Origin of the sequence: Paenibacillus campinasensis (assembly GCF_002272015.1) — a bacterium.
In the GTDB taxonomy this organism is placed as follows: domain Bacteria; phylum Bacillota; class Bacilli; order Paenibacillales; family Paenibacillaceae; genus Paenibacillus_AQ; species Paenibacillus_AQ campinasensis.
In genome coordinates this window covers 1-115,343 of record NZ_NPBY01000012.1, presented here as the reverse complement: position 1 = coordinate 115,343, position 115,343 = coordinate 1, and the positions used below count along the sequence as shown (strand labels likewise).

Here is a 115,343-nt window from a genome sequence, read left to right as displayed (position 1 = left end):
CTGGAACAGCGTTTTGTCCTGGGCGTAGCCGAAGCTTTTCTCCGAAGACATGATCCAGCCGAGCCTTGCCGATGCAAACGCCACGGCCATCACGCTTCCGCGTTCGGGCAGCGAAGAGATGCTCCACGTATCCCCGCCGTCATCCGTGTTCAGCAGCACCGTTCCGGCGCCGCCACGCTGATTGCGAATGATCCAGCCATGATCTTTATCCGGGAATACGATATCCCTGCCGTACTCCAGCTTATCCGTAAACTTCACGTTCTCGGATGGCGATATGTCAACCCAGGTGACGCCGTAATCCTCGGTTAGGTACAATCGTAACGCATTGTTGGTCAGGCCCCACGCGATTCCAGTCGATTCATTCAGCAGATGAAAATCGGTCAGTCGTGTGTGAATCTGATACTGGTTCTTTTCTTCCGCCGGATTTTGGGCAGTTTCAGGCGTGACGATCGTAATCGTCTGCCCTTCTTCAGCCGCTTCCGGCGGGGTCTGCTCCAGCGATTGGGGCTGGGGTTCAGGCTGCGGTTGGGCCTGCTCCGACGAACAGGCCGACAGCAATATAGGAATGATTGTCATTATACGGATCCAGAAAGTAAAACCTCTTGCCTTCAATGAGTGTTCCTCCTCAAAGCTCTTTGCCTTATGTGCCCATATACTACTTATTCCGACATTATAACATATCTGCTAAAGCGGATTATGAACAGACTGACCTTCATTCATGACAATAATGTTTCCTTTTCATAGCAGAAACGCTGTGAAATGCATAACAGAGCCATTATTTTGGAAAACTTGTGGAGTGCATACTCAGCATGAATCACTGTCATTTCGGGAGGTGAACACCAGTGGCAAAACCGGATAATCGCGAGGATAATGTCGAGCATCTGCAGGATGCGGTCCAGGACACCATTGAAAACTTCCGCGAGGCTGAAGATTATCTTGAGGAATTTGGAGACGAAATTCCGGCCGAGGAAAAGGAACAAATCGAGGAACGCAACACGCGCCGCAGAGAAAGCATCGCCGGATTTCGTGAAGAAATCAAGGACGAAGCCCGCCATCAACGTGATCAGTAACTCAGGGCCTTAACGACTGGCAGAAACGGCGGAACAGGAGGGTGGCCATCCGCCTCCCTGTTCCGTGTCATTACATTATACACAAGCTCCGCCCATTACCGTATGCCAGAATCACACATACATACACACATACTGCTTCTTATAGCTTGGTAGTCAGCAGCTTGACGCCCAGCGCGGAGAAGATCGCCGCTCCTGCAACATTCGCCATCTCCCCGAAGCGGGAGCTCCTGAGCATTCGCTGACTGAACACCCCGGCAAAATACGCCAGCAAGCCGAAGATCACCCCGCTGAGCACGAGAAAAATAAGACCTAGGATGACAAGCTGCAATCCAACTTGGCCGATCTGATAGTTCACAAACTGGGGCAGGAAGGTCAGGAAGAAAATCGCCACCTTCGGGTTCAGCACATTCATCAGAAAGCCTTTCATCAACAGGCTGCGGCCGGACTGGGGCTTGCCCTTCTCGAGGCCAATCGGCTCTTTGCGGTATTTGATCGATTTATAGGCCAGGTAAAATAAATAGAGCGCCCCGGCGATCTTGAAAGCCGTAAACGCTACGGCAGACGTTTTCAGAATGAGGGACAGTCCAAGCGCTGCGGCGAGCGTATGTACAATGTTGCCGAGACTTAACCCGAGCGCGGTTAATACCCCGGCTTTCTTGCCGCTGGTCAGCCCTTGCGTCACCGCAAAAACCAGATCCGGACCCGGCACAAGAATAAGCAGAATCGCCGCCCCCATAAACAGAAGGAGGGATGACAATGTAAACATGGCGACATCGTTCCTTTCCATATAAGTCGAACGAGGTTTATTGTAGCATATCTGGGACACATCGTCTGCTTGTGACGGCTGTGAAACAACAAATGTTAACATAATATATATTATGATGTCTTCTATATTGATTAATGTCATTAACTATTAAATGGATAAACGAATGATTATAAGCGTTCCACATTCGATTCATCGAACAGCGCACAGCGCACATAAAAAAGCGTCCAAATTGGACGCCTTTCTTTGTCGCATGTCGAATTTTATAGAAACCTGATAGCGAGCCGATCTGCCTCCTGCGCTCACTGTATTATCCTCTACATATGATGATGCCCCCAACGATTATTCGCACTGCGCGCAGTTCCCAGCGCGCGGTGCCTCCATTCCGTTTGAAACCGCAAATCTGCATCATTCATCAGGTTTACATAATCCTCATTATGTAATTTGATTATTTATTTAATGACATTAATCATCTGCGGTTTGAACGCAGCTTCGGCAGTTTCACGTCCAGCCGAGTCATCGCCTCTTCCTTCTCCCGATTGGAAACATGCGTATACACCGTGGTCGTCTGGATCGAGGCATGACCGAGCAGCTCCTGCACCGTTCGAATATCCGTTCCTTTGCGCAGCAGCATGGTAGCGAAGGAGTGGCGAAGCTTGTGACTGGAATAAGCGACCCGCATCTGCTCTGGAAGATGACTCTGGTACTGCCGGAACGAATCCGCTGCAATTTGCTGAATGGTGCGGATCGACAGTCTTCTCCCCTTCTGGGAGATGAACATCGCCTCTTCTTTACGCCGATAAGGCGTCAGCCTGTGCTCCAGGTAGACGGACAGCATCTCGGCAACCGGCTCCGGAACCGGGATTGTCCTCCATTTCCGCCCTTTACCGAATACTTGCAGTGTTTTACGGTCAGGCTGATAGTCCCCGAGATTAAGTCCATGCACTTCCCCTACGCGCAGCCCCATGAACGCCATCAGCAGGAAAATCGCCAGGTTGCGCTCCCGGTATTTGCCGCTGACCGATTGCAGAAACGCTGTCAGCTGCTGTTCATCCATATAGACCGGGGCTTTATTCTTCTCCGTCTTGGCCTTCTTGATGCCAGCTGCCGGATTGTTCTCGAGCAGCTCCAGCTCCTGCAGCGCCTTGAAGAAGCAATGAATAGCCGCATGCTTGCGGTTACGCGTCTGATCGCTGGCGCCATTTCGTCTCGCTTGAGATAAATACGCGATCACCTGAAGTTTTTTACACTCGGCGAGATCCCGCCCATCCAGCGTGCTCAGAAATTGCCTCACATCGCTCATATAGTTCCGCTCGGTGTATTCGCTGTATCCCGCATCCTGCATCCAGATCAGAAACGAATCCAGGTACAGGCCATACCGGTCCGAGATCTCTTCTTCCCCATGTCTGTTCATCGCTGCCACACACTCCATTCTCGATCGCCAATTCACTGAATCTAGGATTGCCTCTATGATGTTTCACCGACTCGTGCCAACTTCTCCCTATTGGATGCACGATAACGCTCTTCATTGTACCTGATCCGTTGACGGATTGCGAGCCATATCGCGCTTTCAGGAGCATGAAAGATGACCAAGTGTACATGCTGGTACGCCCATTCGCTCATAACGTAAACTGCGTATAATTTATATTATACGCAGTTATAGAGGGCGATAACTCGTTGTTAACTGAAGGATATAAACTTCGCCGATTGTTCCCTGGATCTTGCTCTTGCTGATGGGTATGAATAGGCGTAGGCGCCTCTACTCTCGGCCTTTTTCTAGCTTATTGCCATAGATGCAGAAGTGAAGTGAATTGAAATGAAAAGACCGCGATCACTCGCGGTCCGATATACGTTCATCCTATATTAAGCGTAAACGACGCGATCTGCATCCGTAAACCGATACTGCGTATTCAGACACTCTGCAATACAGTATCTCCATTGGATGGGTTATCGAATTGCACCGCTACGCCGATCGGATCGGTACCGATAGTCCCAATCCCGTTGCCTTTCTCCAAAGATGTGCTGAATACAAGACGCTAGCGTTCAAGCTTTGTGTGTGTTCCACGCGGGATGGCGAAAGAATTCAATGGTATCAATAAAACTCACCTTATACTGCTGCTCCACTTCGGACAAGTCCAGCAGCTTTCGGTCGATTGCTTTCAGCCCCATGACCACATCATGGCGCAGTAGGTCCATAGCAATTTTGCCAACGAACCCGCCCTCGATCTCCTTATGTCTGTTACGAAACTCTTCATTGTAGATCAATTCTGGAGTAAAGGATGCTTCAACAAACGCATTGACGAGGGTTAGCTCGTTCCCTTCCATTTGCACGGCAATATAATAATTCCCGCGCTCATCCTTTATAAGATCTTTATTGATTTCCACGTTCAATTGGATCACTTCCTGTATCTTAGATTATGAGCCTTCGCCCAGCACGCCAAAAAGAAAAAGCAGATACACTGATCAGTCTCAGTCTCTTGCTATACATCTATACTGCCCATTAAATTATACCTTAACTTGTATCGCTATGCTCGTATGGGGACATCACGACTAAATAACGGTGAGCACAGCTTTTTTCTCTGTGTCTCACCGTGCAACTCATTCATGTATGGCAAGTAATACTCGATTCATTTCGTTTATCCCACTATAGACCTGTCCAAACATCTTTGGCGTACCGGCCTTCCTGCTGCAAACGTTCAAGCCATGCATCCGCCTGTTCTGCGGATTTGCCGCTAATGTCGATGTATGCTTGCTTGAGCGTAGCCTCTACATCAGGAGCCATCTTGCTTCCATCTCCGCAAACATACAGATGCCCGCCCTGCTCAAGCAGTGGAATCAGCTTGTGGGCGTCGTCTCTCATCAGATGCTGCACGTAGCATTTGTCCTGTCCATCCACGCTGGAGAAAGCCGTATGGAGTTGGACAAGCCCTTCTTGCTGTGCAGCTTCAAGCTCATTTTTATACAAAAAGTCATGTTCCGGGTTACGGCATCCAAAGTACAGATGGGCTTCGCCAACCTGCTGCCCTTGTTCCTTCAAAACACGTCTTGCCTGCAGGAAACCACGGAATGGTGCCACACCTGTTCCAGGACCTACCATAACAATCGGTACATCCGCTTGATCTGGCAAATCAAACCCGGACTCTGGCGTCCGTATGAACATAACCACCTCTTCACCCGGTTTCAGGTTCGCCAGATAGTTTGACGCTATGCCTTTATATTCCCCTTGTCCGCTCCAGGCAGGAGCACGAACTACACGGACTGTGATGCTGGCCTGTTCCGGCTGTACACGAGGTGAACTGGAGATGGAATAATATCTCGCTTTGAGTGGAGGCAGCAGTTCCAGGAAGCGTTCAAACGGCATTTCACACGCCTCGTACTTAACCAGATAATCCAGCATCGATATCCGTTTGCTCCGCACTTCTTCCATATACACAGATTCATCCAGGAGAGCTTCTAGCTCCTTCTTGTGCGGGGGGCAAACGGTATATGCCGCCAGCTCTCTCAGCTGTGCACGCGTTGCTGCCTCTTGTAGCTCCACACTGTGACTGAGCAGGTCATATAGATTAACCGGCTGCTGTAGGGGCAAATGTGCTGCACTTCGACCCGATGCATCCAGAACCAAATGTTCCGTACCAGTGTAACCGTAGCGCTTTAGTACGCGTTCCACAAGTTCCGGTGGATTTTGCGGCAGAATTCCCAGATGATCACCTTCCTTGTAGGTCATGCCCTCAGGCAGTTTAATTTCCAGATGACGTGTACTCCGCGGGCTGCCCGCATCATGAAGTTCCCGATTTTCGAGCACTTGAGCTACATGGGCATCATACGTATCTGCGAGCGGTGTCACCGCTAGCCCACTTACAAACTGTATGGACAATGAACTGCATTCACTGCCTGAGCTGCTGCTGAGCTCAAGTCCCATCGCACGTGCCAGATCCTGCCACAATTGTTCACTCCAGTCCTCTACCTGCTTCTCAAAATCCCCGCTTGCGTCACTTTCACCAAGAGGAGACAACCGCGTTGCGCCCTTCGAAGAGAGCTGTTCATCAATCAAACGCGGGATACGCTGATACGTGCTGGCCCAGTTGTGATCCCCGCATCCAAGAACAGCATAACGGACTCCCTCAAATTCCTTGTGATCTGCATGTTCAATCCATTCCACAAAGTCCTTGGCATTACTCGGCGGCTGGCCATTGTAGGATGCACTGACGATAATAACAACACCTTCTTTCGGCAGTTTGCCTACCCGATCATTCAGTGCTGCGACTTCACTTCGAAATCCCTGGTATCGTGCATGATCTGCAATCTCACGGGCAATACCTTCCGCTGTACCCAGATTGGAGCCGTACAAGACCAGCATCGGGGTGTGATGGGCATTTGCCGGATCAGGCTCTTTTCTTTTGGCAACCGAAGATGGTTCCTTTACCGAAATACCTGGAACAGCCATGACGGGCTGCCCACCACTCACACGAACCCGAATGGTGAAATGTTCCGGCTTGAGTGTCAAAGTCTCTTTTACCTTCAACTGGTAATCGGTATGATCGATCAGGTCAAAATGTTTCAGGACCATGCCCAGCACAAGCGTTGCCTCCTGAAGTGCAAACTGCTGTCCAATGCAGGCCCGTTGACCATTACCAAACGGCTTGTAGGCATCATGCGGAACCTTGCTCGGATCCTCGAACCGCTCCGGACGGAATTCCTCTACATCGTCCCCCCAAGCATCACGGTCACGGTGCAGCTTGGGAATGAGCACACTTACACTATCCCCTTTTTGCAAAGGGTACTTTCCTGCGAGCACCGTGTCCTCTTTGGCGTAAAGGGAAAATGCCGGAGCCGTTGGCCACAAGCGCAACGCTTCGTTCAGCACCATGCGGATGTATTTCAGATTGCGAACCTGATTGTACGTCGGAACCGGATCTTTCAGAATCTGGTCGGCTTCGGCTTGCGCCTTGGCCAACTTATCCGGATTTTTCATCAAGTAGTAAATGGCAAAGGATAGTAATCCACTCGTTGTCTCATGCCCTGCAATGAGGAATGTAATAATCTGATAACGGATATTTTCATCATCCAGTGTTTCTCCCGTTTCCGGGTCCTTGCCGTTAAGCATATGGGATAACAGATCATCCGCACCTTCCTGAGGGTGCTCTTTGCGCTCGGCAATAATATGATCGACCAGCGTGAACATCGAACGGATATCCTGTTCAAACTGTTTCTTTTTACTGATCATCAGCTTATCCTGAATGCGAAGGCGCTGCAGTGAACTCATGGCCTCATCCAATGCGCGTACCATGCTCGTGATAAATGGGTGCGGTTCTTCTCTGTAAAAGCTGTTAAACCGATAATTGAATCCGCACAATCCGATCGTATCCAGGGTTAGACGTGTCATATCATCGGGGACGTTAACCGCTTCATCGGGATTCAGCCTGGACCATTTCTGAACAAGCTGCACAGCGAGATCAACCATCTTGTTATGATATCCCTGCATGGCGCGCTGGCTGAAGCTGGGTAACAGCACATTGTGGGCTTTTTTCCAATTGGGTTCATAGGTCCAGCTTGTAAACAAGCCATCTCCTGCAAACGCACGAACTTTCTCAAGAGGTGCCCACACACGCTTATCGAATTTGGATTCATCCGTTACCTCGGCGACCAGCTCATGACCTGAAATATACAGCTCGCTTCGTCCTGGATACTCCATTCGAAAGATAGGTCCATATTGGTCTGCAAGTTTAACCAGGGATTGCACAGGCTCCTCAAAGTTTAAATGCGGCAAGTTACCTAAAGGGCCGAATGTTTTGGGTTGCGGTACTGAAAAAAGGGACATGCACATCACTCCTCCTCCAACTTATTAATCCAACCTTCTGAATCATGACTTTTTTGAAATAAACGCTACAAATTCACGGAGATCACTTCATATGCTGCAAGTAATCACATTGAATGCAAAACATTAAAAAAACGAAACAGAACCAATTGACCAATTTGGTATAACGGTCATTCTAGCGTAAAAAAATAAGTCACTTCGTTATCTGCTTTTACCCTAACATTTCCAGTTCCAATCTACAACAGTCTCAAAGTCTTAGGACCATTGGGTAGCGCTCTATTCATAGAGTACATTATTTGCAGCAAGCGGAACCGGCCCAGGCCTTCTCTTCTGAATCCGGCCACGCACGGATTGCGCCAAGCGCCTCGATAGCTCACGATCCGGGGAGGCAAGCTCCATGGACAGGCAACGAGACGCTTGTTGTCGAAGATGGCGTGGCATCCGTTCAGCTGAACTGGATCAGCGACAAGCCGATGCACAGCTTGGAGCTCACCCATCCGGACGGCACTGTCGAGAGGCTTCAGCCCGAGATGTACCAAGATGAAGAAAATATTCCAGGAGGCATCGCATCACCAGGTGCTGCTGAATCAGCCGGCCCCGGGAGCTTACGAACTGACCGCATCGGCGCCGGACGCCGCAGCCTATCTGATGGCAGCCCAGTTCCATCGTCCTCAAGATTTCAAGATCAGCCTGAAATCTACCCGATCAGAGATTCAGCTTCAGCAGCAAGATCAAACGCATGTGAACAACATCAGCTATGATATCAGCTATTTCGGTGAAGCTTGTCCCCGCAGAAGCTTTCCCCTTCCAATTCGCTCTGTCCTCTTTCATTCTCTTATGCCTTTGATGCTGGCTCATATTGTGAAGTAACAAATAGAAAGGTTACCTGCGTAGGGTGTGAGGCCGGAGGCAACCTTTTCGGGATGAAAATGAAATAAGTTGGGAGTCCTTAAATCGTAATTCCCATCCAATAGTTTCATAATAATTATTATGTTAACTGATCCCAGAGAAATTCGCATTCCTGCTAACCATTACATATGTCAACCAGATGCCGCGCTCCTTTTCGTAATGAGGATGCTTTTTTTATTCTAGACAAAATGCTTCCCGGTAATATTCCCTCAGCTCCACTGAGTTCTCTTTCCATACCACGAGATGTCTGTTACAGATCTGTTGAAGTACATCCAGACATTGATGCCATCCGGCAGCAGTGTACATTGCCATATCCTTATTGTCGAACATATGGGTGAAGATGAGCTGGCATCCTTCCTCTTCTTCCACTAAGGAGATGTGTATCCGATCATCTCCTTCACGGAACTCAAGAAGATGGGGGGGCTTTTAGATCAGTTATAATACCTTCATATGTCGAACCTTCACCATCATCAAAGAAAATCTTGCCTCCTTCTTTGAGCTCCATCTCGCCCGTTGCGAAAGGATACCATTGAGAGAAATAATCCGGATTCGTAATGTTACGGAAAAGATCCTCCGGTTTATGTGAAAATAAGCGTTCAAATCTTAGAACATATCGATCATTTGTCTCATGGAGTGTTCCATATTGATTCATCATCCTATCCCCCGTTACATTGATATCTTGATGTTTACCTTTGATCGTCCAGAACGAATCAAAATCAACGTCCTTCCCCTGCCGCTTGTCATCATCCACTTACCTGCTCCGCCTGATCCAAAAAAACGAAAAAACACCGATGATTAGAAACTAATCCGTGTTTTTTCGTGACCATTATACCTCTCGCAAAATCTTCTCCATCGCTTTCCCTTTAGCCAGTTCGTCAATCAGCTTATCCAGATAGCGAATTTCCCGCATCGTCGTTTCTTCAATGTCTTCCACGCGGACGCCGCATACGACGCCTTTAACCAAAGCCCGCGCCGGATTCATGGCTGGAGCCTTCGCAAAGAAAGTCTCAAAATCTGTCTTCTCATCCAGTTGTGTTTCCAGCTCTTCCTGGCTATATCCTGTCAGCCAACAGATAATTTCATCCACTTCGGCTTTGGTACGGCCTTTTCGTTCAGCCTTCGTCACATAATGGGGATAGACACTTGCAAAGCTGGTTGTATAGATACGATGTTTGGTCATCATTCATCTTCCCTTATCAAGTTTTCTCTATTATAGCATGTAAGCCGAAACGTGACGAAGGAAGCTGCTGGATACCAAGAACCGGAATCGATCAACCGGAAGCCATGTGCCCGTATTAGAGGCAATAACGGCGCTGCCCCTTAGACTGATGGCAGGCACGGCCTGAACTGCACTGCACTGAATATCCCCTCCTGCTACACCGCCACATGGCCTTGCGAGTGCTCGTATAGCTCCCGGTACTGGCCGCCGCGCTCCAGCAGTTGCTCGTGAGTGCCTTGTTCAATAATTTCGCCTTTACTCATCACGAGAATGCGGTCTGCCTGCATGATGGTGGACAACCGATGGGCAATAACAATCGTGGTGCGATTCTGGGACACGACATAAAGGGCATTCTGAATCAGCTGCTCTGTGTACGAGTCCAGGTTGGCGCTGGCTTCATCCAGGATAAGGATCTTCGGCTTGAACACAATAATCCGGGCAAAAGAAATCATCTGCCGCTCGCCCGCCGACAACCCGCTGCCCCGTTCAGACAGCATCGTATCATAGCCTTTCGCCAGCTTCCGGATAATATGATCCGCGCCCACAAACTCGCAAGCGGATATCACTTCCTCACGGCTGATCGACTCGTCGAACATCCGGATATTATCAATGATGCTGCCCGAATACAAGTACGGCTCCTGCTGCACAAGCCCGACGATGCGGTGCAGTGAACGCTGCGGAATATCGCGCACATCTACGCCGTCAATGCAGATGCTGCCTTCCTGCACGTCATAGAAGCGGCACAGCAGGCTGATCAGCGAGCTTTTTCCCGCACCGGTCGTACCGACCACCCCGATCAATTCACCGGGCCGAATATGCAGATCCACCTGACGGATAATCGGTGTCCCTTCCTCGTATGCAAAAGAAACCTCATGAAAATCAATACGTCCTCTCACCTGTTCAGGCAGAAATCCTTGAGCGCTCTTGACTGAATGACGCCCCTCAGGCTCCGCTGGGCCGCCCTTCCGAGCTGCCGCACGGTCCACGTCAAACTTCGTCGGCTGTGCAGAAGACGCAGAAGACGCAGAAGACGATGCCGCGGCATCCGCTGACACGACATCTGTGCGATCCACGATCTCCGGCTTGCTCTCGAACACTGCCCAGATGCGCGACACCGCTACCGTAGCCGATTGCAGCGTATTCCATTGCTGAGTGATCGTATTGATCGGCTGGAAGAACTGACGGATATACGTTATAAACGCATACAGAACGCCGAACGCCAGGCTTTGATCCAGCACCGCGTTTCCGCCAACCCAGACCACCAGCGCAATCGACAGGTTGCTCAATATATCAAAGGTGCGTCCAAACAGCACATTCGTCCGGATTTCACGCAAATTGGCTTTAAAATACGAGCTGTTCCGCTCGTTGAACTGCTTCTCCTGCTCTTTCTGCTGGTGAAACACCTGGACAAGATTCATGCCGGACAGATTTTCGGCCACAAAGGCAACCATCCGTGACAGCCTCGTTCTGGCCAGCTGATACGTCGTACGCATGAATGAGCGGAACGCAATCGCGATGACAAAAATAATCGGCAGCAAAATCATGCAATACAGCGCCAGCTGCCCATCCAGCTGGAACATCATCACAATGATGAACACGAGCGTCAGACCGTCGCGGAACAGACTTAGCAGCACCTGATTGAAAAATTGATTCAGCGCTTCCGTGTCGCTTGACACATGCGTGATCAGGCTGCCGCTGGACATCCGGTCGAAATATTTCATCGACTGCTTCATGATATGGCCAAACAGCTGCTTGCGAATGCGGGCCACGATGCTCTGCCCGATATGCTGCAGCAGGTTGTTCTGCAAATACGTGAAGGCGAAGCTCGACACCGACAAGCCCAGATAGATCGCGCAGATGATCAGCAGTCCCCTGTAATCGTTAACGCCAGCCAGCAGATTGTCATCAATTGCGATTTTCATCAGGAACGGCTGCAGCAGCTCGGACATGATTGCAATCAGCGAACATAAGAACACCCCGATAAATCCCAAGCGATGAAGCTTGATATAGCCGGACAACGCCTTGAACGCCGAGATGTAATGCGGCTTCTGTTCCGGCTGGTTCAGATCCGCCTTCTGGTCGGCCTTCCAGTTATGAATGGCTTGTGCCATGCTGGCTTCCCTCCTCCTGTATGGCATGAAGGTCGGCATAAAGTCCGTCCTGCCGCAGCAGCTCCTCATGCGTGCCGCGCTGAATGATTACGCCATCATCCAGCACAAGGATGTGATCCGCATGTTTGATGGCGCTGATCCGATGCGCGATAATGATCGTGGTTTTGCCTTGACGCTCCTTCTGGATCGAATCGATAATCTCCTTCTCTGTCACCGCGTCCACCGCGCTGACACTGTCATCGAGAATCATGATCGGCGCGTTCTTGATCAGGCCGCGGGCCAGACTCGTCCGCTGCCGCTGACCGCCGGACAGTGTCAGGCCGCGCTCCCCCAGTCTCGTCTCGAACCGGCTCGGCAGCTCCACAATATTATCGTAGATCTGCGCCTGGCGCGCGGCGCTCTCCACACGATCAAGATCCGCATCGCGCTTATAGAAGGCGATATTCTCGCGGATCGTCGTACTGAACAGAAAACCGTCCTGCGGCACATAGGCGATCTGGCTGCGCAGGCTTTCCAGCGTCAACGCTCTCACATCCGTCTCATCGTAATGAATCGTGCCCGGAGGTGGATCATAGGTGCGCAGCAGCAGCTTCATCAGCGTTGTTTTGCCGCTTCCGGTCCGCCCGATGATGCCTAGCGTCTGCCCTGGTTTAACGTTCAGATCGATCTGTTTCAGCACCTGATGAGAAGTGTCCTCATAAGCAAAGCTCAGGTTGTCGATCCGGATTTCGGCTTTGCCGAGATCCACCGCCTTCGCATGATCTGATTCCACAATGTCCGACTTCTGGGACAATAGGTCATTCAGTCGCTCCAGCGACGCGCGTGAGCGCTGAATTGAATTAATGACGTTGCCAATCTGCTGCAGCGGAGTCATCAGCATCCGGACATAGAGCGTGAGTGCGACGAAGTTACCGAGCGTGATCCGGCCCATAATCGTCAGATACCCGCCAAATGCCAGCGCCGTAATCAATGCAATCGTGCCGAGAAACGGAATCAATGCCTGGAAGAACGACGATACGCGCACCAGTCGAAGCTGGTTGCGGCGAATGCGCTCCACCGTTTGGTCAAACCGCTGCTGCATAATATCTTCTACGGCGAATTTCTTCGTGACCCGAATGCCGCCAAACTGCTCCTCGGCTGTATCGGTCATGCGTCCAAGCGCCTCCTGCACCTCCAGCGACCGCTTTCTGATCACGGGACCAAGATACACCACGATAAACGGAATCAACAGCAGCGGCAGCACCGAGGCTGCGATCAGATAAACCGGGATGCCGCTGATAAACATCATCGACATGGCCGCTATAAGCAGCATCGCGGCGTTCGCCGACTGGTTAAAGCCCATCGAGATCGACTCGCGCACCGCCGTGACATCGTTCATGAAATAGCTGAGCAGCTTGCCTACCCCGTTACGGGAATAGAAGCGCTCGCTCATCTCGGTGAAATGACGGAACAGCCGCCCTCTTACGAGAAATTCGAACCTGCGCCCGATATGCATGATCAAATACATGGCCACGCCGTTAAAGAGCACATGCCCTACCCCGATCGCGAGCAGCAGCAGGCTGTAATCGACAATGAGCGAACGGGTCAGCTCCCCGACATGCAGCTTGTCAGTAAACTCCCCCAGCACCTTCGGGAAATAAACGTTAATCAGATTGGATACGAGATGGAGGAGAAGTGAGAGCAAATATACCAACCACGTCTTCCGAAAAAAATCCAGCAATATGCGTGCGGATGTCAAGGCACGCCCACCTCCCGTCTTGTCAGTTCGCAGTCCTGGACCCGGGGAACATGTTCATAGGGACCCGCGCGATTCTGCACGGCCGCTGCCAGACAATGCCTGGCAGCGTTACTGCTACAACCGCAGCAGCTCACTCCTCTTCATTTCGTTGCGGCTGGCTGCCGCTGGAACCGGATTGCCCGAATGGCCCTTCCGGCATGCCGGATGAACCCGCAGCGGGATGATCGGAGCGGTCCGCTGGGCCAGGAGCGTCGGGCGATCCCTCACGCCCCTCGGGCGCAGGCGTCCCTGCCGAACCGCCAGGCTCTGCCGGAGCCGCGGGATACGCCGCATCAGACTCGCTGCCCGGCACGGGCATGCCAGCGATATGCTGCAGCGTCTGGCGAAGGTCCGCAAGCACAGCCCGAAGCTGCTCTGCTTTCGCCGGATCGGCGATCGCTGCCCTTTCCGCTGCTTTCAGCAGGTGGATCAGCTCTTTGCCCTTCGGCGTCAGCCGCCGATTGCGCCGGGGCATCGGCGGATCCAGGTCCGCATCGCGCTCGTCTTCGTGGCCGCGGTAGCCGCGGTGACCATCGTAGCTGAACTCAGCAGGTTCCCCCCCTTGCTCAGCAGCATTGAACGGTTCCGGACGCTCCATTTCTTCCTGCAAATAAGCCCGGCCTTCCTCCGTAATTTGAAATATACGCTTGCCGTCCTGCTTATAGGGCTCTACCAATCCCTGGTCCCGAAGCATCTGCAGGGTCGGGTAAATCGAGCCGGCGCTTGGCTTATATGTACCGCCCGACTGCTCCTCCAGCGCCTTCATCATTTGGTAGCCATGCATATTCTCATGACTGAGCAGCTCCAGCAGCGCATACTTAACCCCGCCCCGGCTGAAATACCGTCTGCCCGAGCCTCCGGTGTCCCGCGCATTGCCCAAATGCAAAAACAGTCTCTCCTCTTGCTTCCATTCCTTGGTCATGCATTGCCCTCCATTACGATATATCGTATTACTTCGAATTTTATACGATATATCGTTAGAATACAATCGTTTTCCAGGCTGTTTTTTCCATTTTGCGCATTGACTTCAGGCCCTGTCGCTACATAAAAAAATAAAAGCCGACCTATCACCACCGTCATTCCACATTGCGGTGGCGAAGTCAGCTTCCATCCTCGCACGATCATTTTCATTATGTCCAGCACGAACGGGCGCCTGATCTGCATAAATCCGTCATACAATCTCCCCAATTCCCTTAACGGATTCTATCCCGTCCCCTAAAGGCCTGCTTATCCCTTGACCGCTCCTTCGGTCAATCCCTTCTGGATATACTTCGAGATCATCAAGTATACCAGAAACACCGGAATGACCGTCAGCGACACCGCCGTGGCCATCAGGCCGAAGTCGGTTCCGTACTGCGAGCTGATCTCGTTCAGCAAAGCAACGATCGGCCGCACATTTTCCTTATTCACGAAGATCAGTGCCGAGAACAAGTCATTGTAAGACCACAGGAATACAAAAATGCTCGCCGATGCAAACACCGGGCGCGAGATCGGCACGAAGATGCGGTAGAACATCTGCCAGCGATTACAGCCATCCATGAACGCCGCTTCCTCCAGCTCCTTCGGAATGGTGCTCATGTATCCGGCGATGACCAGAATCGCAAAGGTCAAATTCCCGGCCGTTTGCGGCAGTATCAATCCCCAATATGTGTTCACAAGACTCGTCTGAATCAGCAGCTCATACACCGGCACGACGGTGGCGAATGCCGGGATCAGCAAGGTGGCATACAGCACGGAATAGATCGTTCTTTTTCCTTGGAACTGAAACCGGGACAACACATAGGCTGCCAAGCCTCCCAGCAGCAGCACCAGGAATACCGTACTGAACGACATAATCAGACTGTTCATGTAGCTTCGGCCAATGTTGATCCGCTCAAAAGCATTTTCATAATTCGTCCACACCGGATTCCACGCAATGGAGAACGAGTCATTCATGACATCCCGGGACACCTTGAACGAATTGTTCACAATCCAGAACAGCGGATATATTGTGGTTAGCGACCATGCCGTCAGAATGATGTAGATGATCACACTGCTCGCTTTCCATCTTTTCTTATGGATCACCTGCTGTTTTTGTTGCTCCGCGACAATCGTCGGCTCCATAATCGAACACCCCTATATGGCTTAATATGTAATCTCATCCCGCTTCAACAACCGGTTGGCCACAAGCGCCAACACCACGCCGAAAATAACCATGTAAATTGCAACTGCTGAACCATATCCGAAGTTTTGATCGACCATCGCCTTTTTGTACATATACGTCCCGAGTACCTCGGTGCCGTTCTGGCCTCTTGTAATGACCCAGACGAACTCGAATACTTTAAGCGTACCGGTGATGGCCAGCGTAATGACGACCTTGATGTCGCTCATGATGAGCGGAATGGTGAGCATGGTTGTCTTTTTGAGGCCGCTGATGCCTTCCAGCTTGGCTGCCTCATAATAGTCGGATGGGATTTTGGACATGGCAGTCAGGAACAAGATGAAGTAAAAGCCCACATAATGCCATACCGTCGGAATCGAAATGGCCTTCAGGGCATTGCCCTGATCCAGCCACAGCACCTTCTCGATATTGAACTGGGCAAGCAGGTTGTTCAGCAGACCGAAATTATAGTTATAGAACAGGACAAACAACAGTGAAATGGCCGTACCGGATATGACCACCGGGAAGAAAAAGACCGTCCGGTAAAAATCCTTCCCCTTTCGGATCGAGTCCACCAGCACTGCGAGAACAAGCGCGATGCCGACCTGAAACACCAGCACGTACAGCATCACTTCGAGCGTGTTCAGCGTTGCCGCACCCAGAAGCTCATCCGAGAACAGCCGCTCGTAGTTGTTCCACCCGACAAACCGTTTATCAAAGAAGCCTGTCGTCCGGTAAAAGCTCAGATAGAGGCTCTTGAAAAACGGATAATACAAAAAGATAGCCATGATCACTGCGGCAGGAAGCAAAAACATCCATATATACTTTCGATCACCCTTCATTTTTATCACCCTTGATGTAGAATTTATCGGTTCTTCCTGACACCCGAAATAGCGACGCCGCCCAGGCATGCAGAATCGGGCGGCGTTTGCTAACGGTTATGCGAATGTTCTCTAGACAATATTTATGGTCTGTTGTCGTCCTCTACCTTTTTCGCATCGGCAATCGCTTCGGTCGGCGTCTTCTCGCCCTGGATAACCGCATATACGCTGGCGCGAAGGTTGCCGAAGGTCTCCTGTGCCACTTTGCTGTCAATTGGCGAGCTGATGGATGCTGCTTTCGCCGCCATCGAGAAGCCGTCGAGCGCAACCTGCGGCAGCCCGGTCACTTCTACATCCGCCGCCGGCGTACCGCCGTTCGCGGTAGCAATCTTCTGAATGCTGGCCGGGGACGTCAGATGTTTCATCAAGGCAATCGCCGTATCTTTTTTCGCTGCGTCATCATACGTCGCCTTGGACAGGTAGAAGCCTGTGCCGAAGCCGCCCACAATGTCGTTGCCGCTGCCTACACCGCCAGGAACGGCCGGGAATGGCACCACCGTCGTCTGGTCACGCACATCTTCATTCCATCCGCCGATGGCCCACGAGCCTTCAAGAATCATGGCCGCAAGACCTTCACTGTAATAGTTGCCGGCCATGCTCAGATCGATGGTTGCCGCATCTTTCGGAAATGCGCCGAGATCATACAATTCCTTGATGGCAGCATAACCTTTCTCCCAGTTCGGATCCACTTCATCCTTCAGCCCTTTGTTCTGACCTTCCGGACCCGCAGCCGACAGTACGGCATGCTCGATCAGATAGTGAGACTGGTCAAACGGCACCGACAACGGGATGATGCCATTCTCGGACAGCGTCTTGACCGCTGTCGTCAGCTTATCCCAATCGGTTGGCAGCTCAAGCCCATGATCCTCGAAAATCTTCTTGTTCACGAACAGACCTTCATAAAAGCCCGTCAGCGGCACCGCATAGATGTTGCCGTCTTCCTGTCTGGCAAGCTCCAGCGCATCCGGAATGAAGCCGCCCTTCCATTCGGCATCCTCCTCGAGAAGATCGTTGAGCGGAACGACCTTGCCCGCATTGACGAATCCTTCGGCATCCGCACCGATGAAGTAGAACAGCAGATCCGGCTCGTTGCCGCTGTTCATGTCGGTGTTGACTTTCGTCCGGAAGCCGTCGTCATTCGCGGACATCGTGTCATTCTCAATCGTTACATTCGGATGTGAAGCCGTGAACTCGTCCAGCGCGGATTGGAACGCTTCACGCGCCGCATCGGTTCCGCCGAACGTCGAGAACACACGCAGCTTGACCGGCGGTGCATTCTCTTCCGCCACGGGCGGTGTCTCTGTCCCCGTGTCGCCGCCATCCCCCGACGAACTCGTGCCTCCGCCGCCGCAGGCAGCCAGGAATGTCGCGAACAGCAGCATGACACTCATCAGAATCATCGATGACCTTTTTAACATTCGATTTCCCCCTTCGTTATTTTTGTCGTGGGTCGTTGATGTCTTATCAGCATTTTATGCCACGGGCAAAGGCTTTCAAAGGGCTACAATTTTATTATGCAGGGGTAAATTATTCTACAGCGGCCCTGCCGGGATGCCTTAACCCTATATCTCCCCTCCCCAGATGACGTTCTTCGGTATCTTCGCGGCTGCTGGCGGCGAGGTCGAGGTGAAGGCTTTGAACTGTTTCGGGCTCCCCTCTCTTTTGATACGGGGGTGGGTAATTAGGTACGTGGGTGGTGGAATGGCAGATGAAAGGTCTCAAGAGCGTCATGGTCGCTTTTAACTATTGTGAATTTTTCATATGTTGAAATAATAGAATAAGAGGGTTGAAATGACCGTTATCATCGGCCTTTAAGGGTATTTTGCGCAATTATGTATGTACTGATAGATCTAAGGTTCGTATTCTCTATGTATTGACATCCGGTTTGTCCTTCGGGGTGTCACTTTATGTCGTTACAATCAAATATACGCCCGGTTCTGGTCATAAAAAAAGCAGCCGACCTGCAGGAATCCTCCTGCTGATCAGCCACTTAGCAATCTGCACAATCCTGATGTAAGCATCCTGTCTGTGAATAAGGAGCCGTCGATTACACTTTGCCGACCCAATCGGCCCCGGCCACTTCCTTCCAGCGATGGCGAATCGCTTCATACACTTCCTGCGGCAGCGGGCCTTTGGCCAGCAGCTCGGCATTTTGCTGCCAGCGCCCCGGGTTGGCCGTTCCTACGATCGCCGTTGCAACCCCCAGGGTGCTCAGCGTAAATCGAAGCGCGGTTTCAACGCCTTGCTGAACATCTGTCAGGAAATCATAATTCAGCTCTCCGAGACGGAGCCAGTAAGGATACGCATAATCCTGCTCGCTGAGCGTATCATGCTGCCAGGCAACGTTGGCAATCGGCCGCTTAGCAATGACGCCCATCCCCCGTTGAAGCGCTTCCGGAATGGTCAAATCAATGGCTTCCTGGTCGGCAATGTTCACCGAGGTTTCCAGGCTATCGAAGACTCCGGTCTGCACCGCATACAGCGCATCCTTGGTATCCCCGCTGTAGCCGATATAGCGCGTCTTGCCCTGCTCCTTCGCCTTCTTCAGCACCTCGATCACTTCGCCTTGGCGGAGGATTTCCTCGGAACAGCTGTGGAGGTGAATGATATCTACGTAATCGACCTGCAGCCGCTGCAAGCTGCGATCAATCGTCTTCTCCAGCAGTACCGGATCCCAGTCGGGATAATCAAGCCCTGACGCATGTCCGCACTTGGTGAACAGATAATACTCTGATCTGCGCCCCGCCAGTGCCTTGCCGATCAGCTCTTCACTATTGCCGTAGCACTCCGCCGTATCAATGACGTTAAGTCCGGCGTCCAGCGCGCTGTGAAGCAGCTTCTCGACCGTCGGCAAATCCTTGTTCCCGATTTCGGCCCCGCCGAATCCTAAAATGCTGACCTGCATATCCGTATTGCCATAAGCTCTGCGTTCCATGCAACAACACGCTCCTTTTTTACATGATTCATTTCGGCCTTACGGGATTATTACCCTGCACGGTTATTTCGAATCCAGCCTCGAATTATAGAAGCAAATGTCGATTCCAGCACACGTCCTCCTTCTCCAGAGGCTTAGCATGATTATCCCGTTTGATCAGGCTGCTTCCTCCTGAACCAAAGGGATAATGGTTATAAGGGAGGCAGAAAGACAACCGACACATTAAGCACCAATGTCTGGGGTTGAGCCTACGATATTCACTTATGGTAACAATGATCAAAACCCATAAATGCTCATTCCGCCATCCACAAGCAGCGTCTGCCCTGTCATATAATTGGCCGCATCGGAGGCAAGGAACACCACAGGGCCCACGACCTCTTCCAGCTGACCCACGCGTTTGAGCGGAGTTCGGTCCAGTATATCCTTGAGATACGCCTCGTCGGACAGCAGCTTCTCGGTCAGCGAAGTCCGGAAATACCACGGACCCACCGCGTTGACCTGAATGCCGTATTGCGCCCATTCAAGCGCGAGCACCTTGGTCATATGGATCAGCGCCGCTTTGGTCGAGCCGTAGACCACGCCGGTTCTTAGCGCCGTATGTCCGCCTACGGATGAGATATTGATAATGCGGCCGCCTCCCTGCTCCTTCATCTGCTTAGCCGCGATCTGTGAGGCAACGAAAGCCGATTTCAGATTGGTCTGTACGATCACATCCCATTCTGCTTCCGTCACCTCAAGCGCCGGCGTCCGGATGTTCATGCCTGCGTTGTTCACGAGAATATCGAGCTTGCCCGCTTCCTGCACAAACTGCGAGATCGCTCCCTCCATCTGCTCTCTGTCCGTCAGATCTGCCGGAAGGATAATCGCCTTGCCCTTCCCGGCACGTTGAACCTGCTCTGCAGTTTCCTCCAGATCACTGCGCGTGCGCGACATGAGACCGACATCACAGCCCGCCTCGGCCAGCCCGATCGCTAACGCTCTCCCGATTCCCCGGCCTGCACCTGTTACAAACGCTGTTTTTCCCTCTAAACGAAAAGATGGCAAATACAATATATTCCCCTCCATACTACAACCCCATTTATTTCGATTCCAAGGCGATTTCCGCCCGATACATCCACGATACACCAATCATTTAACCAGATTAATAATTAATATCATTAAATTTGCTATCGATATATAATGATCGTTAAGCTGCTATATATATCTTTCTGTCGCTGTCTATCTATCACACTACACATAAGAGCTAACGGTTTCCCGGGCCAGAGGAAAAATACTGCGACGGATTCCCGCGCTCCGGGTCAATCCGCTCTTGGTATCTCCCGTCCGTATAAACGCCGATCACCTTGCGCCAGAACGTCTGTGCCGGCTGATTCGTGCTTACCTGACTGACCTTCCACCGCCCTTGGAAACGGTCGAACAGCTCGCGAGCCGCCCATGAACCGAGCCCGAACCTGCGGTATTTCTGCATGACAAAAAATTCGGTCATGTAATAATCCGCTTCCTCGCTATCCTCCACCCGCTCAATTAATGCAAATCCGGCAGGACGCTGGTCGTATGTAATGAGAAACGGGTATTTCCGGTCCCGCTTCTTCCAGAACTGATCCAGATCCGGGTACGTTGCAAACAGCCCCTGATCGTTCAAATCAAAGTCCAGATAACGGGTAAAATCATAAAAGTAAAACTGCATCATATTGGTAATAACATGCTGCTTTCGTTTGGGGACAAGCTCCAGCCCCATTCTGCCGCTATGCGCTGAATTCATGAAACTGCTGCCTCCTTGCCAAGATGACGATGTCTAAACGATGAGGTCCACGATGTACTGTTATCATATAACGTGACCTGTCCGATCACAAGCAAGTAACAGCAAACCGCCAGCACCGCTGCCCGGTAAGCCCCCACCCTCCCATTCATCAGGACGTCAAAGGGCGTCATATGATACACTAAGGTAAAGAACAAGCTTATCCGCATTTCATCGCATTTGATTAGAGGTGATACCATGAACATCCAAAAAGAACAGGATCGGGTCAAGCTGGACGAGAAGTCCCCGGCCATGCCTTGGTATGTACAGCAATTTATCGACTATAAACTTCCGGATCTCTCCCCTTCGACACTGCTCGAATACGTAAGAGATTATGAAACGTTCTTTAATTGGCTGCGGGCGGAAGGCCTGTCGGCCGCAGCTTCGAACCGGGAAGTGGCGCTCTCCGAGCTGGAAAGCCTGCGCATGGACAGCATTACCGCTTACCGGCTGTACCTGACGACGCGCCGAGAGGGCGCAAATTCCAGAATCACGGTGTCCCGCAAGCTGTCTTCACTGCGGTCGCTGTTTCACTATTTAAGTCAAATCGCTGAGGATGAGGATTTCTATCCGCTTCTGAAGCGCAACATTATGGCGAAGGTGGAGATCAAGCGGATCCACAAGCCGAAGGACACTGCCGCCAAGCTCAAGGGCAAGATTTTGGAAGAGGACGAGCTGCAGGAATTCATCACCTACATCCACGAGGGCTACGCCCAGGATGTCGCCAACAACAAGCAGGCGTTATACGCCCATGAGCAGAACAAGGTCCGGGATGCCTGCATCGCGAGTCTGATCCTGAATTCCGGGCTGCGGGTGTCCGAGGTGGTGAACCTCAATCTGTCGGATATCGATTTGAACAACAAGATGCTTCACGTATTCCGCAAGGGCAACAACGACGAAACATTCAAAACGCCGGTCTATTTCCGGACTCAGGCCAAAGACGATCTGGAGCATTATTTGCAGCTGCGGCAAGCCCGCTATAAGGTTCCGAAGAAGGAGAAAGCGCTGTTCGTCGCCCTGCGAAACGGGCAAAACGAAGGCCAGCGCATGACCAAGCGCGCGATCCAGGCGATGATTATCAAATACGCCAAGCGTTTTGGCAAGCCAGCGCTGACCGTCCACAAGCTGCGGCATTCTTTTGCCACCGATTATTATTTACAGAACGACATCTACAAAACCAAGGAACAGCTTGGGCACGCCTCGACGGAAACAACCGAGGTATATGCCCATCTGACCGACAAAACGATGTCCGAGGCTATTGAACGCCGAACGGACGCTTAATGTGTCATAGGGACATCTAGTGACTTATAACGTCTCATTGTGAGTCCTGTTGTTTCATAGCACATCATATTGCTTCACTGAGCTTCACTCGAAAGGATCAGCGCCACAATGGCATCCACGTCATCCCGCGATATCACCGGAGCCGGCAGGTCAGACCCCACCGTCTGTCCCCTGCCCGGCTCTTCTGTCATCTTCTGCGGCTTGATCATCTCCTTCGGCACAACGATGCCCATAACCCCCTGCAGCTGCAGCAGCCCAGCATCAGCTTCATCCCGCAGCAGCACCAGCTTCGGATATGCCGCTTGCTTAAAGCCTTCCACGAGCACCAGGTCAACGTCCCGGAAAGCGCCGATGAGTGTCTCGAGCGGCGTCTCTGCTTCCATCAACACCGCCGTTCGTCCCGGTGATGTGATCGCTACCGCATCCGCGCCGGCTTCACGGAACTGATCGGTGTCGGTGCCCGGATGATCCATCTTAAATTGATGCGCATCATGCTTGATGACAGCCAGCCGGACGCCGCGCGCCTTGAGCTGACGTATGACAGCAGCCAGCAGCGTCGTTTTTCCACTGTTTTTATAACCGCATAGCTGAACGACTCGAACCTCTTTCATGACCAGGCTCCCGGAAGCACCAGCACCGTCACCGGATGCCCTTTAGCCGCTCCCTTCAACTCCGGCGGGATCACAATCAGACATTCACTATCCTTGATCGTGACCATGACACTGGATTCATCAAGCTGAGCCGGCGTAGCAACGAGTCGACCTTCCCGAACCTCCAGCCGTCCGCGCACGAACCGGGTAAAATTGTTCACTTTGCTGTAATCCGCCCCAAGCTCAGCGGTCCATTCGGTCAGATGCAGCTGCGTCATGCCAAGCTTCTTGCGAATCGCCGGACGGACGAACAGCAGAAAGCCGACGAAGCAAGCACCCGGATTGCCAGACAAGGCAAACAGCAGCTTCCCGTCCTTCACTGCCGCCGTCGTTACACTGCCCGGACGCATCGTCACCTTATTGAACAGCATGTCCACCCCGCCCGAAGCAACCAGCTCCCCCATGATGTCATAGTCGCCAACCGATACACCGCCCGTAGTGACCACGATATCGTACTTCTGAAGCGCTGAAGCCACTTTGCTTCGTGCCAGCTCAATGTCGTCCGGGATCGCCTCCATGACGACCGGAGTGCCTCCAGCCTCCCGAATCTGGGCTGCCAGCATGTAGGTGTTGCTGTTGCGGATCTTCCCCGGCTGAAGCGGCTCATCGATATCCAACAGCTCTGTTCCGGTTGAGAATATCCCGACCACCGGGCGCCGGTACACCTCCACCTCATGAACACCGAATGTCGCCAATACTGAAATTTCACCCGGACCGATCTCGCGCCCTTTGGCAAGAATCAACTCGCCTTCCTGGAGCTCGAATCCGCGCGGCGTTACATTTTTTCCAGGCTCAATCGCTCTTTTCAGCCCGATATACGTCTCTCCGTTCTCACTGCGGCTCTCTGTCGCCTCCAGCATGACCACAGCGTCCGCGCCGTCTGGCACCTGGGCACCCGTCATAATGCGCGAGGTCGTCCCTTCGGTGATCGGCACTGACGATACATATCCGCACGGAATATGGTCTACGACCTTGAGCCACACCGTCTCCCCATCTTCACAAGCCAGCGTGTCTTCTGAACGAACCGCATACCCGTCCATACCGGACCGGCGAAAAGCCGGATACGGATGAGGCGCAATCACATCTGCGGCCAGAATCCGTCCATCGCTTTCTTTCAGACTGATGATCTCCGTCTCACCAGGCTGCACATAAGCCAGCGCCTTCTCCTGGGCTACCGGCACCTGCAATGCTTTACGCTGAAATTTATTGGGTGTATCGGGCTGTCCCTTCCCGTTCTGTTCTTTCCCGCTCTGTTCCTTCCCGTTCTCCATTACGTCTCCCCCACTTCTTCATGACTATACTTCCCAGCTGGCTTCATCAACCTATAGTATCAGTTATAACGCCAAATGATCGTGATGGCAAACACAGCCTCTGCGTCCCCCGCAAACCAAACCGCTCGCATGATCAGCGTATAACCAAGCTCTTCACGGGGAGCGCCTGTCGATATAAAAAAGCGCGCGGCCTTCGCCGCACGCAAATGGTCTACCTTCGACCACGCCGGAACACCTTGCCTGATCCAGAGCGTGTCTTCGGTTTGGTATATGATTTCTTCGGTGAATCGAACAGGCTGCCGCCGGATTCGCCGCGAGTAATGCTGCCCCGGCTATTCCCGGAATCCGGATTGCGCTTGAACAGGCTTCCGCCCGTCCCTACCTTGTCTTGACCACGTCTTGTGATCTTGCCGCTTCGGTCCACCGTTAGCGGTGGCGCTATCTTCTTGTCCTGATCTGTCGGCTTCCGGAAGCTGCCTTCCTTCGGCTTATAGACATCCTTCTGGGTATAGCCGCGATACTCCCCGCCGCTTCTGCCCATGCTGTCGAACAGATCGCTGAGCAGAACAGCCGTCAGGTACCCTTGCAGGAAACTCGGATTATAGTTGTTCCGGACATATTCCTTGGTATCGATCTCGATCAGCGTATCCGATGGCTGGTCAGGGTCCTGCTGCAGGTGGTAGAACTCATCCCCATAGACGAGGAACATTCGCTCATCATCTTCAGGCGAGACCTGATCCGGGGCCTGCGCGGCCATCAGCTCCTGGGCAACCTCGGGAACACTTTTCCCTTCGGCCCGGTACACGAAGGACTCGGCTCCGCTCTCCCGGTTCACCGATTCCAGCGGATACGTATCTCGTACATTCGGCGCGCCGCAACCGCTCAGGAGCGATACCAGGAAGCTGAGCACCAGCAATATTTTGATTGGCAAAAAAGAGCGTGCTTTCATGTTACCACTCCTACGTCGCCCGGAGGATTCTCACATCTCCCGGAATCACTTTCTCGCCTTCATACAGCATAAATCGTCCATTCTGCCATTCAATCCGGAGCAGGCGGTAATCATCGGATTGATACTGCCATACATGCTGTTCTCCGCCCTCCATAAACGGCGTTTTCCCCGTTACAGTCACATGACCGTTATACTCTTCCTCCAGGTGAAAAACATGCTCATCCAGCTCAATGGTTGTCGGAACTTCACCCGGTGTGTCCAAGCGGCCATCAATTGCATGATACAGCGCATACTGAACCATCTCGCGCACCTCAATATAGAGATATGCGATCCGGCTGCCATCCTGCAGTGTCAGCAGCGCGGCGTTCCGGCTCCGGTTCTGGACGCGGCCTGTCACCTCATATGAAACCAGCGACACCTCACAGATATCACCGGGGAACAATTCAAGCGGACTCTTCTCCTTGATCTCCGGCTTCGGCTTGGCAAATAGATTGCCGATTCGTTTCCATACGCTCATCATCCATATCCCCTATCTCATCATCTTACAAACATGCTGTAATAATCAGTGCCCCAACGATGTGCAGAGATCCGGCGAACAGGCCGTAGCCTGTCTTGCCTGCCTTCGTTCCCTGATCCAGATCAAGGCCGGCGAAACGCCGCAGCAACAGCTCTGTCAACGTTTCGAGCACCAGCAGAATGATAAAGGAGATGATGGAGACAATAACCGCCTCGAGCAGGTGATAAGCCGTGCTGATCGATACTGATAAAATATAGCCCTGGGCTGCCAGCTTCAACACGAGCCGCGTCGTTACCGCCATATTCCCGGCTTTGACTTCCTCAAGATCCTTGTATTTCGTAAACAGTGAATCCACCCACATCAGCACGAACAGCAGCAAGGCCCCTGTCGCCGTCCACAAGAGCACGCTTAATAACATTTCCAAATTCATAACGTTCCCCCACATTCAACTTTCCGTTTGCTTTCATTCAAGAGCCGCAGATCCTGGATGTGCACCGGACATTTGCATATAGAAAGACGAAGGAGATGTCCGCCCGAAAGCTTCCCTGTCCTCCTTCGCCTCCACTTGCCGTCATTGTTCGATGCCCGTTTTACTTGTCCTCGTACTGTTTCATCAGAGCTGCAAGCTCATCTTCGATTTGCTTGTCTTTGCCAAGGCTTTCGAACTCTTCGTCCAGCGATTTCTCACGCTTGGTCATCTCGTTGCTAGCCTCTGCTCTTGCTTCCATCTGCAGCATCTTCTCTTCCATACGCTTCAGGCCGGCAGATGCCGAGTCGGAGCTGAATCCGTTCATCGCCTTGTTGATTTCATTCTGTGCCTTGGCCGCGTTGTAACGGGCTACCAATGTTTCCCGCTTGTTCTTCATCTCGGTCAGCTGCTTGCGCATTTCCTCCAGCTTGCCGCGCAGATTATCGGCTGCCAGCTTGTTCTGATCATAGCTTGCCTTGTACTCATCCCGCTTCGCTTCAGCCGCCTTCTTCTCCTCGAGCGCCCGGCGAGCCAGATCCACGTTCTGTGCTTGAGCCGCTGTGTGTGCCTGCTGGGTCCGCTTCTCCACCAGCGCAGCCTGCTCCTCATAAAGCGCTTTGAAGCGCTTCTCAATGGCAATCTGTGCTGCAACAGCCTTCTCGGCGTCCTCCAGATCTGCGGTCATATCCCGTATATATTGATCGGTCATTTTGATTGGATCTTCAGCCTTGTCAATAATCGCGTTAATGTTCGCCATCGTTAAGTCGCGTAATCTTTTAAAAATGGACATGGTTCCCTTCCTCCGCTTCAGTTCATATTTGAGTTTGAAACACTATGACTATTGATACGTGGTGATGCCGCAATACGTTTCAAAAAAATCAAAAAAATATGGCTCGTATCAGATATCCGAGTTTGACTTCCCCTCAGGGTGTGCACGCTGCGGGATCGAGAGGACTTCCGACCGCTCAGATGTCAACCACGGATGATTGGCATGAGCCACAATATCGATATATTCTCATTATACATGTGCCTGCTGCCATTCAACCAGCACTTTCTCCAGCTTCCCGCGCGTTATGAACACAATGGCCTCCGTTTCTTCACGGGTTAAACCCGGATAATGGATGCCCATCATGACCGTTACCTGACAATCCAGCCTCTCTGCGGCCTTCAATGCGAACTCTCCTGTCAGCAAATACTCCTTATGCCCCGGCACCCGAATGGTGTCCACGGCGAACCCTGGCCGCTGCGCAGTCCGGTATGCCGTGGATATTGCCCCAATATGACTTGCTCCTCCGGTGATCGTAAACAGAACATCTTCGCCATAGCCCTTGCACTCGACCTGTATATCATCAAACTTTCCTTGGAACGGGACCATCGGTTCAGCCTCCCTCACATTCGTATATCTTCATTGGATACCAGCATGAAGTCCACTTGCCATGAACATTGTCATACGGAAGTTGCTTGCCATTTATAGAGCCCCTATCTGTCCTTTTCTCTTCGAAAGAGCAGGTCAGGGCTTGATTTACTCATACGGCTTGCCCAACAAGAACAAATGTTCTATGATATCAGATGAGAATGTACGGAGGTGCCGACCATGAGACCCGAATTAACGACAGATTTACAAGTTGAGCAGTTTAATAATTACTACTGGCTGAAAGAAGAACTGCAAGCTTTTTGCAGGGAACATGGTATAAGCACGAGCGGTTCGAAGCTCGAAATATCAAGCAGGGTGGAATTCTTTCTCCGAACCGGAAGAACGGAAACGCCTTCCAGAAGCGCCAAAGCGAACAACTCAAAAGTGAACAAGAAGATGGAATTTCAAGCAGATTTAAGCCTGGATACCGTCATTACCGAAAACCATCGTTGCAGTCAAAGGGTACGAGCTTTTTTCATAACTGTGATCCCCAAGTTTCATTTCTCCACCTATATCCAGAACTATTTCAAGAACAATGTAGGCAAAACTTACCGCGACGCCGTGGAAGCTTGGCACGAGGAAGAGAATCGGCAGAAGGATCCCTCATACAAGAAGAACATTGCTCCTCAATTTGAATACAATCAATTCATTCGCGATTTTTATGCAGACCCGAACAACAGAGGCAAAGACCGCACAGCTGCAATCGAAGCCTGGAATGAAATCAAGAAGCTTCCCGGAAGCAATAAATATACGCCCTCATTGTAGCTGGCCGTTTCCCAGTCTTGATGCCGTATTCGGAATTCCACCACAACGTAAAGGTATCCCATACGCTTTACGCGCCTAAGAGACGCTCTTCAGGACCTTCAAGTGTCTCTCCTCTCAGCTATAAAGTTAATTTGCCAGCGTTTTCTTTATATTATATAGAATTTCATTTATTGGAAGACAAAGATATAGTAGGAATTGACCACTGCTTAATTTAAGCATGACAGCCCTCTCGACTAAACAATACTCCTTTTTAGATTAAGCAAATTTTTAAGCTTGTGGGGTGACTTTGCTTGCAGCAGACAACCGCCATTCGTCAAAACATAGAATCTCATCTGAGAGACCGAAGCTGGTCGATCTCTCAAATTGCTCAGATCGCTGGCGTTAACTCTGGATCGCTTAGCCGTATCTTGTATGGAATAAATCACTATCCATGATGGAGCTCAACCGGATTACGGCAGCCCTACTCTGCCCGAACCCTGATCCGAAATGAACAATCTTCTTCAGTAATGAAGTCATACTCCGCAAGCAGCAATGGGAGGAAACGGTCCGGGTCCATCCCGGCTGGATTCTGAATCTGGACGCCGACGAATGGTTCGAGTCCCGCTTTGAGAGCAGGCTGGACGCAATGCTGGAGCAGACCGATTATGACGTGTTTTGCTTCCGTCTGTAGGACTTCTGGAGTCCGACGCACTACCGGGAAGACATGTATTGGAACGCACAGCATTACTACCGCCCTTTTCTTGTTCGATACAAGCCGGATTTTGTCCCCGGTGGAAAGAAACGCCCCAGCATTTCGGCAGATTCCCGGAAAATGTGTTGGAGCTGCCGCATACGTTATCCAGCGTGCGTCGTCTCAAGCATATGGGATGGGCGGACCCGAAATCATCGTCTGGAGAAATGCAAACGGTACAAACAGCTTGATCCCGATAGCAAAATACGGCTGGTCCGCACAATATGATCCATTCTCGACAAGACGCCCAACCTGATTGAATGGCAGGAATAGGATCTCTCCATCCGCTCCGTGCTCAATAACAAAGCGCGGCTCCCTGTGGGAAGCCGCGCTTCTGTAATGCTATGATGACCTGGATTAGGAACGGTACCCCCGCTCGTACGGCTTCGGCACTTTTTGCTCACCATCCAACGCTTTGGCTGCATGAATCGCCCAGTATGGATCACGGAGCATCGCTCTGCCAATCGCTACAAGATCGGCCTTGCCAGAAAGAATGACGTCCTGCGCATCCTGATATTCATCCAGTAATCCGACCGCGATCACCGGCACCTCGAGCTGACGCTTGATTTCGGCTGCCAGTTCTACCTGATATCCCGGCTCTGCTTTCGGCCCTCCACCGGAACCGATCGGCCCTTCTCCGCCTGAAGATACGTGAAAAATATCAACCCCGGCGTCTCTGTACCGCTTGCAGATTTCCAGACAATACTCCACATCGTACCCGCCATCGACATACTCCTGGGCAGATACGCGCATCAGAATCGGCATGCCTTCCGGCACGACCTCTTTAACTGCCCTGACGACCCGCTCTCCGAACAGCGCCAGATCCTGGCCATACGCGTCTTCACGCTTGTTCGTTAACGGTGAGTGGAATTGATGGATCAAATAACCGTGTGCACCGTGGATCTCCACCGTATCAAATCCGGCTTCTACAGCGCGGCGAGCCGCCTGTTTATGAGCTTCGATTAACTGCTCAATCTCCTGCGTAGACAGTACCCTCGGCATTCTAAAGCTGTCATTGAACGGAATCGCCGACGGTGCCACAGGAGGATCTGCATCCTGAGCCTTGCGTCCAGCATGGCCAAGCTGGATCCCGATCTTGGTTCCGTATGAATGCACAGCATCCACCAGCCTCCGGTATGCCGGGATATGTTCATCCCCCCAGATACCGGTGTCTTGGTCTGTGATTCGTCCTTCCGGATGAACCGCTGTCATCTCCACAATAATCAAGCCTGTACCACCGACGGCGCGGCTTACATAATGTACGTAGTGCCATTCGTTCGGGATCCCGTCTTCAGTCTTCACGGAATATTGACACATTGGCGGCATAACGATACGGTTTCTCAGCGTTAAGTTTTTGAAATTATAAGGTGTAAATAAATCAGCCACTCGATATCATCCCTTCCGAACCAAATCTGTCTAATTATCTCCTATCGATGTCTATTATACACCTTCCTGGGATTAACGAAAAAGAACCTTGCTTGGGGATAATTGCATACCGTGCTGGGAATACCATAGGAAAACGTCTTTGGCGATCTCAATCTGCAAACTCCCGGATCTATGCATGCAAGAACGGGCCCATATCATTCTCACATCATGCTTTTTCTCCATAACTAAACTGTAATCAAAGGAGTGAGGGTCATTGATGAAAAGCTATCCGATTATATGCTGTTTGCTGTTCTTATTCGGAATGGTCATCTCGCCAGGCGTTGCGATGAGCGCAGCTAATCATGGCGATGTCCTCGCTGTCCTGGATCAACTTCATTCCCCTGTGATTTCCGATACGTTCGAACAAGGGAACGATTCAGGAGGTGCTCAGCAAGACGCTAAGAAAACGCCAACCTTGAGTCAATTAATGACCAAATATCCGGACACATTCCGGACCCGTGGTCCCCGCGTCAAGCGGATTGCTCTAACCTTTGACGATGTGCCCGACCCCCGATTTACAGGAAAAGTGCTTGACGTTCTTCAGCAGTATGATGTCAAAGCCACCTTTTTTGTCGTCGGTAACCGGGCCAAGAAGCACCCCGACTTGCTGAAACGCATTCACGAGGAAGGTCATGCGATTGGCAACCATTCCTATAACCACGCCCAACTGAACAAGCTTCGCCTGCCTGACTTTATCAAGCAGATTGAACGGACCAATGCCGTCATTGAATCCATCGTTGGTGTGACGCCAACCCTCATCCGCCCGCCTTATGGCGACATCAATGAAGAGCAGCTCAGATGGGCCAGGAAAAACGGCTACAAGGTGGTGAACTGGAACGTCGATTCCCTGGACTGGAAAGGACTGAACAAAGATGAGGTCAAGCATAATATTTTATCCGCCATCGGTCCGGGGTCCATCGTCCTCCAGCATGCAGGCGGTGGAGCCGGTTCGGATCTCACCGGAAGCATTGAGGCGCTGCCGGAGATCATTACAGAGCTGATGCGTCAAGGTTACGATTTTGTCACGCTGCCGGACATGCTGGGCGTTCCCGAAAGCCAATAGCAAGATGTTACAGGTTCTCATGAAATGAAAAAAAGACGGCTGAACCACAATGTGATTCTAGGAAAGCCGTCTTTTTTCAAGATGTGCGCAAGAGCTGTGCTATTTGATGAAATATAAGGTCACGTCCTGGATGCCAAACTCTCGAACGGATTTGGGTGAACCCGGAATGAAGATATCGATCTTGTTTCCCTTGATCGCTCCGCCAATGTCTCTAGCTTCTGCAACAAAGGCTTTTTTCGGAAGTCCAGGGTGGGTGTGACCGGTGACCAGCACCTTGGTTCCCAGCGGGATTACTTTCGGATCAACTGCGATTGTACCCAGCTCCAGCGGATTTCCGAAATAATCGACCGCTCCCCAGCCGCCGTTCTCGCTTGCAGCCGAAGAATATGCTGTTGCCTTTACGTTAAGGGTTTTGGAATAGTCAAAGGTTTTTCCCCATGCCTCCACCACTTTATTCTCCGGAAATACGTTTAATGTTGGCAGCATCACCGCCGGCGAGGCCGCTTGGGCCTTGGTAGCCGCGACGGCTTTCGCCTCGGACGGAATCGTTATTTTGAGACCTGCATAAATATTGGTCGCTTTAATGCTCGGATTGGCCTGCATCAGCTTGTTCAGGTCCACGCCATACTGTTTGGACAGAACATAATATGTATCCCCTTCTTTGGCGGTATGCACCTTGCTGGCCGCTTCTGCCGGATGTGGGTGTATTACAAAAGAGATGCCCATGGCGAGCGAGCAAGCGGTGATTAAGTTTACGGTCCTGCTCCACTTCTTAGCAGCGCTTCTCTTTCTTCTTGGCGGAACATTGCGATTATTCTTCTTCAACATCCAATTGCCTCCTTGTTCTTCCACCCCGACCATGGGAGTGAAATCGCTACAGGTTCTCGAAAAATGATATAACGGTTACGAATATATCACAAATTTGTAACCTTTACTGCAAGCAAATGCTGGAAGGGAGGGGCATGCCCCTCCCTTTTTCTTAGGTAGATCCTATGATTCAATTTTATATTTTTTATCCTCTTGAAGTGTGACATTTAAAGCCTTCGCCGCTTCTGCCAGCAGATCCTGACAGAAATAATAGTGTTTTCGCATCGTAATATGCTCTTCTTCCGTCTCGAGGTAAATAAGATCGTTAAGCTGTGGACCGCTCTCTGAGTTGTAATAGATGGCAACGACTTCCCTTCCCCAGAGCTGTTCGCATTTGGCGAACTGCTTCTCGAGCAGCGGGTCTTTAAAGTCATCAGCCAGCGAGTGCTTGATACTTGTTTCTTTTCCATACTCTTGTCCTACATGAACACCGTCCCATTCAGCATGCTCTGCCAATAGCGAGGCCATCATGTCAAGATTCCGATGATTGAAGGCTTCGATAAAACGATCCACGAGCCTTGCTTTTTCAGGGGAATTCTGTTCGGTTAGTACGGTTGTTTGTTTCTCTTCACTTGGTGGTATATCCATGGCTCTAGATTCCGTTTGTCTCAACTTCCTCAATCTCGCTCGTGCCCGATGCAGCGCCGATTTAACAGCCCCTTCACTCATGGTGAGCAATTCGGCTGCCTCACGCGCAGTGAAATCAAATACATCCATGACAAGGACGATGACGGTCTGTTTGGGTGTCAAGCTGCCTGCAAGCATTTCTATCGATTCCTGAACCTCCATCCCGCTCATCGGCATGGTGTCTTGCATAAGCTCTTCTGCGTTGTCCATCAGGGTTTCTTTATTTCGTTTTCTTTGTTGATTTAACCATGTATTCGTTGCGATGCGGAACAGGTAGCTTCTCGGGTTGAGGGGTTGCCATACCTGGCCTAAGATGGCCAATGCCTTGATTAACGTTTCCTGCACCAGGTCTTCTGCATCCCACGGGGACTTCGTTAGACTGAGACAAAACCGCCATAAATCCGAACGATAAGGTTCAATGATAGCCAAAAACCTGTTTTTCAGCTGCCACGCTTCTTGCTCCAGGCTTTGCAAGTCTTCTGCACGATGCATGTTTCATTTCCTCCAATGCTTTATTTGTCCTTCACTCTAAAAGACACTCTAACCAGGGATTTTGATACGGGGGATATCAAAGTTTTTTGGCTTACGGCCTAAACCCGAAGCATCTACGCAAGCTTTCCCGTGTTTAGTGCTTTTACAATATCATTTTACTAGACTTTTCATTCCTTAAAATGAAAGGATTGTGCCCGAACAGCAGGTATACATCCTTCCAGTCACGTTTCCCGCTCCCTCTTTCCTTATAGACAAGACAAGCGGAGCCCGAATCGGGACTCCGCTTGTACTTGCTATCGCCTTCACCTAAATACTAGCTAATCATCTGCTTACTTCTGAACTTCACTTAACCGATCAGAATGCTGCTTACTGCTGGCCCTCCAGCCATTTCGTAGCTTCTTCCTGCGCTTTCTTCATCGCGTCCGCAGCGGACAATTCGCCAAGCAGAATGCGCTCTACGTTCTCGGACAAGATGTAGCGCGGCTGTCCGGCACGGTAAGGATAACGCGGTGCCCACAGCTGGCTCATCTGTTTCAGGATGATATCCATTTGCGGCACTTCCTTCACACTTTCCCACTCTGCTGCCGCTTTAATGACAGGCATGCTGTGGGAACGCTGTTCATTCCACATGTACTCCTGGAAAAACTCGCTTCCGCTGAACTTCAGCCACTCCCAGGCGAGATCCTTGTTCTGGCTGTTCGCCCCGATGGCGAACGGGCTTCCGGCAAACATGCCGCCCATGCCCTTCTCCGGATGCTTGAACAGCAGCGCTGCCTGATATCGGTCTTGCGTTCCAAACGTCTCCAGGCTGTTCACAAAGCCTGGCGCCACGCGCAGGTTAATGGCAACATTGTTGTTATCCTGCAGGAAGTTCTCGGCTCCCTGGTTCACCAGCACGCCTTCCGGCGCATACTGGGTCGCTTCCTTCAGCAGCTCCGCAGCTTCGATCATCGTAGGCGAGTCGAATTCCAGCTTCATGTCCTTCCACAAGAATCCGGTTCCCCACTGGCCGCCTTTCGACTCGTTAATATTCATGATGCTGTCTGCAGCATCGTTGCCGTTGAAGGTCAGGCCATAGTTTTTTTCACCGGTTTTCGGATTGGTGCCCGTCATTTTGGATGCTTTCTCTATAATCTCTTCGATCGTTGGCTCTTCGGATAAGTACTCCACGCCCCAATCGTCGAACAGCTGTTTATCATATACGATTAAGCGTGCATCCCCGATGAATGGCAAGCTGTAAATCTCCGGCTCCTGATCGTTTGGCCCCATCGCTCTCCAGCCGTCCACCTGACCGTTCAGATAGATGTCCAGATCGAAGCTGTCCCGCTCAATATAGGGCTGAAGCGGCTCCAGCAGCCCTTGTTCCGCGAATGTAGCAATACCTGGCAGCTGATACACATCCGCCGCACCGGACTGAAGCATGGTCTGTGTTTTCTCGTTGTAGTTGTCCCAGCCCATCAGAACAAATTCGACTTCCGTATTCGGATACAGTCTTTCGAACTCATCTTTCAGCACTTTCACGCCTTTGGACGTCTGTCCTGTAAGCGCATCGGTCTTGTCCTCCAAAGAGAAATCGCCGATCAGCTGAACCTTCAGCTTGCCGGACAGCTCCGGTCCAGCGGCTTCCGCCGAGTCCGTCGTTTCTGTCTGCGCTTCGGTCGTTGTCTCGCTCGTATTCGCCCCGGCATTGTCGGTGCTGGTCCCGCCGCAGGCGCTAAGCGTCAGCGCAAACAACAACAGCAGGGTGATGACAACAAACTTGGAATTTACTTTGATCATCGTTATTCCTCCAGATGAATGAATGATTTTTTTTAACCCCCGTAGTGCCTATCCCACAACCAGACTGCTTCTCCCGATCCATCGCTTCCGCTCTCGTTTGATTGTCCCGGGCCCATCACTCTCCTTTCAGGCCGCTGAGTGCGACGCTTCGAATGATATATTTTTGGAAAAACAGGAACACCAGCAGCAAAGGCAAAATGCTCATCGTGGCCAGCGCCATCGTCACACCGGCAAGCCGGCTTCCATTCTCGGCGGAGAAACTCGACAAGAACAGCGGCACCGTCTTCAGATCCTGATCGTTGATTACCACCAGCGGCCAGATGAAGGAATTCCAGCTATCCTGAAACGACAGGATTGCCAGCGTTGCCGTAATCGGGCCGGTCAGCGGAACGAAGATGTAGAAGAAGGTTTTGAACTCCCCCGCACCATCCATCTTGGCAGACTCCCGCAGCCCCTCCGGGAGCTGGTCGAAATATTGCTTGGTCAGCACAAGCCCCAGCGCATTCACGAATGATGGCAGAATGAGCGGATACTTCGTGTTGATCATCCCCAGATCATTGAACATTGTAAACATCGGAATCAGACGAGTCTCAAACGGAATCATCATCGTGGCCAGCACGGTGAAGAACAGCAGTCGCTTGCCCTTGAAGTCCCCCCGGGAGAAGGCATATCCCCCCAGCAGTGCCGAGCCGACGCTGAAGGTGACGCTGAATACCGCGATCACTATCGAGTTCCAGTAAGCCTGAAGCAGGGCATTGTTCTCGAATACGAGCCGATAGTTGAACCACGAGAAATCCCCGGGTATGAGTCTTGGCGGGAACGGCATCGCCAGATTGGCCGTTCGCTCCAGGCTGACGCTGATCATCCACGCGAACGGATAGATCATCGTACAGGCGAGCACCGTCAGCAGGATGAATATGACCCCGTTTATCAGTTTCCGTCTGTCTTGCATGCCAGGCATATATGGATCCCCCGTCCTTGTTAAATTTTCATGCGCAGCAATTTGGTATTGATATAAGTGAAGATCAGGATGAATACGAACAGAATGTAAGCGGCTGCTGAAGCAATCCCGTATTCATTTCCGCCGAAGCCGCGTTCGAATATGAATCCGACCACGGTGTGAAGCGATCGGGCCGGACTTCCCTGCAGTCCGCCAAGCATGTAGGCGTCCGTGAAGCGCTGCAGCCCTCCAATCCACCCAAGTACAAACAGGATCGTCAGACTGCCAACCATATTCGGCACTGTGATCCGCCACCACTGTTGGAAGGGAGTCGCGCCGTCAATCGCAGACGCCTCATAATACTCAATCGGGATCGCTTGCAGGTTCGCCAGATTAATAATGATGACGAAGCCGAGCCAATGCCATACGGACAGTATGATCGCGCCCCATTTGGCTGAGGTCGGCTGGGACAGCCACACGACCTTCTCGAACCCGAGCAGCTGTGCGACATAATTCAGCGGCCCGTCCGGATGCAGAATAGCAAGGAATACGGTGGCTGCCGCGACCATCGAGGTCGCATTCGGGATGTAGAACAGCACCTTGAACAGATTGGAGGATCGGCGCAAGCTGTTGATCAAGCAGGCGATCAGAAAGCCGATCGGAATCGCAATCAACAGCTGGAACACCGTGATGTATACCGTGTTGTACACCGCATACCAGAACGTTTCCGAGGCGAGCACATCGGCATAGTTCTGCGTGCCGACAAACCGCTCGTTCGCTCCTCTAGTGAAGCTGAGCCGGAGCGATTCGATCAACGGGTACACCGTAAACAGCAAGATGCCCAGCAGTGTTGGAAGCAAGAACACATACCATATGGCGTGCGACTCCCTTCGTGAAGCGACCCTCCATTTTCCGAATAGTTTCGTTCGAATCTGCGACATATTGTTGACCGGACAGCGACTACGCTGCCCTCCCTCCTTTTCGTGGAATCAACGACAACGACAGGGATTACTTATCCTTCCGATGTGACAAGCTTGATTCGTTTCCATTTGCCCGACCGCCAGCGTGCGATCATGAAGGCGCCTCTGACCCACTCATCAATCACGAACACGATCCATACCCCATAAATGCCCCATCCGAGCGTCATCGTCAGCACATAAGTGAGCGGCATGCTGAAGCCCCACATGATGATCAGTCCGACGATGACGGGGTACCGCACCTCTCCTGTCGCATTCAGCGCGCTGATCATCATGACATTGCATGCTCTGCCAGCCTCCTGAAGGATGCCGATCAGCATCAGGATCTTCCCGATGCGAAGCACGTCCGGATCATCCGTGAACAGGCCCAGCAGCGGGACGGCTGCGATGTACAGCGTGCCGCTGATCAACACCGAGGCTGCAACCGCAAGCAGCGTGTACCGGATGCCCATCCGGCTGGCCTGATCATAGGCTTTGGCGCCAATGCGGTGACCGATCAGGATGGCAGCGGCCATGCCAAGCGCTTCTGACAGCAGGAACACATAACCCATCAAGGTCTGGGTATATACCTTGGTCGTTAGAGCGGTTGTGCCGATCACCGCAATCATCATCGTGACAACCACCTGGGAGGCCGTATAGGACAGGTGTTCTCCCGCCGAAGGAATGCCGAGCCGGAATATTTGCTTCAGATCTCGCCCGAAGGGACGCAGCATGACCGCAAGGGAAAGCTTGGCCTCCAGCCCTTTTATCAAGAACACCGCCGCGATCACCGAGCCGACCAGGCGGCTGGCATGCGTGACCCACGCCACCCCGGCCACCCCGTAAGTGGGAAGGCCCCATGGGCCATACAGCACAACATAGTTGCCCAGTGTATTCAGCGCCACCATGATGACCGATAAGAGCAGCATCCGCTTGACAAGGCCGTTCATGCGCAGAATCATTTCCGAGGTCATGACGAAGGCGGTTGCGTACGCCCCCAGGCTGATGATTGACAAGTATGTTCTTCCTTCATCCATAAGCTCCGCAGGGAGCTGGATCGCGCCCAGCACCGGTCCCGCAAATGTATATAGTGACAGCCCGACCAGCAGCCCGAACATCATGTTCGTTCCGAGCGCAATGGAAGCAATTCTCGTTGCGTCCTGCACCCTGCCTCCCCCGGAGTACTGGGCGATCAGAATCGACGCGCCCACGATGATAAATCCGAATAGCAGATGGGCCGCGGTCATCACCTGCGACACGGTGCCGATAGCGGCAACCGCTTGATCGGAATGACCGCTTAACATCAATGTGTCGATTGAAGCGATCAGCGTCTGCACGAACTGGCTCAGCAGAAGCGGCCAGGCCAGCCGGAACAGCGAGAACCGCGGCGATTCCTCGAGGAAGTGCTGGCCGGGCTCGGCCAATTTACGAGCGGTGGCCATCGGTTGACCCGCGTTTCATCAGCTCCATTGCCGGGGTCAGGTCGGTGACGGACAGCGCATCCACGCCCATATCCGCATAATGGCGAAGCAGGGGCTCGTCGGCCGGGAGCGTATAGAGCCACACCCGCAATCCGAGCTGATGCGCTTGCGCCACGAGGGCAGGCCGGCATGAGCCGTACTGCGCATTGATTCCGGCATAGCCTGCTTGCTCTGCCTGCTGGCAGTACTGCCGGATACGCTCTTCATAGATGTCATCCGCCAGGTCCGTCGGGATCGGCGGCAGATTCCAGATAACATGCCTCGCGCGCGGGCCGTTGGCCAAATGATCGGTCACGCCTGTGAAGTACACCTGGCTCCATACATCCAGCCGATCAACAACGGCCGCTGCAGCTGTATAGGCTTCCTCGGTTTTGAGATCCAGGTTGAAAGCAACTGGCTTTCCTCGATACGGGGTGAGGATGGTTTCCAGCTTCTCGACCGGCTCATAACCGGCCGCAGTCCATTCCTCGTATGTATATTGTGAGACGTCGGGCTGATCATCATGGTATAGGACCGCTATGCCGTCTCGGGAAGTCCGGACGTCGACCTCCAGCACATCGGCCCCGGTCTCGTAACCTGCCTGGCAGGAGACGAGCGAGTTATAAGGCGTGCCATCACATCCGGTATGGGCAATCCAATCGAATTGATTCATTTCTCTGTAGCTCCCTTCTCTGTTCCATGCTTCTCCGGTGGTATTCCGTCCGTGAACGCGGCGATGTTGCGGCTCTGCCAGGCTGGTACCCCGTCCATTTCCTCCACGTCACTGTACGGTTCCCTCAACTCGTCGTTCGAAGCCGCCAGGATGTATACCGGGTTCGTGAACGCGAGTGTTGCATGGCCGCCTGCCAGCATGCCCGCAGCCTTCACTCTAAGCCAGCGAATCCCTGCCGCAGGGATGCTGCATTCCGCGGCGCCCTGCTGATCTGTCCTTGGCAGAATCGCAAGCTCTCCTGCATTCGATTCCACAATCAGCTTCGTCACTTGCATCTCATCCGCCGTCCGGCCAGGTACGGACGATGGCTCTACTTGAATACGCAGTTCGATCGTGGCCGTCTCCGGGCTTAAGACCGTGATGATATCGCCAATCCCGTATGTCGCCCCGCCGTGCGCTGCTTCCACATGCAGCAGGGGTCCCATGCTCACGATACAGCGTCCGTGCCGAATGGCTGACACGACCGATTCCGGCCGGCTGCGTTCGCTTTCCTTCTCCAGACCGACATAGGTGAAGGCTGACCAGCCGTCTGCATGCTCTGAGTGATGCCAATCCCGCCCTGCGGTGGCCGTGATCCGGAAGCCTTCATTAAGCAGGCTTGTCCACTGCTGGAATGCCGGGATGTTGTGATGCTTGTAAGGCGGCATCATCTCATGCCACACTTCAACATAGTCAATATCGTTCCAATTCTGGATCTCATATTCCCAGTGACAGCCTGTGCATATCGGACTGCCCATGCTGTAGGGGTGTGCGATCCCTACGATTCCTCCGGCCTCATGCACCCGCTGGATCCCTTTATGAATATCCCGCGGTCCGAGATCTCTCCATTCACAGTAAGGGGCACCGAGGGTCAGCATATGTCCGTAAAAGGTCGTCCATTCCATCCCGGGAATGATCGCTACCCCGGTTTCCTCCTGTGCCGCATTGGCTTCCGCCATGCCTGACAGCGTATTATGATCGGTCAGCGCAATGCCTCCAAGACCCAGCTTCTTCGCTTCCCTGCACATCTCCAGCAGCGAATGTCTTCCGTCACTATGCGGTGTATGGGTATGCAGCTCAAATGGTACCCATGGCATCGGCATTCCCTCCCTTTCTCACAACGAGTCGATAGTGGCACTCCGGCGTCACGACGCAGTGAATGCTGATCGTAAGCTTCCAGATGCCGCTGGGCAGCGGCCCGGCAATGAACCCGGGCGATGCCTGCTCCTCAGTCAGGAGATGATGCTGCTCCGGGGGATGCCGATGAGCCGAGCCGCGAAAACCGGACGGATCATCGAGCGATAGCGTCAGCAAATTTTGCAGGGGAACGAATCGCTCCCAATGCTGCTTCTGGAGCTCAGAAATCGACGGCTCCGCATACTTGTCGATGGCCTCCAGGATCATCCGCCGCGAAGCTTCCCGATCCTCGAGCGCCTTCGAGCTGTAGGCAAAAGCAATGTCCAGGCAGGCGGCAGGCTCATCGATATGAAATTGATAGGTAATATGTGTCTTGGAGCTAAGCGGAGTTACGTTTCCCTCCACAATCAACAGATCGTCCATAAGTTTTCGACCACCTTTTGCTTCATGGATTTTCGCTTTGGTTATCCATGCTGATGTCTTGCTTCTCTGTCACCTGTGTTGCGGTATGGTATCGTTACCAGAAGAATGATACTTCGTATTTTAGAGGACATTTGTAAAATCTATTACCGTTTTTCCTCGGCGTTATATAAATTTCGTGGAGAATTACGTCTGATTTTGTCAAATGATGATAGCGCCATCGCCATGAGAGGAATTGAGCTCTTACTGCATAGGCGGAAAAGCTGGATTGCCGCTGGATTGCCGCTTGCTTGCAGCGGCCGCGAGCATAAAAAAACAGGCTTATCGTTTGATAAGCCTGTTCCCAGCTCCTGCTGTTCGTTTCACGCGTGTGCCAGCCTTGGGCGGCAGCTCTCACGCTCAACGAGACGATGCTGCAAAATAATATCCGAATCAAATGTAAATTCGGGATTAACGATCATGTGATGCATATATTCCACCGACTTCTTCCCAAGCTCCTCCACCGGCTGCTGCATCGACGTCATTGCCGGACGCACGACCTCGGTAATCAAACTTCCGTCAAAGCCCATAATCGACATATCTTCCGGCACCTTCAGCCCGTGGTCCAGCGCGCAATTCAGCGCTCCGACAGCCATATCGTCACTGGCGGCAAACACGACCGTCGGCCATTCGTCCTCGCCGAGCATCTCCTTCATCAGCCTCAGGCCCGAAGGGAGCTTGTAGTCCCCGAATTTCACAAAACGTGGGTCCGGCTCGATGCCGTGCTTCTTCATCGCTTCCGCGTAACCGTTGTAACGGCTGAACCCGGACGTAATGTCCGCCAGGTCGCCGCCGATAAAGGCAATCTTCTCATGGCCTGAGGAAATGAGATGCTCCGTCGCATCGAATGCCGCCTGATAGTCGTCGATCAGCACCGATAAGTAGGATGAAGACGGACCTTTCACACTGGAGAACAGAATCGGCATTGAAGCATGTTCAAAAAACTCGAGGATATCCTGATTGAATTTCTGATGCATGACGATGATGCCGTCCACCCTCATATTTTGAAAAACACGCAGGTAACGCAGCTCTTTCTCCATGCTTTCTGCAATGTTGCCAACGAGCAGGTTATATCCTTGTGCGCTCGCGGTTTCCTCAATGCTGCTCAATATCGTTGAGCAAAATTGACTCGTCAGATCCGGCACGATAATGCCGATTGTATTCGTCTTCTGCATCTTCAGGCTGCGTGCGATATGGCTCGGCGTATAATTCAGCTCTTCGATCGCCCGGTTCACCTTATCAAGCAGCTCCTGGCTTACATACTTCTCGCCATTCAACACTCTGGAAACGCTGGTGACCGACACCCCGGCCCTGCGCGCAACATCTTTAATGCTAGCTCCCACCATGCCACCCCTTACCCAGTATCGTGCTTGTCTTCTACGATATGACAACGCCCATCCTCACGTCAACCTCTCCGGATGCAGCGACAGCACCGGTGCCGATCCTCCACATTGCGCTAAACACACAGAAGCCTGGCTTCAGCTGGCGCGCACAAAGAAGGAGACGGTGAAAGCATTCACCGTCCCCCCCATTCCTTGCCGCGTTGCCGATTAGAAGTTGGTAGAGATAATTTTCGAGGCATGATCGCCTGTAATAAAGTCCATCACGGTGATGCCGAAGCGGCCGTGGGTGTTAGTGCTGAAGAACTGATTGACTTTCGGGTTGATGTCATTGGCAATCGTGCGAATGTTCGGGATGCCGAACAAGCCCGGGTTATAACCGCTGGTGAAGTTGATGTACAGCCATGACGGGTTGGACGAATTGGCTTCATGATACATGTTCTGAATGTCGTTCCACTTTTTGTTGCGATCCGACACTTTGTAATAATCCTGGATTTTCAGATTGGCAGCGTTCTGAATCGTGAAGGTTGTGTTGTCCTGCCAAGATGTGGCGTCGATGCCTTTCGGAAGCTGGGCAGCCTGGAATCTGCGCACCAGCACAATCTTACCTCTCGCTTCGCCAAGCGTTGGGACGTGATTCGTCATCAGCCATTTGTCCGGGTTTTTGCTTACATACCAGTTGAACGTGTCCTCATAGGAGCGCGTGTTATCAGCGGCGGTATGCTCTTCTTTCACACTCATGATAACCGTCTCTGTCGGGTTGTTGTTCAGGAACGAGATGACCGCGTTCAGAACATCGTCGAAATTCTGATTCTGGTACACCGCACCATGATGAATGGTGAATGCATCCTTATAGTGTCTCGTACGGATGTCTAAGTAACGCACACCGACGGACAGCTGCTCTGCAATGGTGAGATCCTGGTTCTTGGCTGTACCGTAAATCGGCTCGTACAATGCACCGGAGTCATGGGTTCCCGGAATCGAGAGGCTCGACAGGGAAGTGTTGTCGCTGATGGATCCCATCCAGTTGGAACTGTTGTATGACGCGGAGGCATCGGAAGCAAAGAAAGTGCCGGCTACAGACGTTACAAACAGCATGAGGACGGTTACACGCAGAATCGCTTTCTTCAACACGAGTATCACCTTGCCTTTTCATAGTTTTATGTCAATCAAGCGGCGCCAGCTTGAGTAACATCGAGCAGGTCATTCATACAACGAGAAGTCATCCATACAACTCGGGACATCATGAAACCTAGGATGGCAGCACAAAAGCCGCGCGGGGCAACAGCCTATGTATCTATCCATACAAGACCCCTGCCAAGGAAAGGTATAGACATCTCGTCAATTAGCCTATCAATCGATTGTTAATTAAGAATTAAGAAGATATTTTTGCTGTGTTAATCATTGGCATTGTTTTCGTAAAATCTTGCGTGACATTTTATGATTTTGCAGATTTTTTCGTTGAGACATCATCACTTGAGTTGACATAAAATCGGTGACCCTCTATATTTAGAGTAATTACTCTAAAGCAGAGGTGATGTGTGATTGAACACCAAATCACGAATTGTGCAAACTGCGGTTCAGTTATTTAATGAGCAAGGGATCGGCAAAGTATCGACCAATCATATCGCCGCTGCCGCTTTGATGAGCCCAGGCAATCTCTATTATCATTTCAAGAACAAGTCCGAGATCATCCAAGCGATTCTGCTGGACATGTATGAGGAATGGAATGAGGTATGGTCGCTCCCCGAACATGTCACACTGACCCAACAGCATCTGGAGCAGAAGCTGCTGATGAACTTCGACATTTTGTGGCGGTATCGATTTTTTTACCGGGAGGCACTGTCATTGTTTCAGGCAGATGAAGCTTTAAGACTCCTGCATACGGAGATGATGAACACCCGACTGGTGGAGCAGGAAGCGTTTATACGAAGATTTATCACGGATGGCGTGCTGCGGATCGAAGCTGATTCCGAGCAGCTGCAGAAACTGCTGATCGCCTGCTGGATCATTGCGAACAATTGGCTGTCCTTTCTCGAGATGAACGGTCAGCCTGTCGATGAGGTCAGTTTTACCGATGGCGTCGGCCTGATCTGGGCAATACTCGACCCGTATCTCGTGAAGTAGACAATAATCATATACTGGAGGATGGATTGTGGAGCCTACGAAATCGGATCAACCGCATAAGAACATGTCAAGAAGGAATTTTCTCAAGGCATCAGGGGCTGCATTGGTGCTGCTCGCAGGAGGAGGACTATACCGGGCTGTGGATCAAGGGGTATTCTCTACGGCCCGGGGACCCGCTTATGTTCCCTGGAATGTCGATGTAGCGTTTGAACCGGACCTTGCAGAGAAGGATCCTGTCAAATTGGTACAATACGCTATATTGGCCGCCAATGCGCATAACACCCAACCGTGGCTGTTCCGTGTACAGGATAACCGAATCGACTTATTCGCTGACCTGTCCCGAAATATCGGTGCCATGGACCCCTTCTATCGGGAAATGAACATCAGCCTGGGCTGTGCGATTGAGAATCTGTGTCTGGCTGCTAAAGCGTTCGGTTATGAGCCGAAGGTGCAATTGCATGAAGGGGAGTTTGACCGTATCAAGGTTGCTGATATTACGCTGTCAGATCGAATTCCGGAAGTTTCGCCCTTGGTCCGGATGATGACGAAGCGGCATACCCATCGCGGCGCTTATGATACCAAGCAGCCAATACCGGAGCAACTGCTGCGGGACATGAGCCTGCTGAGCCGGGATAATCCGAATGCAGATCTGGTATGGCATGCGGACGATCAATCGAAGAAGCACGTCGGTGCACTGATTATTCAAGCAACGGAAGCGATCATACAGGACTCGGTTCAGGCTCACGATAGTCATCGCTGGTATCGTCATACCAGGGAGGACATTCATCGCTTCAAGGACGGGACAACGCTGGACGCCACAGGCAACCCCGCCTTCATCCGGGCACTTGGAAAGCTCCTCCCCATCTCCGAGGCGTCTTCGAATGATTACTGGCTCAGCATGACAAAAGACACGCATATTCCAACAGCCGCCGCCTTCGGCAGCATCGTTGTCTCCGCCAGGTCCAGAACGCAATTGCTGGAAGCGGGCCGCTTGTGGCAGCGGGTTCACCTTTGGGCTACCAGCAAGGGACTTGCTCTCCATCCTTTGAATCAAGCGAATGAGCGTCAGGACCGGGAACAGCAGCTTGGACTGGAGCCGGTCTTTGGCAGCGCCCTTCAGCGGCTAGCTGGCCGCGGCGAGCATGTGTTTCTGTTTCGCATCGGCTATGCGCGGGAACAAGCGATCCCGAGCCCGCGCCGAGCGGCGGAGGAAGTGCAGCTGCAATGATCCGGGCAGGCGCGAAGGACAATGCACATTTCTCCGCGAGCACCTACATCTTGATAAGTCATCATTCCTCGTTATGTCGCTGCGGAACGGAATGGGATGAACTCCGATCCGGGCTGAAAGAATCGTTTGCCAGATGCCAAAAAAGCATGAACTCGAGATCCCCCCGAATTCATGCTTTTTGTAGTCAAAATATGCTGCCAGGAAAGCCATTCCTTGACGGGTTATACATAAACTCATTTCCTGCATTCCAATCACACATCAAAGTCGACATCATACAAAAACTGAAGCCGTTTATGAAGCAGCTGCGAAGGAGCGATTGAAAAAGCAGCGTCCCGCAATTTCACCAAGAGCGGATGGTTCACTTGAGCCTCGGAGAGACTTGACCATGTCAACTAACCCGTAGAAAATATCAATCAAAAAAGACCGCTCTGCAAACGGTCATACTGCACTGTACCTGAGTACTGATAACAGCTTAGACGAACTGGCTTTAACAACCGTGCACGACTTTTAATTCTTTGGAATATCGTAAATATCATTAGGATCATTGGTCTGTAGCACTATTCCTTCATGATCTAATACAATAATAGTGGGCGACTGTTCAATGGCAAATAGTTTCTTATAGTCATATTTTTGAGTTTGGTCATCCAGACTAATAAAAGACATATTATGAATGGGTAACGATTCAAGAATAGCTTCTGAATTTATGACATTCAGCATTTCTTCGATAAGTTCGGAATAATCTGATTGACGCCCATCCCAAAAGACATAAATATTGTAGGATTTTTGCTGAGGCGAAACCATGTCACGGACGGCATCTTCTTTCCCCGTAGAACAAGCGGCCAGCGTGCAGGTGAAGAAAATAATAAGGAGAACATTTAAAATTCTGCTTGTTTTAATAGTAATCACCTCGTTGAAGTCAAGGGGGCAGAGTCCCTTGTTATTCTTATCAAAATCCAAAATGAGGGTTTAACCCCAATTTTAAGCATCTTAATAGGTAATGTAAATAATAAATACTTCCTACCGACTTACTATTGACTTCTATTAATGCAGTTACATACTTCAGAGTTGATCTGCACGCTTCCTCCCTCGCCTTGTAAAACGCCTTTTTTGTAACTGAAGTTGCATTTTATATAGCTTTTTGGCCATTTCAAGGCTCTATTCTTTGCTGGAGGTTGCCAAAACCTTATTAAGTTACTAAGTTCTCTACTGCTCACGCCATAACAGTACTACAGTGAATAGTACCAGCAAGGCTGTATTAATGATTATAATCTCATACAAAGAGCTCGGGCGTATCCCTGAATTGGATCGACTAATTACAGCGATTTCGGAATTGTTAAAGCATTAAGGATGTGAGGACAGGACAAGAGACTGGGTAGGTTAGCGTCAAGCAGCGCTTGCATTCGCTCGCTCCCACAGCTGTCTAATATCAGCGTAGCAGAGAACATAACGGCGGTATCCGAACGTAAACATGGTGTGGATGGGGACAAGAAAACATGGAACCTCAATCATAAAGGTTCCATGTTCGGATGAAGTGTGTATGAAATTAAACTTTAGCAGCCCATATTTCGATTTCTATCTTGATTTCCGGCAGCCCCAAAGCCGTAACATAGGCTACCGTCATCGCAGGGTACTCATCATTGAAGAATCGTTCCCACTCGGAATAGAGGTAATTCCAATCAATCGGCTCAATTGCCCAAATGTTCACTTTAATAATATGATCTGAACATAATCCTTCTGCTGCCAATACGTTGTGGATGTTGGCAAAGGTCAGCCCGATCTGTTCATTCATGTTCTCAGGGAACTGCCCGTTGGGATCGATGCCGATCTGGCCGGATGTCACAAACCATTCCGCATTTCTTGGAATTTTTGTAATATGGGTGTATTTCCCTACCGGTTTCGGCATGCTGACTGGATTGGTTCTTGTAATTTTATCATTATTCATTGTTAGTTCCCCCGTCTACAGAAAATTCTGCTGTGTTCTCCAGTAAACCGCTTTTTGGACACACTTCACCCTTGGAGCGATTTGTCTAGAAGAAAACAGCAGTAGAGTATCCATAACCCGCAGATAAAGCCATGAGCGATCTTTTCTTCATCAGATGGATACTCCTTTCTTGTTCACGGACGGATTTGATAACATCATAACCCCAGTCTACCACACCTGCTCAAGCCATTTCACCTATGTCCTATGAGATCTTGTTTGCAGCCTTTTCGTGTCTTACAGGCCTCAAGAAAGTGTACGTACGCTTGCGCGCTTGGGTTCAAGGCAGTTATGCATTTCAATCCGAGTGGCCTTTCAGTATAGAAAACATCTATCCTAGTATAAGTACGCAAGTTCACTTCAGGTACGTTCCAAAAGGTACGTTCGGATGAGATTTAGTGCATAGAAAGCTCCTCCGATGGCTCCTGAACTTTTCCTCTTCCCCTTAGCCTCCATAATCCGGCCGCAATGCCCATACACCCGGCGGCTACCAGCACCCCGTGAGCCACTCGCAGCGGCTGGGTTCCCAGAAATTGAGGAAGATACATCAGGAATCCCATCGTGAAGAGCACCAGCCCATTTCGGTAAAGCACCGGATTTCCATATGACCATAACCACCAGAATGGAACCGATGCCGATCAGCAGCAGCCCCGCAAGAATCATGAGAAACCCGGAGCCATAACGAATGTCATCCGCCAGGGCGATCCATTCGGCACTTTGCTCTGCGAGAGCACGCTTTCCAAGCGCATGTAAACCGAATACCTCAGCACCATAAAAGGGCAGCGTCAACCCGATTCCGAGCCAGGTGACCACGATACTGCGAAGGGCAAGACGCCCGCAAGACCCGTTCTGTAGAAGTAGACAAAGTCCCAGCAGCCCTGCACCCAGTAACGTGAAGGCCACAATCGCGAGCACATGGGATACGATCCAGGCCGGAGAAGCAAAAGCTGCCGCGCCCACCAACGATGTCTCATCAGAAAACGGACGGATTGCAGGATAGAGAACAAACAGAATCCCGGCAATGACTAAACTGACAGAGGCTAACCGAATGCGCTTTTCCATAAATCCCTCTCCCCGAAAACTAATATAATTAGTATTTAAACTAATCTAATTAGTAATATAACTAATATAATTAGTTATATCAATCGGTTATTTCATTCACTATTTCCGCTTGCTCGTCACGGTTTAGTGATCATCAGCGCATGGGGAATGACCATCATAATCCAATACACCCAAATCGATCGTATGAAGCCGCTCTGGGTTCGAGATCAATTCCACTTCGGTAATGATCCCGCACTTCACTGTGAACTTCAACACGTAGAGCAAGTTGCCGCCAGGGGCCGCCACGATGCCCACGCTGCCGTCCACCCAGGCAAGCTGAGCTGATTTCTGCGCACGTCCGGCTACCTTCTTGGCCAGCGCCGATGCACCGCGGAACACTCTCGGCGTTCCGTCTTCCCGGTCGTCCCGCAGAACCACATCCGGATCCAGAGCAGCAATCAGCTGATGGAGATCTCCTGCATGCGCTGCTGCCAGAAAAGCCCGCACCACATCACGCTGAGCTGCCACGCTGGTATCCAGAACCTCCTCCGCTCCGCGGATCCGGCGTCGTGCCCGGCTCGTTAACTGCCTTGCTGCGTCGTCTGATTTACCAATAATCGAAGCGATCTCGTGAAATGGCATTCCAAACACGTCATGGAGAATCAAACTGATTCGTTCCGCCGGCTTCAAACGGTCCAGCACGACCAACATGGCAACGCCTACGGAATCGGCGAGGACAGCTTCCTGTTCCGGATCGGCATACGAAACGGCTGCAAGCGCCTCCGGCGGATGCTCCTCAAGCGACTCCTCTTTCCTCGTCTTGCGAGCCCGCAGCATATCCAAGCAGATCCGCGATACGACGGTAGTGAGCCATCCCCCGATATTGTGAATATGATTCACATCGCTGCGGCTCAGACGCAGCCATGCTTCCTGAACCGCATCCTCCGCTTCGCTCAGAGAACCAAGCATACGGTACGCCACGCCATGAAGATGCGCCCGGTGTGCTTCGAATACCGCTGCCAACCCTGCCTGATCATTCATCTTGCTTCCCCCTTCTTCTCTTTCGGACAGTACAGCAATCCCTCTATCTTTATTGACGACCGCCACTCAATTTATGTGACATCCTCCCTGCATGATCTATTCATCGGCACTAGGCCCGAGTGTTTGTCACACTTCCAGACCGTGATCCGTCATCGTATTGTAGGACCGAATAACGGGTTTACACCTAAATCACGAGAAGGAGTGTATGTTGATGTCATCCAGAATGGACAATCCTGCTGCCATTGTGCCCGATATGGGCCAAGCCTTGCAAATGTTAGGAAATGCGCTGTTTTCGTCTGCGGCACAGACCGGTGTTCCGAAGGGACTCCTGTTCCTGTGCTACTTGCGCGCCAGCCAGATTAATGGGGACAGCGTATGCGTACAGCTTCATGCCCGCAACGCACTGTCAGCGGGGGAAACGACAGAGCGCGTGCTCGCAGCCGCCGCGTGGCGCGATACGCAGCTATTCAATGAAGCCGAGCGAGCGGCTCTCGCGCTATGCGAAGCCATTACCCGGATTGAAGACCGGGCACATCCGGTGCCGGACGATATCTATGACGAGGCGGCAGCACATTTCGGGCAGCAAGCGCTGGCCACGCTGATCGCCGGGCTTGCCACCGTCAACCTGTATAACCGGCTCAATGTGGCGACCGGACAGCTGGCCGTGAGTGCGGATACAAGCAAGCCCGGTCAATAAGCAATTCAAGCAGGGAGCAGCGTTCGATTTCTCTCCTGCTGTTCATCATTCGATGTACGAACCCACCAAACCCCAAAAAGCCTGCAGCATACGCTCCCATAGAGCAATGCCTGCAGGCTTCTTTCGCATTACAGAAGCATGCCCGTGCGGACAGCGATATCGCCATACCCGGCATTGTTCACGACCACATCAAGACATCCGTACCGGCTCTTCGCCTCTTCAACCGCTTGAGATACGGCCGACTCATCGCTGACATCCAGAGCAAGGGGGTAAATGCGATCTCTGTACGTCTCGACCAGACCGGCGAGTGACTTCGGGTTGCGGGCCGTGGCAATGACAACATCTCCTTTGCGCAAGGCTGCTTCAGTCAAGGCGCGGCCAAATCCCCGGGAACTGTCTGTAATAAACCATATTTTTGGATTCGTCATGGGATGAACTCTCTTTCGATTAATGAATGTTCATTTATTGTACATCAAAAAAATGGGCTCGATAACGGCCATCACATCTCCCCTTTCTCGTCATTTCCATTTGGATTATACCTTTATCGCATCCCAGCTCATATCAATCGCTGCTTGCAATTGCTGCTGGTCGAACTGCGTTCCGTTCTTGACATGCTCCTTCGCAAGTTCCACCACCGGCATGATCGAATATACGATCAGCATCCGAACATCCGCTTGCTTGAACAGCCCTTGCTGCTTGCCTTCTTCAAGCATGTTATAGATCGGCTCGAACATCCCTGTCGTGTCCAAACACCATTTCTGCGGAAACGGGGAATGAATCATTTGCTCCAGGAACAAAAAGTACGCTGTGTTGCTTTGTATAAAATCAACGTAGTTATGAATAATCGACTCAAAGCGCTCCCGGACGGCCTTCTTCTCATGCAGCCCTTCGAACATCTTCTCGCTTAACTTGCCTTTTACCTTCAGGTACGTGTTAAGCAACAAATCCTCCTTGTTCTCATGATAAATATAAATGGTTGCAGCCGACACATTGGCCTGCTTGGCGATTTTCGAAATTGAAATGTCAGCGAACCCGATCTCACTCACCAATTGGATCGTAGCATCAAATATTGCCTCTACTTTATTATCATCTCTATGTCTCATATCCACAACAGTAAATGATCATTCATTTAATGTCAATGCAAGCAACTCCATTCCTGATGGAGTGCTGTCGGCCCCAGCCTCAAGAGCACGTCTTATGATGTTCAGTTGTCATTCATTCCTTTGCCATCCAGAATATGCGGCACATATTTCTCGATGCGCGACACCCTAGTTTTGGCTTGCTTCGCCCCGTTAAAATAAAGCACGTACGCTCTTTGACGGCCCGGCGTCAAGGCTTCAAAAGCCGTCTGCAAAGCTGGCATGTCGGCGAATTTCTGCTGTAATTCTTCCGGGATGACCAGCGGCTTGTCCTTGGCCGCAGGCACGGCTGTCCCAGCTTTCTCGACCTCGAGAGCGGCATGAACGAACGCTTTCAGCATCTCTTCAGCCTCGGTAATTTCCTGAACCCCCGTAAACCGAATCTGACGCGCCGCCTGCACGTTCTCTGTCATCTGAATCAGGACTCCGTGCGGGTCAGGCAGCAACGCGCCTTTAAAAAACATCAGCGCAACATACGCTTTAAACGGCTGGATAATGCATATATTTTTGCCCTGAGATGTGTAGCAAGGCTTCCCCCACTTCAATTCCTCGTCCAATGGACAATCAAGCAGGATCATTCTCAGTTTCTCCATTTCAAATATCCACTTGTCAGCTTTCCCCAGAAATTCATCTACCTTCGGATTCGCTTCATGATAAGTCATCCCGTAACCCCCCGCTTCTCCATTAATCTTGCGATATGCTCTCATTATTAATCACGGATCAGTGAAAAGTAAAGAATCGTACCCTGGAAAGCCAAAGAATCCCTGTGCCGCCCTCTGCCCGGCGTTCATGTAAACCACGTGTAAATATATGTAAAGACCGAGTAAAATTTATCCAGCCTATCTATACTTCTTCTATAGTCTAACGTAGACTACTAGTAAGGATTTTGCATAATCGGTGAAGACGTCTCCTATTCGCAAGAAGTAATACATAGAATAAACAAGATTCACGGGTTGGTTTATCATACCGGGAGGCGCCCAACCGAATGTTGCATCATCCGGATCAAAAGGAGGAGTACACCGTGAGCAAATTCACCAAAGCGGAAAAAAGCTGGATGATGTATGACTGGGCCGATTCAGCTTATTTTCTCATTATCGTGACCGCTATCTTCCCGATCTATTACAAGGAAGTGGCTGACAACGCTGGCGTCTTGGGCGCCAACTCGACCGCCTATCTGGGCTACACCATTTCAATCGCCACCTTTATCCTGGCGCTGCTCGGACCGATCCTTGGCACCATTGCCGATTACAAAGGCATGAAGGACAAGTTTTTCACCTTCTTTTTTGTCATCGGTGTCATTTCAACGCTTGCTCTGTTTTTTGTCCCGGATGACAACTGGCTTCTCTTATTGATCTTTTATACGCTCACAACCCTGGGCGCGCGCGGAGCCAACGTATTCTACGATGCCTACATCGTGGACGTCACCTCGAGGGACCGACTGGATGAGCTGTCTGCCAGAGGTTATGCGCTAGGCTATATCGGCAGTACGATTCCGTTCATCGTATGTATTGCCATTATCCTCACAGCCCAGATGGGGATCATTCCGCTGTCCACGTCGGCAGCAAGCCGGACGACCTTCCTGATTACTGCCATCTGGTGGCTCGCCTTCACGATCCCGATGCTAAGAAACGTCAAGCAGCAATACGGGGTTCAGCGTGAACCGAGAGTTGTTGTCAACAGCTTCAAGCGCCTTGCGCAGACCTTTAAGGAGATCCGGCAATACCGGACTATCTTCCTGTTTTTGATCGCCTATTTCTTTTACATTGACGGCGTGGGCACCATTATCTCCATGTCCACCGCCTACGGTACCGATTTGGGGTTAAGTGCGACAGACCTGATCATTGCGCTATTGGCCGTACAGATTGTGGCAGCCCCATTCTCGATCGTATACGGGAAGCTGGCCAACCGATTCGGCGTCAAAAAGATGCTGTATACCGGCATTGTCATTTACATGATCGTATGCGTGTATGCCATGTTCTTGAAGACGATTGCAGACTTCTGGATATTGGCGATGCTTGTGGCGACATCCCAAGGCGGTATTCAAGCACTCAGCCGCTCTTACTTCGCCCACATTGTACCTAAGGAAAAATCCAATGAATTCTTCGGCTTCTACACCATCTTCGGCAGATTTGCCGCTGTATCCGGCCCATTCCTTGTCGGTGTGATCACACAACTGACCGGAAGCTCCGCCTTTGGCGTAGCAAGCTTGATTGTACTGTTCGCGATCGGGCTTGTCGTGCTGATGTTTGTTCCTTGGACAGCAGCGCGTAGTGCGACTGCGGATCTCGACAACACGCTGGAAAAAAGCCTCTGATTCATACTCGCTATTATACAAAGCTGGCGTCGATGCTCTATCGGTGCCGGCTTTTTTCATGCCCCTGAAGCGGCGGACAGCCTCTCCCCTCCCTGCATAATCGGCAAGGTGCCTGTGGAAGAACCGCCGATCTCCTGATCAGGCTCCGCTCGGCTGCAACGCTGAAACGGACTGCGCCGGCGGTCCACGAATGACAACAGGAACAGAGCCATCCGCGAGACGTTCGGATCATGAAGGTTATCCTCCATGATCCCGTCCTGGGATGGCTCTGTTCATTAGGTAACAAGGGGAGAGCAAGGATCAAGCCTGCCCTCCCTGTTCCTCTCCCTGTGCAGCGTCCTAAGCCGAAATTTCCTGCTTCCGGTTGGCAATTTGCAAGAAGCTGTTGATGAGTTTGTCGAAAATTTCATTCCATGACAATGTCAAGGCAAATGCCCGGGATTTCTCCGCAAAGGTGCGGCGGAGGCTTTCCTGCTCCAGCAGCAGGCTCGTATAGTTGGCGAAAGATTCCGTATGCTTCGCTTCACATAAGAAACCGTTCACGCCATGTGTGACCAAATGCTGCACGCCTCCCGCCTTGGCCCCGATCACCGGCAAGCCCGACGACTGGGCCTCCAGCACAACGTTCCCGAAGGTCTCAGTCGGGGAAGGAAACAGGAACAGATCAGCCGAGGCATATACCTTGGACAAGGCTTCCCCTTCCAGAAAACCGGTCCAAGTAATTTGCGGGTGCTCCTTGGCCGACAGCGTCTGGAACAACGGACCGTTGCCCACGATCAAGAGATGCGTCTCCTGCTTAACATGCTCTGGCAAAGCATGGAACGTCTCCAGCACAATATGCACATCTTTCTCGGGCGCTACCCGCCCTACGTAGAGCAGGATGTTTTTCTCCTTGATATTGTATATCTCCCTGACGCTCCGCGATTGTTTGGCCGGTGAATAAAAGTGGTGGTTCACTCCCCTGCCCCAGATGTCGATGGAAGGATGGAAATTCCGGCTTAGCAGCTTCTCGCGTGTGCTCTCCGAAGGCACATAAACCCGATCGAAGGGCTGGTGAAACCACTGTAGATACTTCCAGATCCACTTGGTCAGAAACGTAGCGTGATAATAGGCCAAATAATCATCAAAGTGCGTGTGATAGGACGCAACCATCGGAATTTGATGTTTCTTCCCATAATGGAGACCGAACAGGCCCAAGTTAAAAGGCGTTGCAACATGTATCAAGGTCGGCTTGAACTCATCGAGCGTCTGCCGAATGTGAATCGGGTTCGGAATCGCCAAGCGGCAATCCGGATACAGCAGAAACGGGATGCTCATAAACCGTTCAATATGAGGCACCTTCGGTACTGGAGTTCGACCTTCCGGGACGAATAAGCGATACGCAATGCCTTTCGTATCCAGATAATTGGTGTAGCGCTTCAGCGTGCGGGCTACCCCATTCACCTCCGGGGCATATGTGTCTGAAAAAATCGCGATTCGCATCTTTTCACTCCTTTTATCCGTGATCGCATCATTGCCTGCTGTCCTCATGAATGCAACAGGTGACTCGGCTGCCGCTCATTGACGGCAGGGCGGCCAATGGAGTAATACTCCACCCCTGCCCGTTCAGCTTCCGCTAAAGCGTAGCAATTGCGCCCATCAAAGATAATCGTTTCCTTCAACGTCTCCTGGTTATATTGAAGTAGTGGAAAACTACGGATTTCATCCCATTCCGTAACGATAATGCTCGCTTCCGCCCAGTCCAGCGCCTCCTTCATGCTGCCTGCAAACCGTGCGCTTTCGAGAACCGGATTTCCTTTGGCCTGATTCACGATCGGATCATACACGATGAGCGAGGCGCCAGCCTTAAGCAGCTCCTTCATCATGACTAGCGATACAGCCTCCCGGATGTCATCGGTATTCGGTTTGAAGCTGAGGCCAAGGATAGCCACCCGAAGATTGCGCAGGGAGGAGAATCGCTGTTTCAATTTATCCAGCACCACATATGGGCGCTGCTCATTCACTATACTTACAGCCCGCAGCAGCTGCAGCTCGGACTGCGCAGACTCTGCCATATGCAGCAGCGCTCTGATATCCTTCGGAAAACAAGAGCCGCCATAACCAAGGCCCGCCTGTAAAAATGGTGAACCGATCCGCCGATCAAGCCCCATTCCATGGGCGACTGCATCCACATTGGCCCCCAGCTTCTCGCATAAATTCGCCATCTCGTTAATGTAGCTGATCTTCGTTGCCAGAAAAGCATTCGAGGCGTATTTAATCAGCTCCGCGCTTCGAGGATCGGTGCGAAAGACCGGCGTTCCAAACGGCTTGTGCAGCTCGGTAACGATGTCTGCGGCGCGGTCGCTGTCCGCACCAATGACGATCCGGTCCCCGTGATAGATATCGTGAATCGCCGAGCCTTCCCGCAGAAATTCAGGGTTGGATACGATGTCAAACGGGCAGTTTGTGTGCTGCTGAACCATCGCTCGCACCTGTTCATTCGTTCCGACCGGCACGGTGCTTTTGACCACAATGACGGTGTACTGCTCAATCGCTTTGGCGACTTCGAGCACCGCCTGCTCGATGTAGCTCACATCCACAGCTCCGTCCGGCCTGGATGGCGTTCCGACCGCTATACAGATGACATCCCGAAAGCGATATGCGTCTGTCGTGTCGGTGGTAAAGCGAAGACGCCCATTCTGTAAGTTGCGAACCATCAGCTGCTGGAGTCCAGGCTCGTAGAACGGCACTTCTCCCCTGCTAAGCTTCATGATTTTCGCGCTGTCGACATCTGTACAAATAACTTCATGACCGATCTCTGCGAAGGTCACGCCGGTCACTAAACCAACATAGCCAGTTCCAACCACGGTTATTTGCATGCGGCCCTCCTCCATTTCATTCAGGACTTGATGGATGCCATCCATCCTCCTGGTCGCCCTTTGCGTTTAGTGTATCAAGCGAATATTAAGGGACTGTACGGCTTTCATAAAATTTATAAATCCCGGCTTTAACTAAAATTTTACGAATGTTGGAAATTTATTTGATATAAACATGAGATCCATATTCCTACTTGAAATACAATCCGCATTTTGTTAAAGTAGACACAAGCTACTTTGCGATGCAAGGTAGCTGTTCACGAACCAGCTACCTGGTTATGCAAGTTACTTGGGAGGGCTCATGCCCCCGATGAAGGCCAGAGTGCCTTTTTATTTTCGCCACTATATGGTTATACAAGGTAGGTGAATAAGTTGTCGGTGCGAAGCCAGTTATTAAAGGGCATTCTGGAAGGGTGCATTCTCGCTGTCATATCCAAGGAAACGATATATGGCTATGAACTGACGATGAAACTCCGGGATATGCGGATCGAGGTTAGCGAAGGCTCGATTTATCCGATATTGCTACGTCTGCAGAAGGAACAGCTGATTGTTGGCGAGATGCGAGAATCGCCCAGCGGGCCCAACCGGAAGTATTACACTTTGACAGATAAAGGCGAAGAAGCGCTGCAACAATTTAGGATGCATTGGGATGCGCTCAAAGGCCCTGTCGATGAACTGATGCAAAAAGGAGGAGGAGCACATGCACACCAAAGATCTGATCGAGGAAAACAATAGAAAGCGCGAGCTGCTGAACGAGGAGAACGAAAAGTATTATACCGGCCTGCTGATCTACATTCGGACTTCATTTAATAGGTCTGAGCAAGAGACCGAAGAAATTCTGATGGAGGTGCTGGACCATCTGCTCGAAGCGCAGCAGAATGGCCGTACGGCAGAGGAAGTGTTCGGCAATGACCCGAAGGCGTATGCCCAGGAAATTGTCGGCGAACTCCCGACAGCCCTGCCCAAGGAAATGTTGAAGCTGGTGGCCATCGGCGGCTTTACCTTTCTCGGTATCTTTTTCTTTACCACCGGGCTGCTATCGACCATTCTTGGCTACGGCTTCAATCTGGGGAAATCGGTGTATGAGTTCCACACGGGAAGCTTGGCGGTAGGCGTCATTGCTTCGCTTCTTCTGGGCTGTCTATTTATTTACGGGCTGTTCGCATACATTCGCTGGTCCGCGTTTCGCAAGATCCATAAATGGAAGGAAATCGCCATCGCCTTCCTCGTTGGCGGGGGTGCATTCGGTCTGTTCGTTGCCGGCCTTTACTTCATGCCTTCATTCGGAACTCCGCGTGTCGTGATTCCTGTATACTGGTTAATAGGAATTGGTGCTGTACTCTATGGGGCTGGCCAGTGGCTAACGAAGAAGAAATGAGCGGCCTTAGCCGCCTTCTACCCAATGAAACAGCCACTCATCATGATCCATAATGGAAAGGAGCCGCAGAGATGAGCTTATACGTCCGTCCGATGATCAAGATCAGCGCCGCTGCCATTTCATCTGTGCTAACCAGTGCCGGGCTGGCATGGTACAGTTACACGCCGCCGGATGAAAGGGCGGCCGAGGTTGCATATTATTCCTTTGGAGGTATGTTTGCGATTCTGTTCCCCCCTGCCTTCTTCCTGTTCTTTATCTTTGGCGCCATTGTATCCTTATGGCTCGATCAGCGCATGAAAGGATATGCCAGGTGGACCGGTGTGAAGAAGGCGATTGTGATGATTTTCTCGTATGCAGTGATCGGCTTGATTGGGGGCCTGGCCGTTTCCCTTTCAATCTCGCAGTTCGGTTTCATGTATTACGGGATTCCAGGCGCGCTGCTGTTTTTGGCGGTGCAGAGCCTGCTGCAGGCAGGAGCAGCCAAGATAACGAGCAAGACTAACCCTCGTCACTGAGCCGGGCGGCAAGCCCCTGCATCGAAATGCAGGGGCTGTGCGCACCGTTATTCCTTTCACTTGCCCTGCTGTAATTACATGATCGCATTCCGATGCATGATCCGCTCTACAGGGTGCCGTACCGTCGGATGGCCGTCCTTTATGCCTTTACCAATAGCGATCAGCATGACATCCAAATAGCGGTCCGAAATATTTAACACCTCTTTCAATTTCCCCGAATCGAAGCCGGACATCGTGATTGTGTCTACCCCCGCTTCCTTGGCCAGCATAACAATTAACGCCGAAGCCTCCACCACCTGTTGTTGATGGTAAGCGCCCGGCAGAAACGCCGCTCGAAGTTTCGGGTCGTCAATGATGAGATATCGGGTCAAAGGGCTGGAGCCCGATCATCACATCCCGTGCGATCACTCCTAGGCTTGCCAGAAAGAAACTACCCGCTCCGTCCTTCACACGGATGGAGGAGCGGGGCAGCTTGAGAAGCACAACGCTTGATGGGCAGCAGTTGCCCGGGAAGGTCAACCGATCAGCGATAGGAGATGCGTAAGTCAGTAGCCTCGGCTCCGGATATCGTCTCACCTTCTCCCCCAAGCTCCAGCACCGCAACAATTCGCTCCTGCGGCAATACTCCCAGCCGCTTGCACCACAGCTCATCATATGTCCATGCCGGGATGCTGCGCCGTACCGGCCATTGCCTGTACTTGGCCAGCAATTGAAAGTTCTGAATCAAGCAGCACACGGCTGCGTAGTCCTCTTCCTGTTTGTGCAGATCCGCTTCCTCTTTCGCCACCACGACCAGGAACGCCTCCGCGTTGCTTGCGGAAGATGCTCGCCATTCGGCGGCTGTATCGCCTTCGCTCACATAGATAAAGCGCCACGGCTCTCGCATCCCATCGTTCGGCGCCCATACCGCCTCATTCAACACCTCCAGTACCGCTGCCGAGGAGATCCGGGCTTGATTCGCTCGAACGGCCGACCCTCTCATTCCCCCGCCGATTTCGGTCCATTTCTTCTCCGCGGGTGTTCTTCTCCGGGCTCTCGGTATTTTGTCAAAGTAACCCATGTTCAAGATGCCAGCCAACCTTTCCCCGTCCTGCAAACCGATCTCCTTGTAAAAAGACGCGCCATATACCATTGGATCCGTGTACCAGAACATGCCGAGCCCCTGCTCCCAGCCGAGCAATTGAAGGTTCTGCATGATGCTGCATACCGCGGCATAATGTTCATCTCGCGCCCGTTCATTCTCCCCCGGCTCCGCAATAAAGATCAGCTGAACAGGAACATCCATCGCTTGTTTGGTGATCATATCGACCATTTTCGCCGGAATAAGTTTGCCAAGACCGCTTTCCCTCACTTTAGCGACCATGCTCTCAGCAAGCCTGAGGCGGGATGCTTCTGTCCCGTAATAGATGCAGCGCCAGCAAGGTGCCGCCCCCTCGGCTTCGTATAAGCTCGCCGCCTCCTTCAGTAACGAGATGACGAGCTCTTGCGCGACCGGCGTCTCATTGTATTTCCGAATGGATCTTCGTTCCTTTATCGTTATGGCTGCAACCATTCCTGACCCCTCCTTCATCACATTGTTACGTAGTAAACAAAATAGATAATCATCATGACGGCATAAAACGGATGATCCCCTATATAAAAGCGTCGATGAAAACAGCGTTGAATCAACCTATAATCGAGGCTTCCCCTTTCCAGTCCTAGGTCCCTTCTCTGTTTTTGTTTATAAGTAAACTATAATACTGTCAATGATCACGTGTCAAATCATTTTCCGGGTTGGTCATATCTGTGGGAATACAGCACCAGTAATTCAAAAGTCTTATAAAAAAAGGACCGTTTGATGATCACAGGAGGTTTAGCAAGCGAAATTGAGTGTTCAACTTGATTGTGATATATTAGTTTACATCCAAACAATACAAGAGCAGACGGAGTGGACGAGCCCTCCGCTCTTTACTTCTAATAAAAGGAGCCCAGCCCCATGAGCGCACCTGAAGGAATCAAGCGTTTGCTGTATGAACGTTTTCTCCATTTCACACATATCACCGATCCCATTTCCGCTGTCGAAATTGAGGAGTTTGCTGATCTTGCAAGGCAGCATGGGATCAGCTCATATCCAAGCAACGTCACAAGCGTCCACGTCCTGGACTGCATCGGCAACCATGAGCCGATCAACAATACGAATATTGCAGAGAAGATGAATTTATCCAAGGCCAGCATTACGAAGATCTGCACCCATCTGCTTAAGGAAGGATTTATTAAGCGAAGTCAATTGAAGGACAACAAGAAAGAGGTGTACTACAGCCTGACCCCGAAGGGAAGGCACATTTATGAAGTCCATGCGATCCTGCACCAGATGATGGAACAACGGTTTATCGAATCCATGGACTCTTTTTCGGAATCAGAGCTTCAAGCAGTGATCAAATTTCTCCAGTTCATGATCGACCATCATAAAGACGGCTTCATGAAAGGAAGCCAATAAGCGTAGCTGCGGAACGGCCGATCAATACTCTACCAGCACCTTTAACGGATGCTGGGTTCCATTGCCCAGCGCTTCAAAACACGGAATAAGCTGCTGGCTGCTGATTTTCATTTCATACAGGTCACGCAGCGTGGAATCATGCAACTTGAAATTGGCAAAATACCACTCGGCATGCTTTTGATAATCCCAGCCATCACTTGAACCGACAATTCGCAGCTCCTTCTCATAAAACGCCGGCTGCAACACAAATTCATCTCGATTTCCGTCGGACAGAATACAAATATGCCCCTCCTTCACCAACGCTCGCTGCAGCGTGGCAAAAGCGCGGTTGTAGGCCGAACATTCGAAGCCATAATCATACCGATCCGCAAGACATTCCTCCGGATCATGGAACACATTGGACGCCCCCAATCGAGCCGCCATCCTTCCTCTGGAACGATTCGGCTCCAGGACATCGACATGCCGGACATTCTGATATGCCTTCAGGAAATGAAGGGTTAATAGCCCCATCGTTCCCATGCCGGTAATCAGCACGCGATCATTCTCTTTAGGCTGAAGTTTCAGCACGCCCTTGGCGGCGTCGCACGACAATATGACGAGCAATGCATCGGCAGCCTCAATGCCTGGCGGCACGCGGATGGCTTTGTGCTCCTTCACCCTTTCATAATCTTTATGGCCGTAGAAGGCGACGACGCGGTCGCCAACGTTTAGCGAACGGACCGCTTCGCCAACCGCGATCACTTCACCGTAGCTTTCATATCCCGTCTCTTTCGGATAGCTGGATTGCGAATCCACGGCATGATGCCCCCGATATTGTGCGATTTCCGCTCCGATGCTGATGGACCCGGCCATCGTTTTAACGAGCACCTCGTCCTTCGAAAGCTCAGGCAATGGCTTACGCATCCACTGCAGTTTTCCCGCTTCAAGCAGTACAAGCCTTTGTTGCTCCATGTTTCCAGCCGCCCTTCGGTTATGTATTCGTCGTAGCGTGGCCCCTTCGTACTTGCCCGCTCCTAGCCGTTTCAATCCCCACCTCGCGCTTACCTACAACTTGCACGCACAGATACTTACACCACTCTAATTCGACATAAACCAACAACCTCCTGCCAATGACAGGAATGAAGCCAATAACATAAAAGCGGTATATCAGCTGACTTTCCAGCTCATATACCGCCATCCGGGCATGCTTCACGAATTACTGTTTCCTTACAGCACCTTGCTCAAAAACTCCTGCGTCCGCGGATGTTGCGGCTGGCCGAACAATGCCTCCGGCTCGCCTTCTTCGACGATTTTGCCACCATCCATAAACAGGATGCGATCGCCAACCTCGCGCGCAAAGCCCATTTCATGCGTGACGATCACCATCGTCATCCCGCCCTCAGCCAGCTTCTTCATAACCTCAAGCACCTCGCCCACCATTTCCGGATCCAGTGCTGATGTAGGCTCATCGAACAGCATGACATGCGGCTGCATCGCCAGCGCACGCGCAATCGCAATCCGCTGCTTCTGTCCACCGGACAGCTGCGATGGATAGGCGTCCTTCTTGTCCAGAAGGCCTACCCGTTTCAGCAGATCCTCGGCAATCACGACCGCGTCCTGGCGGCTCGTGCCCTTCACCTGCATCGGCGCCAGCGTAATGTTGTCCAGCACGCTTTTATGCGGGAACAGATTGAACTGCTGAAACACCATGCCCATTTTCTCGCGCGTCGCATTGATGTTGTGATTTTTGGCGGTAATCAGCTCGCCTTCGAACATAATCTCCCCGCTCGTCGGCTGCTCAAGCAGGTTCAGGCAGCGCAGAAACGTACTTTTTCCCGAACCGCTCGGACCGATCACAACGACAACTTCCCCCTGGGCGATTTCAACATCGATCCCTTTCAAAATATCCAGCTTGCCAAACGATTTATGGAGATTTTTAACGGTTATCACTTGCGCTCAACTTCCTTTCCCAGACACCGAGCAGCTTCGAAAGCACGAATGTCAGAATAAAGTAGATCATAGCGGCCACCAGCAGCGGATTTAGAGGCGCAAAGGTCGAACCGCGCAGGATCTGGGCCTGATACATAATGTCATATACCCCGATAAAGGATACAATCGAAGATTCCTTAATGATGACAACAAATTCGTTGCCGATTGCCGGCAGTATGCCCTTGATCGCCTGCGGCAGTACAATATGGCGCATCGCCTGCCGTTTCGTCATGCCGAGCGAGCGGGCCGCTTCCAGCTGACCGCGGTCTACGCCCTGAATACCTGCCCGGAAGATTTCCGCGAGATAGGCGGCACTGTTCAAGGACAGGGTAAGGATACCGGACTGGATTGGCGTAAAGGTAATGTTGAATGCCGATAGGCTGTAATGGATAATGAACAGCTGCACCAGCAGCGGTGTGCCGCGCACAACTTCTATATAGGTAGTCGCAAGCAGCTTCACGACTTTCACCTTCGACATGCGCATCAGGGCGATGAACAGCCCGAGGATGAAACCGAACACAACGCCGAGTGCAGAGATCAGCAATGTGAACTGAATACCCTTCATATAATAGTCGCGGTATTTCCAGAAGAACTCGAACATATTCAGACTGTCCTTGGTCCGTCCGGCCGCGAGGTCACTGGCCTCATCGACAAATTTCTCAATGAGGTTGTCTTTCTTCAGCCGTTCCAGTGTCTGATTGATGCTGCTGAGCAGCTCATGGTTGCCTTTGCGGACACCGATCGCATATTCATCATTCTCGGCCGTCGGCTTGGCGTCCGTGATGACCATCGTTTCTTCGTTCATATTCGTTCTGGCAATCGGATACTCGGCTAGAACCGCATCCACCCGGCCCGATTCCAGCTGCAGCAGCAGATCCGGAATTTTATCCAGCGCCACGACGTTCGCCCCGGGAATCCCCTTGGCGATGTTCTCCTGGATCGAGGACTTCTGCACACCGATGCGCGCCCCTTCCAGTCCTTCCATCGTGTTGTACAGATGCTCCTCGCCTTTGCGGACGATGACCGATTGCTCAGCGGCATAATACGGGTCGGAGAAGTCGATGCTTCTTCTTCGCTCTTCGGTCGGGTTCATCCCCGAGATGACAAAATCCACCCGGCCGCTTGTCAGCTCCGGAAGCAGCGCGTCAAAGGACGTGTCCTTGATAATCAGCTCTGCACCAAGGTCCTTGGCAATTTCCTTCGCAATTTCGATGTCAAAGCCTACAATCGTATCGACACCGTCAATCTCTTTATGAAATTCGTAGGGTGCATAGTCTGCGCTTGTTCCAAGGATGATCGTTTTCTTCTCACCCTCCGCTTGGACGATACTGCCCATCATCAGCAGCACGGCCATGAACAAGGTCAGCCCTATTGTCAGTTTGTTTCTCATATGTGCTACCTTCTCCTCTTAAAATATATTGCATCAGGACTTAACATGATCCTTACCTAAAAATCACAACTGGGCTATTATAAAACAGGATGCATGATTATGCAATGTAAGTCGCTCACTTTTCATAATCTTTCATAAAAAGTACATTTTTTGGGGAGTGCATATTCCGCTCCGGTCCGTTTCATCTTATGGAGAGCAGCAGCGCGTCTCGTCTAGAAGAGTTGCAGCACGCCTTACGAAATAGCTGAGCTAGTCAAGTTATTCGTTCCTCTGATTCTTAATCCGGTCGCTCGGTTATTTAATAGTCAAATCAGGATTTTGCAAAGTCCTGCAACACATCAGGAGGTGCAAGCCATGCTGCTTGAAGCGCTATATCATGTTCCTAGAGATAAATGGGCCTATGCCTATGATCCCGCTACCATTCATCTGCGGGTCCGTACCAGGAAGAACGACGTGGACTCCGTGGTTGCCATGACCGGTGACAAGTATGATTGGGAGCGAACCTACTTCGAGATTACGATGGAGAAAGCCGCCTCTGATGAAATGTTTGATTATTGGGAGTGCGCCGTTCGCCCCAAATACAAACGGTTATCCTACGGCTTCCGCATCCATGATGGCAAGGATACCGTATATATGGTCGACAGCGGCATCACATGGGATTATCCGCATCCTCCGGCCGGTTACTTCGAGTTCCCCTACATACATGAAATTGATGTATTCAAGGTGCCGGAGTGGGCCAAGGAAGCGGTATTCTACCAGATTATGACCGAGCGTTTCGCCAATGGCGATCCTGACAACGATCCGCCAGGCACGGAGGAATGGGGCGGGCAGCCTGCAGTCGACAACTATTTCGGAGGCGATCTGCAAGGGGTGCTTGATCATCTTGACGATCTGGTGGAGCTTGGCATCAACGCGATATACTTCACGCCTCTCTTCCGCTCTCCGTCCAACCATAAATACGACACCGTTGATTACAAACAGGTTGACCCACATTTCGGCGACAATGAGCTGCTGAAGCAGGTGGTCGACGCTTGCCATGAAAGAGGCATACGGGTCATGCTTGATGCGGTGTTCAATCACTGCAGCGAACAGTTCCCTCCGTTCCAGGATGTGCTGAAGCATGGGGAACAATCCAAATATGCGGACTGGTTTCATGTGAACAAATTCCCTTGTGAAGTGAAGGATGGCATCCCTACCTATGATACGTTCGGCTTCTTTGGCAATATGCCCAAATTTAATACGGCCAATCCGGAAGTGAAGGAGTACCTGCTGGACGTAGCGGAATATTGGATCAAGGAGATCAAGCTGGACGGCTGGCGGCTCGATGTTGCCAACGAGATTGATCATCATTTCTGGCGGGAGTTTCGGCAAATTGTCAAGAGCGCCAACCCCGACGCCTACATCGTGGGCGAAGTGTGGTCCGACTCCCTGAACTGGCTGCTCGGCGACCAATTCGATTCGGTCATGAACTATCCGTTCGCCGACAAGGTGCTCGAATTCTTCAATGGCAATATGGACGGACTGGCCTTCGCCAATCAGATCGGCGGGCTGCTGATGCGTTATCCGCAGCAGACGAATGAAGTCGTATTTAACCTGCTGTGCAGCCATGACACCCCAAGGCTGCTCACCCGGCTTGGCGAGGACAAGCGGCGGATGAAGCTGTCGGTGGTGTTCCTGTTCACCTTTATGGGCACGCCGTGTATATTCTACGGCGATGAAGTCGGGCTGTCGGGCGATGGCGATCCGGACTGCAGACAGTGCATGGAGTGGGACCCGGAGAAGCAGGATCTGGATCTGTACGATTTTTACCGGATGATGATCAGCCTGCGCAAGAACTTCCCGGCGCTGCGTCAAGGCCGCTTCCGCTTCCTCCAGGCGAACCGGAACGATCCATCCATCGTCTATGAGCGGGCGGATGACCAGTATCACTTCATTATCTGGATGAACAACAGCGAAGAGAAGCGCACCTTGTCCCATCCCATTGTAACGACCGATTGGTATGATGCTCTCCTGGATGAGCCGGTCAAGCCTGTGGACGGCACGATGCACATTGAACTGGAGCCATACGGATATCGCATCCTTTGCCGCAAGCTGAAGTCCAGCTGATTCCCCTTCACAGCTGTGTATAGGTACAAAAATTAAATGAACTGAGACTTCCCAAAAGTAATCTTCAGACCTTTCTTGACGAAGCACGCCCCGATGATTTCTGCCTGAGCAGGAGTCACCGGGGCGTTATTCTTATCGTTTAGAGGACAATCGCTGTATTATCGCTTAAGTCCCATTGTCCCTTCTGTCACGATATGCTGTGTACACGGCGGTAAATATCCACATACTGCCCCGCCGATACGAGCCAGCTGTAATCGCCGTTCATCGCGTTTTTGCTTACTTTCCGCCAATGCTCCGGCTGGCGGTAGAACGAGGCGGCACGGCGGATCGTATACATCATGTCATGCGCGTTGTACGCGGCAAACGTGAAGCCGTTCCCTTCGCCGGTAAATTCGTTATACGGCTGCACCGTATCGTTCAGGCCGCCCGTCTCTCTTACGATCGGGACGCTGCCATAACGCATCGCAATCAATTGACTGATGCCGCATGGCTCGAATTTGGAAGGCATCAGGAACAGATCGCTGCCGGCATAGAAGCGACGGGATAATCCTTCGCTGAACCGAATTTGGGCGGACATTTTGTTCGGATACCGATTGGCTGCTTCCCTGAACCAGTGCTCATACGAAGGATCGCCCGTGCCAAGCACCACGAACTGAATGTCATCATAATACAGCAGCTCGTCAAGGACGCGGATGACCAGTTCCAGCCCTTTCGAATCGACAAGGCGGGAGACCATCGCCATCATCGGCACATGGGGAGCGACCGGCAGATTCAGCTCCTGCTGAAGCTCGATTTTGTTCTGCATTTTTTTATCCAGACTGCTCCGGTACTTCACGGCAATATGCGGATCACGGTTCGGATTATAGCTCTTCGTATCAATACCGTTCACAATCCCGCTCAGCCTTTCGCCCTGCGCGGACAGCAGGCCGTCGAGGCCGTAGCCGTAATAGGCGGTTTGGATTTCCCGTGCATAAGTCGGACTGACGGTTGTCACATGATCGGCGTAGACGATGCCCGCTTTCATAAAGTTCAGATTACCGTAATACTCCACGCCTTCCGCATGGAAATGGCGGCTGTGAATCCCGAGCAGGTCCACAAGCACCTCGTACGGATAAACCCCCTGATACAGAAGGTTATGTATCGTAAATACGGTTTTAATCTCAGCATAATAAGGATCATGGCGGTATCCATCATGCAGCAGCAGCGGAATCATAGCCGTATGCCAATCATGACAATGCAGCACATCCGGCTTCAGGCCGATAACCGGCAGCAGGTCCAGAATCGCCCGGTTCAGGAAGGAGAATCGTTCGCCGTCATCCATGTAGCCATAGATACCATCTCGCCCGAAGTAATATTCATTGTCTACAAAATAGACCGGCACCCCTTCCCAAATGATCCGGCTGACTCCGCAGTACTGCTGTCTCCAGCCGACCTGCACCTTGGTCTCGCCAATAAACTCCATTTGGCTTCGATATTCCTCCGGAATTCCCCGGTACTTCGGCACGATAACGCTGACGTCCACCCCAGCTTCCTGGAGCGCTTTGGGCAGTGCGCCGATCACATCGGCCAGACCGCCCGTTTTAATAAACGGCACACACTCCGAAGCGGCAAACAACACCTTCATATTATCTTTGGATTCAGACATGCTCTCTTCTCCCTCCGTCCATTTCATTGGATTACAGTCGTTTAATTTTCTCTGTCTGTGATGAAGCTTGACGTGCCGCAGACCGTTTAGCGCTGCTGCGCCGCTGCGGGCTCTTCTTCTTCAGCATGACAATGCTAAGCGGCGGAAGTGCAATTTCCACGCTGCATGGCTGATCGTGCCATGACAGCTTCTCTGTATGCAGCGGTTTCGGGTTCAGCATCCCTTCCCCGCCATAATCGTGGTGATCGGAATTCAGCACCTCGACATATTCCCCTGTGCGCGGCATGCCAATCCGGTACCGCTCATAAGCATGCGGCTGGAAATTGATGACCACAATCAGCGTGTCACCGGCTCGTTTCCCTTTCCTCATATATATAATCACGCCCTGCTCCGCATTATCTGCGTTGATCCACTGGAAGCCTTCCCAGCTGTGATCCAGCTCCCATAAGGCGCGCTCCTGCTGATACAGCTTATTCAGCGCCGCGGTATAGGCAAGCTGCCGGCGATGGCTGTCATAATCGAGCAGAAACCAATCCAGCTGATCCTGGTCCTTCCACTCGATGAACTGACCGAATTCAGCGCCCATGAAGGTCAGCTTTTTGCCTGGCTGCGTAATCTGGTACCCAAGCAGCAGACGTAATCCGGCAAATTTCTGCTCATAGGTGCCGGGCATCTTGTTCAAGAGCGAGCGTTTGCCGTGAACGACCTCATCATGGGACAGCGGAAGCGCGAAATTTTCCGAGTAGGCGTAACACATCGGGAACGTCAGCAGGTGATGCTTCTCATGCCGGGCCCCGAAATCAAGCTCCATATACTTCAGCGTATCGTTCATCCAGCCCATGTTCCATTTGTAGTTGAAGCCCAGACCGCCCTCATGCGACGGAGCCGTCACGCCGGGCCAGGCGCTCGATTCCTCGGCCATCATCAAGGAGTTCGGGTAATAATGAAACACCGTTTTGTTCAACGTTTGCAGAAAGGCGACCGCTTCCGTATTGTCAAGACCTCCCTGCGCGTTTCGGCTGTACTGTTCTTCTCTTTTCTCAAAATCAAGCCGGATCATGCTCGTTACCGCATCCACCCGCAGACCGTCAATATGATACATTTCCATCCAGAATATGGCGTTTGAGACGAGGAATGAGACCACTTCAGGCTTGGAATAATCAAAAGAAAGCGTTCCCCAGCCCGGCTTTTCTGCCTTTAACGGATCTGCGTATTCATACAGCGGCGAACCATCAAACAAGCGGAGTCCGTGCGCATCCTTGGCAAAGTGGGCAGGCACCCAGTCCAGAATCACCCCGATGCCGACTTGATGGAGACGGTCGACCAGATACATGAAGTCATGCGGGCTGCCATAGCGGCTTGTCACGGCATACAGACCGGTTTCCTGATAGCCCCAGGACAGATCGTAAGGATGCTCGGCAAGCGGCATCAATTCTACATGGGTGTAATTCATCTCCAGCACATAAGGCACCAGCAAATCAGCCAGCTCACGATATGTATAAAAGGAGCCGTCCGCCTTCTGACGCCATGTGCCGACATGCAGCTCGTAGATGTTCATCGGTTTGGCATAAGGAGCTCTTCGCTTGCGCCGCCACGCGGCATCGTTCCAGTTGTACCCGCTTAGATCTGTCACGACAGACGCGGTATTCGGTCTCACTTCGGCGTGAAAAGCATACGGATCTGCCTTCAGGAAGGACGCCCCATGCTGGTCGGTGATGTGATATTTGTACAAATTCCCAGCCTGAAGCCCCGGAAAAAAACGACTCCAGATCCCGGATTGGGGCATCCTATATAACGTGTCTTGCGAGCCGTCCCAACCGTTCCAGTCCCCTGCGACCCCGACCTGCCTTGCGCAGGGGGCCCAGACGGTAAAGCGTACTCCCTCTTCTCCGTTTTCCCTTGCAGGGTGTGCGCCCATCCATCGATAGCTGTGAAATGAAGTTCCTTCATGGAATAAGTACACTTGTTCAGGAGTTATGCTTCCTTCCCTGACTTCTTGAGCATTCAATACTTATCACCTGCTTCGGCATAAAATTACAGTTATTAATGCTATTAACCCATTTTAACCAGCTTGAAAATAACAAAACATCTTTTGCTTCCCATCTCACGAAACACCAATACAGCAGTGTAAATTTTCATTTCAATATTTCAATATAATCGTTTCAAACCCCGAGCATGTCGGTTATGTAAGTATCAACGTTGAAAAAAATTGGGAGGGAAACGTGATGAAGAGAAAAGACTGCATCGCTATGCTTCTGGCCGGAGGTGAAGGCAAGAGATTGGCACCTCTGACCTCTAAGCTGGCAAAACCTGCTGTACCTTTCGGCGGGCATTACCGGATTATCGATTTTCCTCTCAGCAATTGCGTGAATTCCGGCATTGACACGGTGGGAGTATTAACTCAATATGAGGCAGATTCACTGCACAGACATATCGGGGAAGGCGATCCTTGGGGTCTGACACGCAGCGGCAGAGACGGGATTTCACTGCTGCCTTCGTATGACACAGACCAGAAGGAATATCTTGGTACGGCAGATGCTATTTATAAAAATATGAAATATATCGATGAACAGAATCCGGAGCATGTGCTCGTGTTGTCCGGAGATCACATTTACCATATGGATTACAGGCAGATGCTTGATAATCATAAGAACAGCGGGGCATCGGCCACCATTTCGGTGATGGAAGTGCCATGGGAGGATGCGAGCCGATTCGGTGTCATGAGTGTGGATGATTCCCTGACGATTACAGAATTCGCCGAGAAGCCGGCAGAGCCGAAGAGCAACCTTGCCTCGATGGGCATATACTTGTTCCGGTGGGATTACTTGAAGCGATATTTGATGGAGGATGCGCAAGATCCGCAGTCCAGCCATGATTTCGGGAAGGATGTCATTCCGAAAATGCTGGCGGGCAACGAGCCTCTTCTCGCCTACCGCTTCCAGGGCTACTGGCGTGATGTCGGTACCGTTCAGAGCTTGTGGGAGGCCCACATGGACGTCCTGAGAGGACGTGAGCTTGTGCTGGAACGTCAGGATTGGCCGATGTTCACACGTCCATGGCTGACCAGAGCGACGGCGGCCCGCGCCAGAATGACGGATTATGCCGACTGCCTCATCCACGATCAATGCACCTTTGAAGGCAAAGCCAAAAGCTCGGTCATCTTCTGCGGTGCCGAGATCGGCAAATATTCCTTGGTGAAGGACAGCGTCGTTATGCCAAACGCCAAAATCGGCAAGGCTGCTCACATCGAGCATGCCATTATCGGCGAAGGCGCTGTGATCAAGGATGGTGCGGTTGTGCAGGGATCACCCGGCCATGTTGTCGTGGTTGGTCCATACGAGACCGTACTGCCGAAACCGACCGTGCGTACACAGCCTGCGCGTCTGCTGCAGGATGTTTACGAGAAAGGACGGCTTCGCGCCAACGTATCTTCTTCTTGATTCAAATGAATACGAAAGGGGCATCCCAAGGTGTTGTGTCAGCCTGGGATGCCCCTTTTTCTCATGATGGGAGAGCTTATGCTATTGTTGTTCACGCGAGCGGATGATGCGGATTCATGGCCTCTGCCCCGAATTCAGCATCTTCGCTCTGCGCCCCGGGAGGTTCACCCTCCGGCAGCGGCAGGCGAACCATCACCGAGGTTCCTTCGCCGAGGACGCTCTCCATCTCCATCGAGCCGTGGTGGAGCTCCACCAGCTGCTGTGTAATCGCCAGTCCCAGCCCTGTACCGCCATTAAGCGGATTGACCTGGAAGAAGCGATCCTTCACGCGCCGGAGATGCTCCTCGGAGATGCCAATGCCTTGGTCGCGCACCGTCACGGTCACAAACTTCTCCTCCATCGTGAAGGATAGCGTGATGACGCCGTTCTCGTGGGAGAATTTGACCGCATTGTCGACGATATTGAGGAAAATCTGCTTCAACCGGTTGGCGTCGCCGTGTATGACCGGCTTTTCCTCCGATTCGAGCAATATTTTGACCCCTTTCTGCTCGGCCTTGGCCCACAGGTTCAGTATAATCTCCTGCAGCAGCTCCTTGAGATTGACGCTGCTCATGACAAGCTTCATCTCGTTCTGCTGCAGCTTCGCGAAGTCCAGCAGCTCCTCCACAAGACCGATCAGCCGGTCCGTTTCCTTCGTGATGATCTGCATCCCCAGCTTCGTTTCCTCTGGGTCGTAGCCGCCCACATTCAACGTCTCGCTCCACCCTTTAATACTTGTGAGCGGGGTTCTAAGCTCGTGGGAGATCGATGAGATAAAGTCATCCTTCACCTGATTGCTTCGCACGATTTCCTGTGCCATATAGTTCAGCGTCGAGGAGAGTTCTCCCAGTTCATAGCGATAATCGCCCTTGATGCGAACATCGAATTTCCCCTTCGCCATCTGGGCGGAGACGGTCGTTATATTGTTGATCGGCTTCACAATCGAATTCGCCAGACCGATGCTGAAAGCCAGCACCGTGGCCAGTACTGCCGCACCGATGCTGATCGCAAACAGCGTGATGTTCATCAGCTTGTTGTTCATTTTCTCCAGCGAGGTGACATAGCGAAGCACATATTGATCCTCCCCGCCCTGAACGAGCTGGGACACCGCCATCACGATCTGCCCCGTACCCGGATCTCGCCCCACCCACCGGCTGGTGTCCCCTGCCAGCGCCTGGGTGAAATCACTGGACGCAATCGTCTGCTGAGTGTCAAAGCCGGTCGAGGTGGTCAGCACCCGGCCGGATGTATTCACGATTTGAAGCTCGGTATTATCCAGATCGAAATGTCTCAGCATTTCTCCCAGCTGATTCACGTTATCCGAATTCGGCAGCCGGAACGGCTGATAGAAGTCGTTGGCCAGCCGAATATGGTTTTGGATATGATTGTATACCGTATCATAATAGTATGTTCGTATCGCGATGAGAAAGATAATCTCAACCAGCAGCAGCGCCATAAACACTACCAGAAAATAGTGCAGCACAATCTGCCGCTTTATGCCTTTTTTGATCATTGTCCCTGACCCTTCCATTTATAGCCGTGTCCCCATACCGTCTGGAGAAATTCCGGCTCGGAAGGATTTTCTTCGATTTTTTGACGCAACCGTCGGATGTTCACATCCACAATTTTGGGATCGCCCATATATTCCTTGCCCCACACATGGTCGAGCAGCACATCCCGGCTAAGCGGCGTATTTTCTTTCTCGAAAAAGAACTGAACGAGCGAAAACTCGGTTGGCGTCAGCTCGATCAGCTTCCCGTTCTTCTTGAACTGCTTGGTGATCAGATCCAGCGAGAACGGTCCGGACTGGAAGGATACTTTCGCGGCTCCGGCCCGCTGCACATTGACCCGGCGCAGCAGCGACTGGATGCGCGCGATCAGCTCGGTCGGGCTGAACGGCTTGCTGACATGGTCGTCAGCGCCGACGGACAGCGCATAGACTTTATCCTGCTCCTGCACCTTGGCGGTCAAGAAGATGATGCCGAGCCGTTCGTTCGTTTCCCGAATTCTGCGGCACACTTCAAATCCGTCAATGCCCGGCACCATAACGTCCAGGAGTGCAATGTCGATATCCGGCGTTGACTGCAGCATCGACAGCGCTTCGTTGCCGTTGCCGGTCTCCAGCACATCAAAGCCGTTGCGCTTCAGATTGATGACTATAAAACTGCGAATCGATTCTTCGTCTTCAAGGATGAGCACTTTACTCAAGATTTAGTTCCCCTTTCTTTCGATAGGAGCCACATTGTTGCTTGGCTTATTCTCTTTTTTGGTAAACTTCAAATCCCCGTGGCTGCGGTAGGCAATGACCCGGTTCTTATCTCTGATCAGCACGTTCCAGCCCGGATCTGCTTCAGCCCACTGGGTCATGTTGAAGAATTGAATTTCCGCGACCGACTCCCCCGTCTCCGTCTTAACAAAGTTCAAATAACTTTCCTTGTTGGATTCCGGCGTGATCGTAATCTGGTTGTAGAGCTCCTCCGGAAAATTCAAATAGAAACGGTTGTTGATATCATGATAACGCTGCAGCACGAAGTTCAATGTGCCTTTTTTGCCTTCCTCGGACAGCTCCCCGTCCCACTGATAATACGTAGTGAAATACGGAATTTCCTCATACAGCCTGCTTTCCCATCCGACCGGCGTCTCCGGCACCCCGATCTCCAGAATGCCATCGCCGTTAATATCCTCGCTATCGATCGGAAACGGCTTATAGGTCATCGAGTCATCCTTAATGACATCGATAAACTTGTTGTCCTCCATAATGATCAGCTTGGTAAAGGAATCATTCGAGGATACGAGCGTATCCAGTATAATCCCTTCTTTATCCTCCGCCACTTCTCCTGCGACAATATTGTAATAACTCTCCACGTTGGACCCAAGGTCCAGCCGGTCGATTTCACTAAACGTCTTATCGAAGATGTTATATTGATACGTCACAATATAGGACAGTTCGTTCTTCTGGAGGGATACAACCGTAAGATCGTTGGCGCCGTCTCCGTTCATATCTCCGATCTCAAAGTGCGTATAAGGAAGAGGAACCAGCTTCTCCAGCGCATCGCCTGTAAACTGATAGACGATCAGCCCGTTTTGCAGTTCCCTGTCCCCGCGCGAGAAACCGGCCACAATCTCATAATTGCCGTCGTTGGTCAGGTCCACGAAATCGAATGATTCCAGTACGGTCCCTTCCCCGTCAAAATTCAGCTTCTTTACCCAGGTGTCGCCCTGCTGCTGCAAAATCATACCGTGCACCTGAATCTCTTCATCCGGCGTCTGGTAGAAGACCACCGCCTCAAGAATGCCGTCATTGTTCAGATCCTCGATCCGGATCTGACTGCTGTCCGTATCGCTGCGCGGCCTCAGAATCGATGCCCCTGTTGGAAGCTGAGACTGGATCACCCCGTTAAGCGAAGCTTTGTCCGCAGGCAAATCCGGCGTTTTAATCAAGGATATCGGGTCCTCAATGAAGGAGCAGCCGCTCAGCATGATGACGAGCAGCAAAGAAGACAGAGCCTGCACTATTTTGTGTCTCAATCCTTATCAACTCATTTCTATTATAAGCGCCATTGTGGGCGACTATGGTTTTACAGCCTGGCTTTCTCGCCATGTGTCAGCCTTCTGCCGGTGACATCCACCACAATTTGACCATCGGCCAGCCCGATGATACGGGTGCAGAATTTCTCGGCCAGCTCGATCGGAATGACCGTGATGACCGTCAAACGTTCCTCCTCGCATAGCGATTTCAACGTCTTCAGAACATGCTCGGCAGAGCCCGGATCAAGTCCCATCACCGGCTCATCAGCCAGAATGACCTTCGCGCCATGCACAAGGGCACGGGCAATCGCGATGCGCTGCTTCTCTCCCCCGCTCAGCTCTCCGGCCTTGCGATGCGCTTTGTCAAGCAGCCCCAGATGCTCAATCGTATCCATCGCTCCCATATAATCATCGGAACGGACCATGCCGGTCACCATCCGCCACCATGGCGTCTGACTCGCTTGTCCGATCAGTACGTTCTTCAGCGCGGTCCGGTTCACATTGAGCGTCGGATTCTGCTCGAGATATGCCCACTCCCTCTTGATTGTCCGTTTCCCCGAGGGATTCATCATATCTTCTCCGTCAATGAGCAATTTGCCGCCGTCCCATCGTTCCTTCATCGCGAGGCAGCCCATCATCAGACTTTTCCCGCTTCCGCTGGCACCGATCAATCCGATCATTTCCCCGGTTTCCATCTGGAAGCTGATATCTTTGAGCACAGGGGTTCTATCAGGTCCAACTGTCTTCTTAAGCCGTTCCACTTTGATCATCTATTCGTCTCTCCCGTCAAGTGCATATTCCTACTCTCTAGTTTAGAAGAAAGCGGCGGCAAATTCCATGAGAACACACGTTCCCTTCGGTGCCGTGCCCTCTTGATATACCAGTAGATGCAGCCGACAAGAGACTCTATAGCGATTCTTGATCCGCGGTTGATTTCTTTACCTTAAATAATATGCCGGTACATGCGAATAAAATGTATAGTCCGCCAAGAAGTACAAACATGCCGCCATTCCAGCCGGTCCCGAGGATCGCCCCGCCTGCGTTCGGTCCGGCGATACTGCCGGCATTGAAGTGAAACGAAGCCACCACATTGGCTGCAGGCAGCAGCGTGCGCGGCAAAATATCTGCCGCATAGGCAAGTCCGAGCGAGAAGAAGGAACCGACGAATCCGCCGGCGATCGTCAGCAGAACCAGCGTCATCCAAAAACTCGTGCCCGCCAGCGGTATAAGCAGGAAGCAGAGTCCCCCGGTAATACCGGCGAACGTCAGCACCCGTTTGCGGCCGAACCGGTCGCTCCACATGCCGAGCGGAAGCTGCAGCAGCAATCCGCCAATGCCGACAAAAGGCAGCAGCGCCGCGATCTGCTCTACCGTAAACCCGGTGCGCAGGCCATATACCGGGAAACTGCTGTTAATGCCCGACTCCATATATCCATACAGAAACGCCGGAATTAACGCATACCAGGCCAGCCGATAGCTGGTGCGGTATCTTCCTCCTCCGGCCGTCTCCGTGCCCTGGCTCCGCTCCGGCTTCAGATCCGGCAGCTTAAACAGCACCACAACCAGCAGCAGCAAGAACAGAACTGCCAAAATAATAAACGGTACGGCCTCCCCGTATTTCAGCAGGGAGATGCCAAGCGGACCGATGCTGAATCCGATCCCGTAGGACATGCCGTAGAACGATATGCTTCGCCCGCGGTTCTCCGGCGTTGACATCATCAGAATCCACAGCTGTGACGCATAATGCAGCGCGCTGTCCCCGATACCAACCAGCAAGCGCAGCACGAACCATAGCGCAACGCTTGGGATTAACGGAAAAGCAAGCAGCGAGAGCATCACCAGCACAAGACCGGCGGCAATCAGTTTCTTGAAACCTACCCAGCCGAGCACCCGCTCGGCCACCAGCGTCATGGCGAAGGAGCCGACATACAGCGCCGCCGCGTTCAGTCCGTTCATCGTGGACGATATGCCCATCCGCTCCAGAAATATGGCCAGGACCGGAAGCAGCAGGCCTTGACTTAGACCTGCAGCAATCACAACCCCTATAAGTATAAAATAATGAATGTTCCCCTGCCGGGTATGTCCAGCTTGTGTCACGAACCACGCTTCCCCCTCTGTCATAAAAGCAAATAATCAAACAGCCAAATGAACATTATAGTGGACAACCCCATTCGATACAAGCCATAATAATTACAATGCCATCACTTGGGAGGGTACTTATTCATGACATATAAAGTTCATATCGATGTATCCACAGTATACGAGCTGGTCAGCAGCTTTATGGTATATGCAACAAGGAAGTGGACGGACAATCTGGACATTGGCAAACAGCTCATTACGCGAATGGATGCCTGTCTGCCCCAGCCGGTGCGCGTGCAAATGGGCGAAGCGCGCTTCTGGCCGCTGGCCGATTATGATGTGCTGTACGCCATCGTTATGCTGAGAGGAGAGCATGATGAGATTCCGGACTTTCTGCACTGGCTGGAAACCTCATCCTCCGATGAGCTGCATCGCCTGCTCGCCGAGCATATTTCCTGGCTGACGGCGGATGAAACGAACCGAATTCGCACAAGCTATACACCGCTATTAAAGCTGTGGCACGAGCATTATTTTGCCGAAGTAGAGAGCGATCTTCGCCCCCTGCTGCAAGAGGATGCCGAAGAGAAGCAGCTGCTCTTGACGAAGATGGATCCGGAAAACTTGATCGAATATGCCTCCAGCGGTGTCATTCTCGATCACGTGCCGCAGACAAACGTTACGCTGTTTCCAGGCACTCACTTTCGGCCGATCAACACATACTGCTTCTATGACAATCTGATTCTGCTCCAGTATCCGATTGATATTCCCGAAGAAGACGAGGATGAGCCGCCTGTCGTGCTGCTGCGCATGACCGAAGCGCTGGCGGATCCGGAGCGGCTGAAGCTGCTGCGCTATATCGCCGATGAGCCGAAGGCCGTATCGGAGATGGCGGTCGAGCTTGGACAGCCCTACGAAACGCTGATGCACCATCTGATGATTCTAAGAGCGGCAGGACTGCTTCGATCCCATCTGAAATCCGAGAATAACGAACGATTCAGCCTGCGGCCGGACGGCGCGTCAGAGCTGCAGATGTTCCTGGAGAATTATATTCGTCTGTCCTAAAAGGTGGTGTGCTGGGCCTGTCACCGATAAGAGGATGAAGCAATTTTATATTTTCCTGCACCGAGAAGGAGATCACTTATGAACCAACAATCGCAGCATCTTATCTTTGATTTGGATGATACATTGATTCATTGCAATAAATATTTCGAGCTTGTTCTGGGAGAATATTTCGAGCAGATGACCGCCTGGTTTGAGCCGTACGGGCTTACCACCGAACTGGTTCGCGCCAAGCAGATCGAAATCGATGTGGCCGGCGTGAACAAGGTGGGCTTCGCCAGCGTGAACTTTCCTGAGTCGCTCATTGCCACCTACCGCTTCTTCAGCGAACAATACGGACGCGAGTTGAACGCGGAAGAAGAGAAGCAGCTGTTCTCGCTCGGAATGAGCGTGTATGAACAGGAAGTTGAGGCTTATCCCGGGATGGTCGAAACGCTGGAGCGGCTTCGCGGCGAAGGCCATCACCTGTATCTGTATACCGGCGGGGAAGCTCGGATCCAGCAGCGCAAGATTGAGCAGATGAAGCTTGCCGATTATTTTGACGATCGTATCTATATTCGCCAGCACAAAAACGTAGAAGCGCTTGAGAACATTCTCACGCTGAAGCATTTCGATCGCCATTGCACCTGGATGATCGGCAATTCGTTGCGTACCGATGTTATGCCTGCCCTGTCGGCCGGCATCAACTGCATCTATATCGAACAAAAGCTGGAATGGGAATACAACCTCGTTGAAATCAACGTCAAGCCGCATCATGTGCTGTACACCGTATCCGCCCTGACCGAAGTGCCGGAGGTCATCCACAACCACCTCACGTAGTACCTGTTGTCATTGAGGCATCGCCTAACGCTGCCTCAAGCGAACATCTACTCCAGGGGTTTGGAATGGAAGACGTAACGCTGGCGTGAGAAGCAAGCAGCACCTATATAGCTATACCAACTGTCAGCACAAACAGGGCTGCCTGAAAGGTCATTGCACATTGACCGATCGGCAGCCCTGTTGTATACGTGCTGTTCAGTGTTGATCACACTCGACAAGCGAGCGGATGAATGAATGGAGCACAGGATGAACCCGTAGTGCGCACGATTTACCGCGCAGCTTCATTTGCTGCCTCTGGCTGCAGTGCCAGCTTGCCATCCCCGGTAGCGCTTAGTACAATCCGCGCCTTATATGAGGATCCATCCTCCCGCTTGAACGACAGCAGCTGTGTTTTCCCTTGGGACAGCAGCGATTTCAGCATCGGATGCGAAATTTTTTTGCCGGCAAACTCCTTCCAGATGACAAATCCGCAGCCCTGCTTGAAGTGCGTGCAGCCATAGCCCTTGCGGCCCTCGATAATCTGACCGCCGCAGCCCTGCTTCGGGCAGATGCCGAAGGTTTCTCTTGCCGCAGGAGTTACCGGCTTGCTTGCAGCAGACAATCCGGTATCCTGCATACGTTCTGCTTGACCACGTGATTGCCCTTGTGCAGATCCTTGAATACGAGCTTGTTCCCGTACCTGTCCGGATTCCTGACCAGGACCAGCATCGTTCGTTCGCGTCGTGCGGCCCTTCACCGTACCCGAGCCCGCAGTCGATGCGGCTTTACCGCCTCTGCCTCCGGCGCGCCCCTTGCCTTTCGCGCGATCCTTCTCCGATTCAAACATCGACGGCGGGGCAGGTCTTTGCGTCGACACCTTGCTGATGATCGAAAGTGTAAACTTCTGCACATTGTGCATGAAATGTTCCGCAGACGCTTCCCCTTTGGAAATCTGGTTCAGCCTCCGCTCCCATTGCCCGGTCATCTCCGGTGACGCCAGCAGCTCAACGCCTGCATGCCGGATCAGCTCCACCGCGGATCTCCCTTTTTGGGTCACGGTGATCCGTTTGCCCTGCATCGTAATATAGCCAACCTTCTTCAGCCGCTCAATCGTGGCTGCACGGGTGGCCGGCGTGCCGAGCCCGCTCTCCTTCATCGCATCGCGAAGCTCTTCGTTTTCCATCGATTTGCCCGCGCTTTCCATCGCTTTCAGCAGCGTCCCCTCCGTATAACTTTTGGGCGGCTGGGTGGCCTTCTCCTTTACTTCGGAGCGCTTGCACTGAACCGGAAGCTCCGGCTGGATCACAAACGGGCGATCATTCCATTCCAGCGTTTCTTCCTCCTCATCCTCTTTGCCTTTCTTGGATGATTTGGACCGCTTCTTCTCCTTCTCCCCCTGCTCCTTCTCCAACAGCACCTTCCAGCCGAGAGACAGCAGCTCCTTGATGTTGGTCTTGAAGGTCTCCTCTTCCACCTCTGTCATAACCGTATGCTGCTTATACATCGCCGGCGGGTAGAAATGGGACAGAAAACGGATGATGATCAGATCATAAATCTGCTGCTCTTCCTTGCTCAACGTGCCCGGACGCTTCAGCGTCGGCAGAATTGCATGGTGATCCTCGACCCGCTGCGGATTGCAGACCGCCCTGTTGTTTTTATGTACCCGGCCCGGATCTGCCGCTTCCGCCATCTCCTTATACGGTGTCGATTTCAGCATGTGCAGCGCTTTATGCATCCCGTCGATATTCTGTTCGTTTACATAGTTGGAGTTCGTACGGGGATAAGAGATCACTTTATGCCGCTCATACAGCGCCTGGGCAATGTCCAGCGTTTTTTTCGCGGAATAGCCGAACTTCGCGTTCGCTTCACGCTGAAGCAAGGTTAGATCATACAGCTTGAACGGATATTCCTTCGTCTCCTTGACTTCATACTTTGCAACTCTTCCGGTTTTCCCCTTCACCTTGCCTGCAATCTCATCGGCCTTCTCCTTCGAAGTCAGCCGCTCTCCCTGCCAGGTTCCTGCATACTCCAGTTCATCCTGCTGGAACAACGCCTTCACATCGTAAAAGGTCTGCGACTCAAACGCCTCAATCTCTTTCTCACGGTCATAGATCAGCGCCAGAACCGGAGTCTGCACCCGGCCCACGGACAGGAGCGTATGATGCTTGGTCGTAAACGCGCGGGATGCATTCATGCCGATCAGCCAATCCGCTTCGCTGCGCGCTCTTGCCGCTTGGGTCAGATATTCAAATTCCGCGCCATCTCTCAGCTCGGCAAAGCCTTTGGCAATGCTTTCGGCTGTCAGGTCGGAAATCCACAGTCTTTTGACCGGCTGGCTGAGCTTTAACTGCTGCTGGATTAAGGCAAAAATATACTGCCCCTCGCGCCCTGCATCACAGGCGTTGACAATGCTGCTGCAGCGTTTGGCCAGCTCGCCGATCACTTTCAGCTGATCCTTCGTTTTCGGGTTTGGCACGATCTTGAATCGCTCGGGAATGATCGGCAGATCGTTGAAATTCCATCTTTTATACTTCGAGTCATACGCCTCCGGTTCGGCCAAACCGACCAGATGACCGATCGCCCATGTGATGATGTACTGCTCCCCTTCCAGATACGTCCGATTGTTCTTGGCCCGGGGTTCAATCACGGCGGCAATATTGCGCCCCATATCCGGCTTTTCGGCAATGACCAGCGTCTTCAATTCGACTCTCCTCCTACTACCACACAGAAACTTATCTTAAGCCGTTTCATTGTCGATATTGGCAAGATTAAACATATCCTTGCCTCTAAAAAAGGACTTCGCCAGCGCGAAGTCCTTATCTGTATCTATTAATATATCATATTTTCGGATTGGATTAAACCAAAACCGTAGAGCCCATCAAATACTTGTCAACCTCGCGAGCCACCTCGCGGCCTTCGTTGATCGCCCATACAACCAGGCTTTGGCCCCGGCGCATATCCCCGGCAGCAAACACCTTGTCAACATTGGTGGTATATTTGCCGTAAGGCGCCTTCACGTTCGTGCGGCGGTCTGTCTCCAGCCCCAGCTGCTGAACCAGCGTTTGCTCTGGTCCGTCGAAGCCGATTGCGATCAGCGCCATCTGAGCCGGGAATACTTTTTCCGTGCCCGGAATCGGCTGATAGATTTTGCGGCCGGTTTCATCCACGATCCGCTCGATTTGAACCGTATGAAGCTCTTTCAGGTTGCCGTTCTCGTCGCCGACAAATTTGGTCGTCATGATCGAGAACTCACGCGGATCTTCGCCGAACAGCGCCTTCGCTTCCTCATGTGCATAATCGAGGGTATACACATTCGGGAATTGCGGCCACGGGTTGGCAATCGGATCGCGCTCCAGCGGTGGACGCTTGTGCGTACCGAACTGGGTGACACTCCGGCAGCCGTGACGAAGTGCGGTTGCCACACAGTCAGAGCCGGTGTCCCCGCCCCCGATGACGATAACGTCCTTGTCTTTAGCGGAAATATAATTTCCATCCTGAAGACCGGAGTCAAGGTAGCTCTTGATCGTGCCATTCAGGTAGTCCATCGCATAATGAACGCCTTTCAAATCGCTGCCTTCAATGTTGAATTCACGCGGCTTTGTTGCACCACCGCACAGAACGACCGCATCATACTCATCCACAAGCTGCTGTGCCGGGATGTCTTTGCCAATCTCGGTGTTCACCACGAACTCCACGCCTTCGGCCGCCAGCAGATCCACACGGCGCTGTACAACGCCCTTGTCCAGCTTCATCGACGGAATGCCGTACGTAAGCAGTCCGCCTACCCGGTCGGAACGCTCGAACACGGTCACAGAGTGGCCTGCTTTGTTCAGCTGGGCCGCTGCAGCCAGACCCGCAGGTCCGGAGCCAACGATGGCGATACGACGCCCTGTGCGCTTCTCAGGCGGCTCAGGAACGACCCAGCCCTCTTCGAAGCCCTTGTCAATAATCGCCTGCTCAATCGATTTGATCGTCACGGGCTGGCCGATCAATCCTACCGTACAGGAGCCTTCGCAAGGCGCAGGACACACGCGTCCGGTAAACTCAGGGAAGTTGTTGGTCTTGTGCAGACGCTCCAGCGCTTCTCTCCATAACCCGCGGTATACGAGGTTGTTCCATTCCGGAATCAAATTGTGAATCGGACACCCGGACGTTCCGCCAATCATGTCGATACCTGTGTGGCAGTATGGCGTACCACAGTCCATACAACGTGCTCCCTGGGTCTGAAGCTCTTCTTCTTCTAAATGTTTATGAAACTCTTCCCAGTCTTTAACGCGCTCTGCCGGATCCCGGTCTGCCGGTAGCTGACGCTGATATTCCATAAATCCTGTTGGTGTTGACATACTGCTTTTACCCCCATCCGTTCTATCACTGGTGAAATACATGTACAAAATATCATATCATAAATCAACAATAACCGATCGATTTATATCGAAGAAACCGTGAAGAAGCTGATACAACTTTTTTATTTATGCCAAGTAAAATTTTTATCAGTCTGCCGAAAGCTTGCGGTTCCTGGCTAAATAAACAACTTCATGTATAAACATTAGAGATATAGTAGCACTTCACTTTTTGCATGTTAAATGGATTATATGCATGATCATTTGTATTTTTCGACTATAAAAGTCTCTATCGGCGATAGTAATATCAGGGAGCAGGAATTTATGGCCTCTTATTTGCGAACCTTGCGCTCATAGGTGACAAAGCGATAGCGGTATGGATTGTTCTCGTCCGTGATGCCCGGCACCTCTTCTACCACCTGCCATTCCTCCCAGTTCACTTCCGGGAAGAAGGTGTCCCCTTCAAACGCATGGTCGATAAAAGTGACATAGAGCCGATCCGCTTTTGGCAGCATGAGCTCATAGATTTGCGCACCGCCGATGACCATCAGCTCCTGCTCGCCCTCATAAGCGAGCGCATCTTCCAGCTCATGGATGACGATACCTTCCTCCGGCTTCAGCTGAAAGCCCGGATCGCGCGTCAGCACAATGTTGGTCCGGTTCGGGAGCGGCTTGCTGCCGAACGATTCCCATGTTTTCCTGCCCATCAGGATTGGCTTGTTTAGCGTCATTCTTTTGAAATACGCCATATCTTTCGGCAAATGCCACGGCATGCCTCCATTTCGGCCAATCACCTGGTCTTTCCCCATTGCCCATATCATCGATATCGTCATAAACAACCTCCTTTCATCATTAACTGCGGGGTTCTCCTGCACGGGTCATGGATGCAAGATAAGTCTGATCCGCACGAAGCGTGTTTGTTTAGACGGCTACCTCTGCTTTGATCGTTGGATGATGCTGATAACCCTCAAACTCGAAATCTTCATATTGGTAATCGAAAATGCTATCTGGCTTGCGCTTGATGATCAGCTTCGGAAGCGCGTACGGCTCACGCGCAAGCTGGGTCTTCACCTGCTCCAGATGGTTGAGATAAATGTGTACATCCCCGCCGGACCAGATGAATTCACCTGGCTCAAGATCACATTGCTGGGCGACCATGTGGGTCAAGAGCGCATAGCTGGCGATGTTGAACGGAAGCCCGAGGAACGTATCCACCGAACGCATCGTCAGCATGCAGGAGAGTTTGCCTTCGGCTACATAGAACTGAAATACGAAATGGCATGGCGGCAGCTTCATATTGTCGATCTCCGCCACATTCCATGCGCTGACCATATGGCGTCTGGAGTCCGGGTTGTTCTTGATGGCTTCAATCACGTTTGCAATCTGATCGATTTTACGGCCGTCCGGGGCCTCCCAGGCGCGCCACTGCGAGCCGTACACCGGGCCCAAATCCCCGTTCGCATCCGCCCACTCGTCCCAGATGCGCACCCCGTTCTCCTTCAGATAATGGATGTTCGTGTCCCCTCTGAGGAACCAGAGCAGCTCATGCACCACAGACTTGATATGAATCCGCTTCGTTGTCACAAGGGGGAAGCCTTGGGATAGATCAAACCGGAGCTGACGCCCGAAAACCGACAATGTCCCGGTCCCGGTGCGGTCCTCTTTCTTCACGCCATTGTCCATAATATCCTGCAGCAGTTCCAAGTAATTTCTCATCCTACAACCTACCTTCTTCGTCCTGATGTCTTAGCTCATAGTTTATCATAACGCTACTTTTCAGTCACATACATTGATATAAAAAAAGACTGCCCAGGCCAGGTCATGACAACCCGGCCGAGGCAGCCTCCGTATAGAACACATGAGGTCCTTGATGAATCAGTCCTTACTTGCGCGGTGCTACCACGTGAATTGGATGGCCAAGAACAAGCTCGGCACTTTCCGCCACGATTTCACCAAGCGTTGGGTGAGCATGGATAGTCAATGCGATATCCTCAAGCGTTGCACCCATTTCGATTGCGAGACCAAGCTCAGCAATCAGGTTGGAAGCTTCGATACCTGCGATGTGAGCACCCAGAACAAGACCTGTTTCTTCGTCAGCAACGATTTTCACGAAACCGTCAGGGCTGTTCAAGGACAATGCGCGTCCGTTACCCGCAAACGGGAACTTCGCGGATTTCGCTTTGTAGCCTTGCTCTTTCGCTTGCGCTTCCGTCAGACCTACGCTGGAGCATTCTGGATCTGTGAAAGCCACTGCCGGTACGCATTTGTAGTCCACCACGGATGGCAGGCCTGCGATTGCTTCAGCAGCCACTTTACCTTCGTAGGAAGCTTTGTGTGCCAGAGCTGGTCCAGGAACAACGTCACCGATCGCAAAGATATGCGGATGGTTGGTGCGTCCTTGATGGTCAACTTTGATCAGACCGCGATCGGTCATTTCGATGTTGATCAGATCAAGACCGAGCTCTCCGTCCGTGTTAGGACGACGGCCGACAGTCACCAGCAGGTAGTCTGCGGTCACTTCTTTCGTTTCGCCGTTAACGGAGTACTTCACAGTCACGTCCTTGTCGGTTTGCTCTGCGCTTTCCGCTTTCGCGTTAGTTACGATTTCCACGCCGGTTTTTTGCATGTTCTTCGCAACCAGTTTGGTCATATCCGGATCGAATCCGTTCAGGATGGATTCCATACCTTCAATGATGGTTACTTTCGTGCCGAATTTGGAGAACATTTGACCCAGCTCAGCACCGATGTATCCACCGCCGATCACGATAAGGCTCTTCGGCAGTTCTTCAAGCTCAAGCGCTTCGGTGGAGGACAGAATCCGTCCGCCAAACGGGAATGCTTTCAGCTCGATTGGACGGGAACCTGTAGCGATGATGCAGTTTTTGAAGCGATAGCGCGGAGACTCGTTTTCATTAAACACACGCGCTTCGTTCTCGTTGATGAACATGCACTCGCCTTTGAAAATTTCAACCTTGTTGCCTTTCAGCAAGGAACCAACGCCGCCGGTCAGCTTTTTGACAACACTGTTCTTGAACTCCTGTGTTTTGCTGAAATCCACGCTTACGTTTTCAACGTTCACGCCGAACTGGCTTGCATGGCTAGCTTGCTCAAATTGATGAGCAGCCGAGATCAGCGCTTTGGAAGGAATACAGCCGCGGTTCAAGCACACGCCGCCAACCTCAGATTTATCCACGATCAGTACCTTTTGACCCAGCTGGGCGGCACGAATCGCCGCCACGTAACCTCCAGGTCCAGCACCAATGACTAGTGTATCGATATCAAGAGAAGCATCTCCTACTACCATTAGTTACACCTCCATAACAAGCAGCTCAGGGTTTGCGAGCAGCTCTTTAATATAGTTCATAAAGTTTTGTGCTGTTGCACCATCGATGATGCGGTGGTCGAAGCTCAGGGACAGCGCCATCACTGGAGCAGCCACAACTTCGCCGTTCTTCACAACGGCTTTCTCCGAGATACGTCCTGTTCCGAGAATCGCAACTTCTGGGAAGTTGATGATCGGAGTGAAGAACATACCGCCAGCGGAACCGATGTTAGTGATGGAAATGGTGCTGCCTTTCATTTCGTTCGGACCGAGTTTTCCTTCGCGTCCACGAGCAGCCAGATCACGGATGCTGTCAGCGATCATCCAGATGCTCTTACGGTCAGCATCCTTGATAACCGGCACGATCAGGCCGTTGTCTGTGTCAGTAGCGATACCGATGTGGTAGTACTTTTTGTATACGATCTCGTTCGCTTCTTCGTCGATCATCGCGTTGAGCGCAGGGAATTGACGGCAAGCCGCAACGAGCGCTTTAACGATGAATGGCAGATAGGTCACTTTCGTGCCTTTCTTCTCTGCGATTGGCTTCATGCGCGTACGGAACGCCACCAGCTCGGTTACATCCACTTCGTCCATAATCGTAACGTGCGGAGCGGTGTATGCCGATTTAACCATCGCATTGGAGATCGCTTTGCGGATGCCCTTGAACGGAACGCGTTCTTCTTCAGCACGTGCATCAACTGCTGGAGCTGCTGCTGCAGTACCGGAAGTCGCTTCTTGCGCAGGAGCTGCCGCTGCTGCTTGACCGCCGCCGTTCTTGAATGCTTCCACATCCTCGCGAGTCACTTTGCCGTTGTTGCCAGTGCCTTGCACTTGAGCAATGTCAACGCCTTGCTCGCGAGCAAACTTGCGAACGCTTGGCGTCGCCAACACTTCACGGTTAGGTGCAGCCGGTGCTGCTGCAGCGCCAGCTTCGCCCTGCTTCGCATCCGACGGAGCGTTTTGAGCAGGAGAAGAGGTAGTATCCGCACTGCCTTGAGCTGCGTCAGCTTCTTGAGCCGCTTGCTCGTCAGCATGACCGCCTTGATCCGGAATGTCACCTTCAGCATCGATAACAGCAACAACTTCACCGACACGGCACACTTGACCGTCCTTGGCAAAAACCTCCTGAACCGTACCGTTTACGGGACAAGGAACTTCCACGACTGCCTTGTCGTTCTGTACTTCCATGATGATGTCGTCGTCTGTTACTTTGTCGCCAGGCTTGATGTGCATTTTGATGATTTCACCTTCATGCAGCCCTTCACCCAGCTCTGGGAAACGATATTCAAATTTTGCCACTGTAAAACCTCCCTAGAAATTTGCTGCGATTAGAAATTCAAGACTTTGTTAACGGCCTCTACGATGCGTGCAGGAGTAGGCAGCCAGGCATCCTCAATTTGAGCGAATGGATATACAGTATCCGGCGGTGCAACGCGAAGCACTGGGGCTTCCAGATGCAGGATCGCCTTTTCGTTGATTTGTGCAATCACTTCGGCAGCGACGCCGGAAGATTTCTGCGCTTCCTGAACGACGATAGCGCGGTTTGTCTTCTTAACAGAAGCCACGATCGTGTCAATATCGATAGGAGAAACGGTACGCAGGTCGATAATCTCGGCTTTAATACCGTTCTTTTCAAGCTCTTCAGCTGCTTTGGCAGCGGTGTGTACCATCATGCCATAAGCGATAATGGTAACGTCGGAACCTTCGCGAACAACATTCGCCTTGCCGATCTCCACCGTGTAGTCACCTTCTGGAACTTCCGCACGGAAGGCATGGTACAGGTTCAAGTGCTCCATGAAAAATACCGGATCGTTGTCACGGATTGCCGAGATCAACAAGCCTTTGGCATCGTATGGGTTGGAAGGCACTACAACCTTAATACCCGGAGATTGTGCAAGCAAACCTTCAAGCGCATCGGTGTGCAGCTCAGCCGCTTTAACTCCGCCGCCGTATGGAGTACGGAATACGATTGGCGAGTTGTAACGGCCGCCGGAACGGTAACGCATGCGAGCTGCCTGTACGACCATCTGGTCCAGCGCCTCAAAAATAAATCCGACGAATTGAATCTCGGCAATCGGACGGAAGCCCTGAATACCAAGACCGACAGCCAAACCGCCGATTGCGGATTCAGCCAGCGGCGTATCGAATACGCGCTCTTCCCCGAATTCTTTTTGAAGCCCTTCGGTTACCCGGAAGACACCGCCGACATGACCAACGTCTTCACCGAAGACAACAACGTTAGGGTCGCGGCTCAATTCAACGCGAATCGCATCGCGAATCGCTTCTTTCATGTTCATTTGTGCCATTGCTTCATTTCCTCCTTAGACATTACAGTTCACATAAACTTTCGGAATGTGTGCTTTATATCGCTCGTCAGCCAGATCAACGCACTGGCATCAATATGCTACCAAAGGCTTCATACCGCGGCATGAAGCAGCAGCCGATTTTATTTAAAATCAGCTTTTTGCTCTTCAAGATCATGCGGTGTATGTTCGAACATGCTGTCAATCAGACCAGGGATGGTCATTTTCTCGGTTTGCTCAGCCTTTTTGATCTGTTCGTTCACTTTCGCTTTTGCTTCCTCTTTCACGCGAGCTGTATCCTCTTCGGTCCACAGGCCTTTCTTCTCCAGATACTTCGCAAGACGCGCGATTGGGTCCTTCTCGTTCCACTCGCCTTCTTCTTCCTTCGTACGATATTTCGTAGCGTCGTCAGACAGGGAATGCGGACGGAAACGATAAGTTACAGCTTCGATCAGCGTGGCGCCTTCGCCATTGCGAGCGCGCTCAGCAGCATCGCGAACCGCTTTGATAACAGCAAACACGTCCATACCGTCAACCTTCACGCCAGTAATACCGGCTGCAACAGCTTTGTGAGCGATCGAAAGCGCTGCTGTCTGCTTGGAGAAAGGAGTTGTAATGGCATAGCCGTTGTTTTGTACAAAGAAAATAACCGGCAGCTTGTAAACTCCTGCAAAGTTCAGACCCTCGTAGAAGTCGCCTTCGGAGGAACCGCCATCACCGGTGTATGTGATAACAACTTGCTTTTGCTTCTTCAATTTGTAGCCCATTGCAATCCCCATCGCGTGCAAAATTTGCGCACCGATGATGATTTGAGGCATAAGCACGTTCACGCCCTCAGGAATTTGTCCGCCATGCTGATGGCCGCGGGAATACAGGAATGCCTGATAAAGCGGAAGGCCGTGCCATACGATTTGCGGCATGTCGCGGTAGCCCGGGCATACGAAATCGTCTTTCTCTAGTGCGAATTCACTTCCGATCATCGTAGCTTCTTGACCGGATACAGGCGCATAAAAACCGAGACGACCTTGACGGCCGAGGTTAACGGCACGATCGTCCCAAGTACGGGTAAATACCATACGGTACATAATCTCTTTCAATTGATCATCGGATAGTTCTGGCAGAAGATCTTTGTTTACGATTTCGCCGTCCGGGGAAAGTACGGATAGAGTTTCCACTTCCTCGGTGTATACTTCATAAGGAACCTTGGTCATTTTTTTCACCTCAATAAATATTTGAATATCAAGTTCCGCTGTTATAGAATTATTATACACCTGTTTTATTGCTTTCGTCAAAGAAATACGGCGTTAAATTTAATATTTCTTGACTTTTGTATGTATAACAGGGCGTTGTTAATACTATAACAGTTGTAAAAACTACGGGTAACACAGCAGGGTGATCCTGCAACAGGCGCAGCTTGCGAACCAGGTACATTTTAGCTTATTGTATACAGCTTTTCAAAAACTAACCCAAAAGGTGATCACTCATGACGAATGAACGATTATTGAAACGAACCATTGTAAAGGAGGTCATCCACAGTCGCCATCTCCAGGAAGATCGGACCCTCCGCATCTACCTCCCGCCCGGCTACATTGAGGTGCTCAGCTATCCGGTCGTCTATTGCCAGGACGGCGAGGAATTTTTCAACTTTGGCCGCATTGCCACCTGGGCCAATCAATTGATTCTGGAAGAAGGCTATGAGCCCTTCATCATCGTGGGCGTGGAAGTGAACACCAAAGTCCGCACAGAGGAATACGCGCCGTTTGGCAGCCGCTTCGATGCGTATCTGTCATGCTTCGCCGAAGAGATTATTCCCTTTATAGAAGAAAAGTATCCGGTTCGCCGCGATGCATCTGAACGTGTGCTGGCCGGCGACTCGCTCGGCGGAAGCGTATCGGTCCATCTCGCACTGCAATATCCGGAGCTGTTTACGCGTGTGATCAGCCTCTCCGGCGCTTTTTACGAGAAATCCCAAAGCATGATCTCCATCCACAGCGACCTGTCCTGGCTCGATGTCTACATGATCGTTGGCTTGCAGGAGGACAGCTATGCAACGGACACGGGCGTGTATAACTTTGTCGAGTTAAACCGCACGACCAGGGATCTGTTTGAAGAGCGGGGTGCCACAGTATCCTACTCCGAGAAGGACGGCCGCCACATCTGGGGATTCTGGCAGAAGGAGCTGCCGGACGCCCTTCGTTACTTCCTGAAGGCCGAGTAACATACCTCGGCTTCGGCCAGCGGCCCTTTAGGGGCCGCATTTCTTTTCATAGCATGGATAAAAAAAGATGAACAAACGCGCATTAACGGGATAGAGAACCTGGACCGGCTTCAGCCGGGTGACCTCACTCTATAATCCCAAGAAAAGCCTGGTGCCCAAGTGTTCGCCCTTTCGGGTAGCCAGCCGCAACTTTTCTTTATGGAATGTGCATTGTTCATCTTTTTTTGACCCCCTGTCTCATACCTGACCGAGAAGCCTCCCATATGATCACAAGACTTGTCCGCTCCAATGGTTCGCCCCTATGGATAGAACTTGCCCCCTTCGGAAGAACCGCCAGCTACATAGGATAAGCGCTTACAATTTGCTGTGATGAAAAAAGCTTGTCCTCTGCTCCTGCATAGAGCAGCCCAGCTTTCTTCATACCCGATTCGGGGAACGAGTCCCTTTAAGCATACATCTTATATTCGAAACGATTATAGCTTTTCCGCAACGATTTTGTCCAGCAGGATGTCACATCCGGCATCAATCAGTCGATACACCTCATCAAAATTGCCGGTGAAATACGGATCGGGCACCTCGCGCAGCCGTTCCTCCGGAAGCAAATCCATGAATTTCATAATTTCCGCCTCCGCTCCGCCAGTCAGCTTGCGCAGGTTACTGATGTTGGAATCATCCATCCCGATAATATAGTCGAAATCGACCAAGTCCGACTCCTTCACTTTTCTGGCGACCATGCCTTCATAGCTGATTCCCCAGCGATCGAGCAGCTTTCGCGTACCCTCATGAGGCACATTGCCGATATGCCAATCGCCGGTCCCGGCCGAATCCACCTTCACCGCCCCCGACAGTCCCCGCTGTTCAATTTTGTGCCTCAACACCGCTTCAGCCATCGGCGACCGACATATATTCCCCAGACATACAAACAATACCGACACCAATTCCCTCTCTCCTTTCAGCATTACAGATTCAATTTACTGTTGGCGCTATCCGTCACGCTTCCCTGAGCCTGAAGGGACCGCCGCGGAAGCCTCCATTTATAATGAACCGACAGCATCCGAAACATAATGACCACGATAAAAAGCGTCAGCAGCTGCCATGTGGAGCTCGCGATGCCAAGTCCGATAACAGCGCCGCCGAGCATCGCCCATACCGCATAGATTTCATCCCGAAGCACCAGCGGTTTACGCCCAGCCAGCAGATCACGGACGATTCCCCCGCCGCTTCCCGTCAGGACAGCCGCCACAAGGACAGCGCTGAGCGGATGATTCATCTGGGCCGCATACAGCGCCCCCTGGATCGCAAACGCCGACAAGCCGATCGCGTCAAACAGCACCTCGGTTTTCTTCCAGTGCTGAATCCAGGCCAGCGGAAGGATAAAAGCAACCATAACAGAAACTAGCGCCAGCAGGATCAGATTCCCCTGACTCCATAAAGTTGTAACCGGAACGCCGATCAGCACATTGCGGATAATTCCTCCGCCAAAAGCGGTCACCATCCCGAGCACGATAACGCCCAGAATGTCATACTCTTCTTCCATGGCAACGAATGCCCCGGACATGGCAAACGCAATCGTGCCGATGATGCTGAAAAGGTCAAACACATGCAAGTCCAAAATTGATAGTTCCTTTCACTGCATAAAGATATACTTCTACCATTTTAGCCGCGCCTGCTGAAATTGTGCAAGCGTAGAATCTCTACTATACTATAGTACAATGGCAATTCCTACAACAAAGGAGGAATTCTAATCATGGACTGCACACGTGTTCTTATATTTACCGGTGGAGAATTGTCACCAACGTTTATTGATGAGATTAAACCCGATGATTACATCATCGGTGCCGACCGAGGCGCCCTGTTTCTTATTGAACACGGGGTGACGCCGCATCTGGCCGTCGGCGACTTTGATTCCATTACCCCCGAGCAGCTTGAGCTGGTCCGCAAGCAGAGCGGACAGGTGATCGAATGCGATCCGGTGGATAAAAACTCGTCCGATACGGAGATGGCCTTCGACCATGCGCTCGACCAATCTCCCGAATCGATTCTGATTCTGGGCGGGACAGGCTCAAGGCTCGATCATACCCTTGTCAACATTCATATGCTGATCCGAGGGCTTCAGCATCATGTGAAATGTTCCATATTGGACAGCTCCAATTATATTACCCTGACCGGCTCCAGCTGTATCGTGAAAGAGAGAGGCTATACTTATGTGTCGCTGCTGCCGCTCACACCCGAAGTGACCGGCATCGAACTGACCGGCTTTGAATACCCGCTGCACAACGCTACGCTGCGAATGGGACAGTCCCTTGGCGTCAGCAACCGGCTGCTCGGCGATGAAGGAACGGTTCAGATCGAAGGCGGATTGCTGCTCATTATTCAGAGTAAAGACAAGTAATCATTACTTTTTTGTCATCAAAAAATCCGCTCGTATCCACAGCTCTATTCATGACCAAAACCCTTGGCTCCCAAGGGTTTTTCTATTTTCATCAAATCTGAAAATGAACGAATTCTTAATATTTTGTAACTTTTAATGAGATTTTAATATTCCGCTTTCATTCCTTGCCGCCCAAGGGTTTGCGCGTTTTATCCAAATTATAGATGATTTCAAATCTGATATACTCGGTTCAGCGCAAAAGAAAACAACCAATATGGAGGTATTACATCATGACTCGACACAATTGGGCGAAGAAAGCTGTAGTCATCAGCCTGAGCGCAGCAATGGGATTCGGAGCCCTGCTGACCGTGGCTCCGGCAACCCCGGTAGAAGCCGCATCAACTAGCAAAGGAAGCCAAGTTGTTAACTTTGGCAAAAAATATATGGGAACGCCGTACAAATTCGGTGCGTCCACCAGCACAACCAAAGTGTTTGACTGCTCTTCATTCATGAAGCATATCTTTAAAAAATACGGTGTGGATCTACCCCGTACATCTGCGGCACAATCCAAAGTCGGCAAAGCCGTATCCAGAAGCAATCTTAGAACGGGCGACCTGGTGTTCTTCTCCAGCGGCAGCCGTTCAAACGGATCGAACGTCACACACGTGGCCGTATACATGGGCAATGGCAAAATTCTGCATACCTATGGCAAACCGGGCGTAACGATTTCCAACCTGAACTCGGGCACCTGGAACAAAACGTACGTGAAAGCACGCCGCGTACTGTAAGTCAAAGTCAGCAAAGACCGTCTTCCTGTTAGGAGGGCGGCCTTTTTCATGTTTCTTTCGATTATGTTCCGGCCTGCGCATCGGATGGCAGCGGTGTTTTCAACATATAACCCGCTCCGCGAACCGTGCTGAGCAGCTTCGTTTTATGACCTTTATCCAGCTTCTCCCGCAAATGCAAGATGTACACATCCACCACATTCGTTCCGGTATGAAAATCAAAATCCCACACATGCTTCAGTATTTCCTCCCGGGTGCAGACTTGATTCGCCCGCTTGGCCAAATAGAGCAGCAGCTTATATTCCCTCTGGGTCAGATGAATAAGCTCACCGCTCCGCACAACCTCGCGGCTTGACGGATCAATCCTTAAATCACCGATCTGGATCGTCCGCTCCTGTTCCTTCTGCCGCGCGTAAAAAAGCTTGAACACATTGGCAACCCGGGCCAGAAATTCGCGTTTATCCCCATGATCGGGAATATAATCATTGGCTCCCGCCTCCAAGGCATGGACCGCTTCGTCTGCGCCGTCATGACCGATGACGACGACCGGAAGCTGCTCCGCCCGGGCCTCCAGTCTGCGAACAAGGTCAAAATCGTTCATCCCCGGCAGGCCGCTGTCAATCAGCAGCAGCTCGGCCCCGCCGCTTTCGAGCAGCGTCAGCACCTCCGTCTGGTCGTAAGCCGTCACAACGCTGTATCCCGCTTCTGCCAATTCCTTGACATACCTGTCCGTTTTTTCACCTTGACCTGCAGCTACCATAATTCGTCTTTCCACAGGTCTTCGCCCCGCTTTCACCCTGATGTAGTACCGCTATAATACAGCTCTGGACTGTTTCATTGATCTAAGGTTGCACTTTTCTTGATTCCAACCCTTAGATTGCCGCAATACGAAAACATCCATTCCTCATAAATGAGAAATGGATGTGTTATACGGATGTGTACAGGCCCACCCTTTTGTCAGCTATCCTCCAATATACCGGTGGTAGATCGTGCGCGCCTCTGCGAGATCGGAAGTGCCGTGTATCAGCGCCCGGCCATCAGCAAAAACAACGATCCGCTTGTCTCCCAGTGAATACATGACCATGAACGGATTGGCGGCCGCCTTCCCTTCCCCCAGCGCGTTCAATCGTTCGGACAGCTGGCTCAGGTTCAGCGCTACCCGGCGTGCCGGGCGGATCTGCACCGTATCGCGTCCGCAGAGCACTTCGCTCTTCTCTGTATTGACCGCCATCAGGTATGGATGGCTCGGATTGTCACCACAAGTCGGGCAGTCCTCCTTCCTCGCTTGCTCCACCCCGAACACCAGGGTTTCATTCCGCCACAGATCGAATGATACCATCTTGCCTCGTAACGTTTCCGGATGACCAGACAACAGCTTCATCGCCTCCATCGTCTGGTGGGCGGCTACCATCTGTACCGCTTGCGGCAAAATGCCAGCCGTATCGCATGTGTCCCCCCCGAACGGGACAGCCCCCAGCAGACAGTTCAGACACGGGGTTGCTCCAGGGCGAAAGGTGAAACTCATGCCGGTGCTGCCGACACAGCCGCCGTAGATCCAGGGGATGCTCTGCTGATAGCAATAATCATTGATGATCAGCCGAGTGTCAAAATTATCGGTCGCATCCAGAATGACGTCCACACCACGAGCCAGCTCTGTCAGCTCTCCTGCCCGCACATCCAGCACCCTGGCTTCAACTGTAACCTCGGAGTTAATCATGCAAAGTCTGCGCTTCGCGGCAACCGCCTTCGGTAACCGCTCCCCGGCATCCTGTTCGGTGAACAGCTGCTGCCGCTGCAGATTGCTCCACTCCACATAATCCCGATCCGCCAGCGTCACCTTGCCTACCCCGGCCCGGACCAGCGTCTCTGCGATCGCGCTTCCGAGCGCTCCGGCGCCGACAATGAGCGCATGGCTCTGCTTTAACCGCTGCTGCCCCTCCTTGCCAAACGGAGCGAAGCGCTCTTGTCTGGAATAACGGTTCAAGCGCTCTTCATCGCTGGGACCATAGGCTCGCGAATATAGCATTTGCTGCTGTTCATCACCATTTGCAAAAGGTTTGCTTTCGTCACGGTTTTCGTCATGGCTTTCGATTTGCATTCGTTTCGTTCCCTTCTCCCAGGCTTCCTTATATCCTATTAGGATACCACAGTTGCAACAGCGGTCACACCGTGCTTGCGCATAGACATGAATTGCCCTCTCTGTCAGCACATCGCTAACGGAGAGGGCAATCTTCAGTTATTGCTTATGGGATGTAAGGTGCGTGTCCGGACGATTCCCCCCTGACCTTGCACCGGTTAACCCGTTACTCTGTTTTCACCTGTTTGCTCGTAGACCAGTCTTCCACATTCCAGGTTTTTGTCACCCAATCCTCATAAAAATCAGGTTCATGGGATACGAGCAAAATGGTGCCTTTGTATTCCTTAAGTGCCCGTTTCAGCTCTTCCTTGGCCACAACATCAAGGTGGTTGGTAGGCTCGTCAAACAGAATCCAGTTGCTTTCACGCATCAGCAGCTTGCACAGGCGCACCTTCGCCTGCTCACCACCGCTCAGCGCTTTAAGCGGACGGGTAATATGTTCGTTCTTCAAGCCGCAGCGGGCCAGATGAGCACGCACCTCATGCTGGTTCAGATGCGGGAACTCATTCCACACATCGTCAATCGGCGTAATATTTCCAGGTCTGACCTCCTGCTCGAAATAAGCAGGGAACAGGAAATCCCCTTGATACACCTTGCCGCTTATCGGCGGGATTTTGCCGAGAATCGTCTTCAGCAGCGTCGATTTACCCACACCGTTGCAGCCGACAATGGCAATCTTCTCGCCGCGCTCAATCGTCATGCTCATCTTCGGCAGAAGCGGCCGATCGTAACCAATCTCAAAGTCAATCCCTTCAAACACCGTCTTGCCGCTGGCACGGGATTCCTTGAAATTAAACACCGGCTTGGCTGCTTCTTCCGGACGATCGATCCGCTCCAGACGCTCAAGCTGCTTCTCGCGGCTTTTGGCCCGGCCGGAGGTGGAATAGCGCGCCTTGTTTCGCTGGATGAAATCCTCCTGCTTCTTGATGAACTCCTGCTGCTTCTCGTAAGCTTCGATATGCTGGTTCTTGTTGATATCGGCCATCTCCAGAAACTTCTCATAGTTGGCCGTATACCGGGTCAGCTTGGCAAACTCGAGGTGATAGATAATATCGACCACCTGATTCATAAACTCCGTATCATGGGAGATCAGAATGAACGCATACGGATAAGACTTCAAATATTGCGTCAGCCACTCGATATGCTCCACGTCCAAATAGTTCGTAGGCTCGTCAAGCAGCAGCACGTTCGGCTTCTCCAGCAGCAGCTTGGCCAGCAGCACCTTGGTCCGCTGTCCCCCGCTCAAGGTTGCAACATCCCGGTCAAGACCGATGACAGACAATCCGAGACCGTTGGCCATCTCTTCAACCTTCACGTCAATGAGATAGAAGTCACCGATCTCCAGCTGCTCCTGAATTTCACCCATCTGCTCCAGCAGCAGCTCCAGCTCTTCCGGAGAAGCATCGGCCATTTTCTCGGTAATCTCCATCATTTCCTTCTCCAGCTCCAGCAACGGCAGGAACGCATCTTTCAAGACGTCGCGCACCGTTTTACCAGGCGTCAGCTTGGTGTGCTGGTCCAGATAGCCGTAGCGGACCTTGGGCGTCCACTCCACCTTACCGCTGTCCTTCAGCTGCTGTCCGGTCAGAATATTCATCAATGTCGACTTGCCGACACCGTTTGCTCCGACCAGCCCGACATGCTCGCCAGCCAGAAGGCGGAAGGAAACATTCTTAAATAGAACGCGATCCCCGAAGTTATGGGATACGTTCTCTACTGTCAATAAACTCATGGCGTATGATAGCTCCTTATATAAAATAAACTCATGATGTATTCATGATGTTTCTGCTTGACACATACACATTCACACTCAAGAGTTTATTGTAGCATAGAAAGAACCGTCGCCGAAACTACCATTTTTCGAGTTATATCACCCCGGGATTCGAACAGCTTCTTTCCATGTAGCCTGCGGCAGCTGCCGCTTTCGGTCCCGGGAACACCTCCATCGCTTCGAACGTATATGGACAAAAGCTGCGATAGTAATATTTCAGCCCGCTGACCGGATCAACGCCGCCGACATAGACAGGCGACTTCACCAGCCTTCCGCCACCCAATGCATAGTTATTGTAGTGCTGTTCTCCTATCGGCAGCCCTTGGATGAAAGCCATCATCCCCACATCATCCACCGTATTCATCCACTCTTCCTGCGGTATGACAGGCAGCGCAAACCGGTACGAAACGCCGTTTCGCAGCGCCAGCTCATTATGGCGGCTAATATAGTACGCAAGGTCTTCCTGCACGGCATTTACAATCGCCCTTCTCCGCACCTGATCAAACCTATCCTTATCACCGAGCAGCGTAACAGATGTATCGTGTGCAAGCTCTGACCTGAAACCCGAAAGCCATCTTCCCGAGCCGGACTCGTACACCTCTACATATTCGTCCAGCGAAAAATGAACGCTGCTTCCCTCGCCATCCGTCCAGGCAAACGGGATTTTCGGTGTCCATTGATGCTGAAGCAGCGATTCCCCGCCGGGGCCCTCGTAATCCTGAAGCGCATAGACATAATACCCGTCATAATCGATAACCGCTACTGCCGGAATGTACCACCACAATGCTTCCTGGGCCACGGGATCCTCCCCGATGCCCATATTGTGATACAGCGTTCGAGAGAATGCCTCCAGCGCCTGTTCTTTATCAACTCTCGTGTATTTAAGCGAAGCATAGGCAGCCTCATACTGCTGCGCCTCGTTCACATTCAGCACCGCCGCCCCATCCTGGACAGCGGTTCTGAGTGCCGAGGTATACGTCATCTCCACGTACCGAACCTGCTCCAGACTGTCTGATCGCATGCCAAGAATGAGAAACACAGGGAAAAAAATCGCTGTAAACGCAATGGCCAGATCAGTAATCTTCATTGAGCACCAGCCCCCCATATGGAAAAACGATCGCTGCCTTGTCACCGGAATAGGAGCCTGTCAGAGCGTCCATAAAAATTTTGCCCGGCGTGCGATTGATGCTGCGGACCTGGATTTGAAACATATCGCCCGCCGTCAGATGGTACACCCTGCTGCTGTCATCCAGCGGCGCGGTGGATTCGGGAAACAGATAACGGATCAGGTCAGCATGATAGTAATGATCATACACCACCATATAGCTGTTCCGGAACGAGCCCGGATTGGCTGGATCATCATACACCGGATGATACTTCTTGTGCTGATGCTCCATCTCGATGTCATATACATTCCCCGTGGCTTCAAGCTCCCTTAGAAAGTCATTGTACATCGTCGGCGTAATATACCCCTTCGTGCGGACGCTGTCCACAAATTTGGTTGTCGACTGATACACCACCATTCGGGACAAATCATCCTGTCGCCTGGCCAGCTCTGCCGAGGGCACCACATACATCAGAAGCAGCGCCAAAAAAGCGGCGAACAGTTTCGATACGCTATTGGACATGCCTTTACCTCACTTTTTCGAAACGAATACTCTCGATAAGACCATCTGCTCCCAGCCTGTAGGCCGCACTGTACTCGGCAGCCATATCGATGATCGAGACGTCCGCAGTTTCCGGGTTGCTTCCGGCTGGAAACCGGACGCTCCCAACCTCGATATCGAAGTGCCCTTTCTCCACATCCCGAAGCGTGAACAATACTTCGCTTCCTCCGTAGATCATCGCTCTGCCGCGCTCCGCTCCGGGCACGGTGATGACTCCCGAATGCTGATCCTCGGTCAAGGCCAGACCTTTCTCTACACCCGAGCGGATACCCGACTGAATTTCGAGTGAGAACCAGCAGGCCGACAGGAACAGCATCGCCGAAACCGCGAACCCGATCATGCTTATCGTTTGTTCACGCATGGACATACTCCTTTACGATCAACGGTTCTACTGAACAAAGATGATGCCGCGGATCACGTTCGAATCATCCTTCACAATCGTCGCCTTGAATTTCCCGCTCGGATTGACATATTCCGGACTCTTCTCGTTCATCGTCATCGTAATATCACCCTGTCTGGAATCCGGATTGTTGACGCCGCCGCGGTCATTCAGCACGTTGCCATACCATTGTCCGTTCGGGTTTTTGCCTGTGCGGATGTAGATGCCAAACTGGTCCTTGTCTTTGTACTTCCTAAGCGCATTGGTTACCTGGGAACCGCTGATGGTTGTTCCGTCATACACCGTGAATGCAGCCTGGGAAAGCTCGGTTTGAATGTCCGAGAAATTGTTTTGTGCCGTCTTGGTCGCTTCCTGTGCCGAAATAAACAAAATAACAACAATCGTAATCAATGCAATCGTCAGAAAAATACCTGCTGCCACCTTTAATGCGGAAGATGCGTTATTCATGGATAAATGCCTCCTATACAATTCATTTGGTTATATGGGGAAATGATCTTATTTATAATCGCTGAATCTGCTCGTAATAAATGCTCATTTGCGTAAAACTCATGCCGATGAGCGGGATCACGAGGTACAGAAAAATCAATGCATACATCGGGGCGAACCCGATCATCCGACCCCACCCGGCCTTCGTGTCGATCAACGCTTCATATTCCTGCCTTCGCTGCTCAAAGCTGAACGCCATCTCGCCATCCAGATCCTCATCGAACACTTCCCGGATCGGCACTTTGTCCACCGCCAGCAGCAGCTTGTCCACCAGCCTCTGGAAGTCCGGGAACCAGACATCCTCCTTAAGCTCCGTCAAGGCCAGCTGCGCACCGTGTTCATAATGCAGCAGGCACTTCTGGATCGGCACCTTGAAGATGACGGCGAAACGGTTCAACCATTCGAGAATCCCCTCCACCGATATACGTTCCATGCCCCTTAGGATAGAGATCACCGTCATGAACTGATACACTTCATGCCGCATCTCCATGTTCCGTACCTTTCGGTGAAAATACAGCATCCACAACGGGAATGCATAGGCGATGAGACCGGCAGCGATCGCCAGCACGAGCTCCCACCATTTCAGATACTCCCCGTCAAACTGCCGCAGCTTCTCAAGGACGCGGTCGGCAGCAGCCTTAATCTGCTCTTGGGTCATCCCCTGAGCACCGTTCTCTTCAATCAGCTTCTCCGCTTGTCCTTGATCCACAGCAGGCGACATCCCCAGCTGCTCCATCCACTGCCGATCCTGTTCCGCCCGCCGCTTGGCAGCTTGAAGCTGGACTTCATTCATCTGACCGAAGAGGGACTGCTGCTCAGGTACCGGCGCGTAGAGCAGCTGATGTCTGGCCTGGACATGGAGGAACACCGCGGTCGATAGCGAAAGGGCAAATGCCAGCGTAAACAGCGTCAATCGCCGGACGACAAACCATTCCAGTTTCAAACGCGTATTGCTCTCCCTCAGCAAGCGGAGCAGTCTGGCAAATGCCGGCGTACCCTGCCGGGGAGCCATAATCAGCGCCAAATTGCGCACCATCGGAATCCGGCACAACCGCTCCTCCCATGACGGTTTGTCGAGGCCCGCCCGATAATCGGTCTCCCGATGCTGCTGCAATTTTTGAAGCAGGACGTAAGCCACGACAATGATGACATAGATGGATATTTTCGTAATGAAGCCGAGCTTGCTCGTATAAAACTGATCCATCGCCGGGAAATTCCCTCTCGCCCACCGTTCAATCGGCTTGGCAAAAAAGACCGGGGCAAGCGCAATGACATTCAAGCCCTTGAGCAAATAATCCAGCTTGTCCCTGCGCAATATCTCCAGCTGAATTTCTCTGGTGAGGCCGCTCAAACCAAGAAGATAAATGGAGCTTTTCTTTCGCGCGTAATCCCCGAATTCCATCACCAGCCTTGATATGCCGGCAAATGCCTTCAAATAGCGGTTCGGCGCCGATTCGTAATACTTCTCCAGTTCCTCCTCCGGGTCCTTGGAGACAAGCGCATGATAGATGCGGTGGGTATGAAGCGCAATTTCCGGACCGGCGGATTCCGCACCCTCATAGATCGCCTCGTCCACCATCCCGTGCTGTTGATAGTGATGTCTAACCTGAGAGAACAGTTCCACCGACTGGATCAGCAGTTTTCGTTCCAGCCGATTGACATACATCTCAATCAGCAGATCATGGATGACGATGCAGGCCAGCATAATCAGCAATATGAACCCGATGGTCGGATTGCTCCAGATCAACAGAAGCGCGGTGATCCCCATAGTTCCGGTAATGACCGCTGCCAGCTTCATCGTCTCCAGACGAAGCGATATTTCATCGTACGGGTGTACAACGGATATCCGCTGTCTAAGGCGCATAACATATCCTTTGACAAGCGGGACATGCAAGCAGAAACGATAGGCCAGCTGCAGCCATTGCCTGTATAAATTCCGGACTGACCTCCCTTCTCCCCGGCTAATGTCCTGAAGCGGAACATACACGCCCCGGCTTCGCCGGGTCAGCCACAGATGGACTGCATAGATCAGCGCGCAGGCAAGCAGGGAGAACAGCAGCACACCAAAGAGAATCTGTCGGGTTGTCATCCGGCTGTCCCCCACCCTGATGCCAGAAACGTCTGGAATTCCAGCGCGTCCTCCGGCTGCATCTGCTCGCTCATCTCCGCAATGCTCCGCTCCGACAACCGGTGCACCGTCACATAGGCGCCATCCCGGTATTCCACTACATTGCGCGAGATGAAGGAAGGTCTCTCTGCCGCGTCACGATCAGCCCATAGACCTGATCCATTCTCATCCGCTGCGTCTGGCAAACTCGCCTCCCCGGTGATCCGATGATCATCACAAGGAATACACTCGGTTATCCGTTCAATGAATCGATTGCCATAAGCGTCGCGCTTCAAATGAATATCAAAATTAATGACACTGACCACCTGCTGCTCGGCAATAAACTCCTGGCGAAACATGCCGCTCTTGAGCAAGGAATTGCGAAGGGATTGAATCAAGTCCTTGAATGTTTTGGCATGGTGGGTGAATACCGTGAACAAGCTGGCCACCTGCGACATCTGAATCATCCAGGATGCCACTTCGTCGCTGGCAACCTCGCCCAGAATGTTCACCGTGCCGTCCGTTTTCTTCTGCAAATCAAGGCCGGCCTGACCGCTAATAAACTCCGTCTCGCGAAAGCTGAGAATGTTTCTGCGGCTGTATATTTTCCGCAAATGCAGCTCAAACGCCATCTCCTGCACCCTGAGCGTATAGGATGCGTAAATGTACTCCACCATCGCCATCAGAAGCGTTGTCTTGCCCGAGCCTTGCGCGCCGGTAATAGCGGTAATCCGGCTGCCTCTCATCAAATATTTGAGCAGTTTAATGACAAGGTCTGCCCCGCTTCCGGTGATCAGCTGATTCAAGCTTGCATTCGGGAGGTCGAATTTGCGGACAAAGAATGCCCATGACTCCGCAAACGGCGGCCTGACCACCACGACCCGCGAACCGTCCTTCATCTCATTCACCTTGTAGCCGCTCGCCTCCGACAACTGTCCGGGATGATTGTATTTATAGATGTTCTGGCACACCCGCTTCAGCTCCAGCAGGCTGCCGAACGAGAGGAATTCCAGATGAAGCGATATCCCTTTGTAAAAAATCCAGACACTTTCACATCCCGAAGCGGGCCGGCTGTCGGACGACGACTCCGGCAGAAGCCAATCAGGCCCGGGGGCGGGGCGACCCGCATCATCAAGCACGCCGCTGACACCGCCGCTAACTCCGTCAATCCGCTGATCCCGGATCTCGTCAACGACGGAGAAGCCTTTATACTGCTGATATATTCGCTGCACGACAATATCGAGCTTCTCCTGAAACGCAAGCGGTCTCCACTCCGAATCAAACATGTGCTCAACATCCTCGGCCGTAACCGCATAGACAGCCCCCTGTCCGTAACGCGGCAGCACCCGCGGCTGTGCAAGATCATAGGTATCTATCATGGCTGACAATGCGTCCTGCCCGTATTTCTGCTTGTACGAATACAGCAAAATTTCAAATTTATCCTGAGCTGTTAACGCTTGCGGCTGCTCAAACGGGATGGCCGACTCGATATTGCCTTCATTCAAGCCCAGATCGTTTACGAGAAGCCCCTTCATAAAATCCTTCACATAATTCTTGTCCAGCACATCCCCAGATACACAGCCCTTCAAGGCGCGTCTCAGTTCGCTTCGTTTGTTCAGCCTTCGCCGGTACTCCTCTTCATGCAGGCCCAAATCGGAAAGCTGGCTGTGGGTCAGCTGATGTAGCGTCTCCTTCATATACTCCGTCATCGAAGACAAGGAATAGGGATCAGCTGCAGGCGGCTGGTCATACTTGGGCCTTCTCGAATCGATATAGCGAAGATAGCCAAGGAGAAAGGCCAGCAGTACGATAATAAGGATCCAAGCGCTGTTCATGAAGCTACCCGTAAACATACGCGCCCCTCGCTTTCACACTACCACCGCTCGGAAGACCGAGCCGCTCGGCCGCCAAATCCGCCATCTGGCGCAATGCCCGGTAGGCGGCGTTCTCCCGGCTGCGGTTCAGCCCGCCGCGGCTGCGCTGGACATAGGCCATGACGGAGCGCATATTCCAGGCATCCGCCAGAGATGAGCAGTAAGGAATGCCGTACATTTCGGACTTTAGCCGGAAACGTCGCTTGATGTTTTTCAACGTGCAGCTGATCTCCGGATCGTATCTGCCCAGCGCGTACACACAGTTTTTGTCCATCAGCATGTCCGGCATGCTGCTTCGCTCCCACACATCCTCCAAAGAACGGAGATTCTGATTCAAGGCGACGATGACCAGATCTGCAGTCCGGATCAGCTCCATGTCCGCTCCTTGCGGACGCCCGTTGCCTGCATCGGCAACGATGACGTCATAGCTTCGCTTCGCTGTATCGAGCACCTGACCCGCGAACTTCCCATATGCCACATCATCCAAGGCATGTCTGGCATCCCGGCTGCCTGTCAACAGGTCGAGCCTTTCCGAAAGGACCGGTATCGTGTAATCCCTGATCGTCTCCGGCAGCAATCTTCCGCTCCCGGCCATTCTCGCCAGTGCATCCATGCCATGATCCTGGAATGCCGCCATCGTATCGAGTGATTCATGCCTGAAAGTGAAAGCCTGCTCTATGCGCTCCCCGGCGTTTCCGCCATGGGTCAGCAGCGTTCTTACCCTGTATTCCATTGCCAGCACAACCGGAAGTGCAGATGCCAGCACGGTGGCGCCGCTGCCGCTTGGCAGCGGACTCCAAACTGCAATCAGCCTCATGCGTGTCTCCTTTCCGCCAATCGGAGCGCTCGACGGATGTGACGGCTCTCCAGCTCTGTCAGCCGGCGAATAAGCTCCATCAAGGAGCGTTTATAGTGTCTGGACAGCGGCTTTAACCGAAGGCGGCCAGCATGTTCATTCTCCACCTTGAGCGCATAGGCCAGCTCATCCCACGGCATCCGGATCGGCTCGTCCAGCCAGTGAACTCCGCTGTGATCCAGATAGCTTTCGATATAGGAATCATCCGTCAGATCCTCGATGACATTCATATAAATGCGATGAAATGAAGGCGGGGAATCTCCGAAAGCTTCCTCTGCGATACGCTTCAGCCATTCCGCGCCTTGAATGAGCCCCATAAGCTCGAAACCGCTCACCCATATCCGCGCGTCCGCACCATGCCAGTGTTCCGGCCTTAGATATTCGGGCTGCTCCACATCGAGAATCATATAGTCGTAGCTGGCGCCTTCCTGCTTCTCAATGTATTCCAGCAGCGAATCGTAATTCGCAAAGCGGGTCGCGATATCGAAGCCGCCAAACTCCGCCAGATTCAGCGAAGCATCCACTCTTGAGATATAATGCGTGTATTTAGCATGATGGGCGGCATCTGCAAGCAGCACTTTGCTGCCCCCGTTCGCCAATATTTTGCACAGGTACATCAGCAGATCGCTCTTGTCGCACATGCCTGCAAAGATCCAGGTTCTCAAGCTATACGCCTCCTTTTTTGTCCGTAATTCAGGTTATTTACTGGCACCTGTCCGTTTCCCTATCACGGCTGCGTGAAGATGAGCTCTGCATTCGCAGTCTCCGTATCCTCGCCTTCCATCAGCCGCTTATCACTGCTGCTTGGACCAAGAATTTGGTCAGCCTCGGAGCTTTGGTCCTGCCGAGCCGAGCTGCTCATGATCATTTCCGGCTCCAGAACGGTGCCGCTCGTTGATACGGAGCTCGGAGCTTCAACTGTGTACGGAGCGCTTGTATAGGATTCAGACCCGCTTGCATTGCCTGAAGTACTCGCTCCGAACGCACTCGCTCCAAACGTCGGACTTGCCTGATATTCGGATACATGCACCTGACCACCAGCCCTCCGTTTCCCCAAATCCTCCTCCAGCGTGCTGCGCAGGGTAATCTCCAGGTGCTTCTCCGCCTTGTTCACGATGTTCGGGTCGCGAGCGATGAGTTTAGCCACTTCTTCATTCGGCGGATAAGTCGGAACCGCCTTGTCCTGAAGCTCGGGCTCTACGTAGGTGAGCGCATACAGCGTCGCCTCATGCAGATAAGCATCCACGATCGCGCTTGAGAGCAACAGAATCTCCTTCTCATCCAGCGTGGTCCAGAATGCCGGACTTTCCAGCCTGTCAATCTTCTTCTTGGATAAGATGATGTAGTCCTGTCCTGTCGGGAACTGCACACGAATATCCACGACATCGTCCTTGCGCAGATTGCTAGGCAGCCATACCGATTTCATCTCCCGATGCCGGAGATCGGCGGGGGTTGGTTCTTCCTCGAACAGCATCGCCTGCGTGATCAGCGTTCCTTTGCGGACCTCGATCTTGGTTCCCATACCGGCGATCTGGTCTTTCCCGGGCAGATGATCCGGCGCGGCTTCCGCCGGCAGCTTCACCTCCTTGATGTCCTGTTCCCGAATGAAACTGCCCGAAGGGATGTCCCGGATCGGAACCCAGGCCGATTTCATCGCTTTCAATTCACGAATCCGCTCCTCTTCAACTTGGGCAATCCGCTCATCATACCGCTGCTGCTGCATGCTCAGCTGCTCCTTATGCCCCAGATGAATATAGAGGATCACCCCAGAGCAGATCAGCCCAACGATGCCTGCGCCTGCAAGTCCGGCATACATCAGCTTCCGGCTGCGGCTCTTGATTATCGGCATATCAACATCATCTCCTTTCTGATCATTAAATTCATTGTCTCAAGAATCTGAATCTTCGCTTGCGCGGCTCCGGCTCGGCAATGATATGCCGGAACATGTGCCGGAACGCCTGCTCGCTTGGCGAGGTCAGCTCAAAAGGGTCAAGCTGAAGCGGCAACGTATACACCTTATCGGTATCCAGCAGCTTACGCACCCGCTCCAGCGCATCCGGCCCCGCTAGCGGGAGGGCATACAGCCGGTGCGGCTGATGATGATCAGCCAGCAGCCGGGACAAGGCCAGCAGCTCGTGCTGGCGCCATTCCGCGCCCGAACCGACGATCAGCGGCACATCCGCCCTCAGAAACTCCTCCAGCCGCTCGCTGTTGCGATATACGCCCAGATCCAGCACAACTGCATCGTAGCTTCCGCCGAGCAGCGAGATCACTTCCGCCCGCCCGGTCTGACGCCAGAAGTGAATGCCGTCGATCTCAAATTTGCGGCCGCTCCCAGCCGAAGCCCGGCCCCCTTCTGCAATTTCCTGAATCCGGCTGAACGCAGAGGACTGCGAACCCATCTCCGCAACAGCCACCCTTCGGTAATGCTTGGCCAGGAAGTAGGCCAGGGCGATGCAGCTGTGCGTGGTTCCCACACCGGCGGATGCCCCTAGGGCAGCAGCTACGAGCGTTCCAGCCATCATCGACCGACTTGCAGACGGGGCCGGAAGTGCCGGCCTGGCCGCCTTGTCAACCGCCTGTCTGGCTTCCTTCGCCGACGGGTATCGATCCTCCGGCGCATACTGGAGCAGCTTGCGGATGATCGGGACCAGCCCTCGCGGCAAATCGCCGCGAATATGACGCTCCACACCGGGAATCCATTCGGTGAAGTTCCCTCCTGTGCATAAATACAAGAGCAGCGCCCCGAGACCATACAGATCGGACCTGGCATCGCTCTGCCTGCCCCCATACTGTTCCGGCGCGGCGAAACCGACCGTGCCCAGCTTGACGGTGTCCTCGCCCGACTCCTGCTTGAAACTGCGGGCGATGCCAAAATCGATCAGCCTGACCTCCAATTGCTCGGTGAGCATAATGTTCGAAGGCTTCAAATCCCTGAAGATGACCTGCGGGTCATGCTCATGCAGATAACCGAGCACCTCCAGCAGCTGATCGGCCAGCCTGACAATAAAATCAGCGCCGATCTTGGAGCGTGATGTCCTGAAATACCTCTCAAGGGTCATCCCTTCGATGTAGTCCATCACCAGATAGGTGTATCCATCCGGATCCGGCTTGAAAAAATCAACAATGCGCGGAAGACGGGGGTGGCTCAGCTTGATCAGCAGACTCGCTTCATCCTCCACCGTCCGGTGCATGCCCAGCTCCGATACGCTTTCCTTCACCGCCCATTTCTGACCCGGCAGCTTCAGGTCGCCGGCCAGATACACACAGCTCATGCCGCCTTCGCCAATTTTCCGCTCGATCACATACCGTCCTCCGAGCACGTCCCCGTATTCCATTTTGGAAGGGTGATTCATCCTGCTTCTACGCTCCTTATGTCTTCTTGCCACGACAAAAAAAGGGAAAGCCTTCCGCCTCACTGTACGACACAGTGATTGACGGGATGCTTTCCCTTTGTTATCGTTGGTTAATTTTGGAATCATTATAGAACAAGATGTGCTCTGTTGTAAAGCATTTTTTAATACTTAATCATATATAGCGTAATCTCGTCCCGGTTGTGGAACAGTTGCTTTGCACCCTGAACCTGCATTCGGGCCTCTTCAAACTGCGCGATGATCTCCTTGATCAGCGCCATCGGCTTTTTGGTGAGCAGCTTGACGGTAATGACCGCCGTCCCCCCGATTTGCAGGCTGTAGAGCAGCCCTGTCACCAGCTTGACCATCTGCTTGGGGCTCCAGCTCATATCACACACCAGCAGATCGAACTCCGACTCGCGGAAGGACACCTCTGCCGCATTTTTGCGTATGACCCGAAGTCCGGAATGGCCCGACAGCGACGGGTGCATCTTGGCCGGATCCACCGCCGTCACCTCAACCCCCCGCTCCAGCAAAAAGGAAGTCCAGCCGCCGGGAGCCGCACCGATATCGAGCGCTCTGCGATAAGAGGCAAACGGAATAGAGAACTGCTGCTCTGCTTCCAGCAGTTTGAACTTGGCCCGGGAGATTTGCCCCTCCTCCCGCTGGAACCGAATCGCACCGCCGTTCCAGTCGGACAGATTGTCCTCCGCTTTGGACACCCCTGCATACCAGATGTCATCCGTGGCGAACAGCGATATGATCCACTCCGGCTGCTGCACGGTGAACTCCAGCTCTAACGGCGCGAGATGCTGCTGCAACTGCTCGCGAAGCTCTCCAGGGCTGTGAGCCCAGGAGCTGTTGTCTGTTTTTCGAACATGAATAGCAGCCGATCTGGCTTCTTTGACTGCCTCCTGTTGAGCGAGCCATCCGGCAGCCTCGCGGATCGCCGCTTCTGCGTCAGCCCCAGCCATTTCCATCTGTACAGGGAATAGATGACGCAGAAAAATCGGAGGCTGCAAGCGGATCGCTTCCACCGCCTCTTCAGGTCCGGTCTGCAATGTCGCCACAAACACCTCACCTGGGATGAGCATCGTGCTTTTCACACTGCCGAACAGCCGCCGCAGCTCTTCCTGAGCGTAAGGGGCAAATCCGTGATTCGCGGTGCAGACCAATTTCGTATGAAGCTCCTCCCGGAGCTCTTCTTCTTTCGCTATTATCGCAATATCCAATGGGATTATCCTCCTGCCAATACTCTGATCCAGGGACGATCGTCATCCCATTTCAGTTCAACATCAATATGATAAGTCTGCTTGATAAGTTCGGGTGTAAGCACATCTTCTTTCCGTCCGGCAGCGACCAGCCGCCCCTCCCGGACAAGCGCGACGTGGGAAAACAGCGGCACAATCTCCTCGATATGATGCGTGACATACACAACCATTACATTCCGCCGCTTCAGCCGATCAACTTCGGCCAGCATCTTCTCCCGCTCATACAGATCCAGCCCGGCACATGGCTCATCCATAATGAGCAGCTTCGGATCGCCCATCAGGGCGCGGGCAAGCAGCACCTTCTTCCGCTCCCCCTGCGACACCGTTCCGAGCGGCTGCTCAGCCAGGTAATCCAGCTTCATCTCGGCCAGCAGGCTCAGCGCCCGGTCGCGGACATCCTCCGGAATCGCCTGGTAAAAGCGCAGAAAAGCGAAAGCGCCTGTAGCTACAACCTCCCACACCGGATCAATAAGCGACAATCGTTCTACCATGGATTGGCTGATATAGCCGATGCTCTTTCGAACTTCCCGGATATCGCATTGCCCGTATCGTTGACCTAGCACTTCCACTAGGCCGGAGCTTGGAAACATGTAGCCTGTCATCATCTCCAGCAGCGTTGTCTTCCCCGACCCGTTGCGGCCGAGTATGACCCAGTTTTCACCGGCGGACATGTCAAGCGAGATATCGTCCAAAATGCGCCGCTGCTCGCGTATCAGCGAAATATGCTGCATCGAGATCATGCCATCGCCCCTTTGATAAAAGATAGAATATCCTGCACCGATCCCATCCGATACAGAAATTGCGGCTGCTCCAGCCGCCCCGATACGGCCATCAGCCCGGGGACGCTGCGGACTCTGTACTTGTCCACCACATTCGGCATAAAATTGACATCCGCCTCCAGCACCGCCGTATCCGGCAACAGCTGCTCCACCACCTCCAGCATTCGGCGGGCAGCGCTGCATGTGCCGCACAGCGGCGTATACAGGAACACGATCAACGGCGAAGCCGCCTCCGAATCCCGTCCGGCCAGCCGCTCCTGCCATTCGATCCGCTCAAGCAGCTCCCTTTCCGTGACCGCAATCATCGATTTCCTGCAGCCACCTGATGCAGCACTTCCTCCGGCATAGGCCCGTTATGGACCTTGACGCCTTCCGGCATATGCGCATACAGCATTTCGTACATTTTTCTTCTCCCTGACGGGCTGGAGGTGTGAAGATAAATTTCTTTAGCCTGCAGCCGCTCAGCAACGATGGCCGCAACAACATCCCCGCCATTCATCTGACCATAACCGAGCTCGTAATCAAGCGATAATATGTCAACCTCACATTCGCGAAGCATCATCAGACACTCTTCCCCGTTTCGGGCTAGCGCGAAACCTTTCGGGCAAGCGCGCCAATCATCCAGATATAGATGAATCATCGATTTACTCTCCCTTGCTATCGGACCAGGACAGCACTTCGGCAATATCCTCCCGGTGTGTCCCGTCCTCTCCCTTTTCACTTTCCAGCACGAACATCTTCCCCGCCAATTCGGCTGACAGAACCAGGCTTCTAAGCCCTTCCTCGCCAATCATACCTTGACCGACGCGGGCATGTCGATCTTTTCTCGAACCGGCCCCATATTTGGAATCGTTCAGATGCACCGCCACGAGATGATCCCAGTATCCCAGCTCCTGCCCTTTCGCAAGCAGCTCATCGGTGCGTGCCGGATTCCAGCCACCGGCTGCATACAGATGACAAGTGTCCAGACAGAAACCGATGTGCTCCGGGTGCTCGGCCAGCTGCCTTACCTTCACGCATTCCTCCAGCGTCATTCCCATGCTGCCATGATCCCCGGCCTGATTCTCGATCAGCAGCTTGGCACTGCCCCTCCAGCCTGCCAGAACGTCGTTCAGGCACCGTATCACATTCTGATACCCCGCCAGCACATCCTCGCTTTTCAAATGTCCAAAATGAACCACGATGCCAAGCGACCCGCAAGCTTCAGCAATAACGAGATCATTAACGAGAGACTGGACGGTCAGCCGATAATGCTCATCTCCCCGTGATTGGCCGACTGCCATATTGCTCGGATACGGCGTATGGGCAATCGACTGAAGATCATGCTCCCGGCAAAAGGCAGCACACGCCTGAGCATCACGAATGTCCGGCTGCTTGATATGCAGGCTGCGCGGATTCTTCGGGAAATATTGAAAGCAGCTTCCCCCGATGTCGGCGGCGTGACGGGCAGCGGCTAGAAAACCGCCCCGGGTGCTGACATGGCTCCCGATTCGAATGTCACGCTTCATGCTGGCACTGCGGACAATAGAACAGCTTCCGTCCGGACAGCTCTGTTTTCACAATCGGTGTGCCGCAGCGAACGCAAGGCTCCCCTTCCCGATCATACACCTTGCATTCGTCATTATAAGCGCCCGTTAAGGTATCGCCTTGCCGGAACGGCAGCTCCATATACCCGCCGCCATCGGCCGCCTCTGTCAGCACCCGGATGGCGCTGTCATACAGTTGTCCCAGCTCCTCATCGGACAAATTCTGAAGTTTGGATGCCGGATGAATGCCAGCGTCAAACGCAATTTCATCCGCATAACAGTTGCCGATGCCGGCGATGACATGCTGGTTGACCAGCGTGCTTTTCAGCGAACCCCGGCGCTTGCGAAGGATGCCCACAAACCGCTCCCTGGACATTCTTCGATCCATCAGTTCCGGGCCGAGATCCTTCAGCACTTCATCTGTTTCTCTTGCTGACAACAGGTGAAGATACCCAAGTCTCAACCCGATGAAATAGAGCACATGCTCGCCAAACGTGATTTCGACCTGTGTCGATCGTGACGGCCGCGGCTCGTCGACATGCCCATAGTACAGCAAGCCGCCCAGCATCAGGTGAAGCAGCAGTCTGCCTCCGTTATGCAGATGGAAGACAAGGAATTTGCCCCTTCTCTCCACATAAATCACCCTGGCCCCTTTTAACGCCGCAGTAAATTGCTCCACAGGCACATTCACCGATTTCTCCCGGTTGACCGTTACGCCCGTCACCGGGACATCTATAATTTCGTTAGACAGCAGTTTCCTATAGTTCTCCATTTCCGGCATTTCCGGCATGATTCATCTACCCCTTCATCGATGCGTCTTATGTAATGGACAGAAGCTTCTGCCTCATAGACCCGCTGGCTCATCATCCGATGAACCGCACAGCAGATCGGCCGCCTCCATTAAATCGCGGCATACATAGTCGGGAGACACGCCTGCAGCTTCGATATGCGTCTGCATATTGTGCTCCGTTGTCACCCCGGTTAATACAAGCACTGTCCGGCATCCGGCATGGGCGCCTGCAGCGATGTCTGTCCTTATATTATCCCCGAGCACGATCGTTTCCTCCGGCGATTGTCCCAGCCGGTCTGTCGCAAACTTCATCAGGATTGAAGATGGTTTGCCGATCACAATCGGCTGTACGCCTGATGCTGCTTCAATCGCCGCCCCGATCGAGCCTGCCCCCGGCGTAAGCCCGGTATCGGAAGGCAGCTGCAAATCCGGGTTGGTCAGGACGGACTTCGCCCCGCCCTGAATCCAGCGCATCGAACGCGTCAGCGACTCATAATCAAAGGATCGATCAATGCCCTGTACAACATATTGAGGATCGTCCTCCACCAGAATCAGCCCTGCCGATTCAAGCGCATGGCGGAGCCCCTGCTCACCGATCATGGCGACGGCGGCTCCCGGCGCCTCTCCGGCGATATAATGGGCGGCCGCCAGTGAAGAGGTGCACACCTCCTCCGGCCTGGCCGGAATGCCCATCTGTTGCAAGTGATTCGCCACTTGCTCCGGTGTGCGGGATGAGTTATTCGTGACGAACAGATACGGAATCCCCTGCTTCTTCAAGCGTCCGATCAGCCTGTCCGCTCCTTCAATCCGAATGCTGCCATGGTACAACGTTCCGTCAAGATCAATCAAGATGCCTTTGGGCTGTTCCAAGTGAACACCTTCTTTGCAGTTATGTAGTTCATGTCATGAAATATTCATTATGATAAAAAAACATCGGCTTATCGCGCCGCTTGAAGGGACTGGCTGCTGACACGCAAGAAAGCTTCGTCACCACGATATATCCAGTGCGGTTCATCTGCAATGCCAGGGATGTGATGACGAGCCAAGCGCCAAGTGCCAAGCCGTGCCGGCTCATCAACAACAAGCCCTCGGGTTCCTTGAGCAGCCCTTCTATACACTCCATTCCATTGTAAAGAACAGGTCTGACACATGCAAGGAACCCGGTCACGACAGCTGCAACTCAGATGCGCCAGCTAAGCCTTATAACGCTTCGCATGCAGGGAATATAAGCATACGCCCTTCCGCTGTCGAATCACATCGAAGACTGTCCAACACTTTCTCTTCCTGATGCCTTCTTGTCATTTCCTGCGCTTTCCCGAGAAATAATTATGGATTGCCGCCTGCAGAGCATCTTCTCGGCACCGGATACAGTCCAAAATCCTCCGCCAGCTTCGTGTTCGGAAAGATCTGCTGGGCTTCCTCCAA

Annotated in this window: 110 protein-coding genes (1 of these 110 running past the window's edge); 20 read left to right on the top strand and 90 right to left on the bottom strand. The window is 52.2% G+C overall.

Annotated features, from left to right (window positions below):
- Positions 1-576 carry the beginning of a YCF48-related protein gene (locus tag CHH67_RS04360; protein WP_244908082.1) on the bottom strand. Its footprint begins 678 nt before the window's first position, so the window shows 576 of its 1,254 coding nt (coding positions 1-576); the start codon lies at positions 574-576; its stop codon lies beyond the left edge, outside the window.
- 266 nt (positions 577-842) lie between these two features.
- On the opposite strand from CHH67_RS04360, the gene tlp reads away from it, so the two are divergent.
- On the top strand, positions 843-1,070 hold the full coding sequence (tlp, locus tag CHH67_RS04355) for a small acid-soluble spore protein Tlp (RefSeq protein WP_095263759.1): 228 nt from the start codon (positions 843-845) through the stop codon (positions 1,068-1,070).
- A 139-nt stretch (positions 1,071-1,209) separates the two neighbouring features.
- On the opposite strand, the gene CHH67_RS04350 is transcribed toward tlp, so the two are convergent.
- From CHH67_RS04350 to CHH67_RS04335, 4 genes are all read right to left on the bottom strand, one after another.
- Positions 1,210-1,836, bottom strand: a complete 627-nt coding sequence (locus CHH67_RS04350) for a LysE family translocator (RefSeq protein ID WP_095263758.1) — start codon at positions 1,834-1,836, stop codon at positions 1,210-1,212.
- A 466-nt stretch (positions 1,837-2,302) separates the two neighbouring features.
- On the bottom strand, positions 2,303-3,247 hold the full coding sequence (locus CHH67_RS04345) for a tyrosine-type recombinase/integrase (protein WP_244908081.1): 945 nt from the start codon (positions 3,245-3,247) through the stop codon (positions 2,303-2,305).
- Between the two features lie 629 nt (positions 3,248-3,876).
- Positions 3,877-4,224 (bottom strand): hypothetical protein, encoded by a 348-nt coding sequence (locus CHH67_RS04340; protein ID WP_095263756.1) that lies wholly within the window; start codon positions 4,222-4,224, stop codon positions 3,877-3,879.
- Between the two features lie 253 nt (positions 4,225-4,477).
- On the bottom strand, positions 4,478-7,651 hold the full coding sequence (locus tag CHH67_RS04335) for a bifunctional cytochrome P450/NADPH--P450 reductase (RefSeq protein WP_095263755.1): 3,174 nt from the start codon (positions 7,649-7,651) through the stop codon (positions 4,478-4,480).
- A gap of 537 nt (positions 7,652-8,188) precedes the next feature.
- On the opposite strand from CHH67_RS04335, the gene CHH67_RS04330 reads away from it, so the two are divergent.
- Positions 8,189-8,518, top strand: a complete 330-nt coding sequence (locus CHH67_RS04330; protein ID WP_095263754.1) for a hypothetical protein — start codon at positions 8,189-8,191, stop codon at positions 8,516-8,518.
- 213 nt (positions 8,519-8,731) lie between these two features.
- Here CHH67_RS04330 and CHH67_RS27155 read toward each other — a convergent pair whose 3' ends face one another.
- The 12 genes from CHH67_RS27155 to CHH67_RS04270 all read right to left on the bottom strand — a co-directional run bounded on the left by CHH67_RS27155 (position 8,732) and on the right by CHH67_RS04270 (position 21,382).
- A complete protein-coding gene (locus tag CHH67_RS27155; protein WP_342351945.1) occupies positions 8,732-8,926 on the bottom strand; it encodes an SRPBCC family protein in 195 nt (64 codons plus the stop codon).
- 37 nt (positions 8,927-8,963) lie between these two features.
- Complete coding sequence (locus CHH67_RS26680) at positions 8,964-9,308, bottom strand: SRPBCC domain-containing protein (protein WP_244908080.1); 345 nt, start codon at positions 9,306-9,308, stop codon at positions 8,964-8,966.
- Positions 9,309-9,383: 75 nt separating this feature from the next.
- The gene (locus tag CHH67_RS04320; RefSeq protein WP_095263753.1) at positions 9,384-9,737 is read right to left on the bottom strand and encodes a DUF2200 domain-containing protein; all 354 of its coding nucleotides are present in this window, start codon (positions 9,735-9,737) and stop codon (positions 9,384-9,386) included.
- 194 nt (positions 9,738-9,931) lie between these two features.
- Positions 9,932-11,887 (bottom strand): ABC transporter ATP-binding protein, encoded by a 1,956-nt coding sequence (locus tag CHH67_RS26675; protein WP_230875641.1) that lies wholly within the window; start codon positions 11,885-11,887, stop codon positions 9,932-9,934.
- Positions 11,868-13,625, bottom strand: coding sequence for an ABC transporter ATP-binding protein (locus CHH67_RS04310; RefSeq protein WP_095263752.1), 1,758 nt, complete (start codon positions 13,623-13,625; stop codon positions 11,868-11,870). The genes CHH67_RS26675 and CHH67_RS04310 overlap by 20 nt, the downstream gene beginning before the upstream one ends.
- A gap of 130 nt (positions 13,626-13,755) precedes the next feature.
- Positions 13,756-14,586: a PadR family transcriptional regulator gene (locus CHH67_RS04305; protein ID WP_095263751.1), complete on the bottom strand. Its 831-nt coding sequence runs from the start codon at positions 14,584-14,586 to the stop codon at positions 13,756-13,758.
- A gap of 305 nt (positions 14,587-14,891) precedes the next feature.
- Positions 14,892-15,767 (bottom strand): carbohydrate ABC transporter permease, encoded by an 876-nt coding sequence (locus CHH67_RS04295; RefSeq protein ID WP_095263749.1) that lies wholly within the window; start codon positions 15,765-15,767, stop codon positions 14,892-14,894.
- A gap of 21 nt (positions 15,768-15,788) precedes the next feature.
- Positions 15,789-16,646, bottom strand: coding sequence for a carbohydrate ABC transporter permease (locus tag CHH67_RS04290; RefSeq protein ID WP_095263748.1), 858 nt, complete (start codon positions 16,644-16,646; stop codon positions 15,789-15,791).
- A gap of 122 nt (positions 16,647-16,768) precedes the next feature.
- Positions 16,769-18,103 (bottom strand): ABC transporter substrate-binding protein, encoded by a 1,335-nt coding sequence (locus CHH67_RS04285; protein ID WP_095263747.1) that lies wholly within the window; start codon positions 18,101-18,103, stop codon positions 16,769-16,771.
- A gap of 629 nt (positions 18,104-18,732) precedes the next feature.
- Positions 18,733-19,620 (bottom strand): aldo/keto reductase, encoded by an 888-nt coding sequence (locus CHH67_RS04280; protein WP_095263746.1) that lies wholly within the window; start codon positions 19,618-19,620, stop codon positions 18,733-18,735.
- Positions 19,621-19,896: 276 nt separating this feature from the next.
- Positions 19,897-20,670, bottom strand: a complete 774-nt coding sequence (locus CHH67_RS04275) for an SDR family NAD(P)-dependent oxidoreductase (protein ID WP_095263745.1) — start codon at positions 20,668-20,670, stop codon at positions 19,897-19,899.
- Between the two features lie 193 nt (positions 20,671-20,863).
- Complete coding sequence (locus CHH67_RS04270; RefSeq protein WP_095263744.1) at positions 20,864-21,382, bottom strand: GNAT family N-acetyltransferase; 519 nt, start codon at positions 21,380-21,382, stop codon at positions 20,864-20,866.
- Between the two features lie 234 nt (positions 21,383-21,616).
- Between CHH67_RS04270 and xerS the strand changes: the two genes are divergently transcribed.
- On the top strand, positions 21,617-22,699 hold the full coding sequence (gene xerS / locus CHH67_RS04265; protein WP_095263743.1) for a tyrosine recombinase XerS: 1,083 nt from the start codon (positions 21,617-21,619) through the stop codon (positions 22,697-22,699).
- Positions 22,700-22,773: 74 nt separating this feature from the next.
- Here the strand turns inward: xerS and mobB are convergent, their stop codons facing one another.
- The 8 genes from mobB to lpdD all read right to left on the bottom strand — a co-directional run bounded on the left by mobB (position 22,774) and on the right by lpdD (position 27,930).
- Positions 22,774-23,310, bottom strand: a complete 537-nt coding sequence (gene mobB / locus CHH67_RS04260; RefSeq protein ID WP_095263742.1) for a molybdopterin-guanine dinucleotide biosynthesis protein B — start codon at positions 23,308-23,310, stop codon at positions 22,774-22,776.
- Entirely contained in the window at positions 23,307-24,620 is a 1,314-nt protein-coding gene (locus tag CHH67_RS04255; protein WP_095263741.1) for a molybdopterin molybdotransferase MoeA, read from the bottom strand. The genes mobB and CHH67_RS04255 overlap by 4 nt, the downstream gene beginning before the upstream one ends.
- 59 nt (positions 24,621-24,679) lie before the next feature.
- Positions 24,680-24,826, bottom strand: coding sequence for a hypothetical protein (locus CHH67_RS26105; protein WP_179292057.1), 147 nt, complete (start codon positions 24,824-24,826; stop codon positions 24,680-24,682).
- Positions 24,827-24,831: 5 nt separating this feature from the next.
- Positions 24,832-25,569 carry a DUF4247 domain-containing protein gene (locus CHH67_RS04250; protein WP_095263740.1) on the bottom strand — a complete coding sequence of 246 codons (738 nt, stop codon included), beginning with the start codon at positions 25,567-25,569 and terminating at the stop codon, positions 24,832-24,834.
- 10 nt (positions 25,570-25,579) lie between these two features.
- The gene (locus CHH67_RS04245) at positions 25,580-26,086 is read right to left on the bottom strand and encodes a DUF4178 domain-containing protein (RefSeq protein ID WP_095263739.1); all 507 of its coding nucleotides are present in this window, start codon (positions 26,084-26,086) and stop codon (positions 25,580-25,582) included.
- Positions 26,087-26,111: 25 nt separating this feature from the next.
- Positions 26,112-26,516 (bottom strand): DUF350 domain-containing protein, encoded by a 405-nt coding sequence (locus CHH67_RS04240; protein ID WP_095263738.1) that lies wholly within the window; start codon positions 26,514-26,516, stop codon positions 26,112-26,114.
- Positions 26,517-26,676: 160 nt separating this feature from the next.
- Complete coding sequence (locus tag CHH67_RS04235; RefSeq protein WP_095263737.1) at positions 26,677-27,345, bottom strand: PspA/IM30 family protein; 669 nt, start codon at positions 27,343-27,345, stop codon at positions 26,677-26,679.
- A gap of 228 nt (positions 27,346-27,573) precedes the next feature.
- A complete protein-coding gene (gene lpdD / locus CHH67_RS04230; RefSeq protein WP_179292056.1) occupies positions 27,574-27,930 on the bottom strand; it encodes a prenylated flavin chaperone LpdD in 357 nt (118 codons plus the stop codon).
- A 219-nt stretch (positions 27,931-28,149) separates the two neighbouring features.
- Here lpdD and CHH67_RS04225 point away from each other — a divergent pair, with 219 nt between their 5' ends.
- Positions 28,150-28,734, top strand: coding sequence for a DUF6434 domain-containing protein (locus tag CHH67_RS04225; protein ID WP_095263736.1), 585 nt, complete (start codon positions 28,150-28,152; stop codon positions 28,732-28,734).
- A gap of 1,087 nt (positions 28,735-29,821) precedes the next feature.
- Here CHH67_RS04225 and CHH67_RS04215 read toward each other — a convergent pair.
- On the bottom strand, positions 29,822-30,850 hold the full coding sequence (locus CHH67_RS04215) for an NADH:flavin oxidoreductase/NADH oxidase (protein ID WP_095263734.1): 1,029 nt from the start codon (positions 30,848-30,850) through the stop codon (positions 29,822-29,824).
- 256 nt (positions 30,851-31,106) lie between these two features.
- On the opposite strand from CHH67_RS04215, the gene CHH67_RS04210 reads away from it, so the two are divergent.
- Entirely contained in the window at positions 31,107-31,952 is an 846-nt protein-coding gene (locus CHH67_RS04210) for a polysaccharide deacetylase family protein (RefSeq protein WP_244908084.1), read from the top strand.
- 99 nt (positions 31,953-32,051) lie between these two features.
- Here the strand turns inward: CHH67_RS04210 and CHH67_RS04205 are convergent, their stop codons facing one another.
- The 11 genes from CHH67_RS04205 to CHH67_RS04155 form a co-directional block, all read right to left on the bottom strand.
- Positions 32,052-32,678: a 3D domain-containing protein gene (locus CHH67_RS04205; RefSeq protein ID WP_230875646.1), complete on the bottom strand. Its 627-nt coding sequence runs from the start codon at positions 32,676-32,678 to the stop codon at positions 32,052-32,054.
- A 264-nt stretch (positions 32,679-32,942) separates the two neighbouring features.
- Positions 32,943-33,938, bottom strand: coding sequence for a sigma-70 family RNA polymerase sigma factor (locus tag CHH67_RS04200; RefSeq protein WP_095263732.1), 996 nt, complete (start codon positions 33,936-33,938; stop codon positions 32,943-32,945).
- Between the two features lie 366 nt (positions 33,939-34,304).
- Complete coding sequence (locus CHH67_RS04195; protein ID WP_095263731.1) at positions 34,305-35,717, bottom strand: extracellular solute-binding protein; 1,413 nt, start codon at positions 35,715-35,717, stop codon at positions 34,305-34,307.
- A gap of 115 nt (positions 35,718-35,832) precedes the next feature.
- Complete coding sequence (locus tag CHH67_RS04190) at positions 35,833-36,678, bottom strand: carbohydrate ABC transporter permease (protein ID WP_095263730.1); 846 nt, start codon at positions 36,676-36,678, stop codon at positions 35,833-35,835.
- Between the two features lie 20 nt (positions 36,679-36,698).
- Positions 36,699-37,598: a carbohydrate ABC transporter permease gene (locus CHH67_RS04185; RefSeq protein ID WP_095263729.1), complete on the bottom strand. Its 900-nt coding sequence runs from the start codon at positions 37,596-37,598 to the stop codon at positions 36,699-36,701.
- Positions 37,599-37,669: 71 nt separating this feature from the next.
- Complete coding sequence (locus tag CHH67_RS04180; RefSeq protein WP_095263728.1) at positions 37,670-39,055, bottom strand: MATE family efflux transporter; 1,386 nt, start codon at positions 39,053-39,055, stop codon at positions 37,670-37,672.
- Complete coding sequence (locus CHH67_RS04175) at positions 39,039-39,746, bottom strand: glycerophosphodiester phosphodiesterase (RefSeq protein WP_095263727.1); 708 nt, start codon at positions 39,744-39,746, stop codon at positions 39,039-39,041. The genes CHH67_RS04180 and CHH67_RS04175 overlap by 17 nt, the downstream gene beginning before the upstream one ends.
- A complete protein-coding gene (locus CHH67_RS04170) occupies positions 39,743-40,882 on the bottom strand; it encodes a CehA/McbA family metallohydrolase (protein WP_095263726.1) in 1,140 nt (379 codons plus the stop codon). Before CHH67_RS04170 ends, CHH67_RS04175 begins: the two co-directional genes overlap by 4 nt.
- Positions 40,863-41,345, bottom strand: a complete 483-nt coding sequence (locus CHH67_RS04165; protein ID WP_095263725.1) for a hypothetical protein — start codon at positions 41,343-41,345, stop codon at positions 40,863-40,865. Before CHH67_RS04165 ends, CHH67_RS04170 begins: the two co-directional genes overlap by 20 nt.
- A 359-nt stretch (positions 41,346-41,704) precedes the next feature.
- The gene (locus CHH67_RS04160) at positions 41,705-42,727 is read right to left on the bottom strand and encodes a LacI family DNA-binding transcriptional regulator (RefSeq protein WP_244908078.1); all 1,023 of its coding nucleotides are present in this window, start codon (positions 42,725-42,727) and stop codon (positions 41,705-41,707) included.
- A gap of 204 nt (positions 42,728-42,931) precedes the next feature.
- Positions 42,932-43,852, bottom strand: coding sequence for a phosphatidylinositol-specific phospholipase C (locus CHH67_RS04155; protein WP_196426412.1), 921 nt, complete (start codon positions 43,850-43,852; stop codon positions 42,932-42,934).
- A 414-nt stretch (positions 43,853-44,266) separates the two neighbouring features.
- Between CHH67_RS04155 and CHH67_RS04150 the strand changes: the two genes are divergently transcribed.
- Together CHH67_RS04150 and CHH67_RS04145 are read left to right on the top strand one after the other, a co-directional pair.
- Positions 44,267-44,848 carry a TetR/AcrR family transcriptional regulator gene (locus CHH67_RS04150; protein WP_095263723.1) on the top strand — a complete coding sequence of 194 codons (582 nt, stop codon included), beginning with the start codon at positions 44,267-44,269 and terminating at the stop codon, positions 44,846-44,848.
- 28 nt (positions 44,849-44,876) lie between these two features.
- Positions 44,877-46,076, top strand: coding sequence for an Acg family FMN-binding oxidoreductase (locus CHH67_RS04145; RefSeq protein ID WP_095263722.1), 1,200 nt, complete (start codon positions 44,877-44,879; stop codon positions 46,074-46,076).
- Positions 46,077-46,583: 507 nt separating this feature from the next.
- On the opposite strand, the gene CHH67_RS04135 is transcribed toward CHH67_RS04145, so the two are convergent.
- The 4 genes from CHH67_RS04135 to CHH67_RS04120 form a co-directional block, all read right to left on the bottom strand.
- Positions 46,584-47,033: a hypothetical protein gene (locus CHH67_RS04135; RefSeq protein WP_095263720.1), complete on the bottom strand. Its 450-nt coding sequence runs from the start codon at positions 47,031-47,033 to the stop codon at positions 46,584-46,586.
- Positions 47,034-47,619: 586 nt separating this feature from the next.
- Positions 47,620-48,018 carry a RidA family protein gene (locus CHH67_RS04130; protein ID WP_095263719.1) on the bottom strand — a complete coding sequence of 133 codons (399 nt, stop codon included), beginning with the start codon at positions 48,016-48,018 and terminating at the stop codon, positions 47,620-47,622.
- 396 nt (positions 48,019-48,414) lie between these two features.
- Positions 48,415-49,116, bottom strand: a complete 702-nt coding sequence (locus CHH67_RS04125) for a hypothetical protein (RefSeq protein ID WP_095263718.1) — start codon at positions 49,114-49,116, stop codon at positions 48,415-48,417.
- Between the two features lie 123 nt (positions 49,117-49,239).
- Complete coding sequence (locus tag CHH67_RS04120; RefSeq protein WP_095263771.1) at positions 49,240-50,136, bottom strand: sigma-70 family RNA polymerase sigma factor; 897 nt, start codon at positions 50,134-50,136, stop codon at positions 49,240-49,242.
- Positions 50,137-50,347: 211 nt separating this feature from the next.
- Here CHH67_RS04120 and CHH67_RS04115 point away from each other — a divergent pair, with 211 nt between their 5' ends.
- The gene (locus CHH67_RS04115; RefSeq protein ID WP_095263717.1) at positions 50,348-50,833 is read left to right on the top strand and encodes a carboxymuconolactone decarboxylase family protein; all 486 of its coding nucleotides are present in this window, start codon (positions 50,348-50,350) and stop codon (positions 50,831-50,833) included.
- A 128-nt stretch (positions 50,834-50,961) separates the two neighbouring features.
- Here CHH67_RS04115 and CHH67_RS04110 read toward each other — a convergent pair whose 3' ends face one another.
- The 3 genes from CHH67_RS04110 to CHH67_RS04100 form a co-directional block, all read right to left on the bottom strand.
- Positions 50,962-51,261, bottom strand: a complete 300-nt coding sequence (locus CHH67_RS04110; protein ID WP_095263716.1) for an SDR family NAD(P)-dependent oxidoreductase — start codon at positions 51,259-51,261, stop codon at positions 50,962-50,964.
- A 105-nt stretch (positions 51,262-51,366) separates the two neighbouring features.
- The gene (locus tag CHH67_RS04105) at positions 51,367-51,936 is read right to left on the bottom strand and encodes a TetR/AcrR family transcriptional regulator (protein ID WP_095263770.1); all 570 of its coding nucleotides are present in this window, start codon (positions 51,934-51,936) and stop codon (positions 51,367-51,369) included.
- A gap of 101 nt (positions 51,937-52,037) precedes the next feature.
- On the bottom strand, positions 52,038-52,634 hold the full coding sequence (locus tag CHH67_RS04100; RefSeq protein ID WP_095263715.1) for a YdeI/OmpD-associated family protein: 597 nt from the start codon (positions 52,632-52,634) through the stop codon (positions 52,038-52,040).
- A gap of 359 nt (positions 52,635-52,993) precedes the next feature.
- On the opposite strand from CHH67_RS04100, the gene CHH67_RS04095 reads away from it, so the two are divergent.
- Complete coding sequence (locus CHH67_RS04095) at positions 52,994-54,286, top strand: MFS transporter (RefSeq protein ID WP_095263769.1); 1,293 nt, start codon at positions 52,994-52,996, stop codon at positions 54,284-54,286.
- A gap of 56 nt (positions 54,287-54,342) precedes the next feature.
- On the opposite strand, the gene CHH67_RS04090 is transcribed toward CHH67_RS04095, so the two are convergent.
- The 3 genes from CHH67_RS04090 to CHH67_RS04080 form a co-directional block, all read right to left on the bottom strand.
- Positions 54,343-54,534 carry a hypothetical protein gene (locus tag CHH67_RS04090; protein WP_095263714.1) on the bottom strand — a complete coding sequence of 64 codons (192 nt, stop codon included), beginning with the start codon at positions 54,532-54,534 and terminating at the stop codon, positions 54,343-54,345.
- 91 nt (positions 54,535-54,625) lie between these two features.
- Positions 54,626-55,768, bottom strand: a complete 1,143-nt coding sequence (locus CHH67_RS04085; RefSeq protein ID WP_095263713.1) for a glycosyltransferase family 4 protein — start codon at positions 55,766-55,768, stop codon at positions 54,626-54,628.
- A 44-nt stretch (positions 55,769-55,812) separates the two neighbouring features.
- Positions 55,813-57,144: a UDP-glucose dehydrogenase family protein gene (locus CHH67_RS04080; protein ID WP_095263768.1), complete on the bottom strand. Its 1,332-nt coding sequence runs from the start codon at positions 57,142-57,144 to the stop codon at positions 55,813-55,815.
- Between the two features lie 369 nt (positions 57,145-57,513).
- Here CHH67_RS04080 and CHH67_RS04075 point away from each other — a divergent pair, with 369 nt between their 5' ends.
- The 3 genes from CHH67_RS04075 to CHH67_RS04065 all read left to right on the top strand — a co-directional run bounded on the left by CHH67_RS04075 (position 57,514) and on the right by CHH67_RS04065 (position 59,034).
- Entirely contained in the window at positions 57,514-57,876 is a 363-nt protein-coding gene (locus tag CHH67_RS04075) for a PadR family transcriptional regulator (protein WP_095263712.1), read from the top strand.
- On the top strand, positions 57,842-58,519 hold the full coding sequence (locus tag CHH67_RS04070) for a DUF1129 family protein (protein ID WP_095263711.1): 678 nt from the start codon (positions 57,842-57,844) through the stop codon (positions 58,517-58,519). The genes CHH67_RS04075 and CHH67_RS04070 overlap by 35 nt, the downstream gene beginning before the upstream one ends.
- 71 nt (positions 58,520-58,590) lie before the next feature.
- Positions 58,591-59,034 (top strand): hypothetical protein, encoded by a 444-nt coding sequence (locus tag CHH67_RS04065; RefSeq protein ID WP_095263710.1) that lies wholly within the window; start codon positions 58,591-58,593, stop codon positions 59,032-59,034.
- A gap of 74 nt (positions 59,035-59,108) precedes the next feature.
- On the opposite strand, the gene CHH67_RS04060 is transcribed toward CHH67_RS04065, so the two are convergent.
- Positions 59,109-59,405, bottom strand: a complete 297-nt coding sequence (locus CHH67_RS04060; protein WP_141235845.1) for a nitroreductase family protein — start codon at positions 59,403-59,405, stop codon at positions 59,109-59,111.
- 152 nt (positions 59,406-59,557) lie between these two features.
- Positions 59,558-60,586, bottom strand: coding sequence for a nitroreductase family protein (locus CHH67_RS04055; RefSeq protein ID WP_095263709.1), 1,029 nt, complete (start codon positions 60,584-60,586; stop codon positions 59,558-59,560).
- Positions 60,587-61,009: 423 nt separating this feature from the next.
- Here CHH67_RS04055 and CHH67_RS04050 point away from each other — a divergent pair, with 423 nt between their 5' ends.
- Entirely contained in the window at positions 61,010-61,510 is a 501-nt protein-coding gene (locus CHH67_RS04050; RefSeq protein WP_095263708.1) for a MarR family transcriptional regulator, read from the top strand.
- Positions 61,511-61,531: 21 nt separating this feature from the next.
- On the opposite strand, the gene CHH67_RS04045 is transcribed toward CHH67_RS04050, so the two are convergent.
- The 3 genes from CHH67_RS04045 to CHH67_RS04030 all read right to left on the bottom strand — a co-directional run bounded on the left by CHH67_RS04045 (position 61,532) and on the right by CHH67_RS04030 (position 64,868).
- A complete protein-coding gene (locus CHH67_RS04045; protein WP_095263707.1) occupies positions 61,532-62,461 on the bottom strand; it encodes an alcohol dehydrogenase catalytic domain-containing protein in 930 nt (309 codons plus the stop codon).
- Positions 62,462-62,716: 255 nt separating this feature from the next.
- Entirely contained in the window at positions 62,717-63,439 is a 723-nt protein-coding gene (locus tag CHH67_RS04035) for an amino acid ABC transporter ATP-binding protein (RefSeq protein WP_095263705.1), read from the bottom strand.
- A complete protein-coding gene (locus tag CHH67_RS04030) occupies positions 63,426-64,868 on the bottom strand; it encodes an ABC transporter substrate-binding protein/permease (RefSeq protein ID WP_095263704.1) in 1,443 nt (480 codons plus the stop codon). The genes CHH67_RS04035 and CHH67_RS04030 overlap by 14 nt, the downstream gene beginning before the upstream one ends.
- A 354-nt stretch (positions 64,869-65,222) precedes the next feature.
- On the opposite strand from CHH67_RS04030, the gene CHH67_RS04025 reads away from it, so the two are divergent.
- A complete protein-coding gene (locus CHH67_RS04025) occupies positions 65,223-66,974 on the top strand; it encodes an alpha-glycosidase (RefSeq protein ID WP_095263703.1) in 1,752 nt (583 codons plus the stop codon).
- A gap of 187 nt (positions 66,975-67,161) precedes the next feature.
- On the opposite strand, the gene glgA is transcribed toward CHH67_RS04025, so the two are convergent.
- Entirely contained in the window at positions 67,162-68,598 is a 1,437-nt protein-coding gene (glgA, locus tag CHH67_RS04020) for a glycogen synthase GlgA (RefSeq protein ID WP_095263767.1), read from the bottom strand.
- A 52-nt stretch (positions 68,599-68,650) separates the two neighbouring features.
- Positions 68,651-70,627, bottom strand: coding sequence for a 1,4-alpha-glucan branching protein GlgB (glgB, locus tag CHH67_RS04015; RefSeq protein ID WP_095263702.1), 1,977 nt, complete (start codon positions 70,625-70,627; stop codon positions 68,651-68,653).
- A gap of 217 nt (positions 70,628-70,844) precedes the next feature.
- Here glgB and CHH67_RS04010 point away from each other — a divergent pair, with 217 nt between their 5' ends.
- Positions 70,845-72,059 (top strand): glucose-1-phosphate adenylyltransferase, encoded by a 1,215-nt coding sequence (locus CHH67_RS04010; protein ID WP_095263701.1) that lies wholly within the window; start codon positions 70,845-70,847, stop codon positions 72,057-72,059.
- Between the two features lie 91 nt (positions 72,060-72,150).
- Here the strand turns inward: CHH67_RS04010 and CHH67_RS04005 are convergent, their stop codons facing one another.
- The 5 genes from CHH67_RS04005 to CHH67_RS03985 form a co-directional block, all read right to left on the bottom strand.
- On the bottom strand, positions 72,151-73,611 hold the full coding sequence (locus CHH67_RS04005; protein WP_095263700.1) for a sensor histidine kinase: 1,461 nt from the start codon (positions 73,609-73,611) through the stop codon (positions 72,151-72,153).
- Positions 73,608-74,306, bottom strand: a complete 699-nt coding sequence (locus tag CHH67_RS04000) for a response regulator transcription factor (RefSeq protein ID WP_095263699.1) — start codon at positions 74,304-74,306, stop codon at positions 73,608-73,610. The genes CHH67_RS04005 and CHH67_RS04000 overlap by 4 nt, the downstream gene beginning before the upstream one ends.
- Before the next feature lie 3 nt (positions 74,307-74,309).
- The gene (locus tag CHH67_RS03995) at positions 74,310-75,626 is read right to left on the bottom strand and encodes a hypothetical protein (RefSeq protein WP_095263698.1); all 1,317 of its coding nucleotides are present in this window, start codon (positions 75,624-75,626) and stop codon (positions 74,310-74,312) included.
- Between the two features lie 50 nt (positions 75,627-75,676).
- Complete coding sequence (locus CHH67_RS03990) at positions 75,677-76,396, bottom strand: phosphonate ABC transporter ATP-binding protein (RefSeq protein WP_095263697.1); 720 nt, start codon at positions 76,394-76,396, stop codon at positions 75,677-75,679.
- Positions 76,397-76,532: 136 nt separating this feature from the next.
- Positions 76,533-77,723, bottom strand: coding sequence for an MFS transporter (locus CHH67_RS03985; RefSeq protein ID WP_244908076.1), 1,191 nt, complete (start codon positions 77,721-77,723; stop codon positions 76,533-76,535).
- Between the two features lie 126 nt (positions 77,724-77,849).
- Between CHH67_RS03985 and CHH67_RS03980 the strand changes: the two genes are divergently transcribed.
- Both CHH67_RS03980 and CHH67_RS03975 read left to right on the top strand, forming a co-directional pair.
- Complete coding sequence (locus CHH67_RS03980; protein WP_095263695.1) at positions 77,850-78,767, top strand: ArsR/SmtB family transcription factor; 918 nt, start codon at positions 77,850-77,852, stop codon at positions 78,765-78,767.
- 78 nt (positions 78,768-78,845) lie between these two features.
- Entirely contained in the window at positions 78,846-79,583 is a 738-nt protein-coding gene (locus CHH67_RS03975; RefSeq protein WP_095263694.1) for an HAD family hydrolase, read from the top strand.
- A 268-nt stretch (positions 79,584-79,851) separates the two neighbouring features.
- Here the strand turns inward: CHH67_RS03975 and CHH67_RS03970 are convergent, their stop codons facing one another.
- The 8 genes from CHH67_RS03970 to pdhA form a co-directional block, all read right to left on the bottom strand.
- The gene (locus tag CHH67_RS03970) at positions 79,852-82,263 is read right to left on the bottom strand and encodes a type IA DNA topoisomerase (protein WP_095263693.1); all 2,412 of its coding nucleotides are present in this window, start codon (positions 82,261-82,263) and stop codon (positions 79,852-79,854) included.
- A gap of 154 nt (positions 82,264-82,417) precedes the next feature.
- Positions 82,418-83,905, bottom strand: coding sequence for a glutamate synthase subunit beta (locus CHH67_RS03965; RefSeq protein ID WP_095263692.1), 1,488 nt, complete (start codon positions 83,903-83,905; stop codon positions 82,418-82,420).
- 329 nt (positions 83,906-84,234) lie between these two features.
- On the bottom strand, positions 84,235-84,735 hold the full coding sequence (locus CHH67_RS03960) for a dihydrofolate reductase (RefSeq protein ID WP_095263691.1): 501 nt from the start codon (positions 84,733-84,735) through the stop codon (positions 84,235-84,237).
- 88 nt (positions 84,736-84,823) lie between these two features.
- Entirely contained in the window at positions 84,824-85,618 is a 795-nt protein-coding gene (thyA, locus tag CHH67_RS03955; RefSeq protein ID WP_095263690.1) for a thymidylate synthase, read from the bottom strand.
- A 166-nt stretch (positions 85,619-85,784) separates the two neighbouring features.
- A complete protein-coding gene (gene lpdA, locus CHH67_RS03950; protein ID WP_095263689.1) occupies positions 85,785-87,206 on the bottom strand; it encodes a dihydrolipoyl dehydrogenase in 1,422 nt (473 codons plus the stop codon).
- A 3-nt stretch (positions 87,207-87,209) separates the two neighbouring features.
- Positions 87,210-88,523, bottom strand: coding sequence for a dihydrolipoamide acetyltransferase family protein (locus CHH67_RS03945; RefSeq protein ID WP_095263688.1), 1,314 nt, complete (start codon positions 88,521-88,523; stop codon positions 87,210-87,212).
- A 29-nt stretch (positions 88,524-88,552) separates the two neighbouring features.
- The gene (locus CHH67_RS03940) at positions 88,553-89,530 is read right to left on the bottom strand and encodes an alpha-ketoacid dehydrogenase subunit beta (protein WP_095263687.1); all 978 of its coding nucleotides are present in this window, start codon (positions 89,528-89,530) and stop codon (positions 88,553-88,555) included.
- Between the two features lie 140 nt (positions 89,531-89,670).
- The gene (pdhA, locus tag CHH67_RS03935; RefSeq protein ID WP_095263686.1) at positions 89,671-90,738 is read right to left on the bottom strand and encodes a pyruvate dehydrogenase (acetyl-transferring) E1 component subunit alpha; all 1,068 of its coding nucleotides are present in this window, start codon (positions 90,736-90,738) and stop codon (positions 89,671-89,673) included.
- 272 nt (positions 90,739-91,010) lie between these two features.
- Here pdhA and CHH67_RS03930 point away from each other — a divergent pair, with 272 nt between their 5' ends.
- Positions 91,011-91,745 carry an alpha/beta hydrolase gene (locus CHH67_RS03930; RefSeq protein WP_095263685.1) on the top strand — a complete coding sequence of 245 codons (735 nt, stop codon included), beginning with the start codon at positions 91,011-91,013 and terminating at the stop codon, positions 91,743-91,745.
- A gap of 473 nt (positions 91,746-92,218) precedes the next feature.
- Here CHH67_RS03930 and CHH67_RS03925 read toward each other — a convergent pair whose 3' ends face one another.
- Together CHH67_RS03925 and CHH67_RS03920 are read right to left on the bottom strand one after the other, a co-directional pair.
- On the bottom strand, positions 92,219-92,683 hold the full coding sequence (locus tag CHH67_RS03925; protein ID WP_095263684.1) for a low molecular weight protein-tyrosine-phosphatase: 465 nt from the start codon (positions 92,681-92,683) through the stop codon (positions 92,219-92,221).
- Positions 92,684-92,703: 20 nt separating this feature from the next.
- Complete coding sequence (locus CHH67_RS03920; protein ID WP_095263766.1) at positions 92,704-93,351, bottom strand: trimeric intracellular cation channel family protein; 648 nt, start codon at positions 93,349-93,351, stop codon at positions 92,704-92,706.
- A gap of 141 nt (positions 93,352-93,492) precedes the next feature.
- On the opposite strand from CHH67_RS03920, the gene CHH67_RS03915 reads away from it, so the two are divergent.
- Together CHH67_RS03915 and CHH67_RS03910 are read left to right on the top strand one after the other, a co-directional pair.
- A complete protein-coding gene (locus tag CHH67_RS03915) occupies positions 93,493-94,137 on the top strand; it encodes a thiamine diphosphokinase (protein WP_095263683.1) in 645 nt (214 codons plus the stop codon).
- A 269-nt stretch (positions 94,138-94,406) separates the two neighbouring features.
- Positions 94,407-94,904: a C40 family peptidase gene (locus CHH67_RS03910; RefSeq protein WP_095263682.1), complete on the top strand. Its 498-nt coding sequence runs from the start codon at positions 94,407-94,409 to the stop codon at positions 94,902-94,904.
- A gap of 61 nt (positions 94,905-94,965) precedes the next feature.
- Here the strand turns inward: CHH67_RS03910 and CHH67_RS03905 are convergent, their stop codons facing one another.
- From CHH67_RS03905 to CHH67_RS25910, 21 genes are all read right to left on the bottom strand, one after another.
- Positions 94,966-95,676 (bottom strand): response regulator transcription factor, encoded by a 711-nt coding sequence (locus tag CHH67_RS03905; protein ID WP_244908075.1) that lies wholly within the window; start codon positions 95,674-95,676, stop codon positions 94,966-94,968.
- 186 nt (positions 95,677-95,862) lie between these two features.
- The gene (locus CHH67_RS03900; RefSeq protein WP_095263765.1) at positions 95,863-96,927 is read right to left on the bottom strand and encodes a ThiF family adenylyltransferase; all 1,065 of its coding nucleotides are present in this window, start codon (positions 96,925-96,927) and stop codon (positions 95,863-95,865) included.
- A gap of 277 nt (positions 96,928-97,204) precedes the next feature.
- Positions 97,205-98,770 carry an ABC-F family ATP-binding cassette domain-containing protein gene (locus CHH67_RS03895; protein ID WP_095263680.1) on the bottom strand — a complete coding sequence of 522 codons (1,566 nt, stop codon included), beginning with the start codon at positions 98,768-98,770 and terminating at the stop codon, positions 97,205-97,207.
- A gap of 133 nt (positions 98,771-98,903) precedes the next feature.
- Positions 98,904-99,896 carry a hypothetical protein gene (locus tag CHH67_RS03890; protein WP_095263679.1) on the bottom strand — a complete coding sequence of 331 codons (993 nt, stop codon included), beginning with the start codon at positions 99,894-99,896 and terminating at the stop codon, positions 98,904-98,906.
- Entirely contained in the window at positions 99,883-100,437 is a 555-nt protein-coding gene (locus CHH67_RS03885; RefSeq protein WP_095263678.1) for a hypothetical protein, read from the bottom strand. The genes CHH67_RS03890 and CHH67_RS03885 overlap by 14 nt, the downstream gene beginning before the upstream one ends.
- A gap of 4 nt (positions 100,438-100,441) precedes the next feature.
- A complete protein-coding gene (locus CHH67_RS03880) occupies positions 100,442-100,837 on the bottom strand; it encodes a hypothetical protein (RefSeq protein ID WP_095263677.1) in 396 nt (131 codons plus the stop codon).
- A gap of 27 nt (positions 100,838-100,864) precedes the next feature.
- Complete coding sequence (locus CHH67_RS03875; protein WP_095263676.1) at positions 100,865-101,323, bottom strand: ABC transporter permease; 459 nt, start codon at positions 101,321-101,323, stop codon at positions 100,865-100,867.
- A gap of 52 nt (positions 101,324-101,375) precedes the next feature.
- Positions 101,376-103,451 (bottom strand): hypothetical protein, encoded by a 2,076-nt coding sequence (locus tag CHH67_RS03870; protein ID WP_095263675.1) that lies wholly within the window; start codon positions 103,449-103,451, stop codon positions 101,376-101,378.
- Positions 103,448-105,322, bottom strand: a complete 1,875-nt coding sequence (locus CHH67_RS03865) for an ATPase, T2SS/T4P/T4SS family (RefSeq protein WP_095263674.1) — start codon at positions 105,320-105,322, stop codon at positions 103,448-103,450. Before CHH67_RS03865 ends, CHH67_RS03870 begins: the two co-directional genes overlap by 4 nt.
- The gene (locus CHH67_RS03860) at positions 105,309-106,160 is read right to left on the bottom strand and encodes a CpaE/TadZ family protein (RefSeq protein ID WP_095263673.1); all 852 of its coding nucleotides are present in this window, start codon (positions 106,158-106,160) and stop codon (positions 105,309-105,311) included. Before CHH67_RS03860 ends, CHH67_RS03865 begins: the two co-directional genes overlap by 14 nt.
- Positions 106,157-106,864, bottom strand: a complete 708-nt coding sequence (locus tag CHH67_RS03855) for a hypothetical protein (protein WP_095263672.1) — start codon at positions 106,862-106,864, stop codon at positions 106,157-106,159. Before CHH67_RS03855 ends, CHH67_RS03860 begins: the two co-directional genes overlap by 4 nt.
- Before the next feature lie 62 nt (positions 106,865-106,926).
- Positions 106,927-108,048, bottom strand: a complete 1,122-nt coding sequence (locus CHH67_RS03850) for an SAF domain-containing protein (RefSeq protein WP_095263671.1) — start codon at positions 108,046-108,048, stop codon at positions 106,927-106,929.
- Between the two features lie 31 nt (positions 108,049-108,079).
- Positions 108,080-109,555: a serine/threonine protein kinase gene (locus tag CHH67_RS03845; RefSeq protein ID WP_095263670.1), complete on the bottom strand. Its 1,476-nt coding sequence runs from the start codon at positions 109,553-109,555 to the stop codon at positions 108,080-108,082.
- A gap of 161 nt (positions 109,556-109,716) precedes the next feature.
- The gene (locus tag CHH67_RS03840; RefSeq protein ID WP_155617818.1) at positions 109,717-110,784 is read right to left on the bottom strand and encodes an SAM-dependent methyltransferase; all 1,068 of its coding nucleotides are present in this window, start codon (positions 110,782-110,784) and stop codon (positions 109,717-109,719) included.
- A gap of 5 nt (positions 110,785-110,789) precedes the next feature.
- Complete coding sequence (locus CHH67_RS03835) at positions 110,790-111,563, bottom strand: ABC transporter ATP-binding protein (protein ID WP_095263668.1); 774 nt, start codon at positions 111,561-111,563, stop codon at positions 110,790-110,792.
- A complete protein-coding gene (locus tag CHH67_RS03830) occupies positions 111,560-111,907 on the bottom strand; it encodes a thioredoxin family protein (protein ID WP_095263667.1) in 348 nt (115 codons plus the stop codon). The genes CHH67_RS03835 and CHH67_RS03830 overlap by 4 nt, the downstream gene beginning before the upstream one ends.
- On the bottom strand, positions 111,904-112,242 hold the full coding sequence (locus CHH67_RS03825; RefSeq protein WP_095263666.1) for a cyclic-phosphate processing receiver domain-containing protein: 339 nt from the start codon (positions 112,240-112,242) through the stop codon (positions 111,904-111,906). The genes CHH67_RS03830 and CHH67_RS03825 overlap by 4 nt, the downstream gene beginning before the upstream one ends.
- A 4-nt stretch (positions 112,243-112,246) precedes the next feature.
- The gene (locus tag CHH67_RS03820) at positions 112,247-113,110 is read right to left on the bottom strand and encodes a deoxyribonuclease IV (RefSeq protein WP_095263665.1); all 864 of its coding nucleotides are present in this window, start codon (positions 113,108-113,110) and stop codon (positions 112,247-112,249) included.
- Positions 113,100-113,918: an Fpg/Nei family DNA glycosylase gene (locus tag CHH67_RS03815; RefSeq protein WP_095263664.1), complete on the bottom strand. Its 819-nt coding sequence runs from the start codon at positions 113,916-113,918 to the stop codon at positions 113,100-113,102. The genes CHH67_RS03820 and CHH67_RS03815 overlap by 11 nt, the downstream gene beginning before the upstream one ends.
- A 54-nt stretch (positions 113,919-113,972) precedes the next feature.
- Positions 113,973-114,788 carry a TIGR01457 family HAD-type hydrolase gene (locus CHH67_RS03810; protein WP_095263663.1) on the bottom strand — a complete coding sequence of 272 codons (816 nt, stop codon included), beginning with the start codon at positions 114,786-114,788 and terminating at the stop codon, positions 113,973-113,975.
- A gap of 28 nt (positions 114,789-114,816) precedes the next feature.
- Positions 114,817-115,041, bottom strand: coding sequence for a hypothetical protein (locus CHH67_RS25910; protein WP_141235846.1), 225 nt, complete (start codon positions 115,039-115,041; stop codon positions 114,817-114,819).
- Between the last annotated feature and the right edge of the window lie 302 nt (positions 115,042-115,343).

Excerpts from the sequence above, each read along its gene's own strand:
- CHH67_RS04120 (WP_095263771.1), bottom strand. The coding sequence starts at position 50,136 with ATGAATGATCAGGCAGGGTTGGCAGCGGTATTCGAAGCACACCGGGCG.
- CHH67_RS04110 (WP_095263716.1), bottom strand. The coding sequence starts at position 51,261 with ATGACGAATCCAAAAATATGGTTTATTACAGACAGTTCCCGGGGATTT.
- CHH67_RS25910 (WP_141235846.1), bottom strand. The coding sequence starts at position 115,041 with ATGGAGTGTATAGAAGGGCTGCTCAAGGAACCCGAGGGCTTGTTGTTG.
- CHH67_RS04065 (WP_095263710.1), top strand. The coding sequence starts at position 58,591 with ATGAGCTTATACGTCCGTCCGATGATCAAGATCAGCGCCGCTGCCATT.
- CHH67_RS04180 (WP_095263728.1), bottom strand. The coding sequence starts at position 39,055 with ATGGCCACCGCTCGTAAATTGGCCGAGCCCGGCCAGCACTTCCTCGAG.
- CHH67_RS03865 (WP_095263674.1), bottom strand. The coding sequence starts at position 105,322 with ATGTTTACGGGTAGCTTCATGAACAGCGCTTGGATCCTTATTATCGTA.
- CHH67_RS04250 (WP_095263740.1), bottom strand. The coding sequence starts at position 25,569 with ATGAAAGCACGCTCTTTTTTGCCAATCAAAATATTGCTGGTGCTCAGC.
- CHH67_RS04345 (WP_244908081.1), bottom strand. The coding sequence starts at position 3,247 with ATGAACAGACATGGGGAAGAAGAGATCTCGGACCGGTATGGCCTGTAC.
- CHH67_RS03900 (WP_095263765.1), bottom strand. The coding sequence starts at position 96,927 with ATGCTATATTCGCGAGCCTATGGTCCCAGCGATGAAGAGCGCTTGAAC.
- CHH67_RS04085 (WP_095263713.1), bottom strand. The coding sequence starts at position 55,768 with ATGCGAATCGCGATTTTTTCAGACACATATGCCCCGGAGGTGAATGGG.
- CHH67_RS03830 (WP_095263667.1), bottom strand. The coding sequence starts at position 111,907 with ATGATTGCGGTCACGGAAAGGGAGCTGCTTGAGCGGATCGAATGGCAG.
- CHH67_RS03965 (WP_095263692.1), bottom strand. The coding sequence starts at position 83,905 with ATGTCAACACCAACAGGATTTATGGAATATCAGCGTCAGCTACCGGCA.
- CHH67_RS04090 (WP_095263714.1), bottom strand. The coding sequence starts at position 54,534 with ATGGAGGATAACCTTCATGATCCGAACGTCTCGCGGATGGCTCTGTTC.
- mobB (WP_095263742.1), bottom strand. The coding sequence starts at position 23,310 with ATGAAAGAGGTTCGAGTCGTTCAGCTATGCGGTTATAAAAACAGTGGA.
- CHH67_RS03880 (WP_095263677.1), bottom strand. The coding sequence starts at position 100,837 with ATGCGTGAACAAACGATAAGCATGATCGGGTTCGCGGTTTCGGCGATG.
- CHH67_RS04070 (WP_095263711.1), top strand. The coding sequence starts at position 57,842 with ATGCACACCAAAGATCTGATCGAGGAAAACAATAGAAAGCGCGAGCTG.
- CHH67_RS04280 (WP_095263746.1), bottom strand. The coding sequence starts at position 19,620 with ATGGAACGCAGAGCTTATGGCAATACGGATATGCAGGTCAGCATTTTA.
- pdhA (WP_095263686.1), bottom strand. The coding sequence starts at position 90,738 with ATGACCAAGGTTCCTTATGAAGTATACACCGAGGAAGTGGAAACTCTA.
- CHH67_RS04270 (WP_095263744.1), bottom strand. The coding sequence starts at position 21,382 with ATGAATTCAGCGCATAGCGGCAGAATGGGGCTGGAGCTTGTCCCCAAA.
- CHH67_RS04255 (WP_095263741.1), bottom strand. The coding sequence starts at position 24,620 with ATGGAGAACGGGAAGGAACAGAGCGGGAAAGAACAGAACGGGAAGGGA.
- CHH67_RS04320 (WP_095263753.1), bottom strand. The coding sequence starts at position 9,737 with ATGACCAAACATCGTATCTATACAACCAGCTTTGCAAGTGTCTATCCC.
- CHH67_RS03860 (WP_095263673.1), bottom strand. The coding sequence starts at position 106,160 with ATGAGGCTGATTGCAGTTTGGAGTCCGCTGCCAAGCGGCAGCGGCGCC.
- CHH67_RS04010 (WP_095263701.1), top strand. The coding sequence starts at position 70,845 with ATGAAGAGAAAAGACTGCATCGCTATGCTTCTGGCCGGAGGTGAAGGC.
- CHH67_RS26675 (WP_230875641.1), bottom strand. The coding sequence starts at position 11,887 with ATGGCACAAGCCATTCATAACTGGAAGGCCGACCAGAAGGCGGATCTG.
- CHH67_RS04295 (WP_095263749.1), bottom strand. The coding sequence starts at position 15,767 with ATGGAGCCGACGATTGTCGCGGAGCAACAAAAACAGCAGGTGATCCAT.
- CHH67_RS03845 (WP_095263670.1), bottom strand. The coding sequence starts at position 109,555 with ATGAATCACCCTTCCAAAATGGAATACGGGGACGTGCTCGGAGGACGG.
- CHH67_RS04305 (WP_095263751.1), bottom strand. The coding sequence starts at position 14,586 with ATGACCAAGGAATGGAAGCAAGAGGAGAGACTGTTTTTGCATTTGGGC.
- CHH67_RS03930 (WP_095263685.1), top strand. The coding sequence starts at position 91,011 with ATGACGAATGAACGATTATTGAAACGAACCATTGTAAAGGAGGTCATC.
- CHH67_RS04210 (WP_244908084.1), top strand. The coding sequence starts at position 31,107 with ATGAAAAGCTATCCGATTATATGCTGTTTGCTGTTCTTATTCGGAATG.
- CHH67_RS03820 (WP_095263665.1), bottom strand. The coding sequence starts at position 113,110 with ATGAAGCGTGACATTCGAATCGGGAGCCATGTCAGCACCCGGGGCGGT.
- CHH67_RS04240 (WP_095263738.1), bottom strand. The coding sequence starts at position 26,516 with ATGAATTTGGAAATGTTATTAAGCGTGCTCTTGTGGACGGCGACAGGG.
- CHH67_RS03825 (WP_095263666.1), bottom strand. The coding sequence starts at position 112,242 with ATGATTCATCTATATCTGGATGATTGGCGCGCTTGCCCGAAAGGTTTC.
- CHH67_RS04290 (WP_095263748.1), bottom strand. The coding sequence starts at position 16,646 with ATGAAGGGTGATCGAAAGTATATATGGATGTTTTTGCTTCCTGCCGCA.
- glgA (WP_095263767.1), bottom strand. The coding sequence starts at position 68,598 with ATGAAGGTGTTGTTTGCCGCTTCGGAGTGTGTGCCGTTTATTAAAACG.
- CHH67_RS04030 (WP_095263704.1), bottom strand. The coding sequence starts at position 64,868 with ATGAGAAACAAACTGACAATAGGGCTGACCTTGTTCATGGCCGTGCTG.
- CHH67_RS03975 (WP_095263694.1), top strand. The coding sequence starts at position 78,846 with ATGAACCAACAATCGCAGCATCTTATCTTTGATTTGGATGATACATTG.
- CHH67_RS03885 (WP_095263678.1), bottom strand. The coding sequence starts at position 100,437 with ATGTCCAATAGCGTATCGAAACTGTTCGCCGCTTTTTTGGCGCTGCTT.
- CHH67_RS04205 (WP_230875646.1), bottom strand. The coding sequence starts at position 32,678 with ATGGGCATCTCTTTTGTAATACACCCACATCCGGCAGAAGCGGCCAGC.
- CHH67_RS04175 (WP_095263727.1), bottom strand. The coding sequence starts at position 39,746 with ATGAATCAATTCGATTGGATTGCCCATACCGGATGTGATGGCACGCCT.
- CHH67_RS03890 (WP_095263679.1), bottom strand. The coding sequence starts at position 99,896 with ATGAAGATTACTGATCTGGCCATTGCGTTTACAGCGATTTTTTTCCCT.
- CHH67_RS04005 (WP_095263700.1), bottom strand. The coding sequence starts at position 73,611 with ATGATCAAAAAAGGCATAAAGCGGCAGATTGTGCTGCACTATTTTCTG.
- CHH67_RS04185 (WP_095263729.1), bottom strand. The coding sequence starts at position 37,598 with ATGTCGCAGATTCGAACGAAACTATTCGGAAAATGGAGGGTCGCTTCA.
- lpdA (WP_095263689.1), bottom strand. The coding sequence starts at position 87,206 with ATGGTAGTAGGAGATGCTTCTCTTGATATCGATACACTAGTCATTGGT.
- CHH67_RS04195 (WP_095263731.1), bottom strand. The coding sequence starts at position 35,717 with ATGATCAAAGTAAATTCCAAGTTTGTTGTCATCACCCTGCTGTTGTTG.
- CHH67_RS03850 (WP_095263671.1), bottom strand. The coding sequence starts at position 108,048 with ATGCCGATAATCAAGAGCCGCAGCCGGAAGCTGATGTATGCCGGACTT.
- CHH67_RS04050 (WP_095263708.1), top strand. The coding sequence starts at position 61,010 with ATGAGCGCACCTGAAGGAATCAAGCGTTTGCTGTATGAACGTTTTCTC.
- CHH67_RS04045 (WP_095263707.1), bottom strand. The coding sequence starts at position 62,461 with ATGGAGCAACAAAGGCTTGTACTGCTTGAAGCGGGAAAACTGCAGTGG.
- CHH67_RS03915 (WP_095263683.1), top strand. The coding sequence starts at position 93,493 with ATGGACTGCACACGTGTTCTTATATTTACCGGTGGAGAATTGTCACCA.
- CHH67_RS03815 (WP_095263664.1), bottom strand. The coding sequence starts at position 113,918 with ATGCCGGAAATGCCGGAAATGGAGAACTATAGGAAACTGCTGTCTAAC.
- CHH67_RS03910 (WP_095263682.1), top strand. The coding sequence starts at position 94,407 with ATGACTCGACACAATTGGGCGAAGAAAGCTGTAGTCATCAGCCTGAGC.
- CHH67_RS04225 (WP_095263736.1), top strand. The coding sequence starts at position 28,150 with ATGAGACCCGAATTAACGACAGATTTACAAGTTGAGCAGTTTAATAAT.
- CHH67_RS04130 (WP_095263719.1), bottom strand. The coding sequence starts at position 48,018 with ATGAATAATGATAAAATTACAAGAACCAATCCAGTCAGCATGCCGAAA.
- xerS (WP_095263743.1), top strand. The coding sequence starts at position 21,617 with ATGAACATCCAAAAAGAACAGGATCGGGTCAAGCTGGACGAGAAGTCC.
- CHH67_RS04330 (WP_095263754.1), top strand. The coding sequence starts at position 8,189 with ATGAAGAAAATATTCCAGGAGGCATCGCATCACCAGGTGCTGCTGAAT.
- CHH67_RS04170 (WP_095263726.1), bottom strand. The coding sequence starts at position 40,882 with ATGCCATGGGTACCATTTGAGCTGCATACCCATACACCGCATAGTGAC.
- CHH67_RS04105 (WP_095263770.1), bottom strand. The coding sequence starts at position 51,936 with ATGAGACATAGAGATGATAATAAAGTAGAGGCAATATTTGATGCTACG.
- CHH67_RS03875 (WP_095263676.1), bottom strand. The coding sequence starts at position 101,323 with ATGAATAACGCATCTTCCGCATTAAAGGTGGCAGCAGGTATTTTTCTG.
- CHH67_RS04125 (WP_095263718.1), bottom strand. The coding sequence starts at position 49,116 with ATGGAAAAGCGCATTCGGTTAGCCTCTGTCAGTTTAGTCATTGCCGGG.
- CHH67_RS03895 (WP_095263680.1), bottom strand. The coding sequence starts at position 98,770 with ATGAGTTTATTGACAGTAGAGAACGTATCCCATAACTTCGGGGATCGC.
- CHH67_RS04235 (WP_095263737.1), bottom strand. The coding sequence starts at position 27,345 with ATGTCCATTTTTAAAAGATTACGCGACTTAACGATGGCGAACATTAAC.
- CHH67_RS03835 (WP_095263668.1), bottom strand. The coding sequence starts at position 111,563 with ATGATCTCGATGCAGCATATTTCGCTGATACGCGAGCAGCGGCGCATT.
- CHH67_RS03940 (WP_095263687.1), bottom strand. The coding sequence starts at position 89,530 with ATGGCACAAATGAACATGAAAGAAGCGATTCGCGATGCGATTCGCGTT.
- CHH67_RS04245 (WP_095263739.1), bottom strand. The coding sequence starts at position 26,086 with ATGAGCGTATGGAAACGAATCGGCAATCTATTTGCCAAGCCGAAGCCG.
- CHH67_RS04350 (WP_095263758.1), bottom strand. The coding sequence starts at position 1,836 with ATGTTTACATTGTCATCCCTCCTTCTGTTTATGGGGGCGGCGATTCTG.
- CHH67_RS03870 (WP_095263675.1), bottom strand. The coding sequence starts at position 103,451 with ATGACAACCCGACAGATTCTCTTTGGTGTGCTGCTGTTCTCCCTGCTT.
- CHH67_RS04025 (WP_095263703.1), top strand. The coding sequence starts at position 65,223 with ATGCTGCTTGAAGCGCTATATCATGTTCCTAGAGATAAATGGGCCTAT.
- CHH67_RS04190 (WP_095263730.1), bottom strand. The coding sequence starts at position 36,678 with ATGCCTGGCATGCAAGACAGACGGAAACTGATAAACGGGGTCATATTC.
- CHH67_RS04100 (WP_095263715.1), bottom strand. The coding sequence starts at position 52,634 with ATGACTTATCATGAAGCGAATCCGAAGGTAGATGAATTTCTGGGGAAA.
- CHH67_RS04160 (WP_244908078.1), bottom strand. The coding sequence starts at position 42,727 with ATGGTGGGAGCTAGCATTAAAGATGTTGCGCGCAGGGCCGGGGTGTCG.
- CHH67_RS04080 (WP_095263768.1), bottom strand. The coding sequence starts at position 57,144 with ATGCAAATAACCGTGGTTGGAACTGGCTATGTTGGTTTAGTGACCGGC.
- CHH67_RS04200 (WP_095263732.1), bottom strand. The coding sequence starts at position 33,938 with ATGCATCGTGCAGAAGACTTGCAAAGCCTGGAGCAAGAAGCGTGGCAG.
- thyA (WP_095263690.1), bottom strand. The coding sequence starts at position 85,618 with ATGAGAAATTACTTGGAACTGCTGCAGGATATTATGGACAATGGCGTG.
- CHH67_RS04055 (WP_095263709.1), bottom strand. The coding sequence starts at position 60,586 with ATGGTTGCAGCCATAACGATAAAGGAACGAAGATCCATTCGGAAATAC.
- CHH67_RS03980 (WP_095263695.1), top strand. The coding sequence starts at position 77,850 with ATGACATATAAAGTTCATATCGATGTATCCACAGTATACGAGCTGGTC.
- lpdD (WP_179292056.1), bottom strand. The coding sequence starts at position 27,930 with ATGGTCCCGTTCCAAGGAAAGTTTGATGATATACAGGTCGAGTGCAAG.
- CHH67_RS03990 (WP_095263697.1), bottom strand. The coding sequence starts at position 76,396 with ATGATCAAAGTGGAACGGCTTAAGAAGACAGTTGGACCTGATAGAACC.
- CHH67_RS04115 (WP_095263717.1), top strand. The coding sequence starts at position 50,348 with ATGTCATCCAGAATGGACAATCCTGCTGCCATTGTGCCCGATATGGGC.
- CHH67_RS04285 (WP_095263747.1), bottom strand. The coding sequence starts at position 18,103 with ATGTTAAAAAGGTCATCGATGATTCTGATGAGTGTCATGCTGCTGTTC.
- CHH67_RS03960 (WP_095263691.1), bottom strand. The coding sequence starts at position 84,735 with ATGACGATATCGATGATATGGGCAATGGGGAAAGACCAGGTGATTGGC.
- CHH67_RS04335 (WP_095263755.1), bottom strand. The coding sequence starts at position 7,651 with ATGTCCCTTTTTTCAGTACCGCAACCCAAAACATTCGGCCCTTTAGGT.
- CHH67_RS04165 (WP_095263725.1), bottom strand. The coding sequence starts at position 41,345 with ATGGACGATCTGTTGATTGTGGAGGGAAACGTAACTCCGCTTAGCTCC.